The sequence below is a fragment of the Pseudoalteromonas sp. NCIMB 1079 genome, from assembly GCF_040567695.1.
Classification (GTDB): domain Bacteria; phylum Pseudomonadota; class Gammaproteobacteria; order Enterobacterales; family Alteromonadaceae; genus Pseudoalteromonas; species Pseudoalteromonas distincta.
Genome location: NZ_JBEWZA010000001.1, coordinates 1,095,759 through 1,211,101, shown reverse-complemented (window position 1 = coordinate 1,211,101; position 115,343 = coordinate 1,095,759). Strand labels below are relative to the sequence as shown.

The window sequence follows — 115,343 nt, the reverse complement described above, 5'->3', positions numbered from 1 at the left end:
TCAAGTTCATTGTGTGTGGCTTCAGTCATGCGGTCGTGCAATAACGCAGTTACTTGTACAAGTTGTTCTGCGTTTAAATCACCTTCAACATAATAAGCAATACCGCGTTCAACACGGTGAACCTGCTTTAAACCACAGTTGTGGGCGATGTCGGTAGCTTTAGATGCCCAAGGTGAAATGGTACCTGGGCGAGGTGTAACAAGTACAAGTTTGCCAGCTGGGGTATGCTCAGCAATAGTTGGACCGTAAGTTAATAGTTTTTCAAGCTTTGTTTGCTCAGAGCTACTCAACGGCGATGTTAAATCGGCAAAGTGAGCATACTCGGCGTATACGTTAGTGACTGGAAGTTGCGATTGTTGGCAACGCGCTAAAATTTTATTAACTCTGAACTCTGAAAGTGCTGGTGCACCACGAAGGATCAACATAAGTAATTTCATCCGGGGTTAGGGATTGAACGATATTTTAGGCACGCATTATAGTCCAATTAGCATTCAGATTTAACTCAAAATTACGCTTTTCATAAAATTAACTTTTTAGCTTTATTTATAGCCTCTTTTGGTTAATAAAATAAAAGGTAAAGTGACGCGATAGCTTAGTTTTGCTATAACGGTGGCTGGCGAGCTTAAGGGGCACTCAATGTTCAAAGAAAAACTAATAATAATCATTACTTTAGTTATGCTGTTATGTGCATGTGATATGCAAGAGCAGCCAACTCAACTCGCCCAAATAAAAGAACAAAACAAAATACGTGTGGGTACACTTGCAAGTGCTAGTAATTATTATCAAGCCGTTCAAGGTGAACAAGGCTTTGAATATGAGCTATCTCAAGCATTTGCTGAATATCTAGGTGTAGAGCTTGAAATAGTGCCATTTTTTAACTTATCCGATATGTTTGAACGCCTGGAAAGCGGCGATTTAGATTTAATTGCCTCAGGACTTACCTATAATAAAACCCGTGCAGAGCAATACCGTTATGGACCAACTTACAGAACAATCAGCCAAAAGTTAGTTTATAAGCAAGGACGTGTTCGCCCTCGAGAGTTTGCCGACTTAGATGGCAACTTTACTGTTATCGCTAAAAGTAGTCATTCGCTTACTCTGCAAAAAATGAAAAAAAACAATCCAGATCTTACTTGGATAGAAAGCGAAGAGTTTGATGAAGAAGAACTACTTCAAGCAGTTATTGATGGCGAAATAGATTACACACTCGCTGATACGCATACCCTATCGCTGTTTCGACGTTATCATCCAAATTTAAGTATCGGTTTTTCTGTTAGTCATAACGACCCGATTGCATGGATACTTAATAAATCAAAAGATGATTCTTTATACTCCTTATTAGTGCCATTTTTTGGCGATATAAAACAGAGTAATCAGCTCTACGTACTTGAAGAAAAATACTTTGGCCACGTGCGCCAATTTAACTATGTAAATACCCTTGCTTATATCGAAGCTATCAAAGAAACCTTACCAACATACCAACCATGGTTTGAACAATATGCTGGTAGCCTTGATTGGCGTTTATTAGCGGCACTTAGCTATCAAGAATCTATGTGGAATCCTCGCGCTAAATCGCCAACAGGCGTTCGCGGTATTATGATGCTAACCCGCGGTACAGCAAAACAAGTAGGTGTTACCAACCGCTTAGAGCCAGAGCAAAATATTCGCGGTGGTGGTAAGTATTTAAGTAAACTGATTAAGCGTATTCCTGATAGAATTCCTCAACCTGATAGAACATGGCTTGCACTAGCGGCTTACAATGTAGGTTGGGGGCACGTTAACGACGCGCGTATAATTACCGAGCAGCAAGGCGCAAGCCCTGATAAATGGGCTGATGTAAAAAAACGCTTACCGCTGTTAATTAAAAAGCGCTATTACCGTAAAACTCGCTATGGTTATGCGCGTGGCGATGTAGCGGTTAAATATGTTGATAATATTCGTCGCTATTACGATGCACTTGTTTGGCTAGATGAGAATAATGCTATTGCTGTAGAACCTGAACCAGAACCAATCACAGAGCAGAGCACTGATACCGAGCCAAAGCTAAATGAAGAAAGTGACGAAAAAAGTAACAAAGATGAAGCGCAAACAGAAAAACAACAGCCTATAATTGAGCCCGAACAACCGAGTGAAAACAATAACTAAGATTTGTATAGGTATCAGTTTTTTGAGCAAGCCAGTAAGCAAAATTTAAGTAAATTAAATATCTGTTTACTTGTCATCAAATGATCACTAATGTGTGTTAATTGTATATCTTTATTTTATAAGATATACCCGTGCCTTTCTCACTCTTGCATTAGGAGAAAACATGCTAAAACGTAGACGCACACAAAGATTAAAACGCAATGTCATTTATTCAACGGCCACACGTCGTCGTGTTATGTTGCGAAAACTACACAAAAAAATCATCTGGCGTCGCCGAATGTTTGCTATGCAGCAAATGGCTGAATCAGAAATAGAGCCAATCGCTAGTTAGCTTTAGTTGGGCTTATTTATTTGTTCATCACGAGCAGCTTTCTTAGCTGCTTTAATTTGCGCTCTTCTACGTTTAAAAAAATTCGAAATAGTATCACCGCACTGCTGTGCCAAAACACCACCACACACCTCAACTTGATGATTTAACTTAGGCTCTTGTAATAAATTCATAATTGAACCCGCAGACCCTGTTTTAGCATCGACTGCTCCAAATACTAAACGCTTTATTCTGCTATGCACTAACAATCCCGCACACATAGAACAAGGCTCTAACGTTACGTATAGGGTGCAATCAATTAAGCGGTAATTGTTAAGGACTTTTCCAGCTTCTCGCACTGCAATCATTTCGGCATGGGCAGATGGGTCATTATCCGTTATTGAGCGGTTATACCCGACTGAAACTAGCTGGTTATCTTTGACTACAATTGCTCCAACCGGAATTTCATCAAGCAGCTCTGCTTGCTTTGCATACAAAAGCGCTTGTTCCATCCAGTAGGAATCATCAAATGGTTCGTTCATTATTTCTACTTAAATAACCTTTTATGCTGTAATTATACCTAGTTAGCACTCTAAAGTGCGCCATTCATTACTTTATTCCAAAAATAAAACAATATTTACCCGTTTGTAATGGCTCACTCGTGCTGATTTACGCTATAATCTCACGCTTTTTTTATTTAGCTCACAACACGGGTAGCAAATGAAATTTCCTGGACGCCGCAGGCATAAACATTATTTTCCAGTGGAAGCCAAAGATCCACTTACCAATCAACTTAACGCAACAGAGCGATTACAACGTAGTTATATTACGGGTATCGATCAGATCGTTGTTGATATAGAGGCAAAAGTTGATCAAGCTTTCCTTGACGAATTTCAACTACGTAGAGGGATGTCGCAAGTTATTGATAGCGATACAACAAACGCCTTATACGATCGTTTAAAATTAAACAATATGGTTGATTTTGAGTTTGCCGGTGGAACCATTGGTAACACTATGCACAACTACTCTGTACTTGCAGATGATCGCTCAGTTTTATTAGGCGTAATGAGCGAAAATATAAAAATAGGTAGCTACGCTTACCGTTTTTTATGTAATACCTCAAGCCGTGTAGACTTAAACTACCTTCAACCAGTTGATGGGCCTGTAGGCCGTTGTTTTACATTAATTGATGAAACCGGTGAGCGTACTTTTGCAATAAGTGCAGGCCTAATGAATCACTTACGTCCTGAATCTATCGATAAAGACCTTATTGAGAATTCATCAGCGTTAGTGATTAGTGCCTATCTTATGCGTACTCAAGGTAGCGAAACAATGACTGAAGCCACTATGCAAGCGGTAAAATACGCTAATGACGCAGATGTGCCAGTTGTGCTTACACTCGGTACTAAGTTCTTAATTGAACAAGACCCTACTTGGTGGGCAAACTTTGTTGAAAAGCATGTTGATATTCTTGCTATGAACGAAGAAGAAGGTTTAGCTATTACAGGTTTTGAAGATCCTCTTCTAGCTGCTGATAAAGCACTTGATTGGGTAGACTTAGTTATTTGTACCGCTGGCGAAAAAGGCTTATTTATGGCCGGCTACGTAGACGAAAGCTTAAAGCGTGAAACCGAATACCCGTTACTACCAGGCGCCATACCTGATTTTAACCGTTACGAATTCTCACGAGCTATGCGTAAAGATGAGTGTGATGAACCTATCAGAGCATATAGTCATACGGCCCCATTTATGGGTGGACCTGATTCAATAAAAAACACCAATGGTGCAGGTGACTGCGCACTTGCGGCTGTACTACATGACTTGTCAGCGAATGTTTACCATAAGCTTAATGTGGCAAACTCAGCTAAACATCAGCAACAAGCTATTACTTACTCGTCACTATCGCAAATTAGTAAATATGCTAACCGAGCGAGCTATGAAGTATTAGTTCAGCACTCTCCGCGTTTATCTCGTGGTTTACCTGAACGTGAAGATTGTTTAGAACAAGTTTATTGGGAACAATAAATAACGGTGGGAGCAATTATTGCTCCCTATCGATTTCCTAAAAAATAGAAATATCGAGCTTTTTAGATAGCAGTTCTAATGCTGCTATTCCTGCAACGGAGTTACCAAACGAATTAAGCCCCGGAGAATAAACAGCTACAGTAAACTTATTTGGTAACACAGCTAAAATAGTCCCTGACACTCCCGATTTACCTGGCATACCTACTCTGTAACCAAAATCCCCCGCAGCATCATATAAGCCACTGGTAAATAATAGCGAATTAAGCTGCTTATTTTGACGGCTACTTAAAACACGATCGCCCGATCGATTATCAACACCTTTATTTGCTAAAAAATTATAAGCTTTGGCTAATTCAATACAGTTGAGCTCAATAGAACAAAAGTTAAAGTAAGACCATAAAACATCATCGACTTCATTTTCAAAATTACCAAACGACTTCATTAAATGTGCCATAGCAGCATTACGGTGTCTAAATTCATACTCAGAATTAGCGACTTTTTTATCAATCACTATCCCTCTATTACCAGCTAACAACCTAAAGGTCTCGAGCATAGAATGCATTGGTGCAGATAAGCGGCTGTATAACGCATCACACGTTACAATTGCGCCTGCATTTATGAAAGGGTTACGAGGGATCCCTTTTTCAAACTCAAGCTGTGTAAGCGAATTAAAGGCAGTACCTGAAGGCTCCTTTCCAACTCGATGCCAAAGTTCATCACCATAACGTTGCAGTGCCATAGTAAGTGTCATAACTTTTGAAACAGACTGAATGGTAAAACGTTGAGAGCAATCCCCCGCACATACAGTCTTACCATCAGTTGTATAAATAGCGATAGAAAATTGCTCAGGATCGACCTCTGCAAGGGCCGGTATATAATCAGCTACTTTTCCTTGTGATAATAAAGGGCGTACTTCATGTGCTATTTCATCAAGCACCTTTTGGTAATCAGCTGTAGACAAACTAGACCTCTATATCATCATTCATAAAAAATTGGATTTTAGCACGCGCGAATAGACGCAACTAGTTTTGTTGTTGAATTTAAAGGGGGATGTTTTTCTTAATTTTAAAAAGCAAAAAAACCGTCACATTGCTGTAACGGGTTTCTCTTAATTAAATCCTAGTAATGTCGTACTGCCCACAGCGGTAGAGAGTCACATAGCAAATGCTACACTATCTTTGTGTCGGGGCGTCCTTCTGCGGGGCTCGCCTTAGAACTATTTTATTTCGCCACTGAGTTCGGCATGGACTATTTACAAAATTACAAAAAGCAAAAAACCCGTCACATTACTGTAACGGGTTTCTCTTAATTAAATCCTGGTAATGTCGTAGTGCCACAGCGGTGGAGAGGCACATAGCAAATGCTACACTATCTTTGTGTCTGGGCGTCCTTCTGCGGGGCTCGCCTTAGAACTATTTTATTTCGCCACTGAGTTCGGCATGGACTATTTACAAAATTTCAGAAAGCAAAAAACCCGTCACATTACTGTAACAGGTTTCTCTTAATTAAATCCTGGTAATGTCCTACTTTCACATAGCAAATGCTACACTATCATCGGCGCTGTTTCGTTTCACTACTGAGTTCGGCATGGAGTCAGGTGGGTCCAAAACGCTATTGTCACCAAGAAAATTCTTTTCAATTTTCTTATTTTAATTATTAAGGTTAAAGTCCTTCGACTGAATTTGAAGCCTGGTAATGTCCTACTTTCACATAGCAAATGCTACACTATCATCGGCGCTGTTTCGTTTCACTACTGAGTTCGGCATGGAGTCAGGTGGGTCCAAAACGCTATTGTCACCAAGCAAATTTGGGCGTTAATTCGTATCTCTACGCATTAACTGAATTTGGAAAATATCTGATAATATTTTTTAAGTCTTTCTAAGTAATATCTACTTTAGTTATATTAACTTCTGTCTAAACTATCACATAAAACGCGTTTGGCGTTGTATGGTTAAGCCTCACGGGTAATTAGTACAAGTTAGCTTAATGGCTCACACCACTTCCACATCTTGCCTATCAACGTTGTAGTCTTCAACGGCCCTTCAGAGACTTTAAAAGTCTAGTGAGAACTCATCTCGAGGCCTGCTTCGCGCTTAGATGCTTTCAGCGCTTATCAGTTCCGAACGTAGCTACCGGGCAATGCCATTGGCATGACAACCCGAACACCAGCGGTTCGTTCACTCCGGTCCTCTCGTACTAGGAGCAACCCCTCTCAATTCTCAAACGCCCACGGCAGATAGGGACCGAACTGTCTCACGACGTTCTAAACCCAGCTCGCGTACCACTTTAAATGGCGAACAGCCATACCCTTGGGACCGACTTCAGCCCCAGGATGTGATGAGCCGACATCGAGGTGCCAAACACCGCCGTCGATATGAACTCTTGGGCGGTATCAGCCTGTTATCCCCGGAGTACCTTTTATCCGTTGAGCGATGGCCCTTCCATTCAGAACCACCGGATCACTATGACCTACTTTCGTACCTGCTCGACGTGTCTGTCTCGCAGTTAAGCTGGCTTCTACCATTACACTAACCGTACGATGTCCGACCGTACTTAGCCAACCTTCGTGCTCCTCCGTTACTCTTTAGGAGGAGACCGCCCCAGTCAAACTACCCACCAGGCACTGTCCGTAACCCCGATTCAGGGGCCAACGTTAGAACATCAAAACTACAAGGGTGGTATTTCAAGGACGACTCCACAACAACTAGCGTCGCTGCTTCAAAGTCTCCCACCTATCCTACACATGTAGGTTCAATGTTCAGTGCCAAGCTGTAGTAAAGGTTCACGGGGTCTTTCCGTCTAGCCGCGGGTACACAGCATCTTCACTGCGATTTCAATTTCACTGAGTCTCGGGTGGAGACAGCGTGGCCATGGTTACACCATTCGTGCAGGTCGGAACTTACCCGACAAGGAATTTCGCTACCTTAGGACCGTTATAGTTACGGCCGCCGTTTACCGGGGCTTCGATCAAGAGCTTCTCCCTAAGGATAACCCCATCAATTAACCTTCCGGCACCGGGCAGGTGTCACACCGTATACGTCATCTTGCGATTTTGCACAGTGCTGTGTTTTTAATAAACAGTCCCAGCCACCTGGTCACTGCGGCTCCCGTCCGCTTAGAGAGCAAGTCTCATCACAGATAGGAGCGTACCTTCTCCCGAAGTTACGGTACGATTTTGCCTAGTTCCTTCACCCGAGTTCTCTCAAGCGCCTTAGTATTCTCTACCTGACCACCTGTGTCGGTTTGGGGTACGATTCCATATAATCTGAAGCTTAGAGGCTTTTCCTGGAAGTATGGCATCAACAACTTCATCACCTTAGTGACTCGTCTCGTGTCTCAGTCTTAATAGCAACCCGGATTTACCTAAGTCGCCAACCTACTCACTTTCACATGGACTACCAACGCCATGCTTGTTTAGCCTGCTCCGTCCCCCCATCGCAATTATATCGAGTACAGAAATATTAATCTGTTTCCCATCGACTACGCCTTTCGGCCTCGCCTTAGGGGTCGACTTACCCTACCCTGATTAACATGGGATAGGAACCCTTGGTCTTCCGGCGTGGGAGTTTTTCACTCCCATTATCGTTACTCATGTCAGCATTCGCACTTCTGATACGTCCAGCATACCTCCCGGTACACCTTCAACCGCTTACAGAACGCTCCCCTACCACTCAGAATAAATTCTGAATCCGCAGCTTCGGTGCATAGTTTAGCCCCGTTACATCTTCCGCGCAGACCGACTCGACCAGTGAGCTATTACGCTTTCTTTAAAGGATGGCTGCTTCTAAGCCAACCTCCTGGCTGTCTGGGCCTTTCCACATCGTTTCCCACTTAACTATGACTTTGGGACCTTAGCTGGCGGTCTGGGTTGTTTCCCTCTTCACGACGGACGTTAGCACCCGCCGTGTGTCTCCCGGATATTACTTTACGGTATTCGGAGTTTGCAAAGGGTTGGTAAGTCGGGATGACCCCCTAGCCTTAACAGTGCTCTACCCCCGTAAGTATTCGTCCGAGGCTCTACCTAAATAGATTTCGGGGAGAACCAGCTATCTCCCGGTTTGATTAGCCTTTCACTCCTAGCCACAGGTCATCCCCTAACTTTTCAACGTTAGTGGGTTCGGTCCTCCAGTTGATGTTACTCAACCTTCAACCTGCCCATGGCTAGATCACCGGGTTTCGGGTCTATACCTTGCAACTAGTCGCCCAGTTAAGACTCGGTTTCCCTACGGCTACCCTATTCGGTTAACCTCGCTACAAAATATAAGTCGCTGACCCATTATACAAAAGGTACGCAGTCACCCAACAAGTGGGCTCCTACTGCTTGTACGTACACGGTTTCAGGTTCTATTTCACTCCCCTCACAGGGGTTCTTTTCGCCTTTCCCTCACGGTACTGGTTCACTATCGGTCAGTTGGGAGTATTTAGCCTTAGATGATGGTCCACCTATATTCAGTCAAAGTTTCACGTGCTCCGACCTACTCGATTTCACTTAAAATGTCTTTTCATGTACGGGACTATCACCCTGTATCGTGGCACTTTCCAGAGCCTTCCATTAACACATAATAAGCTTAAGGGCTGTTCCGATTTCGCTCGCCGCTACTTTCGGAATCTCGGTTGATTTCTTTTCCTACGGGTACTTAGATGTTTCAGTTCTCCGCGTTCGCCTCGTTAACCTATGTATTCAGTTAACGATACCTGCAAGCAGGTGGGTTTCCCCATTCGGAAATCCTAGTCTCAAGCGCTTTTTACTAGCTTGACTAGGCTTATCGCAAGTTAATACGTCCTTCATCGCCTCCAACTGCCAAGGCATCCACCGTGTACGCTTAGTCACTTAACCATACAACCCAAACGGGTCTTTGTTTTGTGACAGTTTAACTTCGCCAGAAGTCAATATTGAATACTAAAGTAGATACCAATCAATCAACTCCTAAGAGTTAATTAAATGGCACTGAATGGTACTGCTACCATTCTTTTTTTACTTTTGAAAACTCTTGATAAATACAATGTATCTATCAGAATTTTATTATCAGCTTTTCCAAATTTTTAAAGAGCATATTAATTAGTTATCCCGAAGGACACGCACTAATTAACAATCATCTGTGTGGACACTACGAACAAATAAGTTCTAAATCGTATAAGGAGGTGATCCAGCCCCAGGTTCCCCTAGGGCTACCTTGTTACGACTTCACCCCAGTCATGAATCACTCCGTGGTAAACGTCCTCCCGAGGGTTAGACTATCTACTTCTGGAGCAACCCACTCCCATGGTGTGACGGGCGGTGTGTACAAGGCCCGGGAACGTATTCACCGCGTCATTCTGATACGCGATTACTAGCGATTCCGACTTCATGGAGTCGAGTTGCAGACTCCAATCCGGACTACGACGCACTTTAAGTGATTCGCTTACTCTCGCGAGTTCGCAGCACTCTGTATGCGCCATTGTAGCACGTGTGTAGCCCTACACGTAAGGGCCATGATGACTTGACGTCGTCCCCACCTTCCTCCGGTTTATCACCGGCAGTCTCCTTAGAGTTCTCAGCATTACCTGCTAGCAACTAAGGATAGGGGTTGCGCTCGTTGCGGGACTTAACCCAACATCTCACAACACGAGCTGACGACAGCCATGCAGCACCTGTATCAGAGTTCCCGAAGGCACCAAACTATCTCTAGTAAGTTCTCTGTATGTCAAGTGTAGGTAAGGTTCTTCGCGTTGCATCGAATTAAACCACATGCTCCACCGCTTGTGCGGGCCCCCGTCAATTCATTTGAGTTTTAACCTTGCGGCCGTACTCCCCAGGCGGTCTACTTAATGCGTTAGCTTTGAAAAACAGAACCGAGGCTCCGAGCTTCTAGTAGACATCGTTTACGGCGTGGACTACCGGGGTATCTAATCCCGTTTGCTCCCCACGCTTTCGTACATGAGCGTCAGTGTTGACCCAGGTGGCTGCCTTCGCCATCGGTATTCCTTCAGATCTCTACGCATTTCACCGCTACACCTGAAATTCTACCACCCTCTATCACACTCTAGTTTGCCAGTTCGAAATGCAGTTCCCAGGTTGAGCCCGGGGCTTTCACATCTCGCTTAACAAACCGCCTGCGTACGCTTTACGCCCAGTAATTCCGATTAACGCTCGCACCCTCCGTATTACCGCGGCTGCTGGCACGGAGTTAGCCGGTGCTTCTTCTGTCAGTAACGTCACAGCTAGCAGGTATTAACTACTAACCTTTCCTCCTGACTGAAAGTGCTTTACAACCCGAAGGCCTTCTTCACACACGCGGCATGGCTGCATCAGGCTTGCGCCCATTGTGCAATATTCCCCACTGCTGCCTCCCGTAGGAGTCTGGGCCGTGTCTCAGTCCCAGTGTGGCTGATCATCCTCTCAAACCAGCTAGGGATCGTCGCCTTGGTGAGCCATTACCTCACCAACTAGCTAATCCCACTTGGGCCAATCTAAAGGCGAGAGCCGAAGCCCTCTTTGGTCCGTAGACATTATGCGGTATTAGCAGTCGTTTCCAACTGTTGTCCCCCACCTCAAGGCATGTTCCCAAGCATTACTCACCCGTCCGCCGCTCGTCAGCAAAGTAGCAAGCTACTCTCTGTTACCGCTCGACTTGCATGTGTTAGGCCTGCCGCCAGCGTTCAATCTGAGCCATGATCAAACTCTTCAATTAAAAAGTTTTATGTCTTTCGACAGCTCAATGAATTCTGAATTTTTGTTTTTGTTGCCAAAAACGAATTGACTGTGCGTTATTATTTTCACTTTTAAAAAAGTAAAATCAAAACAGCTCAAGGCTGAATCTTTTAATAACATATGGTCACTCAGTTTCAATTGAGACTCTAATTTGTTTGCCTCATTACTTGCTCAATAAAGAACGAAGTAGCTTGGCTGTTAGAACTCAATCTGTACGAGTGCCCACACAGATGATTGCTTTATATTGTTAAAGAACGTTTTGAGTCGCTTTAGCGTCTCAAGGGATGCGAATAATACACCCTTTATTTTTCGAGTCAACACTTTGTTTTAAACTTTCTTTTGGAAGATTTAAAACCGAAGTTTTATTTAACTCTCTGAGTAGTTCGTGCCTCGCTATGCGTTGTCCGCTGCGCGTCGCCATATCCCGTCTCAGTGGGGTCGCATTATAGGGAGCGGCGGATTTTACGCAAGCGTTATTTGCATAAAATAGTAATTAAAATTAAGCCCCAAGCAAGCGCACACGATAAACACAAGTTACCCACAAAACCCTGTTGATAACTCTTGTTTTTACATAGATAAACCATACTAAAGCTATTAATTAAAACCTTAAAAATGCAAAAAGCACCTTATGTAGGTGCTTCTCAAAAGTAATAGTTATTAGAATCTAGGGTCTGTTTATCTTTCAAGGTTAAATTTGCAGCAGCCTGTTTGGTATTCAGGCAAGGCAGAGCCTATGTAGTGTGGTTACCCCATAAATAGGCGATAACGTAGCATTAATGCCAAACAGGCGCTGCCTAAAGGGTTCTTCCTAGGGGCTATTTACTCTTTGTTACTCGGTTTTTACTTAGCCCACTAGGTTACAAATCTCGCGCCGCGATTAACCCCCCCTAGTTTGAACAAATTTTAATCCGCAAAGAGCAACAGACCCTAGTATAAAATACTATATAACTTGCGGCGATACTTAGCTGCGAGTGCGTCGCCATCAGGTAAAGAGGCAATAATGGCTAAAAAGCTTGGTTTTGCTTCGTTGAAGTTCAGATCTTTTTGTAGAACTGTAAACAGTACATCCAATGCCTCTTCTTTTCTGCCTGCTTCATTAAGTAAAATACTGAGCTCTTCTTTTAGTTCTAAGTCATTTGGATACTTTTCTACTTGTTGTTGCTTTTCTTTAATCTCTGGTGAGTCTTTTGCTTCAAGCGCGGCTTCGCATTTTGCTTTAATATTATTAAAGTAAGCATCTTGCTCTTGTGCACCTATTGTATTTATAAGCGCTTGCGCTTCATCTACCTTGTGAATTTGAATACATATGTCTGCTAGCACTAACTTGATACGTGCATTACCGCTGTCTATTTCATAAGCTTGCTTTGCATAATTAAATGCAGCATTTAAATCTGACTTTAATAACGCTTGCTTTGCTTGTTCTAATAGTAAGTCTTGTTGCGCAGGTAAATGCTTTGCTAGGGCTTCGCGTATTTGCGCTTCGCTTTGAACACCTGCAAGTAAATCTACTGGTGCGGAGTCTTTTAATAATACAAGCGTAGGCAGTGTTTGCAGACCAACTTGTTGCGCAAGTTGAGAAGCGAGTGCTTGTTCTGCATCGCAATCTAGGTTTGCTACTACTATATAGCTTGCATATTCTGCTGCTACTTTATCTAAAATTGCAGCCTGTCCTATACAGTCAGGACTTTGAGGAGAGAAAAAGTTAAGCAACACCAATTTTTGTTGTGATGTTTCACCGAGTACTTGTTGAAGGTTTTGCGCATTAATACTAACTATGTTGCTCATTGAATTGATTGCCATATTCGTCTATTTAGGTTTTTATATGGTGGTGAACATAATAATTACAAGTCATATACCTAAATCACTCGGTATACATATTCAACAATAAGGGAAAATATGAAATTAACTTACCTAAGTGCAATACTTTTATTAGCAAGCCCATTAGTACAAGCAAATGGACTCGATTTGAATTTAAGCAAAGCCATGCCAGCTATTGAAAAGTTTTACCTCGACTTACACCAATCCCCAGAGCTCTCTTATCACGAACAAAAAACAGGTAAAAAGATAGCAGATAGATTAACTCAGCTGGGTTTTAAAGTAACAAGCAATGTAGGTGGGTTTGGTGTTGTCGGCATTTACAAAAACGGAAACGGTCCAACCGTGATGATCCGCACTGATACTGATGGCTTACCTATTATTGAGCAAACAGGAAAATCCTATGCCTCAAAAGTCAAAGTAATAGACGAGCACGGTGCAAAAGTAGGTGTAATGCACGGCTGTGGCCACGATATCCACATGAGCTCTTTTATTGGAACTGCAGAGCAGTTAATTGCTCATAAAAAACAGTGGCAAGGTACATTAATGATGGTTGCACAGCCTGCAGAAGAAGTAGGTGGGGGTGCTAAAGCGATGTTAAGCGAAGGACTATTTAGTAAATATGCAAAACCTGATCATATAATTGCTTTACATGCAAGCGCTAGCGTCCCCGCTGGTAAGGTATCAATGAAAAATGAATACACGATGGCAAGTGTAGACTCTGTCGATATTACAATTAAAGGTAAAGGTGGTCATGGTGCTTATCCGCATACAACTATAGACCCAGTGGTTATAGCTGCACGCACTGTACTTGCTTTGCAAACAATCACAAGCCGAGAGCTTTCACCGCTTGAGCCATCTGTTATTACAGTGGGGTCTATTCATGGTGGTTCAAAACATAATGTGATTTCGGATGAAGTAAAACTACAACTCACTCTCAGAAGCTATAACCCCGATGTAAGAAGCGCTCAAATAGCTGCAATCAAACGTATTACAGCTGGTATAGCACAAAGTGCTGGATTAGATGAATCAAGCTACCCTGTTGTATATGTACATGAAGATGAATCTATTCCGTCTACTTATAATAACCCTGCACAAACAGACATTGTTAGAAACTCTATTGCCAGCGCAATTGGCGATACTAATGTACTTGAAACACAGGCTGTAATGGCGGGTGAAGATTTTGGCCTATACGGACGCACCGATGAAAATATCCCTATTACCCTCTTTTGGCTAGGAGGCGTAAACCAAGCACAATATGCAGATTCAATAAAAACAGGTGAGGTACTCCCTTCTCTACACTCTAGTAAATTTGCACCAGATTATAAAGTTGCTATTCCTACTGGAATAAAAGCAATGAGTAACGCTGCTGTTGCCTTATTTAATAAGTAACCTGAGTTTAGGTTAAGTAATACCAATTCAACATTAAGCAATATGGTTTAATAAAATGGCTCTGTTGCTAACTAGCAACAGAGCTTTTTTTATAACTCGACTTTTTAAAGGTCGCTTTTCCACCTCGTTTAGCAAAACGTTTTTTAGGTGAGGTTTTTGGTAACTTCCCAAATGCATTGCTATCGCAGTTTGCTGCTAATTGAACAAACCCATTTAGGTCAGCAAGTAAAGGCTGTAAAAATTGCTGATAACTCATTGCCTGCTGTGCAATATCACCTAAGCTCGACTCCCACTTTGCGGTTAAATCAGGACTCGCTAAACCTTGTGGTAATACGCTAATAAGAGCAAGTCCCGTTTCGGTCGCTCTAATTGACTTACCTTCACGTTTTAAAAAACGCCGCTTAAATAGCAACTCGATTATTCCCGCACGTGTTGCCTCCGTACCTAAACCATCAGTGTCTTTTAATACTTTTTTAATTTGTGGATCTTTAACATAACGGCTAATGCCCGTCATCGCAGCCAATAATGTGGCATCGGTAAAATAAGCAGGGGGTGATGTATGCTTTTCGACTACTTCGCCTTTATCGCAAAAAAGAGGCATACCTTTTGTTAAATGAGGTAGCGAGGCTTCATCTTTTAATTCAGATTTACCCATTAACACCTTAAAACCCAAGCTTACATCTTGCTTTGCATTTGCCTTAAAAAGCCCACCAGCAATAATTACCTCAGCTTTAGTTTCGTTATATATATAGTCAGGATAAAACTGGATTAAGTAATGACGGCTTATTAATTGATATACCTTTGCTTCGTCACCGCTCAAACTCGCTGACTTTAACTGCTTAGCCGTAGGCACAATGGCATGATGGGCAGCTACTTTTGAATCGTTAAAACATTTACTACGCTTTTTCACATCAGCCCCGTTTACTAATTCACTACTTTGCCCCCCATTAGCACTTATTGCCTTTAAAATAGCAGATGCTTCTTGATGGTGATCTTTAGGTAAATAACGATTGTCTGAGCGTGGGTAAGTTATTAATTTATGACGTTCGTAAAGTATTTGGCAAATATCCAATACTTTTTGAGCTGGCATACCAAATGCTTTAGCCGCATCGATTTGTAGTGCAGATAAATTATAAGGTAATGGAGCACTTTGCTTTTTTTGTTTTTGGTCGAGAGAAGTAAGCTCAGCACTTTGCTTTGTAATACGTGAAGCAACATTTTCTGCAAGAGCTTTGTTAAGTATTCGCCCTTCTTCATCTTGATGTGGCTCACATGCTTTGCTTGGAACCCACTTAGCTATGAATGGTTGATTATCTGGAGTAAGCAAATGCGCCAATACATCGTAAAAAGGCTTAGATACAAAGTGTGCTATTTCGTTATCTCTATTAACAACAAGACCTAAAATAGGGGTTTGTACTCGCCCTACCGAAAGCACATTACCAAACCCTGCTTTTTGCCCAGCTAGTGTGTATGCACGTGTTAAATTCATACCAAATAGCCAATCCGCACGAGAGCGCGCTAAAGCAGATACACTTAGCGGAATAAAATCTCGATTAGAACGCATTGCGCCCAATGATTTCTTTACCGCAGATAAGTTTAAATCACTAATGAGTAAACGTTGCGTACTTTGTTTTTTAGCCTGACTTATTTTAGCTTCTTCTATTACTTGGTCGACCAGAAGCTGGCCTTCACGGTCTGGATCGCCAGCGTGAATAAGTTGCGAGGCTTGTTTAATTAATTTTTTTAAAACAGTGAGCTGTTTGCGAGTTTTGGTTTTGGCTTTTAACTTCCACTGTTCAGGTATTATAGGTAAGTGATCAAACTGCCACTTTTTAAAGCGCTCATCATAATCATCGGGCTCTGCTTGTTCTAGTAAATGCCCTATACACCACGAGACACAATCTCCGTTGGCGACTTCTATATAGCCATCGTGTTTTTTATGTGGTTTTGGTAACGCATCAGCAATAGCGCGTCCAAGTGAAGGTTTTTCTGCAATGTAGAGTTTCATAGCTTGCTCACCACTGTTCATATAAACAGTAGTTTAGCACAGCTATTTTAAAGGAGGGGCTTTTTTATGATTATTACCAGTTACTGTCTTATTATTTTTAATTACAATATAAATTAGCGGAAGATAACACACCACTACGGTGAGCGTATTAATTAAAGGTAAAAGCGTTTTATACATTAACGTGCTATAAGATAAATCCCAAAGGTGGCGATCAACAACGCGAAAAAGTTGTAAAATTGGTGCCATTATAACAACCAACTGACCTAACACACATTGCCATAAATAAACTTTATCTTTTATCCCAAGATAGGCAATTAAAGCCATCCAAGCTATGTCATTAAACGCCCAGACAAGATATCTATATATATAAATATCTTTATCAAACTCTTTTAAAGAATCGTATATAAGTGCACCAAATAAGAAAAATACACCTGTGACACATACAAATCGTAATGCTAAAAAATCTTTACGCAAATAGAAAACAACAATAGCTGGGATTAAAAATAAAACCCAGCTAAGTTCAAGAAATGTAATTACCTTATCAACCCATAAAGGCATTGTTATTCTTTCGTCTTATCGTCATCTCCGCCAGTACCATTTCCAGGCATATCGCTATACTTATATTTTTTATTCACGGGCATTCCATTACATATGTTAAGGAAATGTACTGTAAGCTAAAATGATGAAATTGCCAAGATGCTTAGGCAATTAAGTACCCTAAATTAAAACGAAAAGTAGTGAGATATAATACCAAGCAATAGCTTAACGTACATCAATAGGCGCTGACTCTTTTGCTTTACCTTGTAATATAGATATTTCTACTCGGCGATTCCTGCGGCGATCTTCATTTGAATCGTTTGGAACAAGTGGACGGGTATCAGCCCGACCCACTACCATCATGCGGTTTTTATCAAACCCTTGCACCGTTTGCAGCTCGCTTGCGACTGCTACGGCACGCTTTGATGATAGGTCCCAGTTGTTAATATATAACTCATTCGATACCTGAAAATCATCTGTATGGCCAGATACAGTTATTTCGCCAGGTACATCTTTTAACAGTACACCAATATCTTGAATTATGGGTTTAAACTTAGGTTGTAAAAATGCACTACCCGAAGGAAATGAACCATTCTCTCTAATACGAATAATTATTTGCTGCCCTAAAGATTCAAGCTCAATTGCACCATCTATTATTTGCTTTTCAAGCTGCTGCGCGATTTTTTTAACGAGCTCGTTAGTTTGTTCCTGATCGGCCGCTGAAGTTGCTTGCTCTGACGATTGCTCTTGAGAAGTACTACGAGATTCGCCACCACGTTTGTCCCCGCGCTGTTCTTGCCTGCCGCCAGCTGAGCTTTCATCTCCAGCCTGAAACTCTAACATTTGCTGAGTCATTTCTACTGTTTGTTGTTGAATAGTTTCTATTGGAGTGGGTTCTGGTTTGCCTGGGGTAAACTCCATAGCAATAACAGAGGTACCTTTAGGGATATCTTTTACTTCAATTTTATTCTGCACACCAAAAGCAAACTTCATAGAGCCCGCAATTTGTTTAAACTTAAGTACATCCATTTCTGAAAACGCAAGCAAGAGTACAAAAAAGCACATTAACAGTGACATTAAATCGGCAAACGTTCCCATCCATGCTGGTAGGCCTGGTGGTGGGCATTTGCACTCTTGATCAGACATAATTACTCCTCGGTATCTACTTTGCGTTTAGATTCAGCTAAGTAATTTTTCAAAATACCTTCGATTACTTTTGGATTTTGGCCATCTTGTATACCTAAAATAGCATCTAAAATTAAACGCTGATTCATAGCTTCTTCGTCTTTACGCAGTTCAAGTTTTACCTGAATAGGAATTGCCACAACATTGGCTAAAAACGCACCATATAAAGTTGTTAAAAGCGCTACCGCCATTGCCGGGCCAATTGCTTTTGGGTCATCCATGTTAGATAACATTGCAACTAAGCCAATTAGAGTACCAATCATTCCCATTGCTGGTGCAATATCGGCTAATGACTTAAATAAGCCTGCGCCCATTTCATGTCGAGTAGTGGTTAAAGAGATGTCTTTTTGAAGTGTGGCGCGAACAACATCTGCGTCATGGCCATCAACAAGCATGTCGACTCCTTTGCGCATAAATGGATTTGGGATTTCAGCTTCTTCGAGTGCTAAAAAGCCCCCTTTACGAGCTGAATCAGCAAGTTCTACTGCTTTTTCAATAAGTTCTTCTGGCGTTTCAATTTTAAACATAAACGCTTTAGCAACAACTTTACCTATACCCAAAAACTGCGACATGGTGAAATTTGATAAAACAATGAAAAGTGAACCACCAAATACAATTACACTAGAAGGAGCATCGGCAAACATAGCCATTTCACCGCTACTACTCATAAACATAGACATGACAATTAAGCCAATTGCGCCTAGGATCCCGATTATGGTTGCTAAATCCACATTTCCTCCAGAAGTTTCATGCTTAATGGCCTTATCATAAACTTTTATTATTAACTGCTTATCGGCAACATATTGAATTGCTTAAGCCATTTTTATAAATAAACATAAAAAGCAGCCTTTAGCACTATTTTAGATCAAGTTATAAGGGCTACCTAATTATCAATTGATTTATTAAACTAACAGACCGCTATTAAGGCTTTATTAATACACTTGAAATATAATTTAACGTTATAAAGGTAAAAAACCAATATCATCCTTTGACCTAGTTTAGCATTCCCCCTAAAATTGACCCCTAAATTTATTATGTAAGCTGAAATAAAGATGGCGACTAAAAAACCTGAAAACTTAAGTTTCGAACAAGCACTAGAAGAATTATCTACAATCGTTAGTGACATGGAACAAGGTGACTTATCGCTTGAGCAATCGTTAAAGCAATTTGAGCGTGGAATTGCATTAGCAAGTGCTTCATCAGGTAAATTACAGCAAGCAGAACAAAAAGTATCAATTTTGATGGGGAATGGCGAAAAGTCAGTTCTTACGAATTTTGATAATGATATGGAATAGCTGTGAGCATAAATAATTATATCGAACGTGCTCAAAAAGATGTAGTAGCGACCTTACAACAGCATTTTAAACAGCCTCTCGATACTGAAGAAACAGTCAAGAACGCCACCCAGTATGGATTATTTAATGGCGGTAAAAGATTACGTCCATTTTTAGTTTATGCCACAGGTAAAATGCTCGGTGCAAACCAGCAAGACTTACATGTACTTGCAGCTGCAATTGAGTGTATCCATAGCTATTCGTTAGTTCATGATGATTTGCCCGCAATGGACGATGACGACTTACGCCGTGGCCGCCCTACTTGCCATATAGAATTTGACGAGGCAAATGCAATTTTAGCCGGTGATGCCCTACAAACACTCGCCTTTGAGCTTATTGCGAATCACAAATTCACATGCTCGTCGCAAACACAAGTAAAAATGATTGCTACGCTTGCCCACGCATCAGGCCTTGAGGGCATGGTAGGCGGACAAGGTCTTGACATAGCAGCAACAGATAAAGTAATTACCGTACAAGAGCTTGAGCGAATACATAAGCTAAAAACCGGAGCTTTAATTAATTGTGCAATTACACTTGGTGCACTGTGCAGTGAAAAGGCAGATCAACAAACCTTAGAAAATTTAAGCATTTTTGGGTATGCTATAGGGCTGGCGTTTCAAGTACACGACGACATTTTAGATGTTGAAGGCGATACGGTTACTTTAGGTAAACCACAAGGCTCCGATATTGCCGCGAATAAAGCGACATATCCGGCGTTATTAGGTATGCTAGGCGCTAAAGAAAAGGCGCAAAATTTAATACAACAAGCCCATGAAGCGTTGGCAAATATAGATGCTGACACAACACTTCTTGCGTCGCTAGCAAATTACCTAATTGAGCGTGACCACTAATTTTTGCTCATACGTATTGCAATTAGCACTGACATTATTACTCAACATTAATTATTCGTAAAAGCTTTGAATGAATTAATGTTAGCGAAGGATATATATAAAACCATGACACTTGATAGTAGCAAGTATCCATTACTTAATTTAGTTGACGAGCCAGCCCAATTGCGTGACTTAGCGCAAGACAAACTCCCTGCATTTAGCAATGAGCTGCGCGATTATTTACTCAACTCAGTATCGCAAAGTAGCGGTCATCTAGCGTCTGGTTTAGGGACGGTTGAACTAACCGTTGCGCTACATTATGTTTATAACACTCCAGACGATCGCCTAGTTTGGGATGTGGGTCACCAAGCTTATCCACATAAAATCCTTACAGGTCGTCGCGACCAAATGCACACTATTCGCCAAAAAGACGGTTTACACCCTTTTCCTTTTCGCGATGAAAGCCAATACGATACGTTTAGCGTAGGCCATTCAAGCACCTCTATTTCAGCTGCCTTAGGCATGTCTATTGCCGCACAAAAAGAAGGTAAAGGTCGAAAGTCTGTTGCCATTATTGGCGACGGGGCTATAACCGCAGGCATGGCATTTGAAGCGATGAATCATTTAGGTGATGTAAAATCAGACATGCTTATTATTTTAAATGATAACGAAATGTCGATTTCTGAAAATGTTGGCGCATTAACAAATCACTTTGCCCGAATTTTATCAGGTAGCTTTTATACTAACATTCGTGAAGGTAGTAAAAAGTTACTCTCAGGTGTGCCTCCGGTAAAGCAACTTGCCAGTAAAATGGAAGAGCACATTAAGGGTATGATGATCCCGGGGACCTTCTTTGAAGAATTAGGCCTAAATTACATAGGCCCAATTGATGGTCACGATGTAAACATGCTTGTAGATACATTACGTAATATGCGTAATTTAAAAGGCCCACAGCTTTTACATATAAAAACGCAAAAAGGTAAGGGCTACAAACCGGCTGAAGCCGATCCTATTGGCTACCACGGCGTACCAAAATTCGATCCGAGCACAACTAGCCTGCCTAAATCTAAACCTAGCGCTGCTACTTTTTCAAAAGTTTTCGGCGATTGGTTATGCGATATGGCAAAGCAAGACAGCAAGTTAATGGCTATAACGCCTGCAATGCGTGAAGGCTCTGGCATGGTACGTTTTTCTAAAGAGTTTCCAGAGCAATATTTTGACGTGGCCATTGCAGAGCAGCATGCAGTTACTTTAGCGGCTGGTTTTGCCTGTGAAGGTTTAAAACCGGTTGTTGCTATTTACTCGAGCTTTTTACAACGTGCGTATGACCAATTAATACATGATGTTGCACTGCAAAACTTACCTGTATTATTTGCCATTGACCGCGCTGGTATTGTTGGAGCCGATGGTGAAACTCACCAAGGTGCGTACGATCTAAGCTTTATGCGCTGTATTCCAAATATGGTAATTATGGCACCAAGCGATACCAACGAGTGCCGCCAAATGCTATACACCGGTTATAAAGCAAACTGCCCTGTTGCAGTGCGTTACCCTCGGGGTAGTGCAGGTACTGCAGACATTGAAAGCACTATGCAACTGCTTGAAATAGGTAGGGCAGATACAATTAAGAAAGGCAGTAAAATTGCCATTTTATCGTTCGGTACATTACTTGAAAACGCACAGCTTGCTGCAAATGAATTAGATGCAACGCTTGTTAATATGCGTTTTATTAAACCTCTTGATACTGCTCTATTAAATGAGCTTGCGACTAGCCACGATGTACTAGTGACACTTGAAGATAATGCGATTGCTGGCGGTGCCGGCTCTGCAGTTAACGAATACTTAGCAACACTAAAGGCTAATATTAATATTCTTAACTTAGGTATTCCTGATGAGTTTATTAAACACGGCACACAAGATGAAATGCACGATGAAATGGGATTAGGTGAGCAAGGAATATTAACCGCTATTAAAGCGTTTATTAATTAACTTCCTATACATCTAAAGTAGAGCACATTAAAAAAGGAGCCTAGGCTCTAATGCCAGTCAGTTAAGCTGACTGGCATTTTTCTTTTTATGGGGATACTTAGATGGTTTTGGCTTAACCCATCGGGGATATCTTCTATCCTCTCGTCTAGCTGGAAGCTTAAATAAGACCAGTGTATTGAGTAAGTGCTGCCAGTGTATTGGAATGTTCCCTGGACTCATTATAGATACTGACGAGAAATACTGAATGACAGCCATCGAACTGCTAGAGAAACTAAGCTGGTTAGGCCATATCCCTGTAACTGTCGCCGCCATCGTCATTATTCTTCGTATTAAATTATAGGCGAGTAACACGCCCCATAGCTCCTGACGCACCATGTCTGGACGCTTACTTCTTAAATGGTATGCGCTATCAAGCATGGTTTGTTTGATTTCTCTAAACCCAAGTTCTATCTCCCAACGATGACAATATAATTCAACAATTTCATTACCTGGATAACGCAATCTATCCGTCATCGAGGTTAATATACGGTAGCTTTTGCCCTTTATTGTTTTGCTGATTAATCTCGCTTTAATCGTTTCAGGAACATCGGGAAAGTTTTTTTGTGCATGCTTTGTGGTTTTCAATTCAATGATATGGTCATTTTTACCCGCGCTGGAGATGATTTCATACTGTAAGTCGGGCCTTGCTGGTATCAGCCAGTGCCTCATCTCCCCAGTTTGATGCCAACGGTTTAACAGGCCTAAAGAATAATATCCTTTATCAAACATAGTCAGTGAATTATCTGGTGTACGTTCAATTAAACGCTCAGCTAATTTCATCACGTTGGTTTTATAGTTATCAAACTCGCTACTGAGAAGTTGATGGCTGGTCAATTCCATATGACAGACCATGCGTATTTGAGGAAAGGCTGTATCACCGTACTGGTTGCTACCAGAAGAGAAGGCTTTACGGTTATCAGGCGTGTCGGCTGTTCGCCACACAACACCGTCAACAGCTAATAGGTTCAAACCATTCCATGTTTCGAATGACTGTTGCTTATACATTGATTGAGCAGATTTATTGAAAACGTGTTTAACGGAATCATCACCTAACCTTTGTCTCGCCTGTACCATCGCACTTGGAGCAACGAGTGGGTTCTTGCCAGGTAACATGATATCTAGCTTATTAGCGATATTCCAAACTGATTCTTTTCGAAACAATGCCATGCCAATAACTGACCACAAAACGGCTTCAAGCGGTAATCTTCGCTTACGAACGGTTGCAATCCCTGCTTGTTGAAAACCTTGTTCAATGGTTTCAGGGTCAAGAATTTCTGATGATTTTTCAAAGGTATGGTATCGGCTGCTTTCTTCAAGTGTTGCTTGCAGTGCTTGTTCTATATTCACAAAAAAATCCGTAGTTAGTTTCCTAACTACGGATTTTGCATGATCGTTTGGATCGGTCAACCGGTCATTTTCTTAACTGATCGGCATTAGCCTAGGCTCCTTTTTTAATATCAATATTGCTGATCAGCGCATCCACACTTTAATATCAGCTAAGCCATTGCTTTGCAAAATACCTAACTGCTGATCAACATTAGAGTTTTGTTCAAACTCAAATGCATCGAGCTGATCATCAAACGTAATATTAGCCACACCATCACCACCGCGCTTTTTAACTTGATGTAATGCTATATCGGCCAAGTTAATAGAGGTTTCCCAGCTAATTACCTGCCCGCCTAATAAAGGTAATGGATAAAATGACCAACCAATTGATGCAGTGATATTAGTTGTTTTTCCATTTGGTAATTGGAACGAATTAGCCGCTATTACTTTACAAAGTTCTGAAGCATAGCTATCTATTTTATTGCATTTAAAGTCACGTAATAATAATAAAAACTCATCACCACTCCAACGTGCCACATAGTCAGAACCTTGTGTACGAGAGTTAAGTAATGCAGCCATTTGCTGTAAGCAGCTATCACCTGCAATTGGGCCATACGCATCGTTAATACGGCTGAAGTTATCAAAGTTAATAATTACCAGCACCAGTGACTTACCTTGTGCCTGCAGCGACTGTGAATTACGTTGAAAGTGCTCAATATCTTTAGGGAGTTGATCAAACAAAAAGCGGCGACTACGTAGCCCTGTTAGCTCATCTGAGTGACTCACTAATTTAAGCTGTGAATTCACTTGGCCTAATTTATCATTAGCTTGGCGAAGCTCTAAGGTACGCTCAGTGATTAAGCCCTCTAATGCTTCTTGTTTTCTGCGTTCTTGTGCTCTAAACACCCAAAAAATGAGATAAAAAAGCAAAATAAAACCACTGGTAATTAAAAGCCTAAAGTAAATTGTTTCGTCAAAGCGCTCAGGCACTACAAAACCGTATTCTACATCTTGCGCTTTAGCCCAGTCTTCACCTTGGCGCTTAGCTTCTAATTGAAACAAAAACGAGCCAGGAGGCAAGTTAGTATAAATAGCTTCACGTCGCGTATTTGCATAGCGCCAGTCACTATCTAAGCCACTTAGTTTATATCTAAATTCAATGCTGTTTGGTGCATAGTAATCAATAGCTGTGTAAGTTAGCGTTATATCACGCTCGTCTGTTTCTAATGATGGTTTTTTACCAAGCGCAGCGGTAGTTAAATGACGAAGTGGCGTTGTTATTGTCTCTATTGTTGGCTTTAATGCAAGCACGCCAAATAGCTCTACATTTTTAGGTATTTCAACAACACCTTGTAAGCTTGGGTACCAAATAGAATTTCCGGTGTCTGCTACCGCATCATGCCCAAGTCCACTACAACATTGATTCGCTTTACCATCAAGTTGACGGTCAAAAGATGAAATTACTTCTTCAACTTTTAGGCTTTTTATTTCTGTTTTAAATTGCTCTACAGGCATTCTGTAAACACCTTTCATGGTGCTTACCCAAACATGCTTTAACTTTTCATCATATTCTAGGCTAAATATAGAACCATACGGTAAACCATTAGCTGCATCGAGCTGACGCCATTGCCCTTGCGTACTTCTGTAAAAAAGCCCATCGTTAAGAGAGCCGATTAAAATACCCACGCCATCTATATGTAGCACGCTAGTTACGTATGCGCTTTCAAGTGTTGTTTGGTCGCCAATTTTTTCAATGCCACGGTCTGTAAAGTAATATGCGCCTTTACTAGTACCAATCACACCAAAGTTTGTTTTATCTAATACGTAGGTAATAAACTTACTACCTAAAAAAGCGTTATAAGCAAAAGGCGTTAAACCAGCATAATTTAATCGATATAAACCGCGTCCGGTACCAATCCAAAAGCCGCCTTTACTAGAGCGACTTATTGCAAATACCGGATTATCGCGAAGTGCTCGACCAGGGACGGTGTAAAGTGTCTTGTTTTCAAAAACAAATAAGCCGCGCCCTGTGGCTATATATAATCGCTCACCATCAAATTGTAGATCGTGTACTGATGCGTATCCATATTTACTACTTGGGACTAAATTAATAAAACTTTTATCTAAATCGAAATAACCAATGCCGCTTTTATTCGCAACCCACAGTTTACCATCGGGTGCTTGGCTAATAGCCATAACAGATTCGGTCATGTTTGAAACTGCTGAATGCCTCTCTACTCGCCCTTCATGAGCAAGCCACAAGCCTTCACTAAAGCTTGCTAACCAAACGTTATTTTTATCATCTCTAAAAATATCAGCAAACCATATACTTTGATCAAGTTGGCTAGGCTCTACCCATTGCCACTCACCGGTTTTATCTCTGAATAATAAGCGTCCATAGGTCGATACCCACAAGCCACCATCGGTATCACTCATAAACTTATAAACGGCTGAGTTATTTGCATTAGGTAAAGGAAAAGGTCTTAGCTCGTCATCTAAATCTAAAAAGTATGCACCTAGCTCAGAAGCTATATACAAATTACCATTTAAAAATGATAAATCGTGCACGATAGTTTGCGCTAAGCGCTCTGGTAAAGATATTTTTGCGGTAAGCTCTAAACGTAGTTTAGAAAAATCTGATGAGTTTTTTGTAAGGCGTAATAAATGACGATCATTAACCAGCCAAATGCCTTCAGGAGAGAGTGCCATTTGGCTAACAGAGCCAACTATTTGTGTGATCACAGTAGCATTAACAATAGGTAGAGGACCATTTACTTCAGTGCGTAAATCAACTTGCCCTCTATCTACATAGTATAAGCCGTTGGCCGCAATCCATATGCTACCTTTAGAGTCCTCAAGAATATCCCTCACTGGACCTTTAATATTAAATTCTTGTGCTGCAAATGTGGCTGGGTTAATAACTACCAAGCCACTTTTAGTGCCTACCCATAACAAACCACTAGAATCGACTAAAAGCTTATTAACGCCATTACTAGGCAAGAATGGACTATTTTGCGTGTTGTAATTTGTAAATGTTGTACCATCAAAACGGCTTAAACCAAATTGCGTACCAAGCCACATATAGCCTTGCTGATCTTGCACAACACTTTTAAGTGATTGCGACGGTAGGCCATCTTTTATATTCCATTGCTTAACTACGTAATCAGTAATTGAAGCCCAACTTGGCGTCGCGCACAACATAAGTACACAAACCAGTAAAAATCGCATCATATTGCTGCCACCTAGTTAAACAAATCAAATATAAAAATTAAAAGGACAGTAAACCCACTTTTATTAACGCTTGTAAACATATAAGCGAAAAAATACCCGCAAGTATATCATCGGCCATTATACCTAAACCGCCATGTACTCGTTTGTCTAGCATACGGATTGGGCCGGGTTTTGCTATATCAAAAAAGCGAAATAACAAAAAACCTACGAGTAATGTTTGCCAGCTAAGTGCTGCGCCAATCATAGTGATGTAATAACCCGCCACTTCATCCCATACAATAGCAGGATGATCGTGTACGCCTAAATCATCAGCCGTTTTACCGCACGCCCATATACCAAATATACTGATCACAACGGCAAATACAATTTGCAGCCATAACGGATAATACATGGTCATAAAAATGAATGGCAAGGCAGCAAACGTACCAAATGTACCGGGCGCTTTAGGGGCAAGCCCTGTCCCAAAGCCCAGACCAAAAAACTGATGTGGACGCTTTAAATTAAACTTGCGGTTATTGTTCAAACCAGCTCCTTTGCAAAGTGCTCAAAACCCTGCGGTTCAAAATCAAACTTTTCACCGTTGTGTAAAAGCTCAATTTGGCCATCGCCACTTTTAACTTGGCCAATGCATGTTGCATCTACACCATACTGGCGTAGCTTTATTTCTAACATACTTTTATTGCTATCAGGGACCGTAAAAATTAATTCGTAATCATCACCGTAACTGAGAATAAATGGCAGCTGCTGATTAAAATCAAGGCTTGCTTGCATCGCATCTGAAGTTGGAATACTTTCAATATTCACCACTGCATTTACTTGTGACATATCGAGTATATGACTTAAATCAGCGATTAAGCCGTCCGACACATCAATAGCCGATGATGCTAGGCCTCGTAATACCTGCCCTGCAGCAACACGTGGGGTTGGAAAGTCAAAGCGTTTATTTACGTACTTTAAATGCTCTGGCTCAATATTTATACCTTGCTTGCGAGACTCAATTGCAAGTCCAGCGTCACCTAGCGGACCCGTAACATAAATCCAATCACCCACTTTTGCGCCACTACGACGAAGTGCAGTACCTTCGGGTACAGTCCCTTTCGCACAAATAGTGATGGTTAATGGACCCTGAGTTGTATCGCCACCTATAATCTGCACATTAAAATATTCAGCAATTTCATGCATGCCATCAGTAAACTCTTCAATCCACTGTGGGTCAATACTTGGCAAAGTTAACGCAACTGAAACCCAAGTTGGCTCAGCGCCCATGGCCGCTAAATCACTTAAATTAACAGCAAGCGCTCTGTGACCTAATGCACGAGGGGAAATATCATCAAAAAAGTGTACGCCAGCAACAAGAGTGTCTGTTGTAACGGCAAGTTGGCAGTTTTGTGGAACGGTTACTAAAGCGCAATCATCCCCTATACCTAGGTTTACATCACGACGGGTGATACCGCGACCTTTAAAGTAGCGGTTAATTAATTCAAATTCCTTCATACACAAAAAAGCCGGCCTATGCCGGCTCCCCTCTTTAACGGTTTACTTACTTGCGTAAATGCTTAACAGCTTTATCAAGTACACCGTTTACAAATTTATGGCTGTCTTCAGCGCCAAAAATTTTGGCCAGTTCAATACCTTCGTTAATAGCAACTTTATAAGGTACGTCTTCACGGAACTTAAGCTCATAGCTGCTTAAACGTAAAATTGCACGCTCAACCATATCTAAGTCATCAAACGGACGTGTTAAATGTGGTGATACAGCTTCGTCTAGTTGCTTGTAATTTACAGCAACACCCGTCGCTAGATCTTTAAAGTATTCAACATCAATTTTAGTAACGTCTGTTTCGATCAACATTTGTTGTTCGATATCGGCAATTAAATTGCCACTTATTTGCCAAGAATAAACGGCTTGGAGTGCTAAGATACGTGCTTTACGTCTTGCTGCTGGTTTCACAAAAATTCCTTAAACTTAAATTTTATCTAACACATTAACCATTTCAAGCGCGCCTAAAGCAGCTTCGCCGCCTTTATTGCCCATTTTGGTGCCAGCACGCTCAATTGCTTGTTCAATGCTTTCTGTGGTTAATACGCCAAATGCAACCGGGATATCATACTCAAGTGATACTTGCGCAAGACCTTTGTTTGATTCGCCAGCAACTAGGTCAAAGTGTGGTGTACCACCTCTGATCACTACGCCTAATGCGATGATTGCATCATACTCTTTTTTTGCCGCAACGCGTTTAGCCGCTAAAGGTAATTCTACCGCGCCTGGCACATAAATAACGGTAATGTCGTCATCTAATACGCCACCTGTGCGTTTTAGCTCATCAACAGCACCTGCAAGGAGGCTGCTACCAATAAAGTCATTAAAACGAGAAATGACAATGGCAAATTTTTTGCCTGGAGCGTACTTATTACCTTCAATAATTTTCATTTGATAACCCTAAAAATAAGTTCAAGCGGTTGCGATTGCGCAAAAATTGCTGCGCATCATACCATAAAAATAAAATAATAGCCTAGTTTAAGCGTGATGCTTATTGTGGCTCAACGTAATCAACAACTTCTAAATGAAAGCCCGAAAGTGCATGGTACTTTTTGGGGCGACTCATTAATCGCATTTGTTTAATTCCAAGATCGGCAAGTATTTGCGAACCTACGCCAACAGTACGAGATGTACCTTTGAATTTGCGTGGCGTAACGCTTTCGCCAGCATCAGCTGCTGCAAATGCTTTCACAGTTGCCTCTAGCTCTTCAGTGCTTTCTTGCTTACCTAAAATAACTAAAGCACCTTCATTTTTAGCAATGTAGGCCATTGCTTCAGAAAGACCCCAGCTACGGTCAGCACTTCTGTCTGAAAGTAGAATATCGTTAAAGGTACTTTGCAAATGTACACGTACATTTGTCGGCTCTTGATCTTTTATATCGCCTTTGAGCAATACGTAATGTAATTGGCCGTCAATTGTGTCTTTGTAAGTAACTAAATCAAATTCCCCATGAACAGTTGGTAACTTACATTTTGCTACTTGCTCAATTGTTGTTTCGTTTAAGTTGCGGTATTCGATTAAATCAGCAATGGTGCCAATTTTAATATCGTGCTCTTTCGCAAAAACTTCTAAATCAGGGCGACGTGCCATAGTGCCGTCAGCATTAAGTATTTCAACAATAACAGATGATGCTTCAAGTCCAGCTAAACGCGCTAAATCACAGCCAGCTTCAGTGTGTCCTGCGCGAGTTAATACGCCACCAGGTTGCGCCATAATAGGAAAAATATGTCCAGGCTGAACAATATCACTTGGGACTGCGCCTTTAGCTATAGCCGCTTGCACTGTACGTGCTCTGTCTGCTGCTGAAATACCGGTTGTAACACCTTTTGATGCTTCTATCGACATTGTAAAGTTAGTAGAAAATGCTGCACCATTGTTTTTAACCATTAACGGTAAATCAAGTTGCTCGCAACGCTCTTGCGTCATGGTTAAACAAATTAAACCACGGCCATGGGTAGCCATGAAATTAATTGCTTCTGCGCTAATATGCTCAGCTGCTATTATTAAATCACCTTCATTTTCTCTATCTTCATCATCCATTAAAATAACCATTTTACCGGCTTTAATATCGTCGATGATTTCTTGCGCGCTGTGTAAATTCATAAATTTGCTCGTGTAAGTTGTCAGTTTCGTTATTTAATAAAACCCGCTTTAGCGAGTAAGCTCATCGAAATATCAGAGCCCGTTGGTTGCTCTGCACCCTTTATAAGGCGCTCTAAATAACGTGCAATTTGATCTACCTCTAAATTAACTTGGGTACCTACTTTAAAATGAGCAATTGTGGTTTGCTCACTCGTGTGCGGGACAATTGTTAATTTGAATTTATTGCCCTCTACAGCGTTTACTGTCAGGCTTATACCATCAATACATACCGAACCTTTGTACGGAATGTATTTCATTAAATTTTCGTCAGTTGTAAGCCAATATTCTGTTGCTCTGGCGTTTGCTGTAATACTTGTAATCGTTGCAATGCCATCAACATGGCCGGATACTAAATGACCGCCTAAACGCGAAACAGGTTGCATGGCTTTTTCAAGATTCACCGTTTGTCCTAAAGCATAGTGAGCAAAACCGGTCAAACTAATCGTCTCATTAGATAAATCCGCACTAAAACCATCAATATGTTTATCAACTACAGTTAAACAAACACCATTGGTCGCAATGCTGTCACCTAACTTTATGTCTGTCATATCAAGATCAGCACTTTGGATACGAATGGCTAAGTCGCCTTGTTTTTTTTGTAATAAAGCAATTTTGCCTGTGGCTTCTATTATCCCAGTAAACATAGCACTACTCTTTTTATTAAGTGATTTTAATGAGTTTTGACGCGGTGATACGTAAATCGTCACCAATGCGCGCACATTCATTAAATGTTAAATCAACGGTGTTTTGCATACTCGTCAATTCAGGAAAGTTAACTAAACTTTTTGCATCATGGCCCATTAGTTTAGGCGCTAAATAAAAAACAAACTCGTCAACTAAATTGAGCTCTGTCATTTTACCAGCAAGTGTTGCACCAGCTTCAAGCCAAACATTATTAAACTGCAGTTGCCCAAGTTTTTTTAAAACGGCTTGTAAATCAACTTTACCGTTACTTTCACTAACTTCAATATGCTTTACAAAATGCGGCCATTGCAATGATTTATCAACCTTAGTCGTAAATATTATTACATCACTTTGGATTTCAAATAAAGCAAGGTCAGGTGTTAAACGGTTTTGAGAGTCAATTATAACACGCACAGGCTGGCGAAGCGGCAAATCTGTAGGTAGTGTGCACGGTAACTCACTTAATCGCACATTAAGTTTAGCATCGTCTACTAGCACAGTATCGGCACCGGTTAAAATAGCACAGCTTTGCGCTCGGTATAATTGCACGTCTTGTCGAGCAGCAGGACTTGTGATCCACTTACTTTGCCCATTTTTAAGGGCTGTTTTACCATCTATGCTTGCTGCCATTTTACAGGTCACATAAGGTAAGCCTTGCTCCATACGCTTAAAAAAGCCAACGTTAAGTGCGCGAGCTTGTGATTCGAGTAACCCGTAAGCAACGTCAATACCCGCGTCGCTCAGTATTTTAAGGCCTTTGCCAGCAACTTGTGGATTTGTATCAACCATAGCAGCAATTACTTTTACCACACCGGCAGCTTTTAAGCCTTCGGCGCACGGTGGCGTACGGCCATAATGACTACACGGTTCAAGCGTTACATAAGCCGTTGCACCTTGTGCATTTTTTCCAGCGACAGCCAGTGCATTTACTTCAGCATGGCCTTGACCTGCTAATTGATGAAAACCCTCGCCAATTATTTGATTATTTTTAACTAAGACACAGCCAACATTAGGGTTAGGTGTGGTAGTAAACCGACCTTTTTTGGCAAGTTCTATGGCGCGTGCCATATACATTTCATCATGTTCAGTAAAAGTAATTTGGTTAAGCATTTATTATACCAATTGCGTTAAATAAGTGGTCCATTATAGCGCTAAGAAAATAGCGCAATAACAAGGCGAAAATTATGACATATAGTTGTTCTATATGAATAATTTTTAACGCAGTGAGTGCGCTATTTAATGCGATAGAATGATCATATTTTTAATAAAATTGGTATTACTCCCCTAAACGGGCAATTTCTTCGCCAAATTCGCGTATATCTTCAAACGATCGATAAACAGAGGCAAATCTTACGTACGCTACTTTATCGAGCTTTTTGAGGGCTTCCATAATGCACTCACCCACCAAATGGCTTGAAATTTCTCGTTCGCCTGTAGCACGCAACTGCGATTTTATTATATTCACCACTTCATCTACTTGCTCTGTGCTCACTGGACGTTTTTCGAGTGCGCGATTTAAGCCATTTAATAATTTATCTTCGTTAAATGGTTCGCGGCTGCCGTCTTGTTTAATAACACGAGGCATAACCAGTTCAGCGCCTTCAAATGTAGTAAAGCGCTCATGGCAGTCGTTGCACTCACGGCGCCTGCGAACTTGATGGCCTCCACCAACAAGGCGTGAGTCAATAACTTTAGTATCTTTTGCGGTACAAAATGGACAATGCATAGCTCGGTACTTCCGTTTTAAAACAAAAAAGACCGCTAAATAGCGGTCTTTTATCTTAGCAAAAATTAAGGTCTGTTGCTCTTTCAGGATTTAAATTTGTTTTATCTAGAGCCAATTTAATTGCACTGTGCGATTTATAATCGAATAAACTGAGTCAAAACCCAGCCACAAAGCAAAAACTACTTTTAGAGCCACTTCAAAAACAGCGCAAATTTAATCTCAAAAGATAAACAGCTCCCTAACTGTTGTGCTGTTAATTACTGTTGCTTATGCAATTAAGCGTAAACAGGTAATTTTGCACAAATTGCTTTTACTTTTTCTTTAACTTGCGCCTGTACAGATTCATCAGTGATGTTATCTAGTACGTCACAAATCCAGCCAGCAAGCTCTTTTGATTCTTCTTCTTTGAAACCACGACGAGTGATTGCAGGAGAACCAATACGCAAACCAGATGTTACAAACGGAGAACGTGGATCGTTTGGCACTGAGTTTTTGTTAACTGTGATGTTAGCGTTACCAAGGGCTGCATCTGCATCTTTACCAGTGATATCTTTATCGATTAAATCGAGTAGGAATAAGTGGTTTTCAGTTTTATCAGATACGATTTTGTAGCCGCGCTCTTGCATTACAGCAACCATTGCTTTTGCGTTTTTAACAACTTGTGTTTGGTATACTTTAAATTCTGGTTGAAGCGCTTCTTTAAATGCCACGGCTTTTGCTGCAATAACATGACATAAAGGACCACCTTGGCCACCAGGGAAAACTGCGCTGTTAAGCTTTTTATAGATTGCTTCGTCGCCACATGCAGAGATAATTAAACCACCACGAGGACCAGCAAGTGTTTTATGCGTAGTTGTAGTTACAACATGTGCATGAGGAACTGGGCTTGGGTAAACGCCTGCCGCAATTAAACCTGCAACGTGAGCCATATCAACAAACAGGTAAGCACCTACTTTGTCAGCAATTTCACGGAATTTAGCCCAATCAACAATACCTGAGTACGCTGAGAAACCACCAATAATCATTTTTGGTTTATGCTCAAGTGCTAGTGCTTCAACCTGTGCGTAATCAATTTCGCCCGTTGTTTCATCTAGTCCGTATTGAATTGCATTGTAAAGCTTACCAGAGAAGCTTACGTGTGATCCGTGAGTTAAGTGACCACCATGAGCTAAGCTCATACCAAGTACAGTGTCGCCTGCTTCTAATAGCGCTAGAAAAACAGCAGCATTAGCTTGCGAACCAGCATGTGGTTGTACGTTTGCGTAGTCAGAACCAAATAACTCGTTAGCACGGTCAATTGCTAATTGCTCAACAACATCAACGTGCTCACAACCGCCATAATAACGTTTGCCAGGGTAACCTTCTGCGTATTTATTTGTAAGCTGTGAACCCTGCGCTTCTAGTACGCGTGGGCTACAGTAGTTTTCTGAAGCGATTAGTTCAATGTGCTCTTCTTGGCGAGCAGTTTCTTTGTTTATCGCGTCAAATAACTCTGGATCAAAATCCGAAATATTCATGCTACGTTCTAACATTGGGGTCTCCTAGGGCAACGTGTATGGTGTTTTTTAGAGGCTTTATTGTACGCTTTAAACGACTCTTTGCCTACGCTCTTAAGTTGAGGATATTTAAACAGGGATTGAAACTATTTCACAGACTTTTTAAGATGATATTTTCTTATAAAACCATAACGATTTTAAATGAATGCTATTTCCTACATTTAATTAGTAAATGCAATTCACTAGATTTAATAGCCTAAAGTTATAAAAAAAGGCGGCTTAACCGCCTTTTTGAATTAATTAACTTAGCCAAGTTTAGCAAGTATTTCTGTACGTAATGCGTCGTAATCGGCCTTTATATCGCTTGCTAGGCATGGTTTTGCTAGTGCGTCGCTAAGTGGTTTTGGCATACCTAATTCAATATTTAAAATACCCTCTACGCTTTCTTTAAACTTAGCAGGATGAGCGGTTGCTAAAAAGATACCCGCAGCACCAGGCGCTCGATTTTCAACAAGACCTTGGTACGCAATAGCAGTGTGGGGCTCTGCAACATAACCCGTTTGTTGAATTTTTTTCATCACCAATTGCGTGTCTTCCTCGTTTACGCTAGTTGAATAAAAGTTATCGTAGCTAAACCAGTTATTATCTAACATTGTTTGCACACGCGGCCAGTTGTTTGGCTTACTTACATCCATTGCATTTGAAAGCGACTCAAGTGTTGCGTTTGGCGTCCAGGTTTTATCAAGCATAAAGCGCGGCACAGTATCATTTTGGTTGGTTGTTGCACTTAATTTACCTACTGGTAAGCCAATAACCGCACCAATCATTGCAGCACATACATTACCAAAATTGCCACTTGGCACTGATATATGCGCTGTTGCGCGTTTTTCTTTTGGTAGTTGTGCAATGGCCTCAAAGTAATAACAAACCTGAGCAACTAAACGGCTAATATTAATTGAATTAGCAGAATTAAGCCCAAGTGTTGATTTAACTTCTTCATCTAAAAAGGCATTTTTAACCAACTCTTGGCAATCATCAAAACTGCCATCAACTGCGTAACAATGAATATTGTTACCTAACGTAGTAAATAGCTTTTGCTGAGCAAGTGAAATTTTGCCTTTAGGATATAAGATGACAACATCGATATTCGGCTTGTTATAAAAAGCATGTGCAACGGCTGCACCAGTATCGCCCGATGTTGCGGTTAAAATAGTTACTTTTTCATCTTTATTAAATTGCGCTAAACACTCAGCCATAAAGCGACCACCAAAGTCTTTAAACGCAAGCGTAGGACCATGAAACAACTCTAAGCAGTATGTATTCTCTTCAACTTCTACCAGCTTAACTGGAAAGTTAAATGCATTTTTAACCATTTGTGCCACAGTGTCGCTTGGCAGCTCATCACCAATTAGGTGAGATAATATTTTGCCACTGCGTGTAACAAAGTCCATATCAAGCAATGCATCAACATCGGACAGTGGGGCAAGGGATTCAGGGAAAAACACACCTTGATTACGACCCAAACCTGTTTTTACGGCTTCAACGAACGACACTTTTTGTGAGCTATCTTTTAAATTATGTAATTGCATGACTACCTATCCTATAAAACTGTTAATTGACGCGTGCCGTCGTTATCTAATTTACAAATGTGGCAAAAGCCTTGCTCGTTAATGTAATTTGCCTCTAACCACTGCGCGCATTGCTTTGCAGCTTCAAGTGTTTTACATACACTAAACAAGGTAGGTCCTGCGCCCGAAATACTCACTATTTCAGCGCCCAACGCTGGTAAGCTTGCTTTGGCTTCACTAAAACCTTTAATAAGCGGTGCGCGGTAAGGTTCTGCTATTTCATCTTTCATTATGCTAAGTGCATCGTCAAAACGATTAGTCAACAGTAAGCTACTAAATGCCGATAAACGCTGTGCAAACTCAACACTTGCATGCATGCTCAACTCTTTTGGTAAAACCGAGCGCGCTTTTGCAGTGTTGAGTGAAAAACCAGGGAACGCAGCAACGTAGTACCAATTTTCATCAACAGGCAGTGCAATCGATTTATCAGGGATTAAATCACCTGTTAATTGCAAACCACCTAAATAGCATGGCGTGATGTTGTCGTAATGACGACCACCGCTCACTACAGCTTCAAAGTCAGCCATAAGCTCAATAAGCTCAACCTGACTTAAGTTAGTTTGTGCAAACTTATCAAGGGCAGCAAAGGTAGCCACGACCGAGCATGCACTAGAACCAAGTCCAGATCCAATTGGTAAATTCTTTTTAAGCTCGAGCTTTACGCTTGGCATATCAGGCGCAACATGCGCTCTAAAATGTACTAAACACTGGTACGCTAAGTTTTCATTCGCATCACTTGGTAACTTGTGAGCGTAGTCGCCAGTACAAATAAATTCGTCACTTGGTGCTGCACTTACAACGGCTACATCGCCTAATAAACTACCATCAATTGGCGCAAGCGCTGCGCCAAGTGCATCAAAACCTACTGCAAAATTACCAATAGACGCCGGAGCATATACTTCAATCATAACGAGCTCCTAGCGCGATAGTGTTTTTAAAATATCAGCAAATACACCCGCTGCTGTTACTTCAGAGCCTGCACCATAACCACGAATAACAAACGGACGTGGCTGGTAGTATTGACTTAAAATAGCAAGCGCGTTTTCGCCATCGCGAATTACATTAAGCGCATGTTTTTCATCAACAGCCTCAATACCTACTTTACAGTGACCTCCTTTAATTGTACCTACATAACGAAGTACCTTACCTTCGCTCGCAGCACTTTGAATGCGGTCATTAAAATCAGCATCTAGGCTTGGTAGTTTTGCCATAAACTCATCAACGCTATCACCTTGTGCAAAACCTTGTGGTAATACTGACTCAACTTCAATATCGCTTAGCTCCAATTTCATACCGGCTTCGCGAGCAATGATCAGTAACTTACGTGCTACATCGGTACCCGATAAATCATCACGAGGATCTGGCTCAGTAAAACCGCTTTCTTTGGCTTTAATAGTTGCCTCAGAAAGTGATAAACCATCTTGAAGTGCGCCAAACATATACGAAAGTGAGCCTGATAAAATACCGCTAAACTCTAGTAACTCATCACCGGCACCAAATAATGACTGCAAGTTATCGATTACTGGTAAGCCTGCACCAACGTTAGTTTCGTATAAAAATTTACGATTATTCTTTTGCGTAGCAGCTATTAAATCTTGGTAATACGTGTATGAGCTTGTTGTCGCTTTTTTATTAGCTGCAACCACATGAAAGCCTGCATTTAAAAAGTCTACATACTGCGCAGCAAGTGCATCTGAAGATGTACAATCTACTAATACCGGATTCACTAAGTGGTTTTGCTTAACAAATTGCTCTACTAATTTTAAATCAAATGCTTGCTCAGATAAGGCCAATTTTTGCTGCCAATCACTAAAAGCGATGCCTTCGTTATCAAGGTGTAATTGACGAGAGTTAGCAACACCATACAAGTTAAGTTTAATATTACGCTTTTCAAGCCAAGCTTGCTGACGTTCAAGCTGATTAATAAGCTCTTGCCCTACTAAGCCACAACCTAGTAAAAACACATCAATTGACGGCACATGCGTGAAAAAGTTTTCATGGCATATTTTTACAGCGTCATTACATAACTCACCATCAATTACCGCAGAAATAGCACTTTCTGTAGAATCCTGTGCAATTGCCACAATATTTACTTGCGCTTGTGCAAGCGATGCAAAAAACTTAGCCGCTAAGCCACGGTGTGCGCGCATGTTGTCGCCCACTAAAGTAACAATGGCTAAATTACGCTGTACTTGTACAGGCTCAATAAGTCCTGCTTGTAATTCAAGCTCAAATGCAGTTTGTAGCGCATCGAGTGCAAGTGCTAGGTCTGTTTCGTGCACACAAAAACTAATGCTAAATTCACATGATGATTGCGTGATCAATACAATTGATACGTTATCATGAGCAAGCGCGTTAAATACCTTAGACGCCATGCCTACTTTACCTTTCATGCCTGGGCCTGAAACAGTTAACATTGCAAGGTCTTGTAAGCTAGAAAGCGCTTTTACGGGCTCATCAGATGAATAATCGTTACCAATTAATGAGCCTTGTGCGTCTGGGTTATGCGTATTTTTAATTTCACATGGCACGCCTGCTTTAGCACACGGTAAAATTGTTTTTGGGTGAAGTACTTTTGCACCAAAGTAAGAAAGCTCCATCGCTTCTTTATAAGATAAAAAATCTACTTTAGTGGCTTTTTTAATATAACGAGGATCAGCACTGTATACGCCATCAACGTCTGTCCAAATTTGACAAATCTCAGCTTCTAAACATGCTGCTGCAATTGCTGCTGAGTAGTCTGAGCCATTACGACCAAGCGTTGTAAGCTCGCCCTTGTCATTACTCGCAGTAAAACCAGGCATGATATAAATAGTTGCAGGATTTTCTTTAAGCACAGCTTGAAAGCGCGCTTTACTTGTTACTAAATCAGCCTCGGCGTCGATATAACCACCAGTTGAGGCGATACAGCTTGTTGCTTCTAAGTATCTTGCATCGTGCGAGTTCAATAAAGCCTGCATTAAAGAAACGCTAACGCGCTCTCCAAAGCTAATTACAAATGCGCGAACTTGATCAGGGCAACACTGTATAAGCGACACGCCATCTAGTTTATTTTTAAGTTCCCTTAGATCTGGCCAGATTGTAACTACTACGCCACTTTTTTCAACGTCAGCTTTTAGGCCTTCACAGCGACTCGCTAATGCTTGCCATTGCTGCGAAAAATCTAAGCCTTGCTCTGCGGCACTTGCGAGTGCAACTAGCGAATCGGTCATTCCACCTGGAGCAGAAAGCACCAATAACATTTCATCTTTTAACTGTGCTTTAACTAACTGAGCTACCTGTTGTAAGCATGCATAATCGGCAAGTGAAGACCCACCAAATTTTAAAACTCGCATTGTTTATGTTCCTCATCCCATAAAACGAAAAAAGGCCTGTGTTCTAAGTGAACACAGGCCTTTAAATTTGTTGCACCGACCTATGCCACTATCCAGTAAGAATGATGGTTGTAATAATAATGGTCAGTACGCGATTAATTGTTTTCATATGTTAAGACTGCCTTAACAAAGGCTATGCTGTCAACCCTAAATTAAAAGATAAAACAGCCTTTTTTAACATGAAAAAACCTAATGAATGCCAAATTTATGCAATATTTTATTTAAGCTTGATTTATTAATAGGTTTATCAATAAAATCAATTGCGCCAAGTTGGGCGACTCGTTGCTTCATTTTCTCCTGTATATCAGCAGAAATAACCAACACAAAGCACTCTATTTTTTCTATTTTTATAGTTTCAAGTACTTGTATACCATCAACCTCTGGCATGGTGAGGTCTAGGCACAGTAAATCAAAGTTTTGTGCTCTTAAAAGATCGAGGGCGTTTGCTCCATTTATAGCTTGTTGTATATCTGCATCTATACACTCATTTAAACACCGCACGACTTGTTTACGAGCAACAGCAGAATCATCACAGACTAATATCGAAAATTTCATCATGTTTACTACTACACAACCATCAAAGTTATTAAAAGACCATCTTCCTTTGCACTCAAGACACTTTAACACGCATCTAAATACTTAGCGCATTAATAATTCAATGCAATGATAAATATAGAATTAATTCATTTAAATATGATTAACGAAACTAAATTCTAATCAAACTTACAAAACTTAACGTCTAACAAATTTACTAATTCATAGCTGAATTTAATTACATTAATACTACATACCTATTTAATTAGATTTATCTTATTAAATTTTAACTTTTTTATTTATTTTTAGAGGTTTATTGACTAACTTTTAAATTACAATAGTAACGTTACAAAAATAACAAAGGATGAACAAGTCACTCATGTTACAAAAAAGCCTTTCTAAGAAGCTACTAACAAGCGTTTTATCCGTTTATTTTTTGCTTACCTTCGTAGTGACTTGCGGACAGGTGCTTGCTGAATATCTCAATACTAAAGACTATATACGTGATGAATTAAGTACATTACAAAAAACCTTTAGTCGTAGCTTAACACGTGCAATTTGGGAGCTTAATACCAAGCAAACAATTACAACAGCAGAAGGTTTACTCGCCATTCCCATGATTGAAGGGATTATTGTTCGAGACGACAGCGGCGAAATTATTTCACAATTAGGGCGCTCGCTCGACATACATAAGCTATATAACCAACAGTTAGTACACGAAGAAGCAATTTTAGAAGACGCGAAATCCGGTCTGTTTGGTTACACCTTTCCACTTATTTTTGAATTTTCTGGCCGTGCTACCCAAGTGGGTGACGTTACCTTATTTTCTAGCCGAGAAGTTGTTTTAAGCCGAATTATGGTATCAATCTACTTTTTGATTGGTAATGCGATGATTAAAACTACCTTTTTAATCATTTTATTTTTAATGGCATTTAGAAAGCTTCTTACAGATCCCTTAGCTGAGCTTACTGAGCAACTAGAAAACCTAGAATTAGATGAGCTAGAAGGACAACACATCGAAATAGAAACAGAGGAGCATAACGAACTAAAAGTAATGGAGCAGTCGTTTAACAAACTAATAGATAAAGTGGTTCAGTACAGAAAAGAGCTTGAGCACACCCAAAAAGAACTCATTATTAGTAACGAAAAGCTCGATCATCACAACATACAACTTGAGCAAGACGTAGCCCGTAAAACATCAAACTTAAGCCAAGCAATGATGGAATTACAACAGCAAAAATACGAACTTGAAAAGCAAAAAATTGTGCTCACTGAAGAAATAGACTTGCGCCGCAGCACAGAGCAAGAGCTAATTTCAAAACAAACTGAATCCCAACGTTATATAGAAGAATTAAGCCTTGCACAGGAACGTTTATTAGGCACAGAGAAGATGGCAGCACTAGGCGGACTTGTGGCGGGTATTACGCATGATATTAACACCCCTATTGGGATAGGTGTAACGGCAATATCGTTTTTGCAAGAACGCTTAAATAAACTCGAAAGTGCTTATAGTGAAAAAACACTTTCACCAAAAGCACTAGAAGAATTTATTAACGAAGCAAAACAAAGTACAAGTTTGTTAACCACTAACTTAGATAGAGCCTCAGAGCTTATTGCTAGCTTTAAGCAAATAGCGGTCGATCAGGCCAGTGAAGCAGTAAGAACTATTAACTTTAAAGATTACACTAACGAAGTAATACGCTCACTGCATCCAAAACTAAAAAAGACATCCCATACAATAAAATTAGAATGCCCTGATGATTTAGTTTTAAATTTACCTGCAGGCGCCATCAGCCAAATTTTTACTAACTTAATTATGAATTCACTCATTCATGGCTTTGAAGGTAAAAGCAACGGTGTGATGGATATCAAAATAAGCGCAGATGACACTAACTTAACGATTGATTACAAAGATGACGGTAACGGAGTTACCAGTGAGCAATTGAAAAAATTGTTTGACCCATTCTTTACGACTAAACGCGATGAGGGCGGAAGCGGATTAGGTACCCATATAATGTTTAATTTAGTTAAACAAACTCTTAGTGGATCTATTGATGCAACGAGTGAACCTGGCAAAGGTCTGCGTTACTATATTCAATTTCCAAAGAACATGGCTAAGCCAATGCCTATTTTTGATAAATATGAATAAAAAAAAGTATATGCATTAAATTTATTAAGGCGTGTTGATCTTTGGTAGTTGAATTTGCAGCAACATGTTTAGTTTTTAGGCAAGGTAGAGCCTATGTAGTGTGGTTATTCCCCAATAAATAGGCGATAACGCAGCATAAATACCAAACATGCGCTGCCCTTTGGGCTCGAGCTAGGGACGATTAACTCTTTGTTGCCTACATGGATGTCATAGGTAGGTACTTAAGAAAAACATTAAGTACAGCCTTAAAAATTTGGCTCTACCCCATACTGAAATACTCCTGTTTTTCGATCGCGTTTGGGGTGTGCCCTAGCTGCATTTTTCCTCAGAAAGTCAAATGCTCCATTAACTGCATTTAACAATCCTTTCCTATGCTTCCTAATAATCGCTGTTAATATGGCAATCCACCAAACACCCGTTGTTTTTGCTACTGTCATTGTAGACATTTCAGTTTTAAATATCTTTTCAATACAGCCAGTTAAAAATCTTTTAAGCGTGGTTACTATTAAACTTACATAAATTAGCGCCTCTTGTAAGGTTGCGTTTGATGTTTGAAAGCCGCGTAAATTATTATAAGACTTACACTCCTTAAAAAGTAATTCAACCTGCCAGCGTAACCTATATAATTTGCCTATTTCAGTCGCTGTAAATTCATCAATAGATAAATTAGTGACTAAAAATGTATATTGTTTTTCTTTTTTTGACCAATACCCAACGACTCTTGTTAGCTTGTTTTTTATGCTAACATTCATATCAATAAGATCATTTTTAGGTAATTCGGGAAGCAATTCACATAACTTTGGGGAATGACTTCCTGTTAATTCCTGTCCATTTTGCTTAAAAGCATTATGTACTCTGACTGCTTTTAATCCCTTCGCTCTTAATACGTAAAATCCTCCTGCTTTATCTAATTCATGAATATAACTACCTGAATAATATCCTCTATCAGCAAGTAACAACTGTCCTTTCAACTCTTTAAATGTTGGAAGTTCTTCACGTTCAGAGTAACTGTCTGGTGTTATACCTGCTTTTTCAAAGCAACCTTGCGTTAAATTTAAAGTAGCATGCAATTCAATGGCTGCTGGACACGTATTTGAAAATCGCCCAGGAAAAACATCTTTTAAAGAACGATGAAGCATAATAGAGCTACCGTCCTGAATTAAAATATTCTCAAACTTGCACAAATCTTTTTTAGTGTACTTAAGCGCATCATTTATCCAACAATTAAAAACTCTATTTGTTACCTCTCGCATTAGTTCAGCTAGTTCAGGTTTAACTAACTGGTTATGAAAAGGCTTATACTTAATAGACTGCCCTGTTAGCTGGTTATAAACTCTTAATATTTCGGATAAATAGATCGTTTTTTTATCCCCAAGCGCAGCAACAAGACTAACAACCATATGAAATGCGGTAATATTTCTTTCTCTTTTAGTAAATGCTACTTGTTTACCAAGTCGGTTCAGTTTTTTTTCACTTAGGATACTTTTTAACTTATTAATAAAAATGTTAGCATTCATTTGAAGCTCTTTTCTTGATTCTGTGGTTTGTGTGGTAACAACCATTTGATCATGAATTGAGCTTCAACTCAATTTCTTAAGATCTTACCTATGACATGGATGTAGGTAAGGGGCGTGAGCAGGACGCGGAAGCTTTGCTCGGTTTTTACTTATTCTTACATGGATGTAAGCCAGTAGGATAACGCAGGAGCAGTTACCGAGCCCACTAGGTTACAAACCTAGCGCCGCGATTTAATCTTCCTTGGATTGAACAAATTTCAATCCATAAAGTTCAACACGCCCTAGTAACAAATCAGTCATTTCGAGATGCTGTTTTTATTGCTATGATTGGACAAATTTTTCAAATGGATCAATTCCCCTATGTGGTTTAGTAACCTTATTTGTTACCGCTTTAAGCAAGACGTTTCATACACCCAAGAAGATTTTGATAAAGCATTAGAGCAAGATTTATTTCGCCCATGTACTGGTCAAGAGCTTGCAACATTTGGTTGGACAAAAGCGTTTGGAAAGCATGGCGAAACACTATCGCATTTTTCTCAAAAAAGTATTTTAGTTTGCGCAAAACGTGAAGAAAAAGTACTCCCAGCTTCTGTTATCAACGAACTAGTTGCTGAGAAAATTGATCAGATAGAAGCCGAAGAAAACCGCCCTGTTAAAAAGAAAGAAAAAGACGAATTAAAAGAAAACATTCTTCATACTCTTCTACCCCAGGCATTTAAAAAGTCGAGCTTACAATTTGCCTTTATTGACCAAGAAAATGGCTGGGTGGTTGTAAATAGTGGCAGCTTTAATAAAGCTGAAGAGCTACTGGCACTACTTCGTAAATCGTTAGGAACGCTCCCAGTTGTACCTGCGTTTGCTAACTACGACCTAGATGTATTCTTAACTGATTGGTTAACTAACTTTAGTACACCAGAAGGCTTTGCAATTGGCTCTGACGCTGAGCTTGAAGAAGCTGACGACAGCGGTGCACAAGTAAAACTAAAAGGCCATGATCTGGCATGTGATGAGGTTAAATCGCACTTAGAAAGTGGTAAACGCGTAACTAAACTGGCACTTGATTGGCAAGAACGCCTTAAGTTTATGCTGCAAAACGATGGCTCTATCAAGCGTTTAAGCTACTCTGAAACTCTAAAAGAAGAGAACGCAGATATTCCTAAAGAAGATATGGCTTTAAAACTTGATGCTGACTTTATTTTAGCTTCTGAGGAAATAAAGCAATTACTTGAAGAACTAACTGCTGGCTTAGGTGACGTTGAAGATTTAGAAAAAGCGTAAATACCACAAATATTTAAGCGCTTTGAAGCATTAAATAGATTCATATATAAGCAGGTTGGTATAACAGATAAAAAATCCGATAGCAGTTTACTGCTATCGGATTTTTTAATGGAATTTTTAGAAGCGCTTATTTATATATTTGTTATCCGCGAACAGAATTTAGCTAACGTTCGGCGTATTAAAACCTAATGAAATCATCTTTCAAGTAAGAGCTTACAGCAAGGTTCAAAGGAAAGTTATGTAGAGTGATATGAGATTATATGTATTCACTTCAAGCTGGACAGCACAAAAACTGAAGCTTTGATTTTAATTGAAATAATTAACTTATTTGTGCAGATAACTTATTTTAGCTTTTAGCGTCTTCAACTTTAGGTTGGCGATATATTTTTATAATGTGGTATAAATTTACAAGCGACAATAAGCCGTTGGTAAAAATAACAGGTACTGCGCCAATGGCAACACCGTATGCAGTAAATACAATACAACCAAACATGTTGTACCAACGCAGTTTTACTACATCTGTCATTGTTAACGATACAACCAATAAAGCTGATGCAATATAGCCTAAATATTCCCAACTCAATTGTTCTCTCCTAGCCTTTAGGTTAGCATTACATGTACTGCTAACTTATGGCATTTATAAGTATTGCAAAGTTACAACAAAATAAAAAAGCTAACTTGCTTAAAAACCTGAAAAAGTTTGCCGGAAAACACCAGCAAATTCTTAAATCATTACACGGGAAATGAAGGTAAAATAATACTATTAGCAAAGCTAATAATATTAGTAGCAAGTTAGCGTAAATTCTTAGTGTCTTAATGCTAACGTCATTAAGATGTAATAAATAGGACAAATGTCCGAAGAGCACATTGATGTTTCAATACCATTTTTCTAGTTACCTTGTTGATCAGCTTTTAACCTTTGCCGGTAGTAGCTATCAACAATCAAAAAAAGAAGTTCTGATCCATCAAGATCAGCCTTTAAGCAAGCTTGTGCTTGTACGCAGTGGCACTGTGTCGTTTAGTTACGACGTAGGTAATGGACGACGCCTGCTGTTAGGACAATTGGATTGTAACAACACCCTTATTGGTGAAATAGAAGCGCTAAATAATAATCCGTGTATTTATACGGTAACGTGCTTTAGCGATGTAACTTATAATCTTATTGAATTAAGACATTGGCGTGCTCTGCTGCTTGAAAAACCAGAACTGAGTTTATACACCGCACAAACTATTGCGGCTAAATTTCAGGAAAACCAAAAAATCAATTTAGATAAGCTACTACTACCATTGAGCTACAACATAGCCAAAGATTGCTTACTAAGAGCCGAGAACAACAACCCTACGCTACTTAGAGCCTATCCTACTGTAAATGCTGAAGCCGAACGCTTTGCCACCACTGAGCGAGCTTACAGACGTGTTGTTACAGAGCTTGTCGAAAAAGGCTTGGTACTTAGAAGTAACGATGGCTTACAAGCAGTCGATATACCAAAGCTAAGTGAATACGTAGATAGCTTTGCTCAACTTTAAGTTATTTAAAATTTACCCATAAAAAAAGGCCTTAACGGCTAATGCCGATCATTTAAGAATTAGTTAATAGCACTTGAACGATCTTCTAGGTATGTAAGAATCCGAATTCTTTTGTAGAATTCGGATTTTTTTATGCAACTTTTTAATGCTCTCGATATTATTAACAACATCAAACCTAATGACGTTGAAACACTCGCAGACTTACTCCCTTTATCTCTTATCGAAGAAGCCTATGCACTGACCGAAACCGTTACACTACGAAAAAGAAAACTAACCCTAGAATCGATGGCTTGGTTGTTGATCGGGATGGTTATTTATAATGACAAATCGATGGCCGATGTCGTTAATATGCTCGACATTGTTGATCGCGATGGTAAGCCATTTGTTGCGCCAAGTGCTTTAACTCAGCGTCGTAAAAACCTAGGTGAAGCCGCCATGAAAGCCTTATTTGAATGCACCCAAAGGCATTGGAATAATGACGCTAATCATCCTCATTGGAATGGGCTTACCTTGCTTGGTGTCGATGGTGTCGTTTGGCGTACGGATGACTCACCCCAAAACAATGAAGCCTTTACAAAACCGACTAATACACAATACCCACAGGTCAGAATGGTGTGTCAAATGGAGCTAAGCAGCCACCTAATCACGGGGAGTGCTTTTGATGATTACAAGGTCAATGAAATGGTGCTGGCTGAAAAGCTTATAGAAACCACACCCGATAACAGTCTCACTTTATTCGACAAAGGTTTCTATTCTTTAGGGCTTTTACATAAATGGCAAACAACTGGCAGTGAACGCCATTGGCTAATCCCCCTGAAAAAAAATGTGCAATATGAAGTTATTCAAACATTAGGGCGTAATGATAAATTAGTCCAACTTAGCAGCAACCCAAGAGCAAGAAAGATGTGGCCAACGCTGCCTAACACCTTAATCGCGAGGTTAGTGACTCGAAAAATAAAGGGGAAATCATATAGTGTGATGACATCTATGACAGATCCGATGCGATATCTATCAGCCGATATAGGTGATTTGTACAGTCACCGCTGGGAGATAGAGCTTGGTTATCGGGAACAAAAGCAATATATGCTGGGCAATCGATTAACATTAAGAAGTCGCTTACCAGCGCTTGTAAAGCAAGAGCTGTGGGGAGTGTTGCTTACTTATAATATGGTGCGATATCAGATGGTAAAAATGTGCCACACATTAAAAGGTGATTATTTACCGTACCAACTGAGTTTCAATGGTAGTTTAGCTCAAATAATGAGGTTGCTTGTTGGATTACCTTATTCAACACCTGGAGCCATACCACGTCAATTAAAATACTTTTATGCGATGGCAGAAAGCCTAATTCTAGAGCCTCGAAGGGATCGAGGTTTTCCTCGTGCAGTCAAGCCAAGACCACAGCGGTACGCTAGAAATAAAAAAGCCGCTCACCTTAAGTGAACGGCATTAGGCCTTAACGGCCTTTTTTTATTTATACAAATTACTGATTACTTCTCTAGCAAAATGTCATGAATTTTCACAAGATCAGATTTACCTGCAATAATTTCATCCGGTGTTAAACCCGATAGTTCATGCGGGAACACTAACCACTCTTCAGACTCATGAATATAATAATCTGGAACAGTGTCTACTTTTGAGTTTTTTGGCTTGTAGTACGGACATGCAATACGAATATCACGTGGCAAGTTTAAGCGCATAAGCTCTGAAAGCTTTTCTTTTAATGCAACAATACTACGACCAGAGTCAAATACATCATCAACAATTAATAATGAGTCGCCTGCATTTGCGTTCTCAACAATGTAATGCAAACCGTGGACTTTAATTTCTTTAGATTGTTTACCAATACCGTAATAAGACGATGTACGTACTGCAATATGGTCAGTCTCAATGCCTTTATAATCGTAATATTCTTGAACAGCAATACCGATCGGTGCACCACCTCGCCAAATACCAATAATAAAATCAGGACGAAAGCCATCTTGGTATACTTGTGCCGCTACGCGGAACGAATCTTCAAGCAGCTGTTGAGCTGTGATGTAGCACTTATCTGACATAATTAGAAACCCCAGTGGTGGATATAAGATTTGAGCGCAGCTTAGAGTTAAGCAAAAATTAAACTCAAACAGGTATTGGCGACGGATTTTACCGCAAATGAAATAAAATTGCTTGCCTGTAAATTAAAAAATAGGCACCCAAAGGTGCCTATTTTTAGTGTAAAAAGCATAATTTAGTAAATATTATGCTTTTTCTTGTAGGGTACGAGCAACCGTACGCATACCTTGAGTTGTTGCGCCCGCTGCCCATTGGCTTGTACTGCCCATGTTAAAAGCAGCAGCTAAATCTATGTGCACCCAGCCTTTGCCATCGTTTGGCACAAAGCGTGATAAAAAGCCTGCAGCATTCGATGCACCGCCGTAACCGCCACCCTTTTGTGCACGGCTATTTGCCGTATCAGCATAAGGAGATGGGCAGTTTTGTTGATGCCATTTTTCAAGAGGAAGTGGCCAAGCAGCTTCCATTTCTTGAGATGCAAAACTTTCAACTTCACGTGCAAGTTCTTTATCAAGTGCAAATAATGCATTGTACTCTTGGCCAACAGCAACAAGCGCTGCTCCAGTTAGTGTTGCTGCATCAATGATAAGTGGAGCGCCAGTCTCTCCTGCGGCCATTAAGCCATCAGCAAGTACTAAGCGACCTTCAGCATCCGTGTTTACAATTTCAACTGTTGTGCCATTTTTGTAAGTAAGAATGTCACCTAATTTGTATGCATGACCCGAAATTAAGTTCTCAGCACAACATAAAAACAGCTTAATACGTTTTTCAATACCACGGTTAATAGCCAATGCTAAACCTGCTGTTACTGTTGCAGCGCCGCCCATGTCGCACTTCATACCAAGCATACCTTCGCTTGATTTAATTGAGTAACCACCTGAGTCAAACGTAATACCTTTACCTACAAGCGCAGCACTTACTGGTGCATTTTCGTCGCCTGTTGGGTTGTAATCAAGCTCAAGCAATACTGGTGGACGAACACTACCGCGACCAACTGCATGAATACCAATCCACTGTTGTTCTAGTAACGCATCACCTTTAATAATTTGGTAACTTACATGCTCAGGCACTAATGATTGAATAAACTCAGCCGCTTTTTCAGCAAGGCTTTCAGGGTAAATGTCATCGGCAGTCCCGTTAACCATTTCACGTGCCCAAATTGCTGACGTTTTTAAGTGAGCAAGTTCTTTAATATCTGATTGTGCGTTATCAACAAACTCAACACCATTTAACGATTTTGGTGTTACAAAGCCTTGATAAAAAGCCCACTGGCTTTCTGTACACCAAGCATCGCCTGCTAATTCAACATTTTTAACGCCTTGGCTTGCAATAGTACGGCCTGCTTTTTGAACATTTTTTAATGTGTCTTGCTCTGATAAATGAACAGTTGCACCGCGCTCGTTAAAAGACAATGACGCATTATCGCCCCAATGACTCGCTGCTGCTTGTTCGCTTAGTTGAACAACAAATTTTTCACTCATGTTAGAATTCCCTTGCACTTAAATGTGCCACCGAGTTTACTATAGAGCGCTTAAGTTCCCAACAGCTTGAGATAAATAACATAAATCACACTGCTGAGCAGTGTTTACGCTTTGGAAGTTATTATGAAGTACACGCCAGCGCTGCAACCTGCCACCTTATTAAAACGCTACAAACGCTTTTTAGCTGATTTACAATTAAGTGATGGCAGCGAATTTACCGCACATTGTGCAAATACAGGTAAAATGACGGGATGCGCTGAGCCAGGCTTTACTGCTTTTTATTCAACGAGCGATAACGCAAAACGAAAATACCCGCATTCATTAGAGCTTACGCAAAATAACTTATCGCAGCTTATTTGTGTAAATACAGCGGTGGCTAATAAAGTAGTAGAAGAAGCAATAAACAATAATGTCATAAGCGAGCTACTCGACTACAGTCAATTGCAAAGCGAAGTTAAGTACGGCAGCGAAAACAGTCGTATCGACTTTTTACTCACAGACGAAAATAAGCCCGATTGCTATGTAGAAGTTAAGTCAGTCACATTATTAAGCGAAGATGCACCACAAAGCGGGCAAGGCTACTTTCCTGATGCGCAAACACTGCGTGGACAAAAACATATCCGCGAACTAATAGAAATGATCGAACAAGGCCACCGAGCAGTATTACTGTTCGCTGTTTTACATGAAGGAATAAATACCGCAAGTGCAGCTGCGCATATTGATAAAAAATACGCCACGTTATTAAACCAAGCAATAATAGCCGGTGTTGAAGTATTAGCATACAAAGCCAAAATTTCAGCTAATGGAGTCTTACTTCATAAAAGAATAGCATTTATAGAATAGTGTAAGAAACCAAGGGATTGAACTAAGCGTAATTTACAAAGCACCCTAATTATAGAAAGTGGTAAAAAGTGAATTATAAAAATTAACTTGTTTTTAAAGCTTTTGCCCATATAACAAGGCAAGTTTTAGAAAGCGAATATGTGAATTAATTAAAAGTGTAAATAAACTATTAATACACTTTTTACTCAGTAAGCATGGTTGAAGCTAATTCGATTAATTAAAAATAAATTTGCCTAGGATATAAGATTCTGTTATTTATACCGCCGGCTAATGCTGAGGCATTAAATTAAGGATTTAGGAGAGAGTTATGCCAGACCAAAAGAAACATGGTTTATTGGCTCAAGCCGGTTTAGAACCATACCAAGAAAAACCAGGCGAAGAGTACATGAATGATGCACAACGTGCTCATTTTAGAGCAATTTTAGAGACTTGGCGTAACGATTTACGTAACGAAGTTGATCGTACTAAATCGCACATGCAAGACGAAGCTGCTAACTTTCCTGACCCAGTTGACCGCGCTGCACAAGAAGAAGAATTCTCTTTAGAACTTCGTACTCGTGACCGCGAACGTAAATTAATCAAAAAAATTGAAAAAACAATTAATTTGATTAAAGAAGATGATTTTGGCTTTTGTGAGTCTTGTGGCATCGAAATTGGCATACGTCGCTTAGAAGCACGTCCTACTGCCGATTTATGCGTAGACTGTAAAACACTTGCAGAAATCAAAGAAAAGCAATCTGGACGCGGCTAATTAAAACTTATTAGTTAGTTATGTCTCCTACAGCCGTTACTGCGCCTATGCGTAAATATCGCGGTCGTTTTGCACCGTCTCCTTCTGGGCCATTACATTTTGGCTCACTTGTAGCGGCTGTGGGTAGTTATCTAGATGCAAAAGCTAATCAAGGAAAATGGTTAGTTCGTATAGAAGACATTGACACTACGCGCGTGGTTAAAAACGCCGACTCCGATATTCTAAATACCTTACAAGCCTACGCCCTTTACTGGGATGAACCTGTTGTATATCAAACGCAGCGTCTGTCTTTATATCAAGATATTACCCACTCACTTTTAGAGCAAAACCTTGTTTATGGCTGCACCTGTACTCGCAAGCAAATAAAAGCTATTGGCGGTATTTATCAGGGGCATTGCAAAGCACTTAATCATCATACTCAATCCAGCGCACTTCGTTTAGTTCAGCAACATCCAACGACCCAATATAGTGATTTAATTCAAGGTGATATATCTGTAAATAGTGCATTATCCCACGAAGATTACTTAATTAAACGCAGTGACGGTTTATTTGCATATCAACTTGTTGTGGTCGTCGATGATATCGATCAAAGGATAAATCGAATCGTAAGAGGCGCAGATTTAATTGAACCAACAGCTCGGCAAATTAGTTTGTTTAAACAACTCGACAGCCCCGTACCTGAATTTGCTCATTTACCTTTAGCGGTTGCCAAACCCGGTTTTAAACTATCTAAACAAAATTATGCCCCCGCCATTTGTAAACAAAATCCAAAGCCTGCTTTACTTAGCGCTTTTGAATTTTTAGGGCTACCTGTTATAGCTGATTTAAGCGACTTAAATATAGAACAATTAATCGATTGGGGAATTAAAAACTTTAGCTTAAAACAGGTCCCCCAAGTATCCGAAATACAAATTTCTCAACATCCACATAGCCAGAAAGTTCAATTTACACATTTAAGTAAATAAAATAGCTAAAAACGGCTTAATTTCAACACATCAACTTAATTTTTAAACCCTGCTGGTATATGATAGCCGCCTAAATATATGCTAATTACGTCAAACAGCTTGTACTGGGTTATAACCGCCCTATTTGCTGTAACTTTTGATTGCGATGCAGAGTCAATCACACCTTCTAGGAGACAGACTATTATTTCCAAGCTTTTTCAATTTTGCCGACAAATAATCGGCCCGAATACAAGTGCACAAAGCGCTTCTGTAAGCAGTGAACCTATTGTTGTCACTCGTGGTGAGCATGGTATTTCTCGCAAACAATTTAGCCCAAATGCAATCAAAGTATTATACCGCTTAAAAGACGGTGGCTACGATGCCTACCTTGTTGGTGGTTGTATTCGCGATATATTGTTAGGCCAACAGCCAAAAGATTTTGACGTAGTTACTAATGCAACTCCAGATCAGGTAAAAAAACTATTTAGAAACTGTCGCCTGATAGGTCGTCGCTTTCGTCTAGCACACATTGTATTTGGCCGTGAAATTATCGAAGTGGCAACAATGCGTGGCCACCACGAAGCGCAAGAAGACAAAAATCAAATAAGCCAATCAAGCAATGAAGGTCAACTACTACGTGATAACGTATTTGGCAGTATTGAAGAAGATGCAGAGCGCCGCGACTTTTCAATCAACGCACTTTATTACTCAATTAAAGATTTTAGTATTCACGATTACGCCAACGGCTTAGCGGCAATTAAAGCTAAACAAATCGAGCTTATTGGCGATCCTGAAACGCGTTACCGCGAAGACCCTGTTCGTATGTTACGTGCAGTACGTTTTGCCACTAAGCTTGATATGAGCATTGCGCCTAAAAGTGAAAAGCCAATTAGCGAGCTTGCAAGCTTGCTTGATAACATTCCGCCAGCTCGTTTATTTGAAGAAATTCTTAAACTGTTTTTAAACGGCAAGGCCGAAGCTAACTTTTTAATGCTGCGTAAATACGGCTTATTCCGCTCACTTTTTCCTGAACTTGATAAAATTTTAGATAAAAACCCAAGTGGCTTAGAGCACACGCTTATTCAGCAAATGTTTCAAAATACCGACAAGCGTATTAATGCCGATAAAAAAGTAACACCGGCGTTTATTTTTGCAGCCCTACTTTGGTTCCCACTGCTTGAGCGCACTAAAAAAATTCAAAGCCAAGAGCAATTATCTGAATACGATGCTTTCGCACAAGCAATGAATAAAGTACTAAGCGATAATTCACAGCATATAGCTGTTCCTAAGCGCTTTACTTTAGGTGCTCGCGATATTTGGCATATTCAGCACCGCTTAGATAAACGTGCTGGCCAACGTGCATACAGGCTAACGCAACAGCCTCGCTTTAAAGCCGCTTACGACTTTTTATTATTACGCGTAGATGCAGGCGAAACTCAGCATACAGAGCTTGCTCAGTGGTGGACACAATACTTAAGTAAAGATATAAACGGCCAAAAAGAGATGGTTAAAAGCTTAGGCCATCAAGGTGGTCCTAAGCCGCGAAAGCGCCGTCGTCCTACTAAAAAGCCAACTGAGTAATAACATGCATTGTGTTTATTTGGGTTTAGGTGCCAACCTAAACTCACCAAAAGAGCAGCTTGATAACGCGATAATTGCGCTTAAAAAGCTGCCTAATTGTGAATTTGTAAACGTATCGCATTACTATGCAAGTAAGCCTATGGGCCCACAAGATCAACCAGACTATATCAATGCCGTAGCCTGTATTAAAACGACCCTTGATCCAGAGCAATTACTTGATTTAACACAAAGTATTGAGCTTGAGCATGGTCGAGTAAGAAAAGCTGAGCGTTGGGGTCCACGCACACTTGATATCGATACCCTATTATTTGATGATCAAATTATAAATACGGCGCGCTTAACCGTGCCTCATTATGGTTTGAGTGATCGCGAGTTTGTGGTTTACCCACTATTAGAGCTTGCACCTGAACTTATTTTACCTAGCGGCATTGCATTAAAAACCATTGCAAATAACTTACCGCTCAACGACTTACAACAATTACCTCTGTAATTAACCTAGGCTTTTGCCTGCGAGGATATTATGTCTAAAATAACCGTTTCTACTTTAAATAAAATGAAAGCAGAAAATAACAAAATTACTGCATTAACAGCCTACGACGCTAGTTTTGCAAAGTTATTTCATGATAACGGCGTTGAAGTTATTTTAGTGGGCGACTCATTGGGCATGGTACTACAAGGCGGCGATGACACCCTTGGCGTAACAAATCAAGATATTGCATATCATACCCGCTGTGTACGCGCTGGTAGCCGCGAATTATTTGTAATTGCTGACTTACCTTTTATGACCTACTCAAGCGTTAGTGATACCTGTAAAAATGCAGCTGAGCTTATGCGCGCTGGCGCAAACATGATTAAACTTGAAGGCGGAGAGTGGCTTTACGAGAGCATTAAAGCACTCACTCAACAAGGTATCCCAGTTTGCGGGCATTTAGGCCTTACACCACAGTCAGTTCATGTATTTGGTGGCTTTAAAATACAAGGTCGCGAAGAAGATAAAGCACAAAAAATGATTGATGATGCGAAAGCACTTGAAGCTGCTGGCGCGCAATTATTAGTACTTGAGTGTATTCCAAGTGCCCTGGCAAAACGCATTACAGACGCTCTAAGTATCCCAACTATTGGTATTGGTGCTGGCAGCTTAACTGACGGCCAAATACTGGTAATGCATGACCTGGTTGGTATTTCGGCAGGTTACATTCCTAAATTTTCTAAAAACTTTTTGCTCGAAACAGGCAATATGCCTGCTGCCGTTCAAAAGTATTGTACAGATGTTAAAAGTGGCGCATTTCCAAGCGCTGAACATGAGTTTAAATAATGCAATCAATAACTGAAATCAGATCGTTACGTAGTCAAATTAAAGCATGGCGCCAAGCAGGTCTTAGCGTGGCGCTTGTGCCAACAATGGGCAACTTGCACCGTGGGCATTTTTCGCTAGTAGAAAAAGCAAAAAACTTGGCCGACAAAGTCGTTGTAAGTATTTTTGTAAACCCAATGCAATTTGGCGCTAACGAAGATTTAGATAACTATCCTCGTACGCTAAACGAAGACAAACAAGGCCTTGCTGAACTAGGCACTGATATTGTATTTACCCCAAGCGTAGAAACAATCTATCCTAACGGACTAGGTGCACAAAGCTTTGTAGATGTACCTGACATTTCATTAGGCTATTGCGGTGGCTCACGTCCAGGTCACTTTAGAGGCGTTGCAACAATCGTAACTAAGTTATTTAACTTAGTTCAACCAGATTACGCCTGCTTTGGTGAAAAAGATTTTCAGCAACTACAAGTAATTAAAACCATGGCACGCGACTTATCAATTCCGGTTGAAGTTATTGGTGTACCTACAATGCGAGAAGTTTCTGGCCTTGCTATGAGCTCACGTAATGGTTACTTATCTGATGATCAAAAAGCGACTGCAACCGTATTATTTAAAGCGCTTAATACGTGCGCTGAGCAACTTAAAAGTGGCGAAAAAGACTTCGTAAAACTTGAAAGCTTAGCTAAACAAAGTTTAGAGCAAGCAGGCCTAAAACCAGACTATTTTGAGATTGCTCAACGAGATACATTAAAAACTGCTACAATCGAAGATACTCAATTTGTTATTTTAGCCGCAGCCTATTTTGGTGGTGTTAGATTGATCGACAATATCCAAGTCGAAATTTAATATTATTGCGACTCCATTTTAAGGATAAGAAGCATGCACACTTTAATAAAAACAAGCGTAGTCGCCCTTACTTTTGCACTATTGGCAGGTTGTCAAAACCAAGTTGAAAACCCTGAAATGAATCAGTGTGCTCAACAAAACTACCAGTGTGAAACTAGTTGTGAACAGCAAACAACTGCTGAAGGCTTAAAGCAACAAGTATGCTCTGGAAAATGTGTTGAGAGCTATAATCAATGTAAAGCACAAGCCGAAAAATTAGGTAATATTTAATTCCTAAAAGTTTTTAGTTTTAGGCACAAAAAAACCGCTCAATGAGCGGTTTTTTATTGCTTATAGTTTATCATACCAATTTTATTAAAAACATGACCATCCTAGCGTATTAAATAACTCACTAACTACGTTAAAAATTATTTATATAGAACAACTATGTATCATAATTTTAGCCTTGTTATTGCGCTATTTTCTTATCGCTATAATAACTCACTAATTTAATGCAATTGGTATTAGTTCAAACCAAGCTTTTTAAGTTCTGTTTTTACTAGCTTTGCAGAAAGTGGTACATAACCATCTTTTTCTACAATTTGCTGACCATCTTTTGAAAGTACCATTTTTAAGAATTGCGCTTCCATTGGAGACAACGGCTTGTTTGGGTGCTTATTCACGTAAAGGTATAAAAAGCGAGATAATGGATATTTGCCTTGTGCAACGTTATCAAGTGTTGCATCAACAAAGTTATCGCCTTTTTTAGCTAGCGGTACTGTACGTACGCCTGATGTTTTATAACCTATACCTGAGTAACCAATTGCATTTAATGAAGATGAAATTGACTGTACTACTGATGCAGAACCCGGTTGCTCATTTACGTTATTACGGAAATCACCTTTACAAAGTGCTTTCTTTTTAAAGTAACCATACGTACCTGATACTGAGTTGCGTCCGTAAAGTTGCACATCTTTAGCTGCCCAATCACCTGTTAGACCAACATCGCTCCAACGGTTAACTTGCTCAGGTGCGCCACATTTACGAGTAGATGAAAATATAGCATCTACTTGGTCAATACGAAGACCTTCAATTGGGTTATCTTTATGTACAAATACAGCAAGTGCATCAATAGCTACGCGAACTTCTGTTGGCTTATAACCGTAACGTTTTTCGAACGCTTCGATTTCTTTAGATTTCATTTTACGGCTCATTGGACCCAGGTTAGCTGTACCTTCGGTAAGTGCCGGTGGAGCAGTAGAAGAACCTGCTGCTTGAATCTGAATATTTACATTTGGGTAAATACGTTTGTACTCTTCAGCCCAAAACGTCATCATGTTGGCTAAAGTGTCAGAACCTACTGATGAAAAGTTGCCTGAAACACCACTAATTTTTTGATACTCAGGAATATTTTGGTCTAGAGCAACTGCTTGTGCAGATACGAAAGTTGTAACAGCCACACCCATTGCGGCAACTAAGTTTTTAAATTTCATGTAGAGTTCTCCGGTTTGTTCGTTCCATTTTCTAACTGCTGCCCACTCTAAAGTGAGTACATGACAGTTACATTACTCTTAAATGACACTTTTATGACTTGACCTATTAGCTTAATTATTTAGTCAGCGAAACTATCTTATCTATTGAAAATTCAAAAGAAAAACACGATCCTTTGTTAACTTCACTGCTAATATTTAATTTACTATCATGGCGAGTTAACACATGTTTTGTTATAGCGAGCCCTAAGCCTGAGCCACCTGTTGTTCTACTGCGAGCTTTATCAACACGATAAAAACGCTCAGTTAATCGGTTAATATGCTCAGGCGCAATACCATCACCATTATCGGTAACACTAAAACACGCTTTATTGTTTTTGCGCTGCCAGCATACTTCTACTTTACCGCCTGGTTTTGTGTAATGAATCGCGTTGAATACTAAATTAGAAAACGCACTACGCAGTTCATCCTCAGAGCCTTTAATATCAAGGGTTTTATCAATATCAAAAATAAGTTCGTGGCCTTTGTCTTGATTAATTGAGTTTGCTTCAGTGTGAATATAACCAAGTAATTGCGGCACATTTATAGCTTTATCGTTATCTTGGCGCCGTGCACCTTCAATACGCGAAAGCGATAATAATTGGCTGACTAAACTATCCATGCGCTTACATTGTTCAAGCATAGTATTTTGCGCTTTGTTCCACATTGCTGGCGGCGGCATCATGTCGCCATCCATCATCTCAAGATACCCTGTAACCACGGTAAGCGGTGTACGTAGTTCATGCGACACATTGGCTACAAAGTCTTTACGCATTTGTTCTAGCTGTTTTAAGCGCGTTACATCACGTACCACAACCATAAGTTGCGTGCTTGCATACGGCATTACCCTAAACTCAAGCACCTGCTCAATACTATGACCGTTATCCAGCTCAAGCGCGTCATCAAATTCGCCTTTGTGCATGTATTTAGCAAACTTCGGTTCGCGAATTAAATTATCAAGGCGCTGACCATGATCCGTAGGCCACTGCAAACCGAGCACTTTAAGGGCTAATTGATTACACCACACAATACTTAAATCGTTTTGCAGTACCACAACCGCATCAGGTACCGCTTCAGCCCCATCGCGAAAGCGACGAATTAAATCTGCAAGCTCATTACGTTTTTTACGATTACGATGCTGGAGATGATAAATACCTTCGAACACTTGCTCCCATGCACCCTCACCCTCTGGCGGATTAAAGCTGCGTTGATTAAGTAGCCAATCGCTCAAACGATAAAGTTGATGGTAGTGCCAAATAAGGAGGGAAAAAGATCCTAAAAATAAAAGCAAAAATGGCGCGCCAACCAGCACACCAATTAATAGTAAGGGTAAAAAATAGATAAACAGGCGCTTTACTAACGCCTGCTTATTAACAACTCGATACATACACTCACTTTACCTTAGAGTAGTAATACATGCGTATTTTACACATTAGCTAAGCTTTAAGCTGATCACAGCTTACTTGAAAAACGATACCCAGCGCCACGTACTGTTTGCACCAAACGGTCATGTCCAAGTGGGCCAATTGCTTTACGCAGGCGACGAATGTGAACATCAACAGTGCGATCTTCTACGTAAACGTTAGTTCCCCACACATGATCAAGCAGTTGTTCACGGCTATAAACACGCTCTGGGTGAGTCATAAAAAAGTGCAGTAATCTAAATTCGGTTGGCCCCATATCAAGCTCGTTACCTTCTGAGGTAACACGATGAGAAATAGGGTCTAAACGCAGGCCATGTACTTCAATAGCTTCTTCTAATGAGGTTGGCGATACACGGCGAATAACCGCTTTAATACGTGCCATAAGCTCTTTAGGAGAAAACGGCTTGGTGACGTAATCATCTGCACCTACTTCAAGGCCGCGTACTTTGTCTTCTTCTTCGCCGCGAGCTGTAAGCATAATAATTGGGATTTGGCGGGTGTGTTCGTTTTGCTTAAACTTTTTAGCAATTTGAATACCGCTTCCACCTGGTAACATCCAATCAAGTAAAACCATATCTGGGTAAGGTTCAACCATAGCTGCAATAGCAGAGTCGTAATCTTCTGCTTCAATTGCTTGAAATCCATTTTGCTCTAAAACAAAAACCAACATCTCCCTGATAGGAGCTTCGTCATCTACGACTAGTACTTTACGTGACATTCCAATTTATCTCTTACGCTATCGAATTAGTTTTCATTATTATGACTAAGTATGACATTTTTATGAAAGTGTAACGTGTAAATTAAAATGGTGGTAAAAAAAACACAAATTAGTGACAAAAAACCTCATTAACGTCATATTTTTAAAGCCTTCTTAATATTTAACGTAATAAAAAGAGATTTACGATAAATTTATGTAATAGCTAACTTTTTAAAATTATCTTTTTTGTATCGCTATTTAAACCACTAAACAATATTAAACTAGCTGGGATCATTATTTTACTAACCAAGACATTTTTACAGATCGATCGTTTAAAAAGTAGCTTTAAAGCCCTTTTAAAATCAACAAACCCGCCTGTGTAACAAACAATACGCTCAAAAATAGATCTAAATTTTACTAAGCTCCAAATAAAGGATCAGATTTTTACCAAGCCGATCAACCCTCAGATCAGAGTTGTACCTAGTCAAAGCCATAAGTTGTTGATTGTTTATACAAATAAATAACGATCAAATTATCTCAGAACCCATATATAGCATTAAAGTGTATTTGGCTTAGTAAAGTAATGATCCGAAAAAGGCTGTGTTAGTAAATGCGTGATCCCAAAATTCCGCGTTGGTAATGCAGTGATCTGATCAAAAAACCGTAATCTGTAATATAAAAAGGGCTGACATTAAAAAAGCCAGCAACAAAGTTACTGGCTTAAATAAGCAATTATAAATTGATCTATTATCTAATCTTAGGGTCTAGTTCGCCGCTTAAGTATTTAAGGTGCATTTCATCAAGTGAAATTGGCTTAATTTTACTAGCCTGACCAGAAGTACCAAACGAGTTATAGCGTGCAACGCAAATCTCTGTCATTGCTTTTGTAGCTTCAGCTAGGTATTTACGTGGATCAAAGTTAGATGGGTTAAGCGCCATATGACGGCGAATTGCACCGGTAGATGCTAAACGTAAATCGGTATCAATATTTACCTTGCGAACACCAAACTTAATGCCTTCAACAATCTGCTCAACTGGCACACCATAAGTTTCTGGAATTTCGCCACCGTACTGATTAATAATTTCTAACCATTCTTGAGGAACTGAAGATGAGCCATGCATCACTAAGTGCGTGTTAGGAATACGGGCATGAATCGCTTTAATGCGATCAATCGCTAAAATGTCATCTGTTGGTGGGCGAGTAAATTTATAAGCACCGTGTGAAGTACCACAAGCAATTGCAAGTGCATCAACGTGTGTTTTATTTACAAAATCAGCCGCTTCTTCAGGGTCTGTTAGCATTTGATCAGTTGTTAATAACCCTTCTGCGCCAACGCCATCTTCTTCGCCAGCTTCACCTGTTTCAAGTGAACCAAGTACACCTAGCTCGCCTTCAACCGATACGCCACAGGCATGCGCCATCGCAACAGTTTCGCGCGTTACTTCTACATTGTATTCGTAGCTTGAAGGGGTTTTTCCGTCGCTCATTAACGAGCCATCCATCATTACTGATGAAAAACCAAGCTGAATTGAACGCTGACACACACCTGGCGATGTGCCGTGATCTTGATGCATTACAACTGGGATATGTGGCCATTCTTCAACGGCTGCTAAAATCATATGACGAATAAATGGAGCACCAGCATAAGCACGTGCACCAGCTGATCCCTGAACGATTACTGGGCTGTTTGTTTTGTCAGCCGCTTCCATTATTGCGCGCATTTGCTCTTGATTGTTAACATTAAAAGCAGGTACGCCGTAACCATGCTCTGCTGCATGATCTAAAAGTTGTCGCATACTGATTAAAGCCATTGGGTATTCTCCAATTTATCGACAGTAGTTCCCTACCATCTAGTTTGAACGGATGTGTTAGTTTGGCGTTATAACAACGCCACGAAAAACCACTGCTTTGCAGTAATATTCCGTCTAAATTAACGACTAAATTAGGGTGAGAGGTATTTAGTAATTAATTGTCGGTGAGGGCTATTACCCCCTCACCTTACGCCACTAAAATTACTTAGCGCGCGACTCTAGCATTTCAACTGCTGGAAGTTTTTTGCCTTCTAAAAACTCTAAGAACGCACCACCACCAGTAGAAATATAAGATACTTTATCGGCAATGCCGTATTTATCGATTGCGGCTAAGGTATCACCACCACCGGCGATTGAAAACGCATTTGAGTTAGCAATTGCTTGTGCAATAGCACGAGTACCATTACCAAACTGGTCAAACTCGAACACGCCAACTGGGCCATTCCATACAACAGTGCCTGCATTTGCAATAATTTTTGCAAGCTTGCTCGCTGTATCAGGGCCAATATCAAAAATCATATCATTGCTTGTTACTTCGCTTACATCTTTAAGCGTAGCTACAGCAGATTCAGAAAACTCATTACCAACTACTACGTCAGTCGGTACCGGAATTTCACCATTATTAGCAATCGCTGCTGCACATAAACGGTTCGCTTCTTCCATTAAATCAGGTTCGTAAAGCGATTTACCAACAGGGCTACCTGATGCAGCAATAAAGGTATTTGCAATACCGCCGCCGGTAACTAATTGGTCAACAATTTTAGAAAGTGAATCTAAAACGGTGAGCTTAGTAGATACTTTAGAACCACCAACAATCGCCACTAATGGACGAGCTGGATTATCAAGTGCTTTGCCTAACGCTTCGAGCTCAGCCGATAACAGCGGACCTGCACATGCAACATCGGCAAATAAGCCAACGCCATGGGTAGATGCTTGTGCACGGTGAGCCGTACCAAATGCATCCATTACATATACATCACACAGTGCAGCTAGTTGCTTAGATAACGCTTCGTCGTTTTTCTTCTCGCCTTTGTTAAAGCGCACATTTTCAAAAACAACCACTTCGTTATCAGCAATATCAACACCGTTTAGATAATCTTTTTCTAAACGTACAGTTTGCTCTAGGGCATCGTTTAAGTAATTAGCTACAGGTGTAAGCGAAAACGCTTCATCGTATTCCCCTTCCGTAGGACGGCCAAGGTGTGACATAACCATTACTTTAGCGCCTTTTTCAAGGGCTAGTTTAATAGTAGGTAGTGCTGCACGAATACGCGCATCTGACGTCACTTTACCTGCTTTAACTGGTACATTTAAATCTTCACGAATTAATACGCGTTTGCCGTTTAAATCTAAATCTGCCATTTTTATGACCGACATGAACATCTCCTTAGTTAACGATACTGAACCTGAAAAATACGTTTAAAATTATTATATTAATAAATTACTTATTCACTGCCATCATAGCACGCGCTGTGTCGAGCATACGATTAGCAAAACCCCATTCGTTATCACACCATACTAATAACTTTATCAGTCGTTTGTGACTAACACGTGTTTGTGTGCCATCAATAATACAAGAATGTGGGTCGTGATTAAAATCAACCGATACAAGCGGCTCTTCGGTATAACTTAAAATACCTTCTAAGCGGTCTTTTGCTTGTGCTTTAAGTGCATTATTTACTGCATTTAAATCTACATCGGTATTAACCGTTACACTTAAATCCATTGCCGTTACATTTATAGTAGGTACACGTACGGCGATGGCTTCAAAACGGCCTTTAAATTTAGGTAAAATACGGTCTATACCACGGGCGAGCTTTGTATCAACTGGAATAATTGATTGGCTTGCAGCACGAGTACGGCGTAAATCATGATGATAACCATCAATCACTTGTTGATCGTTCATCGACGCATGAATAGTTGTAATAGCGCCCGACTCAATACCAAATGCATCATCTAATACTTTAATAACTGGCACAACACAGTTAGTTGTGCACGAGCCGTTAGACACAATTGTGTGCTCGTTTTTAAGCTCATCGTCGTTAATGCCATACACAATCGTTGCATCAACATCGTTATCAGCCGGATGCGAAAACAACACCTTTTTAGCACCTGCGGTAATATGTAACTGCGCATGTTCACGCGAGTGGTAAACACCCGTACATTCAAGTACAACGTCTACATCGAGCGTTTGCCAAGGTAATTCAATTGGGTTTTCTTCACAAAAAAGTGCAATGGTATCGCCTGCAACACTAATGGTGTCTTCACCAAGTTTTACAGGAAAAGAAAAACGACCGTGGGATGTGTCGTATTTTAATAAATGAGCAATAGCTTCAGGATCAGCAAGTTCGTTAATCGCAACAATTTTTATATCGTCGCTCAAACCAGACTCGTATAACGCGCGGACAATATTTCGACCAATACGACCAAAACCATTAATTGCAAGTTTGATTGCCATGAAATATAAAATCCACTCTTTTAGCGTGCAGATAAAGGCAATACGCCTTTTAGATGTCTGTATTGTAATCGACCTTGCATCTGATTATAAGAGGGAAGCATTAGAAACTTTAAATTAACGTTGAAGAGCTTAGGCATTGCAAGCTCTTCAAGGGGTCTGACTTTTAAAATTAAGTTTTTTATACTAAATTTTTCAAAGCGTTAATTATATCTTCTGGCTCAGAACGAGTACGATAATCAACATCAACATAACGCCAAGTCACTTTACCTTGTTTATCTAAAACAAAGGTGGCAGGGATCGGTAAAACACTACTATTGCCATTGTTAACCGACTCTAAATCTAGGCCTCGGTCTACTCGCATATGCTCGAGTAAAAATGTGGGCACTTGCCATGCTACGCCGTAGCTTGCTGCTACATCGGCATTTTGATCACTCAGCACTAAAAAATCCATGTTACTTATATCGCTTTCGCTCATTGAGCCATCGGGTACTTGCGGGCTAATAGCTACCAGCTGCGCACCTAAAGCATGAATTTCAGGTAAACGTGACTGCAGTGCTTTCAGTTGTAAATTACAGTACGGACACCAACTTCCACGATAAAAAGTAATAACCACAGGTCCGTGTGCAAGTAGTTCTTCTAATAAAACTTGCTCACCTTTTTGATTCGGCAGCTCAAAGCGTGGGGCACTTTGAGCTAAATTAAGTGCATTTGCACCCTCTTGAAAGGATTTTGCTTGAGCAATACTTTCATCAACACCTTTCATAAAATCAGGATTACCTTTTCGCCCAGCGGCTACTTTTGCCTCGGTTTGTGCTTTTAATGTGTTGCTTTCATCGCTCATAGTATCGCTACCTTCAAATTAATCAAAAACTTAAAGCCAGCTTACATTATGAAAATGTATTTGAAATGAAAATTTTAACTTAATCATTTACTTCTAAATCAAACACCACGTTTATTGATGATTTAAAGCTTACCGTTTGTTGTAGATAATTTTTGCGAGCTTTAGGAAAAGAATCGCTTATTGGATTTACTCTATCTATTTTTTTAACCGCTGCACCAAAACCACTGTAAACACTTTTTTGAGTTGAGCTAATAGTGCGTACTTCACCCACTTTTGTATCAAAGGAGTTAGCAAGCATATTTGCTTTTTCTTTTGCGTTATTAAGTGCTTGTTGTGTAGCTTGTGCTTGTAACAGCTCAGCTTTTGAAGATAAAAACTCAGTACTTTGAATCGCATTTACTTTTAAATTCAATAAAAAATCACTTAAATCATTCACTCTTTCAATATTTTTTAGTGTTACTTCAAAAATCCTTATAGCTGCGTATTCAGCGGGAGCCTGATGCCCTGTTTCAATGTAATCCATACCCGTTTTTTCAACTTTAACACTTGAGGCGACTACATCATCGGCAGTTATTTCAAATTGACTTAGTCCGTCAATTAGTAAATTAACTTTATTATCAAGATCGTTCTTAGCTGCTAAAGGTTCGTTTTTAATACTTATAATTTGAAATAGTATTTTAGCTATATCAGGAACGGCAAGCACCTCTGCAGTCCCTTGAACCGAAATTTGACGGCTTGTAGGTAAGCCTGAATTAGCAAAAGTGATGAGTGGGAATAAGGTTAAGAAAATGGCAGTGATGAGTTTCATGATCGTCCTTGAAGTGATTAGTTAGATAATGATTACGTAACTGTACCTATAGTTATACGGATAACAATAAAAGTAAACTGCTCTTTATTGTAGGCGGGAGTTTATCTCGCGCGGCATAAAGCCCCGCCTTCAGCCAACCTACATCAACTCGCCTACTTTTAACTCTTTGCCACGGCTTATTTGATGACACTGGGCTAGCAGTAACTCGGCAGTGGCTTGTGCATCGGTCAGTGCATGATGGCAATGATAGCTTGGTAACTCATAACGTGTGCGGCAAGCATTAAGGGTTAAATCATCTTGTTTTATTTCAGTTGAATGATGGAGTAAGCGCTTTTGCTCAATATGCAGTGTGTCGAGTATCAGTTTAGGCCGTATAGTTATATTGGCATTTTTAAGCGCTATTTTTAAAAACCCCCAGTCGAGCATGGCATTATGAAACACTAAAATACAGTCGCTAAAATGGTTACTTAATTGCATTAATATACTGTTTAGGCTTAGCCCCTTTGCTATAGCATCATCGCTAATCCCATGAAAAACAGGACTTTGCTCAAGGCTTTTTACGTCTTTATTTATAAGGTGCTGCGACTCGCTCATTTTTATACATTGGTTATCTATTACCACCCACGCTACCGATACAATTTCGTGCTGTTTTGCATCAAGGCCAGTTAGCTCTAAATCAATCACCAAATAACGTTGTTGTAAGGCATTTTTGCCTAGTAATTTACGGCGCTTTAAATACCGAGTGAGCAGCTTTTTTACCATGTTAGTAATCCATCATTATAAACTGCCGCGAGCAAACTTAAACGCAGCGGCTTGCTGCGCTTGTTTAACAAGATAAAACGCTTCTTTTAGTTGATGGCGCTCTAGTGAGTTTAATTTATTAGGATTAATACAATTACTCGGTAAGCCCTCTTCGTTTATTTGTGTACTCAAGCGCTGCTGCGTTAAGAACCGCCAGCAGTCTTTTAGGTTGTATATATCTTCTTTGCTGATCAGTTTATGTTTTAGTAGTGCGTCCAACCGCTCTTGCGTGTTGGCGCGCCTAATACCCGCTTTTAAAGCGTATAACCGCACTATGTCATTTATAATTACGACACCGCGTTTTTTTAAATCTATGTATTTATTATTTTGATCTGTTTTTTCTGTTTTAAATTTATTAAATAAACCAATTGGCACGCTGTTGCTGCTTATGTCGGTTGCCATTGCGGCATAGAATAAGTCGTTACGCGATATACGAATTAGTTGCTCGCAAAAAGCCGTGTATAAAGCGTTTGAACCTTCAATAAATCGCAGGTCAAAAAATATCTTACAGTTAAGCATTGCATTGGGTGTGGGGCTTTTTATCCATTTAAAAAAGCGCTCGCTCCAGTCGTTTACGCTCATACGGCACTCATCACTGCTTGCCATAATATTACCTGGGCAACGCCTAATGCCGCACTCAACTAAATTCTCGCATACAAACTCGCCCATACTTTTAAAGTAAGCGTGTTGCTCGGTGGTTAAGTCGTTAGGGAGTAATAAGCCGTTATCTTGATCTGAATGCAGGGTTTGTTCTTCGCGTGCTTGCGAGCCAAAGCAAATAAAACTAAAGCTGGTTGGCGCTGTGCCATGCTCTTCTTGAAATAAGTGAATCAGGCGCGATGTAAGCGCATCGGTTAAACCACTGAGTAATTTACCAATTAGCGATATGTCGTCAATGTTGTACGAAAAACTACGCAAAAGTTCGGGAATTTCTTTAGCGTAGCGTTTTAAATCAGTAACAGTGTGCGCTTTATATATGCGCCCAATAAGCTGTACGGGGTCACTTTTTTGTTGGCGCAGTAAATCGGTGCTGGTTATCATCCCTATCGGGTTATGGTTTTCGTCAAGCACGGGCAAATGGTGAATATTGTATTTAAGCATTAAGTGCAGCGCCGAAAACACCCGGTTATTTTCAAATATAAACTTAGGTTTTGCGGTCATAATACTGCTTACTGCGTCTTGTGGATCTACCTCGTCGGCAAGTACTCGGTTGCGTAAATCGCGGTCGGTCACAACCCCTACTAAGTGCGCGTGCTGCGTTATCATTATTGACGATACGCCATGCTCTTTCATTTTTTTAGCGCTTTGCCTAATACTTGCATCGGGCGTAAGCGTAATTGCTGTGCGCGTCATCAGCTCTGATATTTTACGTTCAGACCAGCTATCGTTTTTACTTTTATAATGCGATGACAACAACCGGTTAGCATGAGCGCGTACAAAGTATTGCTCAAACGATTTATATTCTCTGCGTAAAAAATCAAAGTGCGTTTGAGAGAGCATATACACTATCCCCTCTTTTTGTACTTCTAACCTATTTTGAATTGCCTCACCGGTTAATAGCGACGGAAAACCAAAATAGTCACCTTGCGCTAAGCGCGTAACAACATCGCCCTTGCCATCAACGAGGTCGTACAAACCAGAGCGAATTAAAAATAGTTTAGGGTTTTCACTTTGTAACCACTGAGTTTGGTTTTCGCGGGTAAGGTAAATAATATCAAGATGATTTACAAAGTATTCGCATGCGCTGCTATCAAGCATAGTAAAAGGCGCTTGCAAACAAACGTATTGGGCTATTTCTTGTTGTTCTACACTCATTGTATTCGCTCTTTAAATGGTGATGTACCAATCTAATGTACTTATTTATTAAACAAATAAAAAGCCCGACTAAAGTCGGGCTTTGGGTGCTTTATATTTTTTTACTATATCTATAAATGTTGCCTAGTGATCGTGCGCTTCAGCTGACCCTTTAGGGTTACGAATACCTTCTACCATTTCTTGAATTTCAATAGGTGTAGCTTGAGTAAATTTAAGAACAACTGCAGCAACTGCAAAGTTAATAATCATACCAATTAAGCCAATACCTTCAGGCGAAATACCTAAAAACCAATGTTCAGGATTATTAAGCTCAGGGCTTACAAACTTGAAGAAGATGATATACGCAGCGGTAAAGCCAATACCCGTTACCATGCCTGCAATTGCGCCCTCTCGGTTCATTGTTTTAGAGAATATACCCATAATAATTGCTGGGAAGAAACTCGCTGCCGCCAAGCCGAATGCAAATGCCACTACCGATGCCACAAATCCAGGCGGGTTAATACCAAAGTATGCGGAGATAACAATAGCGACCATGGCTGCCAACCTCGCTGCAAGTAACTCTTGCTTGTCGGTAATATCGGGCTTGAGGGTTCGCTTGAGTAAATCGTGCGAAACGGAGGTCGAAATAACCAGTAGTAAACCTGCTGTTGTAGACAGTGCAGCGGCAATACCACCGGCAGCTACAAGTGCGATTACCCATGCTGGTAAATTAGCAATTTCTGGATTTGCTAATACCATAATGTCGCGGTCTACATTTACTTCGTTAGCACTGTTCGGATCGGTGATTTTACCCGCCGTGTAGAACATTTTGCCATCGCCGTTTTTATCATCAAATGTAATTAAACCTGTGCGTTCCCAGTTTTTAATCCATCCTGGTGCTTCTGCGTAAGCTGTACCGCTACCGTCTTTACCATTAATAGTATCAACCATGTTTACGCGAGCAAAGGCTGCAACCGCAGGTGCTGTAGTATAAACAATCGCGATGAACACAAGAGTCCATGCAGCAGAAATACGTGTGTCTTTTACGCGAGGTACAGTGAAAAAGCGTACAATTACATGTGGTAAACCAGCAGTACCTACCATTAACGCACCAGTAATAGCAAATACGTCAATCATGCTCTTAGAGCCTTCGGTATATTGCGCAAAACCAAGTTCAGCGCTTAAGCCATCTAATTTATCAAGTACGTACACGCCGTCGCTGCCAATTAGTGTGGCACCAAAACCGGTTTGTGGGAAGAAGTGACCCGTCATCATCATCGAGATAAAAATGGCTGGTACAAGGTAGGCAAATACAAGTACACAATACTGCGCTACTTGTGTGTAGGTAATGCCTTTCATGCCGCCAAGTACCGCATAAAAGAATACAATCACCATACCAATGTAAACACCGGTTTCAATTTCTACTTCTAAAAATCGTGAAAATACCACGCCTACGCCACGCATTTGCCCTGCTATATAAGTGAAACAAATGAATATGGCACAAAAAATAGCAACTAAACGCGCGGTACGTGAATAGTAACGGTCGCCAATAAAGTCTGGCACAGTAAACTTGCCGAATTTACGTAAGTAAGGCGCTAAACACATGGCTAATAGTACATAACCACCTGTCCACCCCATTAAGTAAACACTGCCATCGTAACCTGCAAACGAAATAATACCCGCCATTGAAATAAACGACGCGGCGCTCATCCAATCGGCAGCTGTTGCCATACCATTAGCAAGAGGAGGTACGCCGCCGCCCGCTACATAAAACTCTTTGGTTGAACCCGCTCGGGCCCATATTGCTATGCCGATATAAAGCGCAAAGCTTAAACCAACAATTAAAAACGTGAGTGTTTGAACATCCATTGCTGAGCTCCTATTCGTCTACGCCGTATTTTTTATCTAACGTATTCATTTTGAAAACGTACACAAAAATCAAAGCAACAAAGGTATAAATCGCGCCTTGCTGGGCGAACCAGAAGCCAAGTTTAAACCCAAAAAAACGTACTTCATTAAGTACATCAACCAGTAATATGCCAAAGCCAAAAGACACGACAAACCACACTGCTAACAGTTTAAATAACAGCGAAATGTTTTCTGCCCAATAAGCTTTTGCTTGTTCTTCATCTTTAAAAGCCATTTTTGTTTTCCCCTTTAAGCACCGCAATATCGCGATGAGTGGTTTTTTATCTTCGCTTACCAATTTAGCAACGCTGGTTACATATTGAATTGAGACCATAGTCGTAACAGCTTATTAACGTTTACGTAAACTGTATTTATCATTCAAGCGTGTTTTATATATTTTTATATTATTTCAATTACTTAGGCTGTTTTTGTAAGCTGGCTTTATGATTAAATTGATAAGTTGGTCATTAATGCGACATTAGTCTAATGCTCAAGGGTGTTTTATTTTTACTGTTAATATTCAGTAAGATATAAATAAAATAAAAGTTTTATTTTAAATTCAACCCTCACACTTAACCTCAGTTCTGGTATTGTGTTAATCCCTCATAGGGATGAGGGATTATTTAAAATAATAAGGTTTAATAACAACATGACTGCCGTACTCATTATTGTTGCTTTAAGTTATATAGGTGTGCTGTTTTGGCTTGCCAATTGGGGCGATAAAACAACCCCTTTAGCAAAGCGTATTAGCCATCACCCATTTGTGTATTCACTCTCACTCGGGATTTACTGTACCTCTTGGACTTATTACGGTTCGGTAGGAACAGCCGCCACCAGCAGTTGGAATTACTTGCCAATATTATTAGGCCCTGCGTTGCTGTTTTTATTCGGCCAAGGATTTTTACGTAAGCTGGTACTGGTAAGTAAAAAACAAAATATAACGACTATTGCTGACTTTATTTCAGCTCGTTACGGCAAACGTCAAACTACAGCAATAATGGTTACTGTAATCGCATTACTGGCAACCATTCCCTACATTGCACTGCAATTAAAAGCGCTTAGTACAAGCTTTTTACTTTTGCAAAACAGTAATAAAATATCCGGCGATATGCTCGCGCTTTCTGCCACACTAATTATGGCTTTATTTGCTATATTTTTTGGTACTCGCAAAGTTGATGTAACTGAATATCGCTCTGGCTTAATGCTCGCTGTTGCATTTGAATCTATGATCAAACTTATTGCTCTTATTGCCGTTGCGGGGCTTGCAGTATTTACAATTTTTAATTTACCCGAAGCCACCACGAACAAAGTAACTGAGTCTATTTGGGGTCACTGGAGCGATTTTAACTTTTTTAGCTTTAACTTTATTGGCCAGTCTTTAATGGCTGCAGCGGCTATTATATGTTTGCCTCGCCAGTTTCATGTAACCGTGGTCGACAACCAAAACAAACGCCACTTACTTACCGCTCGCTGGGCTTTTCCGCTGTATTTACTACTAACAGCCGCAATGATTTTACCTATTGCGACTGCGGCCATTCATCCTGAAATTGGCAGCGGCTATTCACCCGACAGCTTTGTACTTGCCCTACCGCTAATTAACGACAACGCCTTTTTAATCACCTTTGTATTTATAGGTGGACTATCGGCCGCCACCGCAATGATAGTGGTAGCAACGCTTACATTAAGCACGATGATCTCAAACGATGTGGTACTGCCGTTAATGCTGCGTAGAAAGTTTAAACGTAACTTAATTACCAGCAGTTATAAGTCTCACATATTACTTGTAAGGCGCTTTGCTATTGCAGGCATATTAATTTTGGCCTATTTCTATCAGCAATGGTTTGGCCATAGTAGCGCACTGGCCAGTATGGGCTTGGTGGCGTTTTCACTTGTTACCCAATTGCTGCCCTCTATTGTGGGTGGTTTATATTGGCGAAAAGGTCATGCTTATGGGGTGTATGCGGGTTTGGTAGCAGGCTTTATTTGCTGGATACTATTTTTAATGCTGCCAATACTCGATGCCGGCACAACCCTTGATAGCGAGCTGCAACAAACGCTTATAACGCGTGGAACCTTGATAGCTTTGTTTGCCAATATTGGTTGTTATATTAGTTTTTCACTTGGGGCTGAGGAGCGCTTAATTGATAAAATTCAGGCCGCTGCTTTTATTAACCCTAAAGATCAGGCTATTTTATCAAGGCGCTTAAATAAAGACGTAAAAGCCACCGTTTACGACTTTAAAATACTACTGCAAACCTTTCTAGGTATTCAGCGCAGCCAACAAGTGTTGGCCCATTACGCACTCGCCCATCATTTAAGCGATAACAACGCACACCCAGAGCCTGAATTTATAGCTTACTGCGAACGCGCATTAACGGGCGTGCTTGGTGCATCGTCGGCACAAGCGTTAATACATACGGTATCGTCGGGTAAACGTATGGCGTTTGAAGAAGTAGTAAACTTTTTTGACGAAACCACACAAGCGCTGCAATTTAATCAAAACCTGTTATTTACCTCACTCGAAAATTTAAGCCACGGTATTTCAGTTGTTGATAAAGATTTAAAACTCGTTGCATGGAACAAACGCTACAATGAAATGTTTGGCTACCCTGAAGGCTTTTTAGAAGTAGGCCAACCCATAGAAGACATTATTAGATACAACGCTAACCGTGGTGAATGTGGCCCCGGTGAAATAGAACGCCAAGTAGAAAAACGTGTACAGCATTTAAAATATGGCAGCTCGCATCATTTTATTCGCCACCGTCGTAATGGCCAAGTATACGAAATGATTGGTAATCCGCTGCCCGATGGCGGATTTGTTACCAGCTTTTCAGATATTACAAACCACATAAGTACGCAAAATGCGCTTGAAGAAGTAAACATGGATCTTGAAAACCGCATAGAAGCACGTACTCAAGAAGTGCAAACTATCAATAAAGACTTACAAGCTCAAATAGATAGCCGTGTACAAACTGAGCAAGCACTTACTTTAGCTAAACGAGAAGCAGAGCAAGCCAACGACAGTAAAACGCGCTTTTTAGCACTGGCGAGCCACGACATTTTACAGCCGTTAAATGCAGCACGTTTATACCTTGCCGCTATTGACGAAAAACAGCTCGACAGCACTAACCAAAACAGCTTTGAAAAACTAGGCGACAGTCTCGATTCAACCGTGCATTTAATGTCGGCATTGCTTGAAATAGCTAAGCTTGAGCAAGGCGCTATGACCCCTACCCCTCGCCACTTTTATATTGAAGATATTTTAGCGCCATTGCAAAGTGAATACGCTATTTTATCAAGTGATAAAGGCCTTAAACTTAGTGTGCGTTCAAACCAACAAATTGTGCACAGCGATATAACCTATTTGCGCCGAATTATTCAAAACTTGGTCTCTAATGCAGTTAAATACACCGACAATGGCCGTGTATTAATTGCCTGCAGGAACCGAAAGCACAATTTACGAATAGAAGTATGGGATACAGGCCCCGGTATTAGCGAAGTAGAGCAAGCCAAAATATTTAACGACTTTTACCGTGTGGAGTCGGGCGATAACAAAGGCGTAGGCTTAGGCTTAGGTGTTGTAAAACGTATGGCTGACTTATTAAGTTTGCCGCTTGATGTGCATTCTGAGCCAAATAAAGGTAGCCGCTTTAGCATTGAGGTACCTTATGGCGATAAGCTGTTCGTACAACAAAAAAGTACTACAAACAGCCTAATAGAAAACCGTGCAGCTATTAATATTGTTGCCGTAGACGACGACCCTGAAAATTTAGCAGCAATGGCAAGCTTACTTAAAAAGTGGCAAGCTAATTACACCCTTTTTGATAACGTAGATAATGTACTGGCGCATGCTAAGCAAAACGGTGCACCCGATGTTATTTTAATGGACTACCAATTAGGCAATGACTGCGATGGCATAACGCTAATTAAAACCCTGCGCGAAATTTGGCAAAGCCAAGTCCCTGCTATTTTAATTACCGCCGTGCGCGACACCGAGCTTAAACAGGAAACCAAAGCCGCTAATATTCATTATTTAAGTAAGCCAATTAAACCGGGCAAACTAAAGGCACTGCTTAATCACAGTACATAATAAGCTAGTAAAAAGTGATCTAGTTAAAAGTATTCTAGTTAAAAGTGTTCTAGTTAAAAGCTATCAAGTAATAGCGTAAAACAAAAAGCCCAGTATCTTCTGGGCTTTGCTTTATAAAGTATTCATAAAGTTAAACTTGATTTACTCGGCTTCTAATCTTTTGGAACAACCAACTTAACCCCACCAACGAAAGCCCTAATCCAATAAACGAAAGCGCTTTAAGTAAGCCCTCCAAGTTAGCCATATCAATTAAAAACACTTTAACAATAACTGCAGCTAGTATGCCTAGGCCTACTTTTTGTATTAATAATTGATTTTTTAAATGACCAAAAATAACAGTACCCGCCCCCATTACTAACCAAATAACAGAGTAGCTATAGAGCTCTGCATTGCTCGCCCCTTTTGATAAGTATATGTAAGGACCTTGCCAGTATTGACGAATAAAGCTGTTTATTGCCAATAATATAAAGCCACCTGCAACGGCCAATATAAATGGCGTAGCTTTAGCATTTATTGGTTTTACAAGCTTGGCCAGCCAAAACGTTAATCCTGCAGGTACTAACCACAATAGTAATAACCAGTTAAATATTGGCAGCTCACCTATGTAAAGTGATTCAAATAATGGGTTATCGTCAAGCAGTGTTTTAATAGCAAAAAGCCCTGCTAACCCTGCAAGTACAAAGCCCGCCACTTTATATAACTTAGCTAAAGTACCGGCAAGTTTTGCTCTGTGTAAATACACACACCCTAATGCCAGCCAGTTACAGGTAAGGAGTATTTGTTCGTAAAAGTTAAGTGAATCAAATTGCGGATAATGCCCTACTAACTGATAACTTGTTTCGGTAGTAATAAAAAGCGCTAAACAATGAAGAGCTGCACCTTCGAGCCATATTTTAAGTTTTGATGAGTCAAAGCACTTAGCTGCGGCAAAAAATAACGCGATACATAACGGGTAAACCACAATACTCCAATGCAAGCCAAATACCGTTAACGCATCGTAGCTTGGTGTCCAAGGCGCAAGCGTTAAGCGCAGTAATAACGCAGCAACCAAGGCTTTTATAGGCCAATGCGGCATAGGCACTTTATAGCGCTTAATAAGTACGCTTATAAGTAATACTTGTACAGCAAGAGCAATGGTTAGGCCGCTGTCACTTAGTAGCATGGTAATTGCTAACGTAATATTGGCATTAGCGCCTACCCAATAAGTAAAACGCTGAAATAGCGTTGTATTATGCTGCGCGAGCTTTATTAAAATAGCTGCCACTATAAACAATACAACGGCCCAAAGTGGATATGCAGTACTTAACGCAGAATTAGGAATAAGCGTATATAAAGTCGCTATCATTACAAATGCACTAAATGCCCCCGTAATATGAAACGCTAAACGCTTAATCTGTTTTTTACCGTAATAAAGCCCAAAAGCGGTAAGTAACAATCCGAGTAATAAACCCAAACCGTATTCATTTTTGAATATAAAGAGTGCGTCATCAAATAGATTTGGCGAAAGATGCGTGCGCTGAGCGCCTAACACTAATAGCGTTGAAATAACTAACGCTACGCCCTGCCAAATATCCCAACGGCTATTTTTAAGGACTAAAAACAACACCAATACAATACTTAACACGCCGATTGCTTGCCACTGCATATCAAAGTGACTGATCAACATAGTAAATATTAAGGGCGCTATAAAAGCGAGTAGTAATGCATGATCTGGAAGCGCTTTAATTAAGCGTTTTAAACTGTGCGGGCGATGTTCAATCACATTCAGTTTTAGACCTAAGCGCGGTATAGCAATTAACCCAATAATACTCAGTAGAGCAAACGTTCCCATTAACCAAACGGTATCAACTTTAAGTAGCGTAAAACCAAATAAATACCAGCCAATGTGCCCAGCCCATAGTAAATACCATAGCCAAATACGTTGTACTTTATGTGCAACTAACGCAGCAGACAAACTTACAAAGCCAACATACATAAATAATGCAAACAAGTTACCACTGCCAGTACTAACCCATATTGGTACACTATAAGCGCCAATAATACCTAATACTGCTAATAATGGGCCGAGCCTAAGCGCCATTGCACTTGCACTAATCGCTATAATAGCTAACGCAAAAAATGCCACGGTAGGGCTAAGCATATCGTAGCTACTGTAAGCTAAAAGCGTTAAAGCAAAACAGGTAATAAACCCGCCGCTTGCAAGCGCTGCGGGTATATAATTATTAAAGCCTTCAAATACAATGCGTTTATGGTGTAAATAAGCTGCGGCTGCAATTAGGCCAAGCCCAAATAAGCCACCTAAACTCAACCTCATTACAGGCGATAGTAACCCCGCTTCTAGGCTGTATTTAGCTAAAAATATGCCCCCAAACGCAAGCGCTATTGCGCCTATCCACGTCATCCAGTTCTCTTCAAACCCTGCGCGCAATTTATTAAATAGTAATTCTATGGCTGATGCTTCAGCTGGTTTGGCTTTTTTAGGAGGCGCTGATGGCTGATTTATTACAGGTGGCGACGCATTTTGGGACGTTAAGTTTGGCTGTGCTTTATGAGCAATTGGCTTTGATCTTGAAAGCGCTGCCTGAGCCGTAGATAATCCACTTTGAGGTTCACTTTGCGATATCGATTTATGTGTTTGTAAGTGTGTTACTTTTGCCCTTAAAACAGCAACTTCTTGTTTTAATCCATTTAACTGCACTAGCGCTATTAAGCCGCAAATAGCACCGGCAACTACAACCAGTATTACTATGACGGCTAACCCAACTAAATCATCCATGGCACACTCTTATTAATTATTATGCCCTGAGTGTACCTAATTATTAATGAGTAGGTAAATTTTGTTCAATAAAAAAACCTAAGCACTTAAAGTGCTTAGGCTTTATGCTACTTTATATGTTTAGGTTTATTCAACACTATCGGTAATAGTGCGCTCTAGGGTCATCTTATAACCTGAGCTTGTTGTTTCATCATGCTCTAAAATCAATATGTAGTTACCCTCTTGTGTAAAGTCCATATCGCTTTGTTGAATAAGCACAATTTGCTGGCCGTTGTCTTCGTAAACAACATAAACCGTGTAAATTTCATTATCTACAACCTGCTCTTCTTGGTCATACTTATCTAGGCCATCGACTACGTTACTGGTGTCGTCTACCGTTTCGCCGTTAAGTGTAAAGTACACATCTACATCTGAAACCGATTGCCCTGCGTAGCTTTCAATTAGGTTTACAACCGATACCGTATGGCTGTAACTGCTTGGTGTTAGATTTTCTTCAACGCTCATCATACGTAAACCGTTATCAACGTCGTTATAGAAAATACCCACCGCACTTTGCTCGCGCTCTAGCGTCATTAAAAAGTTATCAGCTAGTTTTGTACCTTCTTCGTCGTACATCGCTACGCTGTAACTATTAGGCGAAAGTTCAACATAATCGGTATAAGAGTCACTAGCGACTGTATTTGTTGTATTTACAGTTGTACCTCGTGTAGCAGAAAAGCTTACTGGCGAGTAGTCATCAACGGTATTTATAAAACGTAATTGCCCTAGGGCAGATTGATGTTTAAGCTCAGTAACGTAGTTATTATCGGTTACTACATCAAGCGTAATACCGCCCTCTTCTGTTGCATAACTTGGGCGGATCATTGCTACATAACTTGCTTCATCGTATAAATAAACAGATGACGACTCGTACACAACATCACTGCTGCCCGCTTCTGTTATGTAAATAGTGTAATAACCTTCATCAACGCTTTGCAGATCTAACTCACTTAAATATTGAGCCGATGAAAAAAGTGTCGCGCTTTCAAATACGCCATCATCAGTTGCTAAGTAAATATCGTAGTTAGTATCCTCACCTGCAATATTGTAAAACCCTAAGTTAAACTCACCCGTATCGCTTGAGATAGGTACGCTAAGCTCTGTAAATGTAGGCTCATCAAAGTTACCACTCATTACTACTAACTGTGTTTTGTCACCCTTAATAGAAATTTCTTGATCGCTAATTGTTATATAGCTGTCGTTAGCATCTAGATACTCAAAACTTACATCATAAGTGTCAGTGCTGTAGTTATGGCGAGTAGTTACATCAGCAAAATCAGCGCCTGAGCGCTCTGTTTCTTCAACAAACAAACGTGTGTATGGGCTATTGTAAGAGCCGTTATACAATTGGATGTAACCTGTAGAGCTTGAGCTATCGCCAGAGCCACAGCCCGACAAAATAGTAATTAGACTTAAGGGTAATGCAGCTTTTAAAAGGGAGTTGGTCATTAAGGTTATTCCTTATTATTAATATCCCCATTATGACCCAAACATTCTATTTTAATTTCATGATTTACAAAGCATTACCCTCACTGACATTTCCTTACGAAAACGTTAAAAAGTGTAGTAAATGTGCAAACAATAAGGACGTGTTTTTATATAATTAAAACGCTTACGGGGCAATTTCAAAACGATCTCGGCCACTCTTCTTAGCTAAATATAAAGCTTGATCAGCGCGCTTCATTACTTTATCTAAAGGCTCATTAGGCGTTTGCATTGCAACACCTATACTTACTGTTAGGTGACGAGAGTTTTGAATATTTATGGTGTGCGCAAGATCAATTAATTGCTGCGAAAAATCACACGCTTGCGTCATATTATTTGTAGGCAAGTAGCCACCAAATTCTTCACCACCGAGGCGAGCAAATTTGTTTTGGTGCGTAAAAGCATTGTCGTATTTAGTTGCTAGTTCTTTAAGCACTACATCACCAACATCATGACCAAATTCATCATTAATTGCTTTAAAGTGGTCTATATCTACAATTAAAATAACGTAAGGTGAGTGCTGAGCATCTTTAGCGTGCTGATAAAAATAACGTCTGTTATGTACCTTGGTTAAATCATCAATAATTAGCTCACGCGCTAATCGATTATTAATACTTTGTACAAAGCGCATTGTTTTAAATAAACCATAGGAAGTTAAAAGCATGCCGCTGGTTCTGCATAAATCTTCAAAATAAATACTTACCCAGTAAGGCTGTATCACTATCTCATCGATTAAATCAGCTGTATTACCCATGGACCAGAGCATTAATCCGAGAGTCGAAAATGTATATGCAAACTTTGAAAGTTTGGAGCACTGAACCATCCAAAATAAAAAAATAAGAACAATTAAATTAATAAAATCAGTTGTAAAACCGTAAACATTATTTTGAACTTGTAAGGGAGGAAAGTTAGTTAGGGAGTAGGCTGAAAAAATAACAATATAAGCTAATAAAAATAGGCTTACAGTTTTATTTTTCCAGCTCATTTTAAAAAAATTAGAAAGCCTGATAGTGAGTTTTACAGTTTCAATCATATTACCCCTAAGCTTTTCGATACTATATTAAAAAACTATAGCACATTACCAAAAAGGCTTATTAGAATAAGCTGGTTAATAACCTTTAATAATGAGCTTAAATCACCAAGCTTAATCCCCAAATTCCTAACACAAGTAACGTTATTAAAACCATTGCCTTAGTTTTGTGTTTACTAATGATTCGCTCAGCTTCATTACCTGCATAATAAACAATAATAGCCAGACCAAAGTAACGAATAGAACGCGCAATACCCGAGGCCAACAAAAACAGCCAAATAGAGTACTTAGTCGCGCCAGCTGCAAGCATCGCTATTTGAAACGGAATAGGCACTATGCCTAGTGTTATTACAAACCAAAAACCTTGATCTTGCATTTGCTGTTTAACGTTTTCAAATTGCTCAGGGCTCGAAAACGTATTAATAATCCAATCGCCAACCGCATCAAATAAATAGTAACCCAATGCATAACCAAACAATGCACCCACTATGCAGCCTAAGGTCGCCATTAGTGCTATAAGCCATAGCTTTTCTCGACGAGCCTGCATAAGAGGCACAAGCACTGCTTCAAGTGGAATAGGAACTATGGTTGACTCTAAAAACGACGCCACTGTAATACCGCTAAGCATATGCTTAGAGTCAATAAAATTACGCGTTTTTTCTTTTAGCTTTTTTTGAATGGCCATAGTAAATCCTTTTCACTTATCAGTAAGAACAAAAGTATTCAATAAGCCAATAATTACATATTTAGGTTAATACACGCTGAAAACAGTGTACTAAATTTACAGGTCCTAGGGCGTATTGATCTTTGTGGATTGAAATTTGTTCAATCCAAGGAAGATTAAATCGCGGCGCGAGGTTTGTAACCTAGTGGGCTCGGTAACTGCTCCTGCATTACCCTACTGGCTTACATCCATGTTAGAATAAGTAAAAGTCGAGCAAAGCTTCCGCGTCCTGCTCACGCCCCTTACCTACATCCATGTAAGCAACAAAGAGTTAATCGTCCCTAGAAAGAATCCAGAGGGCAGCGCATATTTGGTATTTATGCTGCGTTATCGCCTTATTTATGGGGAATAACCACACTACATAGGCTCTGCCTTGCCTAAAAACCAAATACACAGCTGCAAATTCAACCACCAATGATCAATACTCCCTACTGCGTTAACAAATTAGTAATATCCATATGAATATTTTATTATGTGTCAATGCAGTTAAATACCTACCAAAGCAGTTAAAAACTTATGCAAAGTGCGCGTTTTATTCCTTTTAGAAAACAAGATATTGTCGATATGTGTAGCGAAGAGCTTAAAAGCAGTACACAAAAAACATCGTTTAAACAATTTTGTGATTTACTAGCAAGCCTTATTCATTACGATTACCACTCAACACTTGAGTCACTTAAAAACAACTACGCCCCTTTTGATCCCAACAGTGACACGCGATCGTTAGCGCCAGTATCGGAGGATCAAAAAGCGCAGCGCCAACATGAGTTTGCTAAAGATTTTGCTAAGGTGCTTAATGCCGCTAATTTTGAAGTGATAACCAATGAAGACTTACAAGATGCATTAAATGAAGAGTCATTATTTAAGGTGCGCCTTGAAGTTGAATTTGACGACTTTGAAGAAGTGGTATTTTATCGCCGTGGCGAGTCGCAACTCACTGAAACTATTACCAGCTTTTGGGGCTTGCGTAAAAAAACGCTGAACTTTACTAATTACGACCGTGTTGCCGTGTTTATTCGCTTTAAAGATAGCGCTTATTTTGAAGCTAAAAATAAAACGCCAATGGGATTTGAGCCAAGCTCGACCATAGTTAAGCTGTTTCAAAATGTTCCAAAAGCCGACCTTGAAATGCTATTTCCTAATAGCGAAGTACGCATGCGCCCTATTGATAAAATGATTATTGGCTCATCGGCTTTAGTTGGTGGTGCGGTGGTACTTATAACTAAGCTTGGCGCATCAATTTTATTGTTATTTGCTTTGTTTGCCTTTTGGGGTGGTTTTAGAAGTGAGGCTGTAGAAATGACGCAACAACACTTTATTACTTTTGCTATTGGTATGGGGATATTTGGCAGCTTTATTTTTAAAGAATGGAGTAAGTTTAAAAACCGTAAAATTAAATTTATGAAAGCGCTTAGCGATAACCTCTACTTTAAAAACCTTGATAATAATGCCGGTGTTTTTCACACCCTTATTGACGCCGCCGAAGAAGAAGATATAAAAGAAGCCCTGCTTGCGTATACCTTTTTACTAAAATCAGAAAGCGGCTTAACCGCCCAAACGCTTGATGAACAAATAGAGCATTGGTTTAAAAGCAAATACCAGTGCGATCTTGATTTTGAAATTAGCGACGCACTTGAAAAGCTGGTACGTATGCGTTTGGTAACGTGCACTAGTGATGTGTATAGCGCAATAAATTTAGAACACGCAAAAACGATATTAGATGAGCGTTGGGATAATCTGTTTCAATATAATTAATGTAGTATTTTTTGCTAAATAATACCCAAATAAAAAAGCAGCTGTAAGTACAGCTGCTTTTTTTATTACATTATCAATAGCTAGTATTTAAGCTAATTCAGCTTCTGCTTTTTTAGTAAATTTAGAATGTACTAACTTATAAAGCGCGGGCAAAATTAACAGTGTTAGTAATGTTGATGAAATAATCCCGCCAACCACTACTGTCGCGAGAGGTTTTTGCATTTCAGAACCCGTTCCCGAATTAAGCGCCATAGGTATAAAACCTAAACTTGCCACCAGCGCCGTCATCAGTACTGGGCGCAGGCGCTGTAGTGCACCGCTGTGAATTGCTTCAAACAAACTTAAACCATCGCTTCGTAACTGCTTAATAAACGACAGCATAACTACGCCGTTTAATACCGCTACACCGCTTAGGGCAATAAAGCCGACACCTGCTGATATTGAAAGCGGCATATCGCGCAGCAATAACGCAAGCACACCACCCGTTAATGCCAGTGGCACACCACTAAATATAATCAATGAATCACGAAGCGATCCAAAGGCGCTATACAGTAAGCCAAATATAAGCAGTAAAGTGACCGGCACAACCAACGACAATCGCTTACTTGCCGATTGTAGCTGCTCAAACGTGCCGCCGTATTCAAGCCAATAGCCACTTGGTAAGTTAAGTGATTCATTCATGCTCGCTTGCGCATCACTTACAAAGCTTGCTAAATCGCGCCCCTCTACATTGGCAGTTACCACGACGTTGCGCTTACCACTTTCGCGGTTTATTTGATTAGGCCCTTTATCAATACTAATATTTGCTACTTCGCCAAGCGGTACAAATGCAAGGTCGGGGTTAGCACTTTTAGGCACGGCCACTGGCAAACGCGCAAGCTGTGATACATCGCTTGACCAACGTTCATCTAAACGCACTAATAACGAAAAACGTTTATCGCCCTCGTAAATTAGTCCGGTTTGCACACCACCAACAGCGGCGGCAAGTGTTTGTTGAATATCGTTTACGCTTAAACCCAATAACGCCATGTGGTCGCGCATTGGTGTTACCGAAAGTGTTGGCAATCCTTCCATTTGCTCCAAACGTACATCGGTAGCGCCTGCAATATTACGCATTAGCCCTGTGGCTTTTTCGCCAAACTCTTTAAGTACGCTTAAGTCGTCACCATAAATACGCAGTGCCACATCGGCGCGCACGCCAGCAATTAACTCGTTAAAGCGCATTTCTATTGGTTGTGTAAATTCGTAATTATTACCAGGTACATCGTTAACACGGGTACGAATTTGCTGAACCAATTCTGCTTTAGTGAGTGCTGGATTAGGCCACTCTTCTTGCGGTTTAAGTATTAAAAAAGTATCGGCAACATTGGGCGGCATAGGATCGCTTGCTACATCGGCAGTACCAATTTTTGAAAATACGTTAGCAACCTCAGGCTGATCTAATATGGCTTGCTCAAGCTCTTTTTCCATTTGCACAGATTGCTCAATACCGGTGCCAGTAATGCGCAGCGCATGCATAGCAATATCGCCCTCATCAAGCTGCGGTAAAAATTCTGCCCCCATATTTTTAACTTTAAAACCAAGCACTAATACTAATGCAGTGGCAATACCCACCATAAGCCACGGTAATTTAAGCGATATACCAAGTAATGGCTTATACACTTTTTTAACGCCGCGCATGACTGCGTTTTCGGTTTCATTAACCTTACCGCGAACAAATACCGCAATAGCAGCAGGTACAAAGGTAACGCCAAATATAAGCGCGCCTATTAATGCAGCAACTACAGTAAACGCCATTGGTTGAAACATTTTGCCTTCAACACCGCTTAGTGCAAATAAAGGTAAGTAAACCAGCATAATAATAACAATACCAAATACAGCCGGTGTAAATACTTCTTTGGTGGCGGCGGTCACTACATTTAGACGCTCATTTAAGGTAAGTAGCCTGCCATGTTTATGCTGAGCTACACCCAATTGGCGCAGGCAGTTTTCAACTACAATTACAGCGCCATCAACAATTAAACCAAAGTCGATTGCGCCTAGGCTCATTAGATTACCCGATACGCGATTACCCACCATACCTGTAACGGCAAACAACATACTCAACGGAATAACCATTGCCGTAATAAGCGCGCCCGTTACATTGCCCAGCAGTAATAGCAAAACTACTATCACTAAAACGGCACCTTCAAATAAGTTGGTTTGCACGGTTGCTATGGTTTTATCAACAAGCGTAGTACGGTCGTAAACCGCTTCAACAATAACGCCAGCGGGTAAGCTTTTTTGCACATCAACTAACTTATCAGCCATAGCTTTTGCCACCACGCGGCTGTTTTCGCCAATGAACATCATGGCGGTGCCGAGCACGGTTTCTTCGCCGTTATAAGTCGCCGCACCGGTTCTAAGCTCTTTACCTAAAAGCACGTTAGCCACATCTTTAATGCGTACAGGTGCGTCGTCGCGCTTAGCAACAACGGTATTGGCTATGTCATCAATGGTTTTTAGCTGCCCTGGCGAGCGTACTAAATATTGCCCATCAAAGCGCTCAATATAGCCTGCGCCTCGGTTACTGTTATTGACCTCAAGTGCACTAATCACATCGCTAATAGTAAGCTTATAGGCAATGAGTTTTTCGGGCACTGGCGCTACTTGGTATTGACGCTCAAAACCACCTTGGCTGTTTATTTCGGTTACGCCTTTTACTTTTAAAAGCTGCGGACGAATAACCCAATCTTGCAAAGTACGTAAGTCTTCGGCGTTGTAGGCGGTGCCATCTTCTTTTAACGCATTAGGCTGTGTATGCACACTATAAGTAAATATTTCGCCTAAACCACTGGCAATAGGGCCCAAGTTTGGCTCTACGTTATTAGGTAAGTCGGAGCGAATACTTTGAATACGCTCACCTATTTGCTGGCGCGCCCAATAAATATCGGTGCCTTCATCAAAAATAACCGTTACTTGCGAAAGCCCATAACGCGAAAGCGAACGGGTATAATCAAGCTTAGGTATGCCCGCCATGGCGGTTTCGACTAAGTAGGTAATGCGTTGCTCTACCTCTAATGGCGTAAACCCCTGCGCTTTGGTATTAATTTGCACTTGTACGTTAGTTATATCGGGTACTGCGTCTACCGCTAAATTTTGAATGTTGTATACACCAAATCCAGCAAATAAAAATGTAAGCGCAAGCACCAGCATGCGGCGTTTAACCGCAAAAGAAACTATCCAATTAATCATGGTGCCTCCTAGTGAGCGTGGCTTGCGCCGCTTTTTAAAATATCGGCTTTAATTACATAACTATTGTCTGTTACGTATTCGCTACCTGCATTTAAGCCTGTAAGTACTTCTACCCACTCGCTATTTTTTGCACCTAAGGTAACGGGACGCACTTCAAATACATTATTTTTACGAACAAACACACTGGGTTGACCGTTAAATTCTTGAATTGCTTGTGGCTTAACACGCACGCTGGCATTTATTTTAGCCACACTTACATCGCTATTTATATGCATGCCTGGGCGCCAATGCCCGTCTGGGTTATTAAGCTCTATACGGGCACGCGCTATGTGCCCGCCAGTCATCATTGGGGCTATAAAAAACACTTTGCCTTGCGTATTTAAATGATGATGCAAGTCGTACACTTTAGCGCTTTGCCCTATGACTAGCTTTTCAATGTTTTCGGGAAAAGCCGACAGCTCAACCCATACTTTATCAAGGTTAACTACTTGCATAAGTGCGCTGGTGCTTGCAAGCTCACCACGCTTTAAATATTGCTCAGTTACAACGCCACTAATAGGGCTTTTAATGGTGTAGTTTTGCAGTGTTTCGCGGTTAGTGATACTTACAAGCGCCTCGCCTTTTTTAACGCTTTGGCCAATGCTTACAAAAATATCGCTGATCAATCCTGTATACGGCGCCATTACTTCTACTGTGCCGTGCTGGGTTGGCGCAATAACACCAAAAAGCGTGTCGGTAATATCTACCTCACCACTTTGCGCTATCTCAGTTTTAATACCTGCGCGCTCAATAGCTCGCTCTGTTAACGTGGTACGGCCTTCGTGTTGCTCGTACTCATAGCTAATACTCTCACCGTTATAATTAGCAGTAACGGCAAGTACAAATGAATGCGGTTCGTTAATTGATTGCGTGCTTACAAGGTAGTCGCCCTCTGTTATGAACTGTATATTTTGCGGGGCTTCAACTAAGCGCTTTAAACTCATTGTTATGTTTAAGTCGTTTATATTAATCGATTTATTTTGCTTATAGCCGTATACACGTAGCTCAACATTACCTGCAAATTCTTGCAATTTAAGCTCAAGGGTTAATTTAGGGTCAGTTAATAAAAAGCCGCCGTGTGGACCTTGCTTTTTCTCGTGTTGCTCTGTTTCTTTATGACCTGACTCGCCATGTTCAGCAGAGGCAAATACATCAGTGCTTACAAAGCTGTAGGCAAACGAAAGTGATACTAGTAATACGATTATATTTTTATTCATGATTGATGAGTCTCAATTAAAGATTGGCCTGTTAAACGCTCAAGAGTAAGCAGCACTTGGTACAGCTCTGCGTGAGTTGTAATAAGTGTGCGTTTAGAATCAAAAAGTGCTTGTTGAGCATCAAGTAATTGCAACACCGAAATCTGTCCGCGTTGATAACTTTTTAAGCTTTGTTCGATCAATGTTTGTGCCTGAGGAATAATTTGATTAGATAACAGCTTTGCCTGATTAGCTCGGCCTTGATAATAAGCGTACAAAGTACGTACTTGCTGGCGTAGCTGGATGCGTAATTGCCCTTGCTGCTCATTTAAAAGTATGAGCTGACTATTTGCAGCTGCAATATTTCCGCTATTTGAATTACTTAATTGCAGTGGCATAGAAAACGAAAACACTAATGAGCTGGAGTCGCTTTGTTGGTTATAGCGCACGCCTCCCCCTATATTAATATCGGTTTGTCCGTTTGCTTTTTGCAGTGTTAAGTTAGCTGTTTGCTGTAAATATTGCTGCTGTAATAATGCAAATTCAGGGGCTTGGTTAACCGCATCTAAAAGTGCTTGCGCTGATTTAAGCGCAGTAATTGCATTAATATTGCCAGCAAAAGTGTTGTAGGGTTGCTCCTCACTCCACAGCTCGTTAAGCGATAAACTGGCTCGCTCAAATTCACTATTAAGCATGGCTTTATCAAGCTCTACTTGGCTAAGTGCATAACGCATGCGCGTTACATCAGCTTGCGACGCAGCACCCGCATTGGCTCTTTGTTCAATCGCTTTAAGTGCTTGGGTAACTACCTGTTTACGCTCGTTGTTCAAACTTAATAATGTTTGAAATTTAAGCCCTTGATAGTATCGCTCAGCAGTGGTTGCCAATAACGCTAAACGGGTATTTTCATACTGTATTGCTTGGGCTTTAATATTGGCGGTTGCGTAATTAATACGGCTTTGGCGCTTATCGCCCAGCTCTATTAGTTGGCTAAGCCCGAGTGTTATTTCAGCGCCTTGAATGCCACGCGCCTTGTTAGTGCCAAGTAAGTTTTCGGCTTCAACATTCAATACAGGATTAGGCGAAAGTGCAGCTTGAGATTTAAGCGCACTCAATATTTTTTGATGATACGGGTAGCGTTTTAATACCGGATTTTGTTGTTCGGTATTACTCAGCGCTTGTTTAAGGGTTAATGTTTTAACATTCCCCAAAGTACTATAAGCAGGTAACGCGCACATTAGCGCCACCAGCATAATTGGTTTTTTATTCATATAGCGTGTCCGTTTTTAACAAACAGAGTTAACTTGAGCACGGTATTGGCATTAAAAAATCAAACCGAACGTGCATCAAGTAACCTAAATATGCATATAACAGAGCCGAAACAGCGCATAAGCACAGGCTGTTATATACAAAGTATTTAAAATTAAAAACTAACTAAGTGAATTGGGTGGCGGTACATCTGGCGGGTAATTTAACCCGTTATAGCACGCAGGCGAAGTTGCTTTACTTTGCTCTGGGCTTATTGAATGGCTAGAGGTGCTGTTGTAGCCACAATGGCAATGTTGGTGGGCATGAATCTCGGTAGTTGATGTTTTATCGCTTTGGTTATCATCGGCTGTGAAGTCGCCTTGCGATAACGAACTGGTTACGTGATCAACGTCTTCTTGCAAATGATACGCAGCGCCATCACAGCTAATAAAGCTATGTACAAGCACTAATAATATCACTATTAAAAAACGGTTTGAGCGCATTACCTACCTAAAACTCTAAAATGCAATTTAAGAAATCGCACAATACCTTAAATTTATTCAAATGTAGAGAGCCGCTAACGTTATTTTCTAAATTCGCTTGGCGACACACCTACCGACTTCTTAAAACGTTTGGAAAAATTAAAAATATTAGAGTACCCCACATAACTTGCCACATGCGAAATTGGCCAAGCCGTGTTTAACAATAAGTTTTTAGCCCGTTCAATGCGTAAATAAATAAGTTGTTGTATTGGGCTTTTACCAAATTGGGCTTGGCATAAACGGTGTAAATGCGGCGATGAATAATGCACATGTTCGCACATTACCTCTATTGTCCAATCAAACTGCAAGCGCTTGTCTACCTCTTCAAACAAACTAATTAAACGGTTATGCGCCTCGCCTTGTGGGTTGTTTTGCAGCGTAGCATTTAAGTAATGACTTAAAATAGGCGTTACGCTTTCGCGTAAATTAGCATTGGGCTCGCTGTATAAAAGCTCCATAGCAAGGTGTAACGGTTCAAGTTTTTGCTCGGTTAGTACCAGTGCTTGCGCTAAGTTTAAATGCTGCCAACGTTTAGTATTTGCAAGGTTTAACCAAATAACATCCCAATGTTCAGCATCAATTTTCACTTCAAAGCTTTGCTTTGCTGGTAGCACAATAAGTGTATTGGCATTAAGTGTGTACTGCTCATTTTGTGTTGTTAATTTACCCTGCCCTGCAAGCGTATAAAAAAGTGTATGTTCTAGCGGTGCTGAGCGTGCTACGCAATAACGACCCGATAGGTTTGAGCAACCCGCAAGTGCTATTTCAAGGTTTGGCATTTGCGCGAGCGTTTGTGAATCAATAAAGCGTTCTATACAGCGCGGACCAATATCGAGTATGTCTTTAATGTTATAGCGCATAATTACAATGATAGTTTTGGATAAACAAAGGAGAGCTTTAAGCATAACCCCTGCGATTATTTTTAGCTATATTTAGCGCATTATAATTGCCCGCTTATGCAATAGGATAAACATGACCTCTTTACAGCACATAATTAATCGCCGAGATTGGGAAAACCCAATTTCAGTACAAGTTAATCAAGTAAAAGCGCACAGCCCACTCAATGGATTTAAAAGCGTTGACCATGCCCGTACTAACACGCAATCGCAAAAACAAAGTTTAAACGGTCAGTGGGACTTTAAATTATTTGATAAACCCGAAGCAGTTGATGAATCGTTGCTAAGTGAAACACTAAATAGCAACTGGCAAAGTATTACAGTGCCTTCTAACTGGCAATTACACGGCTTTGATAAACCTATTTACTGTAATGTTAAGTACCCATTTGCAGTTAACCCGCCTTTTGTACCAAGCGACAACCCTACAGGCTGTTACCGCACTGAATTTAATATAAGCGAAAGTAAGCTAACTCAGCGTAATCATATTATTTTTGAAGGCGTTAACTCGGCGTTTCACCTGTGGTGTAACGGACAATGGGTGGGTTATTCACAAGATAGCCGTTTACCAAGCGAGTTTGATTTAAGCGAACTATTAGTTGCAGGCACTAACCGTATTGCCGTTATGGTTATTCGTTGGAGCGATGGCAGTTATTTAGAAGATCAGGACATGTGGTGGCTAAGCGGTATATTCCGCGATGTTAACTTACTCACCAAACCGCAAAGCCAAATTCGCGATGTATTTATTACTCCCGATTTAGACGCCTGCTACCGCGATGCAACGCTACATATAAAAACGGCGATTAATGCGCCAAATAACTATCAAATAGCAGTACAGGTTTTTGATGGTGAGCAAGCACTGTGTGAGCCGCAAATACAAAGCACTAATAATAAACGTGTTGACGAAAAAGGCGGCTGGAGCGATGTTGTATTTCAAACAATTGATATACAAAACCCTAAAAAATGGACCGCCGAGACCCCTTATTTATACCGCTGTGTTGTAAGCCTGTTAGATGAACAAGGCAATATTATAGACGCAGAAGCCTACACCATTGGCTTTAGAAAAGTAGAAATGCTGAACGGCCAGCTTTGCTTAAACGGCAAGCCGCTACTTATACGCGGTGTTAATCGCCACGAGCACCATCCTGAAAACGGCCACACAGTAAGCACCGCCGATATAATTGAAGATATTAAGCTGATGAAGCAAAATAACTTTAATGCCGTGCGTACTGCTCATTACCCTAACCACCCTCGTTTTTACGAACTATGTGACGAGCTAGGTTTATACGTAGTTGATGAAGCAAATATAGAAACCCATGGCATGTTTCCTATGGGGCGTTTAGCTAGCGATCCGCAGTGGGCTGGTGCATTTATGTCGCGTTATACACAAATGGTTGAGCGCGATAAAAACCACACCTCAATTATTATTTGGTCACTAGGAAACGAATGCGGACACGGCGCAAATCATGATGCTATGTACGGCTGGTCAAAAAGCTTTGACCCCTCTCGCCCAGTGCAATACGAAGGCGGCGGCGCAAATACAACGGCTACCGACATTATTTGCCCTATGTATGCTCGTGTAGATACCGATATTAAAGATGATGCGGTACCTAAATACTCTATTAAAAAGTGGCTAAGCCTACCGGGTGAAACGCGACCACTTATTTTATGCGAGTACGCCCATGCAATGGGTAACAGCCTAGGTAGCTTTGACGATTACTGGCAAGCATTTAGAGAATATCCGCGCCTACAAGGTGGCTTTATTTGGGATTGGGTAGACCAAGGTTTATCTAAAACTGACGAAAACGGTGAGCATTATTGGGCTTACGGTGGCGATTTTGGTGATGAACTAAACGACCGCCAATTTTGTATTAACGGCTTATTATTCCCTGACCGCACCCCGCACCCTAGCCTATTTGAAGCAAAATACAGCCAACAGCATTTACAATTTACGCTGCGCGAGCAAACTAAAAATCAATACACCATTGATATATTTAGCGATTACGTATTTAGACACACAGATAACGAAAAGCTCGTTTGGCAGTTAATGCAAAATGGCATCTGTGTTGAACAAGGCGAGCATGTACTTAATATTGCTCCGCAAAGTACACACACGTTAACAATTAAAACTAAAACAGCGTTTGAGCAAGGTGCGCAATATCACCTTAATTTAGATGTAGCACTAATTAACAACTGCAGCTTTGCAAGTGCCGAGCATGTATTAAACACCGAGCAGTTTAAGCTTATAAATAGTAATAATTTAAACAGTGAATCATTTACATCAACTACAGAACAAAGCGCTATAAGTGTTAGTGAAACCGACTCTCAACTAAGTATTGAAAACGATAAGTTTAAACTTGTTTTTAGTAAGCAATCAGGGCTTATAGAGCAGTGGTTACAAAACGATACTCAGGTTATTAGTAGCCCACTGGTTGATAACTTTTATCGCGCCCCGCTTGATAACGACATAGGCGTAAGCGAAGTAGATAACCTAGACCCAAATGCATGGGAGGCACGTTGGTTACGTGCAGGTATAGGGCAATGGCAGCGCACATGCAGCTCAATTCACGCAGTGCAATCAAGTGTTGATATACGTATTACATGTGTATTTAATTATGAGTTTAATGGCGTGCTACAAGCTCAAACACAGTGGCTATATACACTAAATAATACCGGCAATATTAGCTTAAATGTTGATGTGCAACTAAACGATACTCTGCCGCCAATGCCGCGTATAGGGCTAAGTACAACGCTTAACAAGCAAAGCGATACAAAAGTAAACTGGCGTGGTTTAGGGCCTTTTGAAAACTACCCAGATCGCAAAGCCGCAGCACGTTTAGGTTATTACAGCTTGAGTTTAAATGAGCTACATACCCCGTATATTTTCCCAACCGATAACGGCGTGCGTAGTGATTGCCAATTACTGAGTATTAATAATTTAACCGTAACCGGTGCGTTTTTATTTGCCGCCAGTGAGTATTCGCAAAGTATGTTAACGCAAGCGAAACACACTAACGAACTCATTGCTGATGATTGCGTACATGTACACATTGATCATCAACATATGGGGGTTGGTGGCGATGATTCATGGAGCCCAAGTACCCATAAAGAATATTTACTTGAGCAAAAGCAGTACAGTTATTCTTTAACATTATCTGCTGAATAATTTAAACAAAAATAGCGGCCAAATTGGCCGCTATTTTTTTAATTAACACACTCTATTTATTAGCGAGCTTTTTAGCTAATACGTTATCAAGAGAAAAGCTTCCCGCTCCTTGAATTGCTAAAACTACAGTTACTACTAGTAAAGTTAATGCGTATTCATAGCCATTGTTTGCCATAAATAAGCCATTACTAATATGTACGCTAAAAATAGCAATCAGCATAGTAAAGCCGGCAACTACAGCAGCTGGGCGAGTTAACAAACCAATTGCTAATGCAATGCCACCAAAAAACTCAGCGCTACCTGCCATCATTGCTAACCAATAGCCAGGCTCTAAACCAATACTCGCCATCCATTGGCCTGTACCTTCAAGCCCGTAACCGCCAAACCAAGCAAATAGCTTTTGTGCACCATGCGCCGCTAAAATAAGGCCAACTGGTACTCGTAAAATTAATGCTGCTACGCCTGCTTTTGAGCTAAGTAATGTGTTTAGTAATTTCATGAGTTTTAGTCCTGTTTAAATTTATTTAATCGTTAGGTTTTTCCTAACCGTTGAGCACAGTTTACTATCATCATTAAAAAACATTAATACGAAATTTATTGGTTAATTAGCAACTCAGTATTTATAATAATCCATAAAAAAACCGCCAACCCAAAGGTTGACGGTTTTTTATTAACGTATTACTTAGGGCGTGTTGATCTTTGTGGATTGAAATTTGTTCAATCTAGGGGCGATTAAATCGCGGCGCGAGGTTTGTAATCTAGTGGGCTAAGTAAAAACCGAGCAACAAAGAGTTAATCGTCCCTAGAAAGAACCCAAAGGGCAGCGCATGTTTGGTATTTATGCTGCGTTATCGCCTATTCATGGGGAATAACCACACTACATAGGCTCCGCCTTGCCTAAAAACCAAACATACTGCTGCAAATTCACCCACCAAAGATCAACACGCCCTAGTATATTTAAGTAAGCGCTTAGCTTTGAAAATTAAGCAACCGCTTGCTCTAAAATTTCGCGGCTTTCTTTTAGCGTAATAGCTTGGTTTTCGCCAAGAGCAACCATGCCGTGAGCTTCAAGTTTACCAATAATATTGTCAATAGCAGCGGCTTTATCATCGCCATGTTCAGTAAGCTGGGTCGCTACGTCAAGGCTGTGGTAAAACGCTTCAATTGCTTGAATTGTTTGCTCTGCTAAGTCTTCAGATTGCTCAAGACCAAATACGTTTTTACCCATTTGCTCAAGCTTTGCTTTTTTAACTGCAAATTGGTTACGTAATAAAGAAGGCTGAACAATAGCAAGTGAACGAGCATGATCAACACCGTAAGCGGCTGTAAGCTCGTGACCAATCATATGTGTAGCCCAATCTTGCGATACGCCAGAACCAATTAAACCATTAAGTGCTTGGTTTGCTGCCCACATAAGATTTGCACGCCATGCATCGTCTTGGTTTTCAAAGTTATCGCCTAATGATTTAAGTGCTTTTAATAGCGCTTCAGCGTAACCATCTTGTACAAGTGCGCCTGCAGGGAATGTTAGGTATTGCTCACAGGTGTGTACCCAAGCGTCTACTAAGCCATTTACAAGTTGGCGCTGTGGTAATGTTTTCATTACATCAGGGTCCATAATTGCAAACTTAGGTTGTACCGCAGGAGACATAAACGGAAGTTTTTGTTTAGTCGCAGCTTTGCTCACAACAGAACCTTGGTTAGACTCAGAACCTGTAGCTGGAAGCGTAAGTACTGCCCCAATAGGTAATGCACTTGTTACTTTATGCTTACCAGTAGGGATATCCCAACCTTCGCCGTCATATACTGCCGACGCTGCAATGTATTTAACGCCGTCAATTACAGAGCCACCGCCTACACCTAATACGAAGTCGATATCTTGTTCTTTACAAATTTTTACTGCTTGATCTAGTACTTCAATTGTTGGGTTAGCGCCAACGCCCGAAAACTCAACCCAATCAAAGCCTTCAAGTGCTGCTGCAACTTGGTCGTACACGCCGTTCTTTTTAATTGAACCGCCGCCGTACACTACTAATACTTTTTGATCTTTTGCGATCAAATCAGTTAGTGAGGCAATTTGTTCTTGGCCGAACTGGATAAGCGTTGGATTTACGTAGCTAAATTTCATTATTTTGCTCCTAGGTAACGGTTAAATACTAAATATAATGCTTAGTTACTAACTAAGCTAAATTTCAATGAATGCATATTAGTGGCAAAACAAACATAAAAAAAGCCCAATAACTCGCAAAAGCTTGCCTAAAACTGTCAACATTGATATTTTACGCAAAATTCGTACGATAATAGATGTTTTAATGTCCTCAATAGCCAACATGATGCAAAAATTTGCAGAGCACAATAATTTACTTAACTTTGAAGGCAACATGGAAACCATTATTTCAGGTGTGTATTTTCATCGCGCAAGTAAAAGCTCGCCACGTCAGCCTCTTATATATAACTCAGGTATTATTATTGTTGGCCAAGGACATAAAATAATTCACTTTCCTGAACATCAAATAAAGTATGGCGAAGGTGACTACCTTGTTTTAGGAGTGCCTGTACCACTTGAGTGCGAAGCTTTTACCGATAACAACCTGCCTGTAATGGGCATTGTTATAGATATAAACCCAGTAATGTTACACAAGCTAGTAAACCAAATTGGTACACATAAACCATTCACTTCAGGGCAAATGAGTGGCGTTCAATCGGCTAAAATAGATGGCGCCATGGAGCAAGTAACTCACCGCTTACTTAGCGTGCTTAATAACCCTATTGAAGCAGATGTTTTTGGCGAAGATATAGTAAAAGAATTAGTATACCGCGTGCTTTGCGGCCCACAAGGCGACACGTTAATAGGCCTTGCCATGCACGACGGGCACTATGCACGTATAGCACGAACGCTCTCTACCATGCACAGTAGTTATGCCAATCAAATTACGGTTGAAGGGTTAGCTGAAGATGTAAATATGAGTGTGTCGTCGTTCCATCGTGCTTTTAGGCAAGTAACGTTTGAGTCACCTTTGCAGTATTTAAAAAAAGTACGCTTAGCTAAAGCTAAAGAGCTTATAACCAGTAGTGGAAGCAAAGCCAACGAAGCTGCATTAAAGGTTGGCTATACCAGCCCATCGCAATTTAGCCGCGAATTTAAACGCCACTTTAATAAAACCTCCAGTGAAATGTTAATTCAACTACATAACTAGGTAATGGCTTTAGATATGTAAGTTAACCGAGCGAGTCAATCTTAAGCACTGCTTTTTTGGTGTTTAGCATAACTTGCTTAGTCAATTGGCGATTAATAAGTTGGCTAAAAATAATAGTAAATAATGTTGAGCAAATGGCAGCTGTTGCGTACACCTGCCAAATCATAAAGTTATGTTTTAACATAAACGCAATCACCGCAAAAAATACACACCCACCTAATGAACCAATAATACCGCCATTAAGAATTTTAAACGTTGAGGCTTGTTTGTCACTAAAATGGGCAACACTGCCCATTACCGCTAAAATAACCGGAAAGGTAGATATTAACCCGCTCCATGCAGACCCTATATGCTGCGATATAAACGTAACAAGCACGATAAAGCTCGTCACTAATATCATTTTTACCGGAAGCTCCCAGCGAGCATTTAATGGTTTTGCATCAACTGATATATTTAGCCTTGTAGAGATAATAGCTAAACCGAGTAAAATACAAAGCGAAATCACCCTCGCCACAATAATATTCACTGGTAAAAATAAAGTAATAACGCTAAATACACACCAAATACTCAACGCTTTAAAAAGCGATTTAAGCATTCCAAATCTTCGTGAAACAACCAAGTAACTAAAACAAAATAAGCCTATACCGCTCATACCATAAAGAGAGGCCAACGCTGAGTTAGCTGCAAATAATTTACCTTGTTCTAATGCTATAAAATAAGAAATAGGCCAGAGGTAATAGGCAAGCCAGGAACTATGCTGCTAACAAAACTACCAAAGCGTTTTTGGGCGAATGTTATTAGTAAAATAAGCAAAGGTGCAATTATGAGTTTAAGCAGCATAAACAACAATAAAGTATGAGAGTTTAAATTAAGTCTACGTGTCTATACCTACATTGTAGAGTGAATAAAAATCATGTATGTAGCGTAATTTTTTTACCTGTAAATATTAATTTATCAAAACACTGATTAATAGGTTATAAAAAACCACTTATTAAAGTGGTTTTTTAGCTTAACTTAAACAACAGCATTTATACTTTTTTAAATAAAACCTCTGGGTTTACCATGGTTTTCATTTCAAGCACATTGCCATTTGGATCTTCAATAAAAAACGTTTCTTGCTCAAACTCATCACCAATAAATCGGCGGTATGGTTTATCTAAGTATTCAATACCCGCATCTTCAATACGTGTTTTTAACCCGTTAAATTCATCTTCAGATAGGTGAATCCCAAAGTGAGGTACTGCCACAGCTCCCATATCTACATCATGGCGAACTGTTGGTAAGCGCTCAACACTCTGGTGCAAGGTAAGTTCATTACCCCAAAAATCTATATCTACCCAGCGACCTTCTTCACTGTTACCCGTTTTACAGCCTAGTACGTCACAATAAAACGCTTTAGCCACTTTTAAATCGCCAGCCGGAATAGCCAGATGTAAACAGTTAGACATAAATAACCTTTGGTTAACACTTTAATACATTAAATTATCGCCATTATACATAACTTGTGATTTATAGAACATTAACAGCGGCACTATTAAGCATATTTAATACCTAAAAGCCGTTTAAAAAACACGCTTTTAAAGTTTGTAATTACTTATAACATTTATTTGTTAGAGAGTATTAGAAAGCGCAAAAGGATTAGTTTAAAATGCGCCGCTATGATTAAATTCTTATTTTTAAAATTCATCACTTTCTTTTTAGGCTTTGTAGCTTGCTTTACTATGCACACTACTTTTGCATTACCTTTAGTGATTTCTGCTGCGCTAACGGGACTTATTGGCTCGTTTATTCCTTTTCCTGCACATTATAAAAACCATCCGTATGCTGCAATTTATGCTGGTAGCTTTGCAGGTATGTGTTCAACTCATTTAATTACCAGTTACTGGGAAATTGCTATTATTTCGCTTATTGGCTCAAGTTTGTATGTGCTTACTATGAATATGTTTACAGGTTTTGGTGGCAAGCTTGGTAGTGTTGCCTTTGCAAGTGTGGCACTTTTTGTATTAGCCAGAGGAATAGTATTATGAGTATTGAATATCCATTACTTGTACTGCTTGGGGCTTTTTTAACATTTTATTTAGCTAAGCATAGTCGCTTTGACGGGGTTAGAGCGTCGTCTTCACTTTCTATTATTGCTTATTTAATTTTTAGCGCTTTAAATTTGAACCCCGATTTATACGCAATTGTATTTTTTGGCGGTACATTTATAGGTATGAGCGCCCCACATCGATTTGGTATTTATACTGTAGCAAGCTCATCTGTTTTGTTTTCAATATTATTTGAATTTCTTGTACCAAAACTTGACGGCTACGGTGGTGCACTAGGTATTAGTGCATTTTTATCTGTATGTATTTGCCATACCTGTATTTTGTTAGGTGCCCCAAGAAGTAAAAAGCCGCCACCAGTTCAATAAAAAATTATTGAACTGGTCTAGTTTCTCCCAGCATTCGCTTTAAAATAGTAGAAAAATTAGAGTGTAAAATATTCATGTTTTAAGCTGTTCTTTTTCTTTGCAAGTCTGTTAGAATCTTTCGCGAACTTTATTTACCCTAAATAAAGACAATCATATATGGATTTATGGAAATGAAAAAACTAATCGCAGTAGCAGCTCTATCTTTACTTCCTTTCTCAAACGCAATGGCTGACCAAGATATTGGTTGTGGTCTTGGTTCTATGTTATTTGCAGGTCAGCAAGGTAAAGGCGTTAAAATTTTAGGCGCTACAACAAACGGTACTTCTGGTAACCAAACTTTTGGTATCACTTTTGGTACTTTAGGTTGTGATGGTACTGGTACAGTAACTTCTTCAGAAAAAATTGCTTTATTCATTGACGGTAACATGGAGCAACTTGCTCGTGATATGTCAAAAGGTGAAGGCGAAACTTTAGCTACTCTAGCTGAAGCTTGGGGTGTTGCAGATCAAGATAAAGCAGCATTCAACGCGCTTGCTCAAGCACAGTTTTCTTCAGTATTTACTTCTGAAAACGTAACTTCGCAAACAGTTTTAGAAAACCTAAACACTGTTCTTGCAAGTAACGCACAACTTGCTTCTTATACTCTTTCTTAATCAGCTAAATTAGCCGGTTTTATACGTATAAATAAAGCCGCTGGAGTATTTCTCTAGCGGCTTTTATTGTTTAGTGATTATGAAAAAAATATTCTTTGTTTTATCAATTGCGCTGTTTAGTACTTACGTAAACGCTCAAAGTTTTAAAAATGACACCTTAGCAACCGACCCTTACTGGCTCAAATTAGGTCATTACCGTGGGGCCACATTAGGTGGTTGGAAAAGTGAAGTAGATAGGGCTGAGTTTTTTTTATCTCCTATAGGTAAAACAAGTCCACTGGACGAACTTGAAGCCACTATAGCCGCATTTAGTGGTAAAAATACTGACCCAAAAACAACACAATCTCGCTGTCGGTTTCCAGCACGCTATAAATGGCTAAAAACAAAAATTAAAAATAACTGGCCCGCGCTTAATTGCCCAGAGCTTCAAACGTGGCAAAAAATAATAAACCCAAAAGGGGTTACGTTAGTTTTTCCTACTGCATTTATGAATAGCCCATCATCAATGTTTGGTCACACCTTACTTCGTATTGATGCAAAAGATCAGACTCGCCATAAAGAGTTGCTCGCATTTGCGGTTAATTTTGCAGCAGAACCAGACGGCTCAGACAATGCAGCTATGTACGCACTAAAAGGCCTGATTGGCAGCTACCCAGGTAAGTTTTCGCTTATGCCGTACTATAAAAAAGTACGCGAATATAATGATTTAGAATCTCGTGATATTTGGGAATACAAACTTAATTTATCTGAGCTACAGGTAGAGCTTATTTTATTGCACTTATGGGAGCTACAATCAGCTACATTTGATTACTTTTTTATTGATGAAAACTGCTCTTACCAATTACTTGCATTATTACAACTCGCACAAGAGGACCTTGATTTAACATCGTCATTTAATATGCAAGCTATTCCATCAGATACCGTTGCAGTACTAAGAAATAACAACTTACTACAATCACCTAATTACCGCCCTGCTTTTGGCACTAAGCTTTACCATTACTCTACTCAAATGACTAACGAACAACTTGATGATGCAAGAGAGTTAATACAAGGTGGCTCCCTCAATACTCGTAATTACTCACAGTCGCAATTAGTCGCAATATTAGAAATGGCGTATGAATGGTTAAATTTTGAATTTTACGATAAAGCATTAAAGCGTGAAGAAATTGCCCCGCGACTAACTAAGCTACTACTAATGCGCAGCAAATATAAAGTAGCTTCGCCATTTACTAAGCCAAGTCGTCCTATTGCTTCTCCAGAGCAAGGTCATGGCTCTTCTAAAGTAACGCTAGGTAGGGTACAAAATAATAACCAAGCAAACCTTACAAATTTTGGTTATAGGCTTGCGTATCATGACTTACTAGATAGGCCTGAAGGTTTTATAGCGGGTGCACAAATTAGTTTTTTTGATTTGGAAGCCGCTATTACTGACGAAGGAAATGCAGATATTGAACATTTTTACTTATTAGATGCTATGTCGCTTGCACCCGATAACCGCGTATTTGATAGCTGGTCGTGGAACTTTAAAATGGGCTTTGACCGACAACCAAGTGACAATAAACGTTTAGGCCGCTTTTTTACAAAAGGAGGTTATGGTAAATCTTATGGCGATCCTAATAATCTACACGGCTATATTCTTGGTCAATTTGAGCTAAATACAGGCGATATAACCGACCGACTTAGTACTGGAATAGGCAGCGAAGCCGGTGTAATTTGGCAAATAAACAATAACCATAAACTCGCTTTAACTGGCAATATATTATGGCTAACTGATAACGCAGCAAGTAAGCACAGCGAAATAGCTATAACATGGAATTACGCTGTTTCTCGCAATGTATCGCTGCGCAGCAAAGTACAGCATGCTCAATGGCATAGCCATAATTCATCAATGAGTTTAGCTATGCAGTTTTACTTTTAACTTTTTCAATATTATTTATATTTAATGCTACTTGTAGGGTAGCCAAATAGCACTCTACATTTAGCTTTTATTCCCGATGCCTTATAAACACTTTTCAATAAGTGCTCCCACTGATGAAACGTAATAACGACTGGGTTATTGCTATTAAGCTGCCCTATAATGCCGTATTTACAAGGCTTTGATTTATCTTCTTCTACAAAGGTGCCAAATAACTTATCCCAAATAATAAGTACACCTGCAAAGTTTTTATCAAGGTAGCCTGTATTTATTGCGTGATGAACTCGGTGATGCGAAGGCGTATTAAATACTTTTTCAAACCAGCCTAACTTACCCACTATTTGAGTATGTACAAAAAATTGATACGCCAAATTTAATGCAACCACGCTAAATACTGTTAGCGGTTCAAATCCGATTAAAATCATAGGTAGCCAAAACACCCACATACCGGCTACGGGGTACATTAAGCTTTGCCTAAATGCGGTGGTGAAATTCATTTTAGTTGAGCTGTGGTGCACCACATGTGCAGCCCACAACCAATGAATATGATGCGATGCTTTATGAAACCAATAATACAAAAAATCTTGCAGTAAAAATGCAAATGCAATACTTAATACACTCACTTCAATATCAAACAATCTATAGTCATACAACCAATTAAATAAAGGCATTAACAGCAGTAACGCAATAGCATCTGCGCCTTGGTGTAATAGCGCTAACACTGTATTTGCTAGGCTATCTTTTATGTCGTAATAGCGCTTAAACTTAATAAACTCACAGCAAACAAATATCAAAAATAACGGGCTAAGAGCGAGCAAAATAATTTCTGAGTTCATACTTTACCCGCCAAAAAATAATTATTTAAATTGTTTAACGCTTGGGTTATATCTTTTGTAATAGCATATTTAAGTAATGCATTTGGCATCCACCACGGAGCTGAGCAGCTTATGCAATAGTTAAGTTCGGTAACTAAAGTATTGATGTCTTTATTTGCAGTGAGGTATATATCGCCTCGATGATTAGCTACTGGTTTATCGCCTACTATTTGGTAACTGATCTGATTTTGATCGGCACTGATTATTTGCTCTGAAAAAGTTATTTTACCTATTTTCACTTGCCTAACAGATCCTTTTCCGCCTTCTATTTGCCCTTCGTCTTGTGCTTGTAGCAGCGTAAATTTGGCATTAAAAAATCGATGCAACTGTTGATGATCCAATAGTGTGCTTATTATTTGTTTTGGCTGTGCATTAAGCGTTTGTTTTATTGTTATAAGTATCATTTTTACAGCAAGAGGTTATTAGGCATTCAACTAGCATATAAAAATTTAACGTGGCAAACTTGCTAATACACGACTATTTTTTAGCTTTAGATGACAAATGCACACATTGGCTGATCATTACTTTTCAAGTATTCTTGATTACTTACAAGCGCAAGGCATTAGTACTAAAACGGCTTTGCACGCTATTAGCTTTGACGAATTTAGTAATCAACGTACCCATCAATTAGCGCCGCGTATTAGTTTAAATAGTTACAATGCCTTATTAGTTTATGGCAAAAAAACACTTAACGATCCTCTTTTTGGTTTTACCCTAGGTCAGCAAATTCGCACTGCTGACTACGGCGTTTTAGGTTACTTAATTGAATCAAGCGATAACTTAAGCAGTGCCATTAAAGCATTGTTAAGCTACGACAGCTTGGTGGCTGATATTGGTAAAGCCAAGTTTGAACTAAATACTGATACAGCAACTATTCGTTGGATTGCTCATCAAAGTTGTAATGAGCATGTTGTTTTACGAAACATGACCGCGTGGGTAAGTGTAATTCGCCAGTTAATAAATTTAACGCTTTCGCCAAGTAGTATTAGTTTCACTTATAATTGGTTGCCATCGCAAAGGCGCGCCCTTGAATCATGGTTTAAATGCCCTGTAAAAAGCAGTGCTGAATATAATCAAATTAGCTTTCCGAGCGATTATTTGACGCTGCCCTTTAAAACCGATAACGCCATTATTAATTCTACTTTTAAGCAATTGTCAGAGCAGCAACTCTCTAACTTTAAAAGCCAGCAGTCTATTGACGATAAAGTTAATCAGTTACTTACAGCTAAAACTACCTTGCAAAACTGCAACCTAATAGGCATAGCTGATGCGCTTAATTTAACACCCCGAACGCTACAACGACGCTTAAAACAACAAGACTTAACCTTTGCTCAGCTACTTGAAAAAGAACGTAAAAAACGTGCAGATACATTAATAGCCAGCATGCCACTTGCTGATTTATCTAATATTTTAGGATTTAAAGATCAAAGCTCTTTTAATCGAGCTTTTTTACGCTGGCATAAATGCTCGCCATTACAATTTATAAAATACAAAACAGCAAGTACAGCCAAGTAAATGTAAATTATTTACGTTATATAAACATAATATATATATGTTTTAGTTAACACTCTCTACACTAGGTGTATTATTGCTTTAAAAGATTTTTTATGTTTTTGCGTGTTTTATTAAGTGCTTTTGTATTTATTTTATATAGCCCCCTGTGTAACGCCGATTCGGTTACTTTTATAGCTGAAGACCTTCCTCCTTATCACTTTAAAAATCAGCAAGGTGAAATAAGCGGCGCTTTAGTCGACATTGCCAAAGCAGTTGTGAAGCAAACAAACTTAACCGCTAATTTTGCAATAATGCCTATGGCCCGCGTTTTTAAGGAGCATAAAACAAATACCAACGCCATAATGTTGTCTTTGTTAAAAACCCCAGAGCGGATTAATAAATATACGTGGTTAGGGGATAATGCCGATCATTTAAGAATTAGTTAATAGCACTTGAACGATCTTCTAGGTATGTAAGAATCCGAATTCTTTTGTAGAATTCGGATTTTTTTATGCAACTTTCTAATGCTCTCGATATTATTAACAACATCAAACCTAATGACGTTGAAACACTCGCAGACTTACTCCCTTTATCTCTTATCGAAGAAGCCTATGCACTGACCGAAACCGTTACACTACGAAAAAGAAAACTAACCCTAGAATCGATGGCTTGGTTGTTGATCGGGATGGTTATTTATAATGACAAATCGATGGCCGATGTCGTTAATATGCTCGACATTGTTGACCGCGATGGTAAGCCATTTGTTGCGCCAAGCGCTTTAACTCAGCGTCGTAAAAACCTAGGTGAAGCCGCCATGAAAGCCTTATTTGAATGCACCCAAAGGCATTGGAATAATGACGCTAATCATCCTCATTGGAATGGGCTTACCTTGCTTGGTGTCGATGGTGTCGTTTGGCGTACGGATGACTCACCCCAAAACAATGAAGCCTTTACAAAACCGACTAATACACAATACCCACAGGTCAGAATGGTGTGTCAAATGGAGCTAAGCAGCCACCTAATCACGGGGAGTGCTTTTGATGATTACAAGGTCAATGAAATGGTGCTGGCTGAAAAGCTTATAGAAACCACACCCGATAACAGTCTCACTTTATTCGACAAAGGTTTCTATTCTTTAGGGCTTTTACATAAATGGCAAACAACTGGCAGTGAACGCCATTGGCTAATCCCCCTGAAAAAAAATGTGCAATATGAAGTTATTCAAACATTAGGGCGTAATGATAAATTAGTCCAACTTAGCAGCAACCCAAGAGCAAGAAAGATGTGGCCAACGCTGCCTAACACCTTAATCGCGAGGTTAGTGACTCGAAAAATAAAGGGGAAATCATATAGTGTGATGACATCTATGACAGATCCGATGCGATATCTATCAGCCGATATAGGTGATTTGTACAGTCACCGCTGGGAGATAGAGCTTGGTTATCGGGAACAAAAGCAATATATGCTGGGCAATCGATTAACATTAAGAAGTCGCTTACCAGCGCTTGTAAAGCAAGAGCTGTGGGGAGTGTTGCTTACTTATAATATGGTGCGATATCAGATGGTAAAAATGTGCCACACATTAAAAGGTGATTATTTACCGTACCAACTGAGTTTCAATGGTAGTTTAGCTCAAATAATGAGGTTGCTTGTTGGATTACCTTATTCAACACCTGGAGCCATACCACGTCAATTAAAATACTTTTATGCGATGGCAGAAAGCCTAATTCTAGAGCCTCGAAGGGATCGAGGTTTTCCTCGTGCAGTCAAGCCAAGACCACAGCGGTACGCTAGAAATAAAAAAGCCGCTCACCTTAAGTGAACGGCATTAGTGGTTAGGGGAAGTGTATTTTGCAGATGCTTATTTAATTAGCTTAAAAAGCCATATAGATGAAGTTGTTCACTTAAATTTTGCTAAAGAGTATAAAGTAGCAACCATTCGTGGCTACCTGAGCGAAGCCTACTTAAAGCAAAAAGGCTTTACCGAAAATAACAACTTAATACTGGTCAGTTACTATAATCAACTTTGGCAAATGCTTTATAAAAACCGAATCGACTTTGTAGTAACTAATACACTTACACTTAATAACGAGCTAAAAAGCCTAGGACTCGATCCTAGCCTAATAACAAAACGAATTCATTTAAGCGATCTTCCCTCCTCACTTAATTTTGCAGCAAGTAATCAACTTAATCCTAAAACAGCTAAAGCACTCTCTGACGCATTAAGTAGTATTAAAGAAAATGGTGAATACCATGCCATTTTAAACAAGTGGCAACTTTTATTACCAAACACGACTAACTTGCAGCACTAACCATAGTTAAAGCCCGACATTAGTTATTGGCAGTGGTTATTTAGTTATTTGCTAAACGCGGCAAAGCAAACTACAAAATTAAAAATCTCCTCCCCCCCAAAATAGACTACACCTTAGCGCCAAAATCTACGTTAAACATCACTAAATGAATAGCCAAGCACATATAAAATACATACCGCAAACACTTCCATAAAAGCCGTTAAAAAACACCTAAACCAAATTGGTATAACAAAAAATCATTTAAAAAATATTTAATTTTACTAATTGGTAAGTTTTAATTGTTAAATTGGTATGCTAGATTGAGATTAAGCGATGCCTGTACCGCACAATTTTTACTTCATCACACAGAGACAATAATGATAAAAAATACATCCACATTTAAACTTACGGCTTTAGCCGTTATCACCCCTTTACTTTTTACCGCTTGTTCAAGTACCCAAAGCACTAATCAGCAAAGCGATGCGCCGGTACCTGCAACAAAGTTTGATTTATCTCACTGGAAAATAAATGTACCAGTGGATTTAAACAACGACGGTAAAATTGATGAAATAGATGTAGAAGAAATTCAGACTTACGCACACCCTGATTTTTTCTACCTTGATGAAAAAGGCTACATGGTATTTACCTCCCCTAATAAAGCGCTTACAAGTGCTAACTCTACTAATACCCGTAGTGAACTTAGACAAATGATCCGTGGATCAAATACTAAAATTAAAACTAAACACTCTAAAAACAACTTTGCTTTAGCTGTTCACCCGCTATCTGACAGATTTGGTTCTGTTGGTGGAAAAATGGAAGCAACATTAAAAGTAGATCACGTTGCGCTACGTGCTACCGACCCTGATAAAAAAGCAGCTTACTCGGTTGTTATAGGGCAAATTCACGCAGGTAAAGATCAGGCACTTATTGATACCAAGCTTGGTTATGGCTGGGGCAATGAGCCACTTAAAATATATTACAAAAAATGGCCAGGACATAAAACAGGCTCAGTTTTTTGGAACTACGAACGTAACTTAGCTAAAACGAATCCTGATCGTACAGACATTACTTACCCAGTTTGGGGTAATACATGGGAAAACCCTAACGAGCCAGGCGGTGCAGGTATTGCACTAGGTGAAGAATTTAGCTACACGGTAAATGTGTATAAAAATGTTATGCACCTTACATTTAGCGCACAAGGCAAAGAAGACGTTAATTACTCTATTAACTTAGGTAATAACGTAGATGCTTATGGCAAAGTGGACGAAAAAGACCATCCACATGGCTACGCTGCAGATTGGCATTACTTTAAAGCCGGCGCTTATAACCAATGTAGTACTAAAAGCGCGAAAGGTATTTGGTACCCAGGTTGTTTAGGTACTGGCGATTGGTCTACAGATAAACAAAATGGCGATTACGCTCAAGTAAGCTTTAGTAAACTAGCGTTAAGCCCAGCGACACCGCCAACAAAATAACTAGGCTAGTACAGCCTCAGATAAGTAATTTTTTAGTGATGTAAACAGTGGCGTTGGTAGATTATTAATATCGTACCAGCGCCACTTTAAACATTTATTAGGCTCTTTAAGCTCAGGCTCTCCGCCTTCAAAATCAGCTTTTACATACAGCGTAATATAGTGCTTGTTCTCTGCTGTAAAAATATCATTGGTAAAATCAAGCTTAGTAATTTTACTTACCTTTAAACCTGTTTCTTCAAACACTTCTCGTATTGCACATTGCTCAACACTTTCACCAAACTCTAAATGTCCACCAGGTGTTGCCCATGTATTAGCACCATGCGCGCCAATGCGCTCACCTAGTAAAATTGTGTTTTGATGCTTTATGATAACCGCCACACCAACTCTTACTACGTTACTCATATCGTATTTTCTCTTATTTTTACTGCCCGCCATGCTGAACCACACGCTTTGTATTGTCAATTTTGTATTTTTAAAACCAGTGTGTTGATTAACTTTCAACCGACCAAGGTCGAATAGCTTGCTTGCTAAAAAAAGCCTACATTTTGTAAGGTCTCTCACACACAAATTTAGCTTTAGGAGCCTTACATGTCAGGCGAATATAAACAGCAATATAATGCCTTTAAACAAAACCCAGCCCAATTTTGGCTCGAACAAAGTAAAAATATTCCATGGTATAAAACCCCCACAAAAGCATACACACAAGACGACGACGGGCTTTATCATTGGTTTAGTGACGGGCAATTAAACACCAGTTTTTTAGCGCTAGACCAACACGTTATTGCCGGATTTGGCGAGCAAACTGCACTGATTTACGACTCTCCAGTCACTAATACAAAGCAAACTTATAGCTACTCACAACTACAACAAGAAGTTGCTAAATTTGCAGGAGTAATACAATCGTTAGGTGTTACAAAAGGCGACCGCGTTGTTGTTTATATGCCAATGATCCCACAGGCGGTTATTGGTATGTTGGCGTGCGCTCGCCTTGGTGCTATTCATTCGGTGGTATTTGGTGGGTTTGCTGCACACGAATTGGCTGTACGCATTGATGATGCCAAGCCCAAACTTATACTTAGCGCCTCATGCGGTGTTGAAGTAAACAGCGTTATTGAATACAAACCACTTATTGATAACGCAATAGACTTAGCTACTCACAAAGTAGAACACTGCGTTATTTATCAGCGTCCACAAGTAACCGCCACTCTTAAGCCTAAACGAGACATAGATTGGACTCAGGCAATGCAAACGGCTGCAAGCGCAGATCCGGTGCCTGTAAATGGTAGCGATCCGCTTTATATTTTATATACCTCAGGCACGACAGGCACACCCAAAGGCGTAGTGCGCGAAAATGGTGGTCACGCAGTGGCAATGCAATACAGCATGGAAACCGTTTATGGTATGAAGCCCGGCGACGTATTTTGGGCAGCGTCTGACATTGGCTGGGTAGTTGGGCACTCTTATATAGTTTACGCGCCGCTAATGTATCGCTGCGCGACCGTATTATATGAAGGTAAACCGGTTAAAACACCCGACGCTAGTGCATTTTGGCGCGTGGTTGAAGAATATAAAGTAAATGCATTATTTAGTGCCCCCACCGCATTTAGAGCGATTAAAAAAGAAGACCCCAATGCCGATGGTTTTAATCAATACGATACCTCTAGCTTAAAACGTTTGTTTTTAGCCGGCGAGCGGTTAGATCCTCCCACTTACGAGTGGCTTAAAGAAAAAACCAAACTGCCAGTGCTCGATCATTGGTGGCAAACAGAAACCGGCTGGGCTATTGCTTGTAACCCTGTAGGGCTTGAGTACTTAGCAACAAAACCTGGCAGCTCTACAGTGCCTACTCCAGGTTTTGACGTGCGAATATTAGATATGGATGGCAATGAATGCGCAGCTAACGAGCAAGGCGCCGTGGTAATTAAACTGCCACTTCCACCGGGTTGCCTGCCAACAATTTGGCAAGATACCTCGCGCTTTAAAGCGAGCTACCTAAATGAATACGAAGGTTATTATTTATCTGGCGATGGCGGTTATATTGATGAAGACGGCTACCTATTTATTATGGGCAGAACCGACGACGTTATAAATGTAGCAGGGCATAGGCTTTCTACTGGCGAAATGGAAGAGATAGTAGCCGCGCACCCTGCTGTTGCCGAATGCGCTGTTTTTGGTGTAAACGATCCCCTAAAAGGGCAACTCCCTATGGGAATGATCGTGCTTAAAAATGATTTTATAGGCTCAAGTACCGACGTAGAACAAGCGCTTGTTTTAAGTGTTCGTAATCAAATTGGCGCTATTGCGTGCCTTAAAAATATAGTTAGCGTAGATAGGTTACCTAAAACCCGCTCGGGTAAAATACTGCGTAAAAATTTGCGCCAACTAGTTGATGGCGAAGAGCTACAAATACCTTCAACCATAGATGATGCCAGTATCTTTGAAGAAATAAACCAACAACTAACACAAAGATAAACCCAACCTATCTAAAGCCATTTTTATAATGGCTTTTTATTTCATCCTTATATTTGATCCTTTTACTTAAGCTTTAATTTAACCAATAGCTGAAATTTTTACGGCTTAATGCTTTCTTCTTTTAATAGCGTTATTAATTTAATCAATTTAAAAAGGAATGGTGTATGCCCCGCTTGCTACAAAAACTATTAACCACAGCCCTATTGTTTATAGGCTTTGCCACACAAGCCTATGAAATAGAAGACTTAGGAGATGGCTTACACCGCTTTATAGACGACAGACACCGCTCAGTATTTTTAATCACTTCTTAAGGTGCAATTGTTACCGACCCGCTTAATAAAAAAAGCCGCCACCTGGTTAAACGAGCAAATTAAAACCCGCTATAACGTACCGGTAAAGTATGTAATTTATAGCCATAATCACAGCGATCATATTTACGGCGCCGAGGTATTTAAAAACCCGCACACCACGTTTGTAGCGCATAAACTCGCTGCGCAAGATATTAAAAACACGCAAATGAAAACAGTAACGCCCAGCCTTACTTTTGATAACGAGCTACTACTTACCCTTGGTGATTCTACAGTAAAGCTTAACTACCATGGTCCAAACGATGGTCGTGGTTCGGTTAGTATATTATTCGAAAAGCAAAAAACACTATTTGTAGTTGATTGGATTGTTATTGGCAGAATGCCGTGGCAAAAGCTGTGGAGCTACGATATTCAAGGCATGATTAATTCAACCCAAGCGGTACTCAAATATAACTTTGATACCTTTGTAGGCGGACATGCCGATATTGGCAGCAAGGCTGATGTAGCGCGCTATTTAAGTTATTTAGAGCTTTTATACAGCCAAGTAACAGCAGGCGTTTTAGCCGGTAATACGCTTGATGAAATTAAAAAAAATGTAAAATTAGACCAATTTAGTGACTTTAAACAGTTTGATGCATGGTTACCGCTTAACATGGAAGGCGTGTACGAGCGTTTAATGGAAGAGTCTGGTATGGGTTGGCGCAGCGATTTATAAGCTTTAATCTAATAATTATTGGTATTGCCGTATTTAACGCAATACCAATGTATTCATTAATTAGTTAAATAAAGTTATTACTGATCAAACCTTTTTAATCTACCTCAATTACTTTAAGCAGTAACCTACATACAAACCGAGTAAGTAATACTCCAATTGCATCTAGTTCATTTACACAAACCCACGCTTTGGGAATAAACATACTTTATAGGCTGGATATATTTAGGTATTTTAAAAACGTCTTAGGTTTACCAAGCATTCATAGGGATTTTTAAAGGTACTTGGCTACCATCTTCATTCTCTAAAAGTAATTGTAAAATCTCTCCAGACTCCTTGCGCATTAATTCTTTTGCTTCACTGGCAGGGCAGCCTGGAATTTTACAGCCTTCTATAGAAATGATTTCCTGTCCTGCAACAATCCCTGCTTTTTCAGCGGATGAATTAGGCTCTACTTTTTCAATAATAAAATGATGTTACCGTCGGACTAAAAAAACCATCAGCGCCAACGTTCCCCACAACTCCAAGTTTAACCTTCTCTGCAGCCAAGGCATTGAAAGAAGTAATTGAGATTAAAATAATTATGAATTTGAACATATGAATTAACACTCCATGTAAGTCTATCGTTAATATTCTTTACTATTCATAGTCTTAACAAATTACTTAACACATTACTATCACTAAGTTTTTATATTCTCAGCGTTAAATTAAATATTTTTGAATGTAACAACCTAAGTATAAAAAAGTCTATTAACTAAAATCGACCACCACTTCATAACGCCCAGGCATGTCGTTTACTTTGTATACCCAACCGTGTCGTTTTATTATTTTTTCGCTTAACTCTAATCCTAAACCGTAGCCAATATTGGCGGGCTTGTTTGTGTTATTAGCAGTGTGTGGCATATCCGTTTGTTCGCTGCTATTTACTATAATTACGCGGCTACCTTGTTGAGTAATACGCACTTGACCTTGTTGCGTATGCTGATACGCATTACGTATTAAGTTAGTAAGCACAATGTGGCATGCGGTGGCTTCGGTACTAATAGTCGTACTTTGGTTATCAGTATTTATAAGTACATTAACTTGTTTTGAATTGAGTAAATAATCGAGTTCGTTACCCAAGGTCGTTATTTTAACAGCTAGGTTTACAGGCTCTGGGGAACTTTGCTGGTCGTCATTTCTGCTAAGCCACAATAACATCTCGGTTAAATCGCTCATGGTTAAACCGGCGCGCTCTATTCGCTGCAGTGTAAGTTGCTGTTTGTCGCTTAAAGGGGCTTTTTCGCTTAAGCGGTTAAGTAATTCAACGTTGCTGCGAATAACCGAAATTGGTGTACGTAACTCGTGGCTCGCATAACTTAAAAAGCGCTGTTCTCGCTCAAGGCTGTCGTGAGCTGAAAGTAAGCTACTGCGTATTAACGTTGCTAAGGTATTTAATTCGTTATAGGTAAAATCGGGCGGCGTGTTTTGTAAATTATTTTGATTTAACGACTTAGCCCAATTGCGTAGCGATTCAACTGGCTTAGCTATTTTTTTCATTACCATAAACAAAAAGAAGGTAAATAAGGCAATGGCTGCAAAACCTGTTATGGCTATCAATGTCATACGGTGTATTGGTTTTACAGTTCCCATTCTTTTAGGGCGATCTTTTTCAAGCATAATGCGCGATATATAACGCGCCTCACCATTTGGGTTTTGATAGTAAACAACAAAAAACAAGTCTGCGGGCATAGCAAACAATGAGGTGTCATCTTTCATTTTTTGTAGTACGCCTGCTTCATTTGGCATAACTTCAAATTTTTGCTGTATTATTTCTGGCATGTCTTCCCAACGGCTTGCCACATTAAATCCAACAATATTTTTTGGCTGACCGTCTTCAACTTCAGTGGTTTGCGAAAGCTCAAACATAACTCCGTTTAACCCTCGGTCTAAGCCATCAATAAAATAATTAACACTTAAAAACGAAAAACCAATTGCCATTAATGAACTTAAAAGCACCATGGTGGCAAAAAAATACAACCTCAGGCTGGGTCTAATTTTCATGCTTGTGTCCCATTTTTTAATTTTAGCGCAAACCCTACACTGGGTATTGTTTCTAGTACGGCTTGGCAATGCGCCTGCTCTAGCTGTTTACGCAAATGATGAATATGCACTTTTAAGCTATTGCTGTCTGGCTGATCGCCTCCCCATATTGCTTGCATAATTACCTGTCGGGTTACCGGTTTTTGCTGCTCTCGTACAAGCACTTCTAATAACTTAAAAGTAATGGGTGATAACTTTAAACTGTGCTCTGCCACTGTTGCTGTATGCGCGGTTAAATTAAGTGTTAAATTAGCAAATGTAAGTCGCTTAACCTCTCCACTTTTACGCTTTGCTAATACTTGAACCCGCGCTACTAGCTCTTTCATCGCAAATGGTTTTACTAAATAGTCGTCACTACCGGCTGCAAACCCCTCAAGCTTATTGTCCAGGCTATCGCGCGCTGTCAGCATTAATACAGGTATATCAATGCCTTGCTCACGCAATGATTTACACATGGTTAAACCGTCCATTTTGGGCATGTTTACATCTAATATAATCATTTGATATTGATTACGTTCTATTAAATTTAAACCCATTACGCCATTGCTTGCATGGTCACACTCTATTGACTCAATTTCGAGATAATCAACAATGGTGGTTGCCAAATCTATGTCGTCTTCAACCAGTAGTACGTTTATCATTAAGAGGCTACTTCCTGCGTTTTATTTTTAGCACCTAGCGATATTAGCACAGCATCAATACCGCGTTTAGCATCGGTTTGAATCATCAATAATGCCGGTATAAGTATTAAGGTAATAACCGTGGCAAACAAAATACCGTACCCAAGTGATGCCGCAGCAGGAATTAAAAATTGTGCCTGCATTGAGGTTTCGCTAAGTAGCGGCACTAAGCCTGCGTACGTCGTAATTGAGGTAAGTAATACCGCACGTAATCGGCTCGTACACGACTCAACGATGGCATCGTGCGTGCTCATGCCCTCTTCTTTTACTAGTTCGTTAAAGCGTGAAACAAGTAATAAGCTGTCGTTTACAACTACCCCACTGAGCGCCAAAATACCATTTAACGACAATATACTAATGGTTAAGTCGTTCCACCAATGTCCTAAAATAGCGCCCACAATGCCAAACGGAATTGCTACCATAATCAACATAGGTTGAATGTACGATTTAAGCGGAATAGCCAGCAACACGTAAATAACTAATAAAGCCGCTACAAACATAGTGCTCATTGAGCTGGTGGTTTCGCTTTGTTGCTCTGCCTCTCCTGCAAAATACACACTTAAGTTAGGAAATTGCTGTGTTAACTCAGGAATTAAGTCGCGCTTTAAATTAGCAACTAACTCGTTTGGAGCAATCACGTTTTTATCTACTTGGGCGCTTAAATAAATTGCACGAAGTCCATCAATGCGGGTTATTTCATCTTGCTGATATTCACTGCTTACTGTGGCTACGTTAACTAAAGGGACAACCGTGCCATCGGGTAGGCGAATACGCGACTGCATTATATCGGCAGGTGTTTTACGAGCATCTTCTGGGTAGCGTACACGTACTTTAACTTCGTCTTTATTACGTTGGTAGCGCTGTACAACTGCACCACCAAAGGCTTGCAGTACTTGCTTTGATAAACTAGCTGTATCCATGCCAAGCGCGCGCCCTTGTGCATTTAGGGTAAATTTAAGCTGTGGCTGACCTGGGTTTAAGTTGTCGTCTATTCCGTTAACGCCTGCGGTATTTTGTAAGCGCTCCTTAAATAGTGCACCCGCCGCCATTACGGTTTCGTCGTCCCACGCTTTAAGTTCAACTTTAAAGTTATCGACCATTTTACGCGTGGCTAATATTTGTAATTTTTTACTGCCCTCAAGGCTACCTGCTACGCGCTGCCATTCTTGAGCAAATTCGCTTGCTGTAAAAGCGCCTTCGTTTAATAGCTCAACGCTTACTTCACCGCTGGTGTCGCTGCTACTAATGACTTGTAGGCTGGTTATTTCGCTTTTGTCAGAGCTCAACTTGGTCATTAAGTTTTGCTCTGCTTGTAATGCACTTTGCTCAAGCGTTAGTAAATTTGTGTTTGTTTGCCCATAAGCAGCGTCGTTTTGCATAACTAAATCGGCTGTTACGGTGTCGCCTGCAATACTTGGGAAGAAACCAACCTTTACTGTGCCTGTCATTGGCATGCCAATAACCAGTATAAAAAAGGCGATAAACGCAGCGACTACGGCGTATCTAAAGCGCAGTGAAAATTCAATAACCTTGCAGTAAATGTTTTTACTAAACCAGTTTAAGCCACTATCAGCACCATGTTGTATTTTTGACCACAGACCTCCTAAGCCTTTTTTAACTTGGCGTTTAGTACTAATGTGGGCTAGATGCGAGGGTAAAATAAGTTTTGATTCAACAACTGAAAGCAGTAAACAAATAGTTACTACTGTAGCAAATTGAGAGTAAATTTTACCTAAGTTACCTGACACATTCGAAAGCGCCACAAACGCGGCAACGGTGGTTAACACCCCAAATATTGTTGGCACGGCAACCTTCATAGTACCTAAAACCGTGTTATTTAATGTATCGCCATGCTTTTTACGTGTGGTGTAAATACTCTCGCCCACAACAACGGCATCGTCTACCACTATGCCCAGCGCCATAATAAAGCCAAAGGTGGTCATTTCGTTTATGGTCAGTGCGGTGTAGCCATCGGTCATAAAATAAAGCGTGCCAAAAAATACAAACGGCAAGCCACCAGCCACCCATAGCGCTACGCGTACGTTTAAAAATATGGCAAGTATTACAAACACCATAATAATACCGGTCACCGCGTTTTTAGTAAGTAGCGATAAACGCTCGGTGATCATGGTGCTTTTGTCGTGCCAGCTTTCAAGCTCTACGTTTTGGGGTAATAAACCGCTTTCGTGCCATTTATCTATTACGCTATTAGCTTGCTTAACAATGGTAGTTATATCGCTGTT

General features: G+C 40.1%; 90 protein-coding genes, 4 rRNA genes and 3 pseudogenes (2 of these 97 cut by a window edge). 34 read left to right on the top strand and 63 right to left on the bottom strand.

Annotated features, from left to right (window positions below; all coding sequences use genetic code 11):
- A protein-coding gene (purL, locus tag ABX891_RS05610; protein ID WP_354629066.1) for a phosphoribosylformylglycinamidine synthase crosses the window boundary here: on the bottom strand, window positions 1–425 show its beginning. Its footprint begins 3,466 nt before the window's first position; the window shows 425 of its 3,891 coding nt (coding positions 1–425); it begins with the start codon at window positions 423–425; its stop codon lies off the left edge, out of view.
- Between the two features lie 211 nt (window positions 426–636).
- Here purL and mltF point away from each other — a divergent pair, with 211 nt between their 5' ends.
- Both mltF and ABX891_RS05600 read left to right on the top strand, forming a co-directional pair.
- The gene (mltF, locus tag ABX891_RS05605) at window positions 637–2,145 is read left to right on the top strand and encodes a membrane-bound lytic murein transglycosylase MltF (protein ID WP_354629065.1); all 1,509 of its coding nucleotides are present in this window, start codon (window positions 637–639) and stop codon (window positions 2,143–2,145) included.
- Between the two features lie 163 nt (window positions 2,146–2,308).
- Window positions 2,309–2,476, top strand: coding sequence for a hypothetical protein (locus ABX891_RS05600; protein WP_007584688.1), 168 nt, complete (start codon window positions 2,309–2,311; stop codon window positions 2,474–2,476).
- A gap of 2 nt (window positions 2,477–2,478) precedes the next feature.
- On the opposite strand, the gene tadA is transcribed toward ABX891_RS05600, so the two are convergent.
- A complete protein-coding gene (gene tadA / locus ABX891_RS05595; protein ID WP_033026952.1) occupies window positions 2,479–2,994 on the bottom strand; it encodes a tRNA adenosine(34) deaminase TadA in 516 nt (171 codons plus the stop codon).
- A gap of 178 nt (window positions 2,995–3,172) precedes the next feature.
- Between tadA and ABX891_RS05590 the strand changes: the two genes are divergently transcribed.
- Window positions 3,173–4,477 carry an inosine/guanosine kinase gene (locus ABX891_RS05590; protein ID WP_354629064.1) on the top strand — a complete coding sequence of 435 codons (1,305 nt, stop codon included), beginning with the start codon at window positions 3,173–3,175 and terminating at the stop codon, window positions 4,475–4,477.
- Between the two features lie 37 nt (window positions 4,478–4,514).
- Here the strand turns inward: ABX891_RS05590 and glsB are convergent, their stop codons facing one another.
- The 6 genes from glsB to ABX891_RS05560 all read right to left on the bottom strand — a co-directional run bounded on the left by glsB (window position 4,515) and on the right by ABX891_RS05560 (window position 12,953).
- Window positions 4,515–5,438 carry a glutaminase B gene (glsB, locus tag ABX891_RS05585; RefSeq protein WP_354629063.1) on the bottom strand — a complete coding sequence of 308 codons (924 nt, stop codon included), beginning with the start codon at window positions 5,436–5,438 and terminating at the stop codon, window positions 4,515–4,517.
- A 549-nt stretch (window positions 5,439–5,987) separates the two neighbouring features.
- Window positions 5,988–6,102: ribosomal RNA gene (gene rrf / locus ABX891_RS05580) — 5S ribosomal RNA — on the bottom strand.
- 62 nt (window positions 6,103–6,164) lie between these two features.
- Window positions 6,165–6,279: ribosomal RNA gene (gene rrf / locus ABX891_RS05575) — 5S ribosomal RNA — on the bottom strand.
- Between the two features lie 145 nt (window positions 6,280–6,424).
- Window positions 6,425–9,314 (bottom strand): 23S ribosomal RNA (locus ABX891_RS05570).
- Between the two features lie 298 nt (window positions 9,315–9,612).
- Window positions 9,613–11,148, bottom strand: a 16S ribosomal RNA gene (locus ABX891_RS05565).
- Together the 16S, 23S and 5S rRNA genes form the textbook arrangement of a ribosomal RNA operon.
- Window positions 11,149–12,095: 947 nt before the next feature.
- The gene (locus ABX891_RS05560) at window positions 12,096–12,953 is read right to left on the bottom strand and encodes a tetratricopeptide repeat protein (protein WP_165744058.1); all 858 of its coding nucleotides are present in this window, start codon (window positions 12,951–12,953) and stop codon (window positions 12,096–12,098) included.
- A 111-nt stretch (window positions 12,954–13,064) separates the two neighbouring features.
- Between ABX891_RS05560 and ABX891_RS05555 the strand changes: the two genes are divergently transcribed.
- Window positions 13,065–14,375: a M20 metallopeptidase family protein gene (locus ABX891_RS05555; protein WP_354629062.1), complete on the top strand. Its 1,311-nt coding sequence runs from the start codon at window positions 13,065–13,067 to the stop codon at window positions 14,373–14,375.
- 67 nt (window positions 14,376–14,442) lie between these two features.
- Here the strand turns inward: ABX891_RS05555 and ABX891_RS05550 are convergent, their stop codons facing one another.
- The 4 genes from ABX891_RS05550 to pomA form a co-directional block, all read right to left on the bottom strand.
- Complete coding sequence (locus ABX891_RS05550) at window positions 14,443–16,383, bottom strand: DNA topoisomerase III (protein ID WP_354629061.1); 1,941 nt, start codon at window positions 16,381–16,383, stop codon at window positions 14,443–14,445.
- 42 nt (window positions 16,384–16,425) lie between these two features.
- Window positions 16,426–16,941, bottom strand: coding sequence for a hypothetical protein (locus tag ABX891_RS05545; RefSeq protein WP_024603830.1), 516 nt, complete (start codon window positions 16,939–16,941; stop codon window positions 16,426–16,428).
- Window positions 16,942–17,145: 204 nt separating this feature from the next.
- Window positions 17,146–18,066, bottom strand: coding sequence for a flagellar motor protein MotB (locus ABX891_RS05540; protein WP_024597196.1), 921 nt, complete (start codon window positions 18,064–18,066; stop codon window positions 17,146–17,148).
- A gap of 2 nt (window positions 18,067–18,068) precedes the next feature.
- On the bottom strand, window positions 18,069–18,836 hold the full coding sequence (gene pomA, locus ABX891_RS05535) for a flagellar motor protein PomA (RefSeq protein WP_024597197.1): 768 nt from the start codon (window positions 18,834–18,836) through the stop codon (window positions 18,069–18,071).
- 321 nt (window positions 18,837–19,157) lie between these two features.
- On the opposite strand from pomA, the gene ABX891_RS05530 reads away from it, so the two are divergent.
- The 3 genes from ABX891_RS05530 (at window position 19,158) to dxs (ending at window position 22,258) form a co-directional block, all read left to right on the top strand.
- Window positions 19,158–19,400, top strand: coding sequence for an exodeoxyribonuclease VII small subunit (locus ABX891_RS05530; protein ID WP_002961738.1), 243 nt, complete (start codon window positions 19,158–19,160; stop codon window positions 19,398–19,400).
- A gap of 2 nt (window positions 19,401–19,402) precedes the next feature.
- A complete protein-coding gene (ispA, locus tag ABX891_RS05525) occupies window positions 19,403–20,290 on the top strand; it encodes a (2E,6E)-farnesyl diphosphate synthase (RefSeq protein WP_354629060.1) in 888 nt (295 codons plus the stop codon).
- 105 nt (window positions 20,291–20,395) lie between these two features.
- The gene (gene dxs, locus ABX891_RS05520; RefSeq protein WP_354629059.1) at window positions 20,396–22,258 is read left to right on the top strand and encodes a 1-deoxy-D-xylulose-5-phosphate synthase; all 1,863 of its coding nucleotides are present in this window, start codon (window positions 20,396–20,398) and stop codon (window positions 22,256–22,258) included.
- 57 nt (window positions 22,259–22,315) lie between these two features.
- Here the strand turns inward: dxs and ABX891_RS05515 are convergent, their stop codons facing one another.
- The 15 genes from ABX891_RS05515 to ABX891_RS05445 all read right to left on the bottom strand — a co-directional run bounded on the left by ABX891_RS05515 (window position 22,316) and on the right by ABX891_RS05445 (window position 40,003).
- Window positions 22,316–23,644, bottom strand: a complete 1,329-nt coding sequence (locus ABX891_RS05515; protein ID WP_354629058.1) for an IS4 family transposase — start codon at window positions 23,642–23,644, stop codon at window positions 22,316–22,318.
- 123 nt (window positions 23,645–23,767) lie between these two features.
- Window positions 23,768–26,854: a ligand-binding sensor domain-containing diguanylate cyclase gene (locus ABX891_RS05510; RefSeq protein WP_002961745.1), complete on the bottom strand. Its 3,087-nt coding sequence runs from the start codon at window positions 26,852–26,854 to the stop codon at window positions 23,768–23,770.
- A gap of 37 nt (window positions 26,855–26,891) precedes the next feature.
- On the bottom strand, window positions 26,892–27,377 hold the full coding sequence (locus ABX891_RS05505; RefSeq protein WP_024603848.1) for a phosphatidylglycerophosphatase A family protein: 486 nt from the start codon (window positions 27,375–27,377) through the stop codon (window positions 26,892–26,894).
- Window positions 27,374–28,348 (bottom strand): thiamine-phosphate kinase, encoded by a 975-nt coding sequence (gene thiL / locus ABX891_RS05500; RefSeq protein ID WP_024603847.1) that lies wholly within the window; start codon window positions 28,346–28,348, stop codon window positions 27,374–27,376. Before thiL ends, ABX891_RS05505 begins: the two co-directional genes overlap by 4 nt.
- 46 nt (window positions 28,349–28,394) lie before the next feature.
- Window positions 28,395–28,805: a transcription antitermination factor NusB gene (nusB, locus tag ABX891_RS05495; RefSeq protein WP_002961751.1), complete on the bottom strand. Its 411-nt coding sequence runs from the start codon at window positions 28,803–28,805 to the stop codon at window positions 28,395–28,397.
- 15 nt (window positions 28,806–28,820) lie between these two features.
- Window positions 28,821–29,285: a 6,7-dimethyl-8-ribityllumazine synthase gene (ribH, locus tag ABX891_RS05490; protein WP_354629057.1), complete on the bottom strand. Its 465-nt coding sequence runs from the start codon at window positions 29,283–29,285 to the stop codon at window positions 28,821–28,823.
- A 100-nt stretch (window positions 29,286–29,385) separates the two neighbouring features.
- Window positions 29,386–30,498 (bottom strand): bifunctional 3,4-dihydroxy-2-butanone-4-phosphate synthase/GTP cyclohydrolase II, encoded by a 1,113-nt coding sequence (gene ribBA, locus ABX891_RS05485; protein WP_024603846.1) that lies wholly within the window; start codon window positions 30,496–30,498, stop codon window positions 29,386–29,388.
- 29 nt (window positions 30,499–30,527) lie between these two features.
- On the bottom strand, window positions 30,528–31,181 hold the full coding sequence (locus ABX891_RS05480; protein ID WP_354629056.1) for a riboflavin synthase: 654 nt from the start codon (window positions 31,179–31,181) through the stop codon (window positions 30,528–30,530).
- Between the two features lie 16 nt (window positions 31,182–31,197).
- Window positions 31,198–32,331, bottom strand: coding sequence for a bifunctional diaminohydroxyphosphoribosylaminopyrimidine deaminase/5-amino-6-(5-phosphoribosylamino)uracil reductase RibD (gene ribD / locus ABX891_RS05475; RefSeq protein ID WP_354629055.1), 1,134 nt, complete (start codon window positions 32,329–32,331; stop codon window positions 31,198–31,200).
- A 166-nt stretch (window positions 32,332–32,497) separates the two neighbouring features.
- On the bottom strand, window positions 32,498–32,947 hold the full coding sequence (nrdR, locus tag ABX891_RS05470; RefSeq protein ID WP_002961761.1) for a transcriptional regulator NrdR: 450 nt from the start codon (window positions 32,945–32,947) through the stop codon (window positions 32,498–32,500).
- Between the two features lie 275 nt (window positions 32,948–33,222).
- Window positions 33,223–34,479, bottom strand: a complete 1,257-nt coding sequence (gene glyA / locus ABX891_RS05465; RefSeq protein ID WP_002961763.1) for a serine hydroxymethyltransferase — start codon at window positions 34,477–34,479, stop codon at window positions 33,223–33,225.
- Between the two features lie 269 nt (window positions 34,480–34,748).
- A complete protein-coding gene (gene thrC, locus ABX891_RS05460; RefSeq protein ID WP_354629054.1) occupies window positions 34,749–36,032 on the bottom strand; it encodes a threonine synthase in 1,284 nt (427 codons plus the stop codon).
- 11 nt (window positions 36,033–36,043) lie between these two features.
- On the bottom strand, window positions 36,044–36,979 hold the full coding sequence (gene thrB / locus ABX891_RS05455) for a homoserine kinase (RefSeq protein ID WP_024596294.1): 936 nt from the start codon (window positions 36,977–36,979) through the stop codon (window positions 36,044–36,046).
- A gap of 9 nt (window positions 36,980–36,988) precedes the next feature.
- Window positions 36,989–39,406 (bottom strand): bifunctional aspartate kinase/homoserine dehydrogenase I, encoded by a 2,418-nt coding sequence (thrA, locus tag ABX891_RS05450; protein ID WP_165744068.1) that lies wholly within the window; start codon window positions 39,404–39,406, stop codon window positions 36,989–36,991.
- 228 nt (window positions 39,407–39,634) lie between these two features.
- Window positions 39,635–40,003, bottom strand: a complete 369-nt coding sequence (locus tag ABX891_RS05445) for a response regulator (RefSeq protein ID WP_165744069.1) — start codon at window positions 40,001–40,003, stop codon at window positions 39,635–39,637.
- 355 nt (window positions 40,004–40,358) lie between these two features.
- On the opposite strand from ABX891_RS05445, the gene ABX891_RS05440 reads away from it, so the two are divergent.
- Window positions 40,359–42,128, top strand: a complete 1,770-nt coding sequence (locus ABX891_RS05440) for a sensor histidine kinase (protein ID WP_354629053.1) — start codon at window positions 40,359–40,361, stop codon at window positions 42,126–42,128.
- 245 nt (window positions 42,129–42,373) lie between these two features.
- Here the strand turns inward: ABX891_RS05440 and ABX891_RS05435 are convergent, their stop codons facing one another.
- The gene (locus tag ABX891_RS05435; RefSeq protein WP_354629052.1) at window positions 42,374–43,645 is read right to left on the bottom strand and encodes an IS4 family transposase; all 1,272 of its coding nucleotides are present in this window, start codon (window positions 43,643–43,645) and stop codon (window positions 42,374–42,376) included.
- A gap of 360 nt (window positions 43,646–44,005) precedes the next feature.
- Here ABX891_RS05435 and rdgC point away from each other — a divergent pair, with 360 nt between their 5' ends.
- Window positions 44,006–44,923, top strand: coding sequence for a recombination-associated protein RdgC (gene rdgC, locus ABX891_RS05430; protein ID WP_002962662.1), 918 nt, complete (start codon window positions 44,006–44,008; stop codon window positions 44,921–44,923).
- Window positions 44,924–45,269: 346 nt separating this feature from the next.
- Here rdgC and ABX891_RS05425 read toward each other — a convergent pair whose 3' ends face one another.
- Complete coding sequence (locus ABX891_RS05425) at window positions 45,270–45,506, bottom strand: uroporphyrinogen decarboxylase (protein WP_309167421.1); 237 nt, start codon at window positions 45,504–45,506, stop codon at window positions 45,270–45,272.
- 287 nt (window positions 45,507–45,793) lie between these two features.
- Here ABX891_RS05425 and ABX891_RS05420 point away from each other — a divergent pair, with 287 nt between their 5' ends.
- Both ABX891_RS05420 and ABX891_RS05415 read left to right on the top strand, forming a co-directional pair.
- Entirely contained in the window at window positions 45,794–46,450 is a 657-nt protein-coding gene (locus tag ABX891_RS05420; protein WP_002962665.1) for a Crp/Fnr family transcriptional regulator, read from the top strand.
- A gap of 132 nt (window positions 46,451–46,582) precedes the next feature.
- The gene (locus tag ABX891_RS05415) at window positions 46,583–47,893 is read left to right on the top strand and encodes an IS4 family transposase (RefSeq protein WP_354629051.1); all 1,311 of its coding nucleotides are present in this window, start codon (window positions 46,583–46,585) and stop codon (window positions 47,891–47,893) included.
- 47 nt (window positions 47,894–47,940) lie between these two features.
- On the opposite strand, the gene ABX891_RS05410 is transcribed toward ABX891_RS05415, so the two are convergent.
- Together ABX891_RS05410 and pepB are read right to left on the bottom strand one after the other, a co-directional pair.
- Window positions 47,941–48,507 carry a phosphoribosyltransferase gene (locus ABX891_RS05410; protein WP_002962666.1) on the bottom strand — a complete coding sequence of 189 codons (567 nt, stop codon included), beginning with the start codon at window positions 48,505–48,507 and terminating at the stop codon, window positions 47,941–47,943.
- 183 nt (window positions 48,508–48,690) lie between these two features.
- On the bottom strand, window positions 48,691–49,986 hold the full coding sequence (gene pepB, locus ABX891_RS05405) for an aminopeptidase PepB (protein ID WP_354629050.1): 1,296 nt from the start codon (window positions 49,984–49,986) through the stop codon (window positions 48,691–48,693).
- A gap of 123 nt (window positions 49,987–50,109) precedes the next feature.
- Here pepB and sfsA point away from each other — a divergent pair, with 123 nt between their 5' ends.
- The 8 genes from sfsA (at window position 50,110) to ABX891_RS05365 (ending at window position 56,538) form a co-directional block, all read left to right on the top strand.
- A complete protein-coding gene (gene sfsA / locus ABX891_RS05400) occupies window positions 50,110–50,829 on the top strand; it encodes a DNA/RNA nuclease SfsA (RefSeq protein WP_354629049.1) in 720 nt (239 codons plus the stop codon).
- Window positions 50,830–51,136: 307 nt separating this feature from the next.
- Entirely contained in the window at window positions 51,137–51,580 is a 444-nt protein-coding gene (dksA, locus tag ABX891_RS05395) for an RNA polymerase-binding protein DksA (protein ID WP_002962671.1), read from the top strand.
- A gap of 20 nt (window positions 51,581–51,600) precedes the next feature.
- Window positions 51,601–52,545, top strand: a complete 945-nt coding sequence (gluQRS, locus tag ABX891_RS05390) for a tRNA glutamyl-Q(34) synthetase GluQRS (RefSeq protein WP_354629048.1) — start codon at window positions 51,601–51,603, stop codon at window positions 52,543–52,545.
- 78 nt (window positions 52,546–52,623) lie between these two features.
- On the top strand, window positions 52,624–54,105 hold the full coding sequence (pcnB, locus tag ABX891_RS05385) for a polynucleotide adenylyltransferase PcnB (RefSeq protein ID WP_206013271.1): 1,482 nt from the start codon (window positions 52,624–52,626) through the stop codon (window positions 54,103–54,105).
- Between the two features lie 4 nt (window positions 54,106–54,109).
- Window positions 54,110–54,595: a 2-amino-4-hydroxy-6-hydroxymethyldihydropteridine diphosphokinase gene (gene folK / locus ABX891_RS05380; RefSeq protein ID WP_002962677.1), complete on the top strand. Its 486-nt coding sequence runs from the start codon at window positions 54,110–54,112 to the stop codon at window positions 54,593–54,595.
- Window positions 54,596–54,625: 30 nt separating this feature from the next.
- On the top strand, window positions 54,626–55,420 hold the full coding sequence (panB, locus tag ABX891_RS05375; protein ID WP_002962679.1) for a 3-methyl-2-oxobutanoate hydroxymethyltransferase: 795 nt from the start codon (window positions 54,626–54,628) through the stop codon (window positions 55,418–55,420).
- Window positions 55,420–56,268, top strand: a complete 849-nt coding sequence (gene panC, locus ABX891_RS05370) for a pantoate--beta-alanine ligase (protein ID WP_138489570.1) — start codon at window positions 55,420–55,422, stop codon at window positions 56,266–56,268. Before panB ends, panC begins: the two co-directional genes overlap by 1 nt.
- Window positions 56,269–56,301: 33 nt before the next feature.
- Window positions 56,302–56,538, top strand: a complete 237-nt coding sequence (locus ABX891_RS05365; RefSeq protein WP_165744073.1) for a hypothetical protein — start codon at window positions 56,302–56,304, stop codon at window positions 56,536–56,538.
- Window positions 56,539–56,771: 233 nt separating this feature from the next.
- Here ABX891_RS05365 and ABX891_RS05360 read toward each other — a convergent pair whose 3' ends face one another.
- From ABX891_RS05360 to ABX891_RS05305, 12 genes are all read right to left on the bottom strand, one after another.
- Complete coding sequence (locus ABX891_RS05360) at window positions 56,772–57,740, bottom strand: PstS family phosphate ABC transporter substrate-binding protein (protein ID WP_039490403.1); 969 nt, start codon at window positions 57,738–57,740, stop codon at window positions 56,772–56,774.
- A 115-nt stretch (window positions 57,741–57,855) separates the two neighbouring features.
- The gene (gene phoR, locus ABX891_RS05355; protein WP_354629047.1) at window positions 57,856–59,163 is read right to left on the bottom strand and encodes a phosphate regulon sensor histidine kinase PhoR; all 1,308 of its coding nucleotides are present in this window, start codon (window positions 59,161–59,163) and stop codon (window positions 57,856–57,858) included.
- Between the two features lie 65 nt (window positions 59,164–59,228).
- Entirely contained in the window at window positions 59,229–59,918 is a 690-nt protein-coding gene (gene phoB, locus ABX891_RS05350; RefSeq protein ID WP_006791869.1) for a phosphate regulon transcriptional regulator PhoB, read from the bottom strand.
- Between the two features lie 726 nt (window positions 59,919–60,644).
- Complete coding sequence (gene fba, locus ABX891_RS05345) at window positions 60,645–61,709, bottom strand: class II fructose-bisphosphate aldolase (protein WP_002961523.1); 1,065 nt, start codon at window positions 61,707–61,709, stop codon at window positions 60,645–60,647.
- Window positions 61,710–61,910: 201 nt separating this feature from the next.
- Complete coding sequence (locus ABX891_RS05340) at window positions 61,911–63,086, bottom strand: phosphoglycerate kinase (RefSeq protein WP_354629046.1); 1,176 nt, start codon at window positions 63,084–63,086, stop codon at window positions 61,911–61,913.
- Window positions 63,087–63,150: 64 nt separating this feature from the next.
- On the bottom strand, window positions 63,151–64,167 hold the full coding sequence (gene epd / locus ABX891_RS05335) for an erythrose-4-phosphate dehydrogenase (protein ID WP_007587176.1): 1,017 nt from the start codon (window positions 64,165–64,167) through the stop codon (window positions 63,151–63,153).
- Between the two features lie 178 nt (window positions 64,168–64,345).
- A complete protein-coding gene (locus ABX891_RS05330) occupies window positions 64,346–65,008 on the bottom strand; it encodes a peroxiredoxin-like family protein (RefSeq protein ID WP_182711872.1) in 663 nt (220 codons plus the stop codon).
- A gap of 79 nt (window positions 65,009–65,087) precedes the next feature.
- The gene (locus tag ABX891_RS05325; protein ID WP_182748897.1) at window positions 65,088–65,816 is read right to left on the bottom strand and encodes an SIMPL domain-containing protein; all 729 of its coding nucleotides are present in this window, start codon (window positions 65,814–65,816) and stop codon (window positions 65,088–65,090) included.
- 138 nt (window positions 65,817–65,954) lie between these two features.
- Complete coding sequence (locus ABX891_RS05320) at window positions 65,955–66,578, bottom strand: 3'-5' exonuclease (protein ID WP_354629045.1); 624 nt, start codon at window positions 66,576–66,578, stop codon at window positions 65,955–65,957.
- Between the two features lie 15 nt (window positions 66,579–66,593).
- Window positions 66,594–68,432, bottom strand: a complete 1,839-nt coding sequence (locus ABX891_RS05315; protein WP_354629044.1) for a DUF294 nucleotidyltransferase-like domain-containing protein — start codon at window positions 68,430–68,432, stop codon at window positions 66,594–66,596.
- Window positions 68,433–68,555: 123 nt separating this feature from the next.
- Window positions 68,556–70,280, bottom strand: coding sequence for a sodium:solute symporter family protein (locus ABX891_RS05310; protein ID WP_354629043.1), 1,725 nt, complete (start codon window positions 70,278–70,280; stop codon window positions 68,556–68,558).
- A gap of 10 nt (window positions 70,281–70,290) precedes the next feature.
- Entirely contained in the window at window positions 70,291–70,554 is a 264-nt protein-coding gene (locus ABX891_RS05305; RefSeq protein ID WP_002961535.1) for a DUF4212 domain-containing protein, read from the bottom strand.
- Window positions 70,555–70,968: 414 nt separating this feature from the next.
- Between ABX891_RS05305 and ABX891_RS05300 the strand changes: the two genes are divergently transcribed.
- Window positions 70,969–74,409 carry a PAS domain-containing hybrid sensor histidine kinase/response regulator gene (locus ABX891_RS05300; protein WP_354629042.1) on the top strand — a complete coding sequence of 1,147 codons (3,441 nt, stop codon included), beginning with the start codon at window positions 70,969–70,971 and terminating at the stop codon, window positions 74,407–74,409.
- A gap of 130 nt (window positions 74,410–74,539) precedes the next feature.
- On the opposite strand, the gene ABX891_RS05295 is transcribed toward ABX891_RS05300, so the two are convergent.
- The 4 genes from ABX891_RS05295 to ABX891_RS05280 all read right to left on the bottom strand — a co-directional run bounded on the left by ABX891_RS05295 (window position 74,540) and on the right by ABX891_RS05280 (window position 80,424).
- Window positions 74,540–77,185, bottom strand: a complete 2,646-nt coding sequence (locus tag ABX891_RS05295) for a DUF2339 domain-containing protein (protein WP_354629041.1) — start codon at window positions 77,183–77,185, stop codon at window positions 74,540–74,542.
- Between the two features lie 126 nt (window positions 77,186–77,311).
- Window positions 77,312–78,673, bottom strand: coding sequence for a hypothetical protein (locus ABX891_RS05290; protein WP_354629040.1), 1,362 nt, complete (start codon window positions 78,671–78,673; stop codon window positions 77,312–77,314).
- A gap of 163 nt (window positions 78,674–78,836) precedes the next feature.
- Complete coding sequence (locus ABX891_RS05285) at window positions 78,837–79,742, bottom strand: GGDEF domain-containing protein (RefSeq protein ID WP_354629039.1); 906 nt, start codon at window positions 79,740–79,742, stop codon at window positions 78,837–78,839.
- 97 nt (window positions 79,743–79,839) lie between these two features.
- Window positions 79,840–80,424, bottom strand: a complete 585-nt coding sequence (locus ABX891_RS05280; protein ID WP_354629038.1) for a YqaA family protein — start codon at window positions 80,422–80,424, stop codon at window positions 79,840–79,842.
- Between the two features lie 555 nt (window positions 80,425–80,979).
- On the opposite strand from ABX891_RS05280, the gene ABX891_RS05275 reads away from it, so the two are divergent.
- A complete protein-coding gene (locus tag ABX891_RS05275) occupies window positions 80,980–82,215 on the top strand; it encodes a TMEM143 family protein (protein WP_354629037.1) in 1,236 nt (411 codons plus the stop codon).
- 87 nt (window positions 82,216–82,302) lie between these two features.
- Here ABX891_RS05275 and ABX891_RS05270 read toward each other — a convergent pair whose 3' ends face one another.
- The 5 genes from ABX891_RS05270 to ABX891_RS05250 all read right to left on the bottom strand — a co-directional run bounded on the left by ABX891_RS05270 (window position 82,303) and on the right by ABX891_RS05250 (window position 89,334).
- Window positions 82,303–85,449: an efflux RND transporter permease subunit gene (locus tag ABX891_RS05270; protein WP_354629036.1), complete on the bottom strand. Its 3,147-nt coding sequence runs from the start codon at window positions 85,447–85,449 to the stop codon at window positions 82,303–82,305.
- An 8-nt stretch (window positions 85,450–85,457) separates the two neighbouring features.
- A complete protein-coding gene (locus ABX891_RS05265; RefSeq protein ID WP_354629035.1) occupies window positions 85,458–86,705 on the bottom strand; it encodes an efflux RND transporter periplasmic adaptor subunit in 1,248 nt (415 codons plus the stop codon).
- Window positions 86,702–87,955 carry a TolC family protein gene (locus ABX891_RS05260; RefSeq protein ID WP_354629034.1) on the bottom strand — a complete coding sequence of 418 codons (1,254 nt, stop codon included), beginning with the start codon at window positions 87,953–87,955 and terminating at the stop codon, window positions 86,702–86,704. Before ABX891_RS05260 ends, ABX891_RS05265 begins: the two co-directional genes overlap by 4 nt.
- A 159-nt stretch (window positions 87,956–88,114) precedes the next feature.
- Complete coding sequence (locus ABX891_RS05255) at window positions 88,115–88,435, bottom strand: hypothetical protein (protein WP_354629033.1); 321 nt, start codon at window positions 88,433–88,435, stop codon at window positions 88,115–88,117.
- Between the two features lie 80 nt (window positions 88,436–88,515).
- Entirely contained in the window at window positions 88,516–89,334 is an 819-nt protein-coding gene (locus tag ABX891_RS05250) for an AraC family transcriptional regulator (RefSeq protein WP_354630109.1), read from the bottom strand.
- 112 nt (window positions 89,335–89,446) lie between these two features.
- Here ABX891_RS05250 and ABX891_RS05245 point away from each other — a divergent pair, with 112 nt between their 5' ends.
- Window positions 89,447–92,533 carry a beta-galactosidase gene (locus ABX891_RS05245; RefSeq protein ID WP_354629032.1) on the top strand — a complete coding sequence of 1,029 codons (3,087 nt, stop codon included), beginning with the start codon at window positions 89,447–89,449 and terminating at the stop codon, window positions 92,531–92,533.
- Window positions 92,534–92,585: 52 nt separating this feature from the next.
- Here the strand turns inward: ABX891_RS05245 and ABX891_RS05240 are convergent, their stop codons facing one another.
- Complete coding sequence (locus ABX891_RS05240) at window positions 92,586–93,032, bottom strand: DoxX family protein (RefSeq protein ID WP_039490309.1); 447 nt, start codon at window positions 93,030–93,032, stop codon at window positions 92,586–92,588.
- Between the two features lie 483 nt (window positions 93,033–93,515).
- Window positions 93,516–94,661 (bottom strand): iron-containing alcohol dehydrogenase, encoded by a 1,146-nt coding sequence (locus ABX891_RS05235; protein WP_354629031.1) that lies wholly within the window; start codon window positions 94,659–94,661, stop codon window positions 93,516–93,518.
- Window positions 94,662–94,845: 184 nt separating this feature from the next.
- On the opposite strand from ABX891_RS05235, the gene ABX891_RS05230 reads away from it, so the two are divergent.
- Window positions 94,846–95,730 (top strand): AraC family transcriptional regulator, encoded by an 885-nt coding sequence (locus tag ABX891_RS05230; RefSeq protein WP_354629030.1) that lies wholly within the window; start codon window positions 94,846–94,848, stop codon window positions 95,728–95,730.
- Between the two features lie 22 nt (window positions 95,731–95,752).
- Here the strand turns inward: ABX891_RS05230 and ABX891_RS05225 are convergent, their stop codons facing one another.
- Both ABX891_RS05225 and ABX891_RS05220 read right to left on the bottom strand, forming a co-directional pair.
- On the bottom strand, window positions 95,753–96,325 hold the full coding sequence (locus tag ABX891_RS05225; protein WP_354629029.1) for a hypothetical protein: 573 nt from the start codon (window positions 96,323–96,325) through the stop codon (window positions 95,753–95,755).
- Window positions 96,326–96,758: 433 nt separating this feature from the next.
- Window positions 96,759–97,178: a VOC family protein gene (locus ABX891_RS05220; RefSeq protein ID WP_010554617.1), complete on the bottom strand. Its 420-nt coding sequence runs from the start codon at window positions 97,176–97,178 to the stop codon at window positions 96,759–96,761.
- A 273-nt stretch (window positions 97,179–97,451) separates the two neighbouring features.
- Here ABX891_RS05220 and ABX891_RS05215 point away from each other — a divergent pair, with 273 nt between their 5' ends.
- The 4 genes from ABX891_RS05215 to ABX891_RS05200 all read left to right on the top strand — a co-directional run bounded on the left by ABX891_RS05215 (window position 97,452) and on the right by ABX891_RS05200 (window position 100,714).
- Window positions 97,452–97,757, top strand: a complete 306-nt coding sequence (locus ABX891_RS05215; RefSeq protein ID WP_024605802.1) for a hypothetical protein — start codon at window positions 97,452–97,454, stop codon at window positions 97,755–97,757.
- Window positions 97,754–98,143, top strand: coding sequence for a hypothetical protein (locus ABX891_RS05210; RefSeq protein ID WP_354629028.1), 390 nt, complete (start codon window positions 97,754–97,756; stop codon window positions 98,141–98,143). Before ABX891_RS05215 ends, ABX891_RS05210 begins: the two co-directional genes overlap by 4 nt.
- A gap of 170 nt (window positions 98,144–98,313) precedes the next feature.
- The gene (locus ABX891_RS05205; protein ID WP_002962856.1) at window positions 98,314–98,796 is read left to right on the top strand and encodes a DUF3015 domain-containing protein; all 483 of its coding nucleotides are present in this window, start codon (window positions 98,314–98,316) and stop codon (window positions 98,794–98,796) included.
- A gap of 79 nt (window positions 98,797–98,875) precedes the next feature.
- Window positions 98,876–100,714 carry an Lnb N-terminal periplasmic domain-containing protein gene (locus ABX891_RS05200; RefSeq protein ID WP_024605804.1) on the top strand — a complete coding sequence of 613 codons (1,839 nt, stop codon included), beginning with the start codon at window positions 98,876–98,878 and terminating at the stop codon, window positions 100,712–100,714.
- 11 nt (window positions 100,715–100,725) lie between these two features.
- Here ABX891_RS05200 and ABX891_RS05195 read toward each other — a convergent pair whose 3' ends face one another.
- Together ABX891_RS05195 and ABX891_RS05190 are read right to left on the bottom strand one after the other, a co-directional pair.
- Window positions 100,726–101,547 carry a sterol desaturase family protein gene (locus ABX891_RS05195; protein WP_024605805.1) on the bottom strand — a complete coding sequence of 274 codons (822 nt, stop codon included), beginning with the start codon at window positions 101,545–101,547 and terminating at the stop codon, window positions 100,726–100,728.
- The gene (locus tag ABX891_RS05190; protein WP_024605806.1) at window positions 101,544–101,990 is read right to left on the bottom strand and encodes an SRPBCC family protein; all 447 of its coding nucleotides are present in this window, start codon (window positions 101,988–101,990) and stop codon (window positions 101,544–101,546) included. The genes ABX891_RS05195 and ABX891_RS05190 overlap by 4 nt, the downstream gene beginning before the upstream one ends.
- A gap of 97 nt (window positions 101,991–102,087) precedes the next feature.
- Between ABX891_RS05190 and ABX891_RS05185 the strand changes: the two genes are divergently transcribed.
- The 5 genes and pseudogenes from ABX891_RS05185 to ABX891_RS05165 all read left to right on the top strand — a co-directional run bounded on the left by ABX891_RS05185 (window position 102,088) and on the right by ABX891_RS05165 (window position 106,846).
- Window positions 102,088–103,101, top strand: coding sequence for an AraC family transcriptional regulator (locus ABX891_RS05185; RefSeq protein ID WP_354629027.1), 1,014 nt, complete (start codon window positions 102,088–102,090; stop codon window positions 103,099–103,101).
- A 92-nt stretch (window positions 103,102–103,193) separates the two neighbouring features.
- Window positions 103,194–103,496 (top strand): annotated as a pseudogene (locus ABX891_RS05180) (transporter substrate-binding domain-containing protein); the annotation flags it as partial.
- 95 nt (window positions 103,497–103,591) lie between these two features.
- The gene (locus tag ABX891_RS05175) at window positions 103,592–104,902 is read left to right on the top strand and encodes an IS4 family transposase (protein WP_309167426.1); all 1,311 of its coding nucleotides are present in this window, start codon (window positions 103,592–103,594) and stop codon (window positions 104,900–104,902) included.
- Window positions 104,903–104,912: 10 nt separating this feature from the next.
- Window positions 104,913–105,392 (top strand): annotated as a pseudogene (locus tag ABX891_RS05170) (type 2 periplasmic-binding domain-containing protein); the annotation flags it as partial.
- A gap of 356 nt (window positions 105,393–105,748) precedes the next feature.
- A complete protein-coding gene (locus ABX891_RS05165; protein ID WP_024605809.1) occupies window positions 105,749–106,846 on the top strand; it encodes a polysaccharide lyase family 7 protein in 1,098 nt (365 codons plus the stop codon).
- Here ABX891_RS05165 and ABX891_RS05160 read toward each other — a convergent pair whose 3' ends face one another.
- A complete protein-coding gene (locus ABX891_RS05160) occupies window positions 106,847–107,248 on the bottom strand; it encodes a nucleotide triphosphate diphosphatase NUDT15 (protein WP_024605810.1) in 402 nt (133 codons plus the stop codon).
- Window positions 107,249–107,434: 186 nt separating this feature from the next.
- Between ABX891_RS05160 and ABX891_RS05155 the strand changes: the two genes are divergently transcribed.
- Together ABX891_RS05155 and ABX891_RS05150 are read left to right on the top strand one after the other, a co-directional pair.
- Window positions 107,435–109,318 (top strand): propionyl-CoA synthetase, encoded by a 1,884-nt coding sequence (locus ABX891_RS05155; RefSeq protein WP_354629026.1) that lies wholly within the window; start codon window positions 107,435–107,437, stop codon window positions 109,316–109,318.
- 164 nt (window positions 109,319–109,482) lie between these two features.
- A pseudogene (locus ABX891_RS05150) lies at window positions 109,483–110,341 on the top strand (MBL fold metallo-hydrolase).
- Between the two features lie 248 nt (window positions 110,342–110,589).
- Here the strand turns inward: ABX891_RS05150 and ABX891_RS05145 are convergent.
- The 4 genes from ABX891_RS05145 to ABX891_RS05130 all read right to left on the bottom strand — a co-directional run.
- Entirely contained in the window at window positions 110,590–110,802 is a 213-nt protein-coding gene (locus ABX891_RS05145) for a PDZ domain-containing protein (RefSeq protein ID WP_354630107.1), read from the bottom strand.
- A 286-nt stretch (window positions 110,803–111,088) separates the two neighbouring features.
- On the bottom strand, window positions 111,089–112,381 hold the full coding sequence (locus ABX891_RS05140; RefSeq protein WP_354629025.1) for a sensor histidine kinase: 1,293 nt from the start codon (window positions 112,379–112,381) through the stop codon (window positions 111,089–111,091).
- On the bottom strand, window positions 112,378–113,061 hold the full coding sequence (locus tag ABX891_RS05135; RefSeq protein WP_354629024.1) for a response regulator transcription factor: 684 nt from the start codon (window positions 113,059–113,061) through the stop codon (window positions 112,378–112,380). The genes ABX891_RS05140 and ABX891_RS05135 overlap by 4 nt, the downstream gene beginning before the upstream one ends.
- On the bottom strand, window positions 113,061–115,343 hold the 3' portion of the coding sequence (locus ABX891_RS05130) for an efflux RND transporter permease subunit (RefSeq protein WP_354629023.1). It continues 906 nt past the right edge of the window; 2,283 of the gene's 3,189 nt are visible here — the last part of the coding sequence; the start codon falls outside the window, past its right edge; the stop codon is at window positions 113,061–113,063. The genes ABX891_RS05135 and ABX891_RS05130 overlap by 1 nt, the downstream gene beginning before the upstream one ends.

Bases quoted from the DNA above. Each gene is read 5' to 3' on its own strand.
- mltF (WP_354629065.1), top strand. From the start codon at position 637: ATGTTCAAAGAAAAACTAATAATAATCATTACTTTAGTTATGCTGTTA.
- ABX891_RS05600 (WP_007584688.1), top strand. From the start codon at position 2,309: ATGCTAAAACGTAGACGCACACAAAGATTAAAACGCAATGTCATTTAT.
- tadA (WP_033026952.1), bottom strand. From the start codon at position 2,994: ATGAACGAACCATTTGATGATTCCTACTGGATGGAACAAGCGCTTTTG.
- ABX891_RS05590 (WP_354629064.1), top strand. From the start codon at position 3,173: ATGAAATTTCCTGGACGCCGCAGGCATAAACATTATTTTCCAGTGGAA.
- ABX891_RS05560 (WP_165744058.1), bottom strand. From the start codon at position 12,953: ATGAGCAACATAGTTAGTATTAATGCGCAAAACCTTCAACAAGTACTC.
- ABX891_RS05555 (WP_354629062.1), top strand. From the start codon at position 13,065: ATGAAATTAACTTACCTAAGTGCAATACTTTTATTAGCAAGCCCATTA.
- ABX891_RS05550 (WP_354629061.1), bottom strand. From the start codon at position 16,383: ATGAAACTCTACATTGCAGAAAAACCTTCACTTGGACGCGCTATTGCT.
- ABX891_RS05545 (WP_024603830.1), bottom strand. From the start codon at position 16,941: ATGCCTTTATGGGTTGATAAGGTAATTACATTTCTTGAACTTAGCTGG.
- ABX891_RS05540 (WP_024597196.1), bottom strand. From the start codon at position 18,066: ATGTCTGATCAAGAGTGCAAATGCCCACCACCAGGCCTACCAGCATGG.
- ABX891_RS05530 (WP_002961738.1), top strand. From the start codon at position 19,158: ATGGCGACTAAAAAACCTGAAAACTTAAGTTTCGAACAAGCACTAGAA.
- dxs (WP_354629059.1), top strand. From the start codon at position 20,396: ATGACACTTGATAGTAGCAAGTATCCATTACTTAATTTAGTTGACGAG.
- ABX891_RS05510 (WP_002961745.1), bottom strand. From the start codon at position 26,854: ATGATGCGATTTTTACTGGTTTGTGTACTTATGTTGTGCGCGACGCCA.
- thiL (WP_024603847.1), bottom strand. From the start codon at position 28,348: ATGAAGGAATTTGAATTAATTAACCGCTACTTTAAAGGTCGCGGTATC.
- ribH (WP_354629057.1), bottom strand. From the start codon at position 29,285: ATGAAAATTATTGAAGGTAATAAGTACGCTCCAGGCAAAAAATTTGCC.
- ribBA (WP_024603846.1), bottom strand. From the start codon at position 30,498: ATGAATTTACACAGCGCGCAAGAAATCATCGACGATATTAAAGCCGGT.
- ABX891_RS05480 (WP_354629056.1), bottom strand. From the start codon at position 31,181: ATGTTTACTGGGATAATAGAAGCCACAGGCAAAATTGCTTTATTACAA.
- ribD (WP_354629055.1), bottom strand. From the start codon at position 32,331: ATGCTTAACCAAATTACTTTTACTGAACATGATGAAATGTATATGGCA.
- nrdR (WP_002961761.1), bottom strand. From the start codon at position 32,947: ATGCATTGTCCATTTTGTACCGCAAAAGATACTAAAGTTATTGACTCA.
- glyA (WP_002961763.1), bottom strand. From the start codon at position 34,479: ATGTTAGAACGTAGCATGAATATTTCGGATTTTGATCCAGAGTTATTT.
- thrC (WP_354629054.1), bottom strand. From the start codon at position 36,032: ATGCAATTACATAATTTAAAAGATAGCTCACAAAAAGTGTCGTTCGTT.
- thrB (WP_024596294.1), bottom strand. From the start codon at position 36,979: ATGATTGAAGTATATGCTCCGGCGTCTATTGGTAATTTTGCAGTAGGT.
- thrA (WP_165744068.1), bottom strand. From the start codon at position 39,406: ATGCGAGTTTTAAAATTTGGTGGGTCTTCACTTGCCGATTATGCATGC.
- ABX891_RS05445 (WP_165744069.1), bottom strand. From the start codon at position 40,003: ATGATGAAATTTTCGATATTAGTCTGTGATGATTCTGCTGTTGCTCGT.
- ABX891_RS05440 (WP_354629053.1), top strand. From the start codon at position 40,359: ATGTTACAAAAAAGCCTTTCTAAGAAGCTACTAACAAGCGTTTTATCC.
- ABX891_RS05435 (WP_354629052.1), bottom strand. From the start codon at position 43,645: ATGAATGCTAACATTTTTATTAATAAGTTAAAAAGTATCCTAAGTGAA.
- rdgC (WP_002962662.1), top strand. From the start codon at position 44,006: ATGTGGTTTAGTAACCTTATTTGTTACCGCTTTAAGCAAGACGTTTCA.
- ABX891_RS05420 (WP_002962665.1), top strand. From the start codon at position 45,794: ATGTTTCAATACCATTTTTCTAGTTACCTTGTTGATCAGCTTTTAACC.
- ABX891_RS05415 (WP_354629051.1), top strand. From the start codon at position 46,583: ATGCAACTTTTTAATGCTCTCGATATTATTAACAACATCAAACCTAAT.
- ABX891_RS05410 (WP_002962666.1), bottom strand. From the start codon at position 48,507: ATGTCAGATAAGTGCTACATCACAGCTCAACAGCTGCTTGAAGATTCG.
- pepB (WP_354629050.1), bottom strand. From the start codon at position 49,986: ATGAGTGAAAAATTTGTTGTTCAACTAAGCGAACAAGCAGCAGCGAGT.
- sfsA (WP_354629049.1), top strand. From the start codon at position 50,110: ATGAAGTACACGCCAGCGCTGCAACCTGCCACCTTATTAAAACGCTAC.
- dksA (WP_002962671.1), top strand. From the start codon at position 51,137: ATGCCAGACCAAAAGAAACATGGTTTATTGGCTCAAGCCGGTTTAGAA.
- gluQRS (WP_354629048.1), top strand. From the start codon at position 51,601: ATGTCTCCTACAGCCGTTACTGCGCCTATGCGTAAATATCGCGGTCGT.
- pcnB (WP_206013271.1), top strand. From the start codon at position 52,624: ATGCTAATTACGTCAAACAGCTTGTACTGGGTTATAACCGCCCTATTT.
- folK (WP_002962677.1), top strand. From the start codon at position 54,110: ATGCATTGTGTTTATTTGGGTTTAGGTGCCAACCTAAACTCACCAAAA.
- panB (WP_002962679.1), top strand. From the start codon at position 54,626: ATGTCTAAAATAACCGTTTCTACTTTAAATAAAATGAAAGCAGAAAAT.
- panC (WP_138489570.1), top strand. From the start codon at position 55,420: ATGCAATCAATAACTGAAATCAGATCGTTACGTAGTCAAATTAAAGCA.
- ABX891_RS05365 (WP_165744073.1), top strand. From the start codon at position 56,302: ATGCACACTTTAATAAAAACAAGCGTAGTCGCCCTTACTTTTGCACTA.
- ABX891_RS05360 (WP_039490403.1), bottom strand. From the start codon at position 57,740: ATGAAATTTAAAAACTTAGTTGCCGCAATGGGTGTGGCTGTTACAACT.
- phoR (WP_354629047.1), bottom strand. From the start codon at position 59,163: ATGTATCGAGTTGTTAATAAGCAGGCGTTAGTAAAGCGCCTGTTTATC.
- phoB (WP_006791869.1), bottom strand. From the start codon at position 59,918: ATGTCACGTAAAGTACTAGTCGTAGATGACGAAGCTCCTATCAGGGAG.
- fba (WP_002961523.1), bottom strand. From the start codon at position 61,709: ATGGCTTTAATCAGTATGCGACAACTTTTAGATCATGCAGCAGAGCAT.
- ABX891_RS05340 (WP_354629046.1), bottom strand. From the start codon at position 63,086: ATGTCGGTCATAAAAATGGCAGATTTAGATTTAAACGGCAAACGCGTA.
- epd (WP_007587176.1), bottom strand. From the start codon at position 64,167: ATGGCAATCAAACTTGCAATTAATGGTTTTGGTCGTATTGGTCGAAAT.
- ABX891_RS05330 (WP_182711872.1), bottom strand. From the start codon at position 65,008: ATGAGCGATGAAAGCAACACATTAAAAGCACAAACCGAGGCAAAAGTA.
- ABX891_RS05325 (WP_182748897.1), bottom strand. From the start codon at position 65,816: ATGAAACTCATCACTGCCATTTTCTTAACCTTATTCCCACTCATCACT.
- ABX891_RS05320 (WP_354629045.1), bottom strand. From the start codon at position 66,578: ATGGTAAAAAAGCTGCTCACTCGGTATTTAAAGCGCCGTAAATTACTA.
- ABX891_RS05315 (WP_354629044.1), bottom strand. From the start codon at position 68,432: ATGAGTGTAGAACAACAAGAAATAGCCCAATACGTTTGTTTGCAAGCG.
- ABX891_RS05310 (WP_354629043.1), bottom strand. From the start codon at position 70,280: ATGGATGTTCAAACACTCACGTTTTTAATTGTTGGTTTAAGCTTTGCG.
- ABX891_RS05305 (WP_002961535.1), bottom strand. From the start codon at position 70,554: ATGGCTTTTAAAGATGAAGAACAAGCAAAAGCTTATTGGGCAGAAAAC.
- ABX891_RS05300 (WP_354629042.1), top strand. From the start codon at position 70,969: ATGACTGCCGTACTCATTATTGTTGCTTTAAGTTATATAGGTGTGCTG.
- ABX891_RS05295 (WP_354629041.1), bottom strand. From the start codon at position 77,185: ATGGATGATTTAGTTGGGTTAGCCGTCATAGTAATACTGGTTGTAGTT.
- ABX891_RS05290 (WP_354629040.1), bottom strand. From the start codon at position 78,673: ATGACCAACTCCCTTTTAAAAGCTGCATTACCCTTAAGTCTAATTACT.
- ABX891_RS05285 (WP_354629039.1), bottom strand. From the start codon at position 79,742: ATGATTGAAACTGTAAAACTCACTATCAGGCTTTCTAATTTTTTTAAA.
- ABX891_RS05280 (WP_354629038.1), bottom strand. From the start codon at position 80,424: ATGGCCATTCAAAAAAAGCTAAAAGAAAAAACGCGTAATTTTATTGAC.
- ABX891_RS05275 (WP_354629037.1), top strand. From the start codon at position 80,980: ATGCAAAGTGCGCGTTTTATTCCTTTTAGAAAACAAGATATTGTCGAT.
- ABX891_RS05270 (WP_354629036.1), bottom strand. From the start codon at position 85,449: ATGATTAATTGGATAGTTTCTTTTGCGGTTAAACGCCGCATGCTGGTG.
- ABX891_RS05265 (WP_354629035.1), bottom strand. From the start codon at position 86,705: ATGAATAAAAATATAATCGTATTACTAGTATCACTTTCGTTTGCCTAC.
- ABX891_RS05260 (WP_354629034.1), bottom strand. From the start codon at position 87,955: ATGAATAAAAAACCAATTATGCTGGTGGCGCTAATGTGCGCGTTACCT.
- ABX891_RS05255 (WP_354629033.1), bottom strand. From the start codon at position 88,435: ATGCGCTCAAACCGTTTTTTAATAGTGATATTATTAGTGCTTGTACAT.
- ABX891_RS05250 (WP_354630109.1), bottom strand. From the start codon at position 89,334: ATGCGCTATAACATTAAAGACATACTCGATATTGGTCCGCGCTGTATA.
- ABX891_RS05245 (WP_354629032.1), top strand. From the start codon at position 89,447: ATGACCTCTTTACAGCACATAATTAATCGCCGAGATTGGGAAAACCCA.
- ABX891_RS05240 (WP_039490309.1), bottom strand. From the start codon at position 93,032: ATGAAATTACTAAACACATTACTTAGCTCAAAAGCAGGCGTAGCAGCA.
- ABX891_RS05235 (WP_354629031.1), bottom strand. From the start codon at position 94,661: ATGAAATTTAGCTACGTAAATCCAACGCTTATCCAGTTCGGCCAAGAA.
- ABX891_RS05230 (WP_354629030.1), top strand. From the start codon at position 94,846: ATGTCCTCAATAGCCAACATGATGCAAAAATTTGCAGAGCACAATAAT.
- ABX891_RS05225 (WP_354629029.1), bottom strand. From the start codon at position 96,325: ATGCTTAAATCGCTTTTTAAAGCGTTGAGTATTTGGTGTGTATTTAGC.
- ABX891_RS05220 (WP_010554617.1), bottom strand. From the start codon at position 97,178: ATGTCTAACTGTTTACATCTGGCTATTCCGGCTGGCGATTTAAAAGTG.
- ABX891_RS05215 (WP_024605802.1), top strand. From the start codon at position 97,452: ATGCACACTACTTTTGCATTACCTTTAGTGATTTCTGCTGCGCTAACG.
- ABX891_RS05210 (WP_354629028.1), top strand. From the start codon at position 97,754: ATGAGTATTGAATATCCATTACTTGTACTGCTTGGGGCTTTTTTAACA.
- ABX891_RS05205 (WP_002962856.1), top strand. From the start codon at position 98,314: ATGAAAAAACTAATCGCAGTAGCAGCTCTATCTTTACTTCCTTTCTCA.
- ABX891_RS05200 (WP_024605804.1), top strand. From the start codon at position 98,876: ATGAAAAAAATATTCTTTGTTTTATCAATTGCGCTGTTTAGTACTTAC.
- ABX891_RS05195 (WP_024605805.1), bottom strand. From the start codon at position 101,547: ATGAACTCAGAAATTATTTTGCTCGCTCTTAGCCCGTTATTTTTGATA.
- ABX891_RS05190 (WP_024605806.1), bottom strand. From the start codon at position 101,990: ATGATACTTATAACAATAAAACAAACGCTTAATGCACAGCCAAAACAA.
- ABX891_RS05185 (WP_354629027.1), top strand. From the start codon at position 102,088: ATGCACACATTGGCTGATCATTACTTTTCAAGTATTCTTGATTACTTA.
- ABX891_RS05175 (WP_309167426.1), top strand. From the start codon at position 103,592: ATGCAACTTTCTAATGCTCTCGATATTATTAACAACATCAAACCTAAT.
- ABX891_RS05165 (WP_024605809.1), top strand. From the start codon at position 105,749: ATGATAAAAAATACATCCACATTTAAACTTACGGCTTTAGCCGTTATC.
- ABX891_RS05160 (WP_024605810.1), bottom strand. From the start codon at position 107,248: ATGAGTAACGTAGTAAGAGTTGGTGTGGCGGTTATCATAAAGCATCAA.
- ABX891_RS05155 (WP_354629026.1), top strand. From the start codon at position 107,435: ATGTCAGGCGAATATAAACAGCAATATAATGCCTTTAAACAAAACCCA.
- ABX891_RS05140 (WP_354629025.1), bottom strand. From the start codon at position 112,381: ATGAAAATTAGACCCAGCCTGAGGTTGTATTTTTTTGCCACCATGGTG.
- ABX891_RS05135 (WP_354629024.1), bottom strand. From the start codon at position 113,061: ATGATAAACGTACTACTGGTTGAAGACGACATAGATTTGGCAACCACC.